Origin of the sequence: Pseudomonas sp. 22515 (genome assembly GCF_052044625.1) — a bacterium.
In the GTDB taxonomy this organism is placed as follows: Bacteria; Pseudomonadota; Gammaproteobacteria; order Pseudomonadales; family Pseudomonadaceae; genus Aquipseudomonas; species Aquipseudomonas alloputida.
Genome location: NZ_JBQENN010000025.1, coordinates 1 through 100,535 on the forward strand (window position 1 = coordinate 1; position 100,535 = coordinate 100,535).

89 protein-coding genes, 1 tRNA gene and 2 pseudogenes are annotated in these 100,535 nt (G+C 62.1%); 49 read left to right on the forward strand and 43 right to left on the reverse strand.

Translation table 11 applies throughout. The features are described 5' to 3' along the window. Positions 1–111: 111 nt before the first annotated feature. The 4 genes from lon to cmoB all read left to right on the forward strand — a co-directional run bounded on the left by lon (position 112) and on the right by cmoB (position 4,859). The gene (gene lon / locus ACTJJN_RS21025; RefSeq protein WP_012053599.1) at positions 112–2,529 is read left to right on the forward strand and encodes an endopeptidase La; all 2,418 of its coding nucleotides are present in this window, start codon (positions 112–114) and stop codon (positions 2,527–2,529) included. A 151-nt stretch (positions 2,530–2,680) separates the two neighbouring features. Further along, positions 2,681–3,073 carry a protease inhibitor I42 family protein gene (locus ACTJJN_RS21030; RefSeq protein WP_003252079.1) on the forward strand — a complete coding sequence of 131 codons (393 nt, stop codon included), beginning with the start codon at positions 2,681–2,683 and terminating at the stop codon, positions 3,071–3,073. Between the two features lie 89 nt (positions 3,074–3,162). After that, the gene (gene cmoA / locus ACTJJN_RS21035; protein WP_004575434.1) at positions 3,163–3,906 is read left to right on the forward strand and encodes a carboxy-S-adenosyl-L-methionine synthase CmoA; all 744 of its coding nucleotides are present in this window, start codon (positions 3,163–3,165) and stop codon (positions 3,904–3,906) included. Next, positions 3,903–4,859 (forward strand): tRNA 5-methoxyuridine(34)/uridine 5-oxyacetic acid(34) synthase CmoB, encoded by a 957-nt coding sequence (gene cmoB / locus ACTJJN_RS21040; RefSeq protein ID WP_004575433.1) that lies wholly within the window; start codon positions 3,903–3,905, stop codon positions 4,857–4,859. Before cmoA ends, cmoB begins: the two co-directional genes overlap by 4 nt. A 69-nt stretch (positions 4,860–4,928) precedes the next feature. Here cmoB and ACTJJN_RS21045 read toward each other — a convergent pair whose 3' ends face one another. Next, positions 4,929–5,132 (reverse strand): hypothetical protein, encoded by a 204-nt coding sequence (locus tag ACTJJN_RS21045; RefSeq protein WP_003252072.1) that lies wholly within the window; start codon positions 5,130–5,132, stop codon positions 4,929–4,931. Between the two features lie 309 nt (positions 5,133–5,441). On the opposite strand from ACTJJN_RS21045, the gene ACTJJN_RS21050 reads away from it, so the two are divergent. Together ACTJJN_RS21050 and ACTJJN_RS21055 are read left to right on the forward strand one after the other, a co-directional pair. Continuing rightward, a complete protein-coding gene (locus ACTJJN_RS21050; RefSeq protein ID WP_003252070.1) occupies positions 5,442–6,116 on the forward strand; it encodes a heavy metal response regulator transcription factor in 675 nt (224 codons plus the stop codon). After that, the gene (locus ACTJJN_RS21055; RefSeq protein WP_440781589.1) at positions 6,113–7,495 is read left to right on the forward strand and encodes a heavy metal sensor histidine kinase; all 1,383 of its coding nucleotides are present in this window, start codon (positions 6,113–6,115) and stop codon (positions 7,493–7,495) included. The genes ACTJJN_RS21050 and ACTJJN_RS21055 overlap by 4 nt, the downstream gene beginning before the upstream one ends. A 100-nt stretch (positions 7,496–7,595) precedes the next feature. Here the strand turns inward: ACTJJN_RS21055 and pdxJ are convergent, their stop codons facing one another. The 10 genes from pdxJ to rpoE form a co-directional block, all read right to left on the reverse strand. Continuing rightward, on the reverse strand, positions 7,596–8,318 hold the full coding sequence (gene pdxJ, locus ACTJJN_RS21060) for a pyridoxine 5'-phosphate synthase (RefSeq protein WP_014754330.1): 723 nt from the start codon (positions 8,316–8,318) through the stop codon (positions 7,596–7,598). Between the two features lie 61 nt (positions 8,319–8,379). Further along, positions 8,380–9,063: a DNA repair protein RecO gene (gene recO, locus ACTJJN_RS21065; protein WP_012053602.1), complete on the reverse strand. Its 684-nt coding sequence runs from the start codon at positions 9,061–9,063 to the stop codon at positions 8,380–8,382. A 169-nt stretch (positions 9,064–9,232) separates the two neighbouring features. Continuing rightward, positions 9,233–10,135, reverse strand: coding sequence for a GTPase Era (gene era / locus ACTJJN_RS21070; RefSeq protein ID WP_003252061.1), 903 nt, complete (start codon positions 10,133–10,135; stop codon positions 9,233–9,235). Further along, on the reverse strand, positions 10,128–10,817 hold the full coding sequence (gene rnc / locus ACTJJN_RS21075) for a ribonuclease III (RefSeq protein ID WP_003252059.1): 690 nt from the start codon (positions 10,815–10,817) through the stop codon (positions 10,128–10,130). Before rnc ends, era begins: the two co-directional genes overlap by 8 nt. Before the next feature lie 163 nt (positions 10,818–10,980). Continuing rightward, positions 10,981–11,835 (reverse strand): signal peptidase I, encoded by an 855-nt coding sequence (gene lepB / locus ACTJJN_RS21080; protein ID WP_003252057.1) that lies wholly within the window; start codon positions 11,833–11,835, stop codon positions 10,981–10,983. A 5-nt stretch (positions 11,836–11,840) separates the two neighbouring features. Continuing rightward, positions 11,841–13,640, reverse strand: coding sequence for a translation elongation factor 4 (gene lepA / locus ACTJJN_RS21085; RefSeq protein ID WP_010952535.1), 1,800 nt, complete (start codon positions 13,638–13,640; stop codon positions 11,841–11,843). Positions 13,641–13,820: 180 nt separating this feature from the next. Continuing rightward, on the reverse strand, positions 13,821–15,224 hold the full coding sequence (locus tag ACTJJN_RS21090; RefSeq protein ID WP_014859165.1) for a DegQ family serine endoprotease: 1,404 nt from the start codon (positions 15,222–15,224) through the stop codon (positions 13,821–13,823). Positions 15,225–15,429: 205 nt separating this feature from the next. Then, the gene (locus tag ACTJJN_RS21095; RefSeq protein WP_012053605.1) at positions 15,430–16,395 is read right to left on the reverse strand and encodes a MucB/RseB C-terminal domain-containing protein; all 966 of its coding nucleotides are present in this window, start codon (positions 16,393–16,395) and stop codon (positions 15,430–15,432) included. Between the two features lie 12 nt (positions 16,396–16,407). Beyond that, positions 16,408–16,998, reverse strand: coding sequence for a sigma-E factor negative regulatory protein (locus ACTJJN_RS21100; RefSeq protein WP_003252050.1), 591 nt, complete (start codon positions 16,996–16,998; stop codon positions 16,408–16,410). Positions 16,999–17,031: 33 nt separating this feature from the next. Beyond that, on the reverse strand, positions 17,032–17,613 hold the full coding sequence (gene rpoE / locus ACTJJN_RS21105; protein WP_003252049.1) for an RNA polymerase sigma factor RpoE: 582 nt from the start codon (positions 17,611–17,613) through the stop codon (positions 17,032–17,034). Between the two features lie 436 nt (positions 17,614–18,049). Here rpoE and nadB point away from each other — a divergent pair, with 436 nt between their 5' ends. Next, complete coding sequence (gene nadB / locus ACTJJN_RS21110; protein WP_003252045.1) at positions 18,050–19,654, forward strand: L-aspartate oxidase; 1,605 nt, start codon at positions 18,050–18,052, stop codon at positions 19,652–19,654. A 94-nt stretch (positions 19,655–19,748) separates the two neighbouring features. Here the strand turns inward: nadB and ACTJJN_RS21115 are convergent, their stop codons facing one another. Both ACTJJN_RS21115 and ACTJJN_RS21120 read right to left on the reverse strand, forming a co-directional pair. Further along, positions 19,749–20,207, reverse strand: a complete 459-nt coding sequence (locus ACTJJN_RS21115; RefSeq protein WP_014754337.1) for a protein YgfX — start codon at positions 20,205–20,207, stop codon at positions 19,749–19,751. Beyond that, positions 20,191–20,445: an FAD assembly factor SdhE gene (locus ACTJJN_RS21120; RefSeq protein ID WP_003252043.1), complete on the reverse strand. Its 255-nt coding sequence runs from the start codon at positions 20,443–20,445 to the stop codon at positions 20,191–20,193. Before ACTJJN_RS21120 ends, ACTJJN_RS21115 begins: the two co-directional genes overlap by 17 nt. Positions 20,446–20,578: 133 nt before the next feature. On the opposite strand from ACTJJN_RS21120, the gene ygfZ reads away from it, so the two are divergent. Together ygfZ and ACTJJN_RS21130 are read left to right on the forward strand one after the other, a co-directional pair. Beyond that, a complete protein-coding gene (ygfZ, locus tag ACTJJN_RS21125; protein WP_004575166.1) occupies positions 20,579–21,520 on the forward strand; it encodes a CAF17-like 4Fe-4S cluster assembly/insertion protein YgfZ in 942 nt (313 codons plus the stop codon). Between the two features lie 55 nt (positions 21,521–21,575). Then, the gene (locus ACTJJN_RS21130) at positions 21,576–22,382 is read left to right on the forward strand and encodes an HDOD domain-containing protein (RefSeq protein ID WP_004575165.1); all 807 of its coding nucleotides are present in this window, start codon (positions 21,576–21,578) and stop codon (positions 22,380–22,382) included. 65 nt (positions 22,383–22,447) lie between these two features. Here ACTJJN_RS21130 and ACTJJN_RS21135 read toward each other — a convergent pair whose 3' ends face one another. After that, the gene (locus ACTJJN_RS21135; protein WP_012053609.1) at positions 22,448–23,827 is read right to left on the reverse strand and encodes a sensor histidine kinase; all 1,380 of its coding nucleotides are present in this window, start codon (positions 23,825–23,827) and stop codon (positions 22,448–22,450) included. Beyond that, the gene (locus ACTJJN_RS21140) at positions 23,820–24,491 is read right to left on the reverse strand and encodes a response regulator (RefSeq protein WP_003252029.1); all 672 of its coding nucleotides are present in this window, start codon (positions 24,489–24,491) and stop codon (positions 23,820–23,822) included. The genes ACTJJN_RS21135 and ACTJJN_RS21140 overlap by 8 nt, the downstream gene beginning before the upstream one ends. A 200-nt stretch (positions 24,492–24,691) precedes the next feature. On the opposite strand from ACTJJN_RS21140, the gene ACTJJN_RS21145 reads away from it, so the two are divergent. From ACTJJN_RS21145 to ACTJJN_RS21170, 6 genes are all read left to right on the forward strand, one after another. Next, positions 24,692–25,981 carry an OprD family porin gene (locus tag ACTJJN_RS21145; RefSeq protein ID WP_003252026.1) on the forward strand — a complete coding sequence of 430 codons (1,290 nt, stop codon included), beginning with the start codon at positions 24,692–24,694 and terminating at the stop codon, positions 25,979–25,981. 46 nt (positions 25,982–26,027) lie between these two features. Further along, positions 26,028–27,008: a Bug family tripartite tricarboxylate transporter substrate binding protein gene (locus ACTJJN_RS21150; RefSeq protein ID WP_003252023.1), complete on the forward strand. Its 981-nt coding sequence runs from the start codon at positions 26,028–26,030 to the stop codon at positions 27,006–27,008. Positions 27,009–27,207: 199 nt separating this feature from the next. Then, the gene (locus ACTJJN_RS21155) at positions 27,208–27,666 is read left to right on the forward strand and encodes a tripartite tricarboxylate transporter TctB family protein (protein ID WP_017147937.1); all 459 of its coding nucleotides are present in this window, start codon (positions 27,208–27,210) and stop codon (positions 27,664–27,666) included. A 1-nt stretch (position 27,667) separates the two neighbouring features. Next, a complete protein-coding gene (locus ACTJJN_RS21160; protein WP_003252019.1) occupies positions 27,668–29,182 on the forward strand; it encodes a tripartite tricarboxylate transporter permease in 1,515 nt (504 codons plus the stop codon). Next, positions 29,175–30,230: an AbrB family transcriptional regulator gene (locus tag ACTJJN_RS21165; protein ID WP_014754341.1), complete on the forward strand. Its 1,056-nt coding sequence runs from the start codon at positions 29,175–29,177 to the stop codon at positions 30,228–30,230. The genes ACTJJN_RS21160 and ACTJJN_RS21165 overlap by 8 nt, the downstream gene beginning before the upstream one ends. Positions 30,231–30,320: 90 nt before the next feature. Further along, the gene (locus ACTJJN_RS21170; RefSeq protein WP_192907693.1) at positions 30,321–32,003 is read left to right on the forward strand and encodes a bifunctional metallophosphatase/5'-nucleotidase; all 1,683 of its coding nucleotides are present in this window, start codon (positions 30,321–30,323) and stop codon (positions 32,001–32,003) included. A 26-nt stretch (positions 32,004–32,029) separates the two neighbouring features. On the opposite strand, the gene ung is transcribed toward ACTJJN_RS21170, so the two are convergent. Continuing rightward, positions 32,030–32,722: a uracil-DNA glycosylase gene (gene ung / locus ACTJJN_RS21175; RefSeq protein WP_003252014.1), complete on the reverse strand. Its 693-nt coding sequence runs from the start codon at positions 32,720–32,722 to the stop codon at positions 32,030–32,032. A 126-nt stretch (positions 32,723–32,848) separates the two neighbouring features. Here ung and ACTJJN_RS21180 point away from each other — a divergent pair, with 126 nt between their 5' ends. After that, positions 32,849–33,955: an enoyl-CoA hydratase/isomerase family protein gene (locus ACTJJN_RS21180; protein WP_012053615.1), complete on the forward strand. Its 1,107-nt coding sequence runs from the start codon at positions 32,849–32,851 to the stop codon at positions 33,953–33,955. Between the two features lie 43 nt (positions 33,956–33,998). Here the strand turns inward: ACTJJN_RS21180 and ACTJJN_RS21185 are convergent, their stop codons facing one another. Continuing rightward, positions 33,999–34,448, reverse strand: coding sequence for a hypothetical protein (locus ACTJJN_RS21185; protein WP_088513340.1), 450 nt, complete (start codon positions 34,446–34,448; stop codon positions 33,999–34,001). A 212-nt stretch (positions 34,449–34,660) separates the two neighbouring features. Here ACTJJN_RS21185 and ACTJJN_RS21190 point away from each other — a divergent pair, with 212 nt between their 5' ends. From ACTJJN_RS21190 to ACTJJN_RS21220, 7 genes are all read left to right on the forward strand, one after another. Beyond that, positions 34,661–36,142, forward strand: coding sequence for a sensor domain-containing diguanylate cyclase (locus ACTJJN_RS21190; RefSeq protein WP_088513339.1), 1,482 nt, complete (start codon positions 34,661–34,663; stop codon positions 36,140–36,142). Continuing rightward, a complete protein-coding gene (locus ACTJJN_RS21195; protein WP_440781590.1) occupies positions 36,135–36,347 on the forward strand; it encodes a cysteine-rich CWC family protein in 213 nt (70 codons plus the stop codon). The genes ACTJJN_RS21190 and ACTJJN_RS21195 overlap by 8 nt, the downstream gene beginning before the upstream one ends. Positions 36,348–36,355: 8 nt before the next feature. Then, entirely contained in the window at positions 36,356–37,054 is a 699-nt protein-coding gene (locus ACTJJN_RS21200) for a pseudouridine synthase (protein ID WP_088513338.1), read from the forward strand. A 336-nt stretch (positions 37,055–37,390) separates the two neighbouring features. Continuing rightward, complete coding sequence (phaG, locus tag ACTJJN_RS21205; protein ID WP_003252003.1) at positions 37,391–38,278, forward strand: (R)-3-hydroxydecanoyl-ACP:CoA transacylase; 888 nt, start codon at positions 37,391–37,393, stop codon at positions 38,276–38,278. A 111-nt stretch (positions 38,279–38,389) separates the two neighbouring features. Then, positions 38,390–38,463, forward strand: a tRNA-Gly gene (locus tag ACTJJN_RS21210). A gap of 210 nt (positions 38,464–38,673) precedes the next feature. Further along, positions 38,674–40,380, forward strand: a complete 1,707-nt coding sequence (locus ACTJJN_RS21215) for a SulP family inorganic anion transporter (RefSeq protein ID WP_003252001.1) — start codon at positions 38,674–38,676, stop codon at positions 40,378–40,380. A gap of 152 nt (positions 40,381–40,532) precedes the next feature. Then, positions 40,533–41,543 (forward strand): DUF4917 family protein, encoded by a 1,011-nt coding sequence (locus ACTJJN_RS21220; protein ID WP_440781592.1) that lies wholly within the window; start codon positions 40,533–40,535, stop codon positions 41,541–41,543. 33 nt (positions 41,544–41,576) lie between these two features. Here the strand turns inward: ACTJJN_RS21220 and ACTJJN_RS21225 are convergent, their stop codons facing one another. Together ACTJJN_RS21225 and ACTJJN_RS21230 are read right to left on the reverse strand one after the other, a co-directional pair. Beyond that, on the reverse strand, positions 41,577–42,791 hold the full coding sequence (locus ACTJJN_RS21225) for a class I SAM-dependent methyltransferase (RefSeq protein WP_004575154.1): 1,215 nt from the start codon (positions 42,789–42,791) through the stop codon (positions 41,577–41,579). A gap of 165 nt (positions 42,792–42,956) precedes the next feature. Next, positions 42,957–43,574: a TPM domain-containing protein gene (locus tag ACTJJN_RS21230; RefSeq protein ID WP_003251995.1), complete on the reverse strand. Its 618-nt coding sequence runs from the start codon at positions 43,572–43,574 to the stop codon at positions 42,957–42,959. Positions 43,575–43,760: 186 nt separating this feature from the next. Between ACTJJN_RS21230 and bglX the strand changes: the two genes are divergently transcribed. The 6 genes from bglX (at position 43,761) to ACTJJN_RS21260 (ending at position 52,151) form a co-directional block, all read left to right on the forward strand. Continuing rightward, positions 43,761–46,052: a beta-glucosidase BglX gene (gene bglX / locus ACTJJN_RS21235; protein ID WP_019752464.1), complete on the forward strand. Its 2,292-nt coding sequence runs from the start codon at positions 43,761–43,763 to the stop codon at positions 46,050–46,052. 87 nt (positions 46,053–46,139) lie between these two features. Then, the gene (locus ACTJJN_RS21240) at positions 46,140–47,897 is read left to right on the forward strand and encodes an ATP-binding protein (protein ID WP_221100900.1); all 1,758 of its coding nucleotides are present in this window, start codon (positions 46,140–46,142) and stop codon (positions 47,895–47,897) included. Continuing rightward, positions 47,891–49,225, forward strand: a complete 1,335-nt coding sequence (locus tag ACTJJN_RS21245) for a sigma-54-dependent transcriptional regulator (protein ID WP_003251989.1) — start codon at positions 47,891–47,893, stop codon at positions 49,223–49,225. Before ACTJJN_RS21240 ends, ACTJJN_RS21245 begins: the two co-directional genes overlap by 7 nt. Positions 49,226–49,479: 254 nt before the next feature. Next, entirely contained in the window at positions 49,480–50,799 is a 1,320-nt protein-coding gene (locus ACTJJN_RS21250; protein WP_003251986.1) for an MFS transporter, read from the forward strand. Between the two features lie 300 nt (positions 50,800–51,099). Continuing rightward, positions 51,100–51,426 (forward strand): hypothetical protein, encoded by a 327-nt coding sequence (locus ACTJJN_RS21255; protein WP_014592240.1) that lies wholly within the window; start codon positions 51,100–51,102, stop codon positions 51,424–51,426. Between the two features lie 119 nt (positions 51,427–51,545). Beyond that, positions 51,546–52,151 (forward strand): flavin reductase family protein, encoded by a 606-nt coding sequence (locus tag ACTJJN_RS21260; RefSeq protein WP_440781594.1) that lies wholly within the window; start codon positions 51,546–51,548, stop codon positions 52,149–52,151. Here the strand turns inward: ACTJJN_RS21260 and ACTJJN_RS21265 are convergent, their stop codons facing one another. Together ACTJJN_RS21265 and ACTJJN_RS21270 are read right to left on the reverse strand one after the other, a co-directional pair. Then, positions 52,152–52,418, reverse strand: a complete 267-nt coding sequence (locus tag ACTJJN_RS21265; protein ID WP_014754353.1) for a hypothetical protein — start codon at positions 52,416–52,418, stop codon at positions 52,152–52,154. A gap of 16 nt (positions 52,419–52,434) precedes the next feature. Then, positions 52,435–52,728, reverse strand: coding sequence for a putative quinol monooxygenase (locus tag ACTJJN_RS21270; RefSeq protein WP_010952504.1), 294 nt, complete (start codon positions 52,726–52,728; stop codon positions 52,435–52,437). Between the two features lie 202 nt (positions 52,729–52,930). On the opposite strand from ACTJJN_RS21270, the gene ACTJJN_RS21275 reads away from it, so the two are divergent. Beyond that, positions 52,931–53,851: an AraC family transcriptional regulator gene (locus ACTJJN_RS21275; RefSeq protein ID WP_003251974.1), complete on the forward strand. Its 921-nt coding sequence runs from the start codon at positions 52,931–52,933 to the stop codon at positions 53,849–53,851. Between the two features lie 123 nt (positions 53,852–53,974). On the opposite strand, the gene ACTJJN_RS21280 is transcribed toward ACTJJN_RS21275, so the two are convergent. After that, positions 53,975–55,612, reverse strand: coding sequence for a 5-guanidino-2-oxopentanoate decarboxylase (locus tag ACTJJN_RS21280; protein WP_440781595.1), 1,638 nt, complete (start codon positions 55,610–55,612; stop codon positions 53,975–53,977). Between the two features lie 114 nt (positions 55,613–55,726). Between ACTJJN_RS21280 and ACTJJN_RS21285 the strand changes: the two genes are divergently transcribed. Then, positions 55,727–56,602 carry a LysR substrate-binding domain-containing protein gene (locus ACTJJN_RS21285; protein ID WP_012053627.1) on the forward strand — a complete coding sequence of 292 codons (876 nt, stop codon included), beginning with the start codon at positions 55,727–55,729 and terminating at the stop codon, positions 56,600–56,602. Positions 56,603–56,699: 97 nt separating this feature from the next. Here the strand turns inward: ACTJJN_RS21285 and ACTJJN_RS21290 are convergent, their stop codons facing one another. Next, on the reverse strand, positions 56,700–57,314 hold the full coding sequence (locus ACTJJN_RS21290; protein ID WP_003251968.1) for an NAD(P)-dependent oxidoreductase: 615 nt from the start codon (positions 57,312–57,314) through the stop codon (positions 56,700–56,702). Positions 57,315–57,497: 183 nt separating this feature from the next. On the opposite strand from ACTJJN_RS21290, the gene ACTJJN_RS21295 reads away from it, so the two are divergent. Further along, positions 57,498–58,406, forward strand: a complete 909-nt coding sequence (locus tag ACTJJN_RS21295) for a LysR family transcriptional regulator (RefSeq protein ID WP_014754356.1) — start codon at positions 57,498–57,500, stop codon at positions 58,404–58,406. Between the two features lie 232 nt (positions 58,407–58,638). Here ACTJJN_RS21295 and ACTJJN_RS21300 read toward each other — a convergent pair whose 3' ends face one another. Further along, on the reverse strand, positions 58,639–59,508 hold the full coding sequence (locus tag ACTJJN_RS21300) for an isocitrate lyase/PEP mutase family protein (RefSeq protein WP_003251963.1): 870 nt from the start codon (positions 59,506–59,508) through the stop codon (positions 58,639–58,641). A 381-nt stretch (positions 59,509–59,889) separates the two neighbouring features. Between ACTJJN_RS21300 and ACTJJN_RS21305 the strand changes: the two genes are divergently transcribed. Beyond that, positions 59,890–61,341 (forward strand): MDR family MFS transporter, encoded by a 1,452-nt coding sequence (locus ACTJJN_RS21305; protein WP_014754359.1) that lies wholly within the window; start codon positions 59,890–59,892, stop codon positions 61,339–61,341. A gap of 111 nt (positions 61,342–61,452) precedes the next feature. Here ACTJJN_RS21305 and ttgR read toward each other — a convergent pair whose 3' ends face one another. Then, entirely contained in the window at positions 61,453–62,085 is a 633-nt protein-coding gene (gene ttgR, locus ACTJJN_RS21310; RefSeq protein ID WP_012053630.1) for an efflux transport transcriptional regulator TtgR, read from the reverse strand. 257 nt (positions 62,086–62,342) lie between these two features. Here ttgR and ttgA point away from each other — a divergent pair, with 257 nt between their 5' ends. The 5 genes from ttgA (at position 62,343) to ACTJJN_RS21335 (ending at position 70,575) form a co-directional block, all read left to right on the forward strand. After that, positions 62,343–63,497 (forward strand): toluene efflux RND transporter periplasmic adaptor subunit TtgA, encoded by a 1,155-nt coding sequence (ttgA, locus tag ACTJJN_RS21315; RefSeq protein WP_003251957.1) that lies wholly within the window; start codon positions 62,343–62,345, stop codon positions 63,495–63,497. Between the two features lie 3 nt (positions 63,498–63,500). After that, positions 63,501–66,653: a multidrug efflux RND transporter permease subunit TtgB gene (ttgB, locus tag ACTJJN_RS21320; RefSeq protein WP_003251956.1), complete on the forward strand. Its 3,153-nt coding sequence runs from the start codon at positions 63,501–63,503 to the stop codon at positions 66,651–66,653. Then, entirely contained in the window at positions 66,650–68,104 is a 1,455-nt protein-coding gene (locus tag ACTJJN_RS21325) for an AdeC/AdeK/OprM family multidrug efflux complex outer membrane factor (protein ID WP_003251955.1), read from the forward strand. The genes ttgB and ACTJJN_RS21325 overlap by 4 nt, the downstream gene beginning before the upstream one ends. A 446-nt stretch (positions 68,105–68,550) precedes the next feature. Further along, on the forward strand, positions 68,551–69,807 hold the full coding sequence (locus tag ACTJJN_RS21330; RefSeq protein ID WP_014754361.1) for an OprD family porin: 1,257 nt from the start codon (positions 68,551–68,553) through the stop codon (positions 69,805–69,807). Positions 69,808–70,050: 243 nt separating this feature from the next. Then, positions 70,051–70,575, forward strand: coding sequence for an Mpo1 family 2-hydroxy fatty acid dioxygenase (locus ACTJJN_RS21335; RefSeq protein WP_003251951.1), 525 nt, complete (start codon positions 70,051–70,053; stop codon positions 70,573–70,575). A 53-nt stretch (positions 70,576–70,628) separates the two neighbouring features. Here ACTJJN_RS21335 and pcaC read toward each other — a convergent pair whose 3' ends face one another. The 7 genes from pcaC to pcaR all read right to left on the reverse strand — a co-directional run bounded on the left by pcaC (position 70,629) and on the right by pcaR (position 78,744). Next, complete coding sequence (pcaC, locus tag ACTJJN_RS21340) at positions 70,629–71,021, reverse strand: 4-carboxymuconolactone decarboxylase (protein WP_003251949.1); 393 nt, start codon at positions 71,019–71,021, stop codon at positions 70,629–70,631. Positions 71,022–71,031: 10 nt separating this feature from the next. Further along, on the reverse strand, positions 71,032–71,823 hold the full coding sequence (gene pcaD / locus ACTJJN_RS21345) for a 3-oxoadipate enol-lactonase (protein ID WP_014754363.1): 792 nt from the start codon (positions 71,821–71,823) through the stop codon (positions 71,032–71,034). Between the two features lie 11 nt (positions 71,824–71,834). Next, positions 71,835–73,187 (reverse strand): 3-carboxy-cis,cis-muconate cycloisomerase, encoded by a 1,353-nt coding sequence (locus tag ACTJJN_RS21350; protein ID WP_003251947.1) that lies wholly within the window; start codon positions 73,185–73,187, stop codon positions 71,835–71,837. 9 nt (positions 73,188–73,196) lie between these two features. Further along, on the reverse strand, positions 73,197–74,486 hold the full coding sequence (locus tag ACTJJN_RS21355; protein ID WP_003251946.1) for an MFS family transporter: 1,290 nt from the start codon (positions 74,484–74,486) through the stop codon (positions 73,197–73,199). A 186-nt stretch (positions 74,487–74,672) separates the two neighbouring features. After that, on the reverse strand, positions 74,673–75,878 hold the full coding sequence (pcaF, locus tag ACTJJN_RS21360; protein ID WP_172830960.1) for a 3-oxoadipyl-CoA thiolase: 1,206 nt from the start codon (positions 75,876–75,878) through the stop codon (positions 74,673–74,675). A 323-nt stretch (positions 75,879–76,201) separates the two neighbouring features. After that, positions 76,202–77,548 carry an MFS transporter gene (locus ACTJJN_RS21365; RefSeq protein WP_440781596.1) on the reverse strand — a complete coding sequence of 449 codons (1,347 nt, stop codon included), beginning with the start codon at positions 77,546–77,548 and terminating at the stop codon, positions 76,202–76,204. A 320-nt stretch (positions 77,549–77,868) separates the two neighbouring features. Then, positions 77,869–78,744: a pca regulon transcriptional regulator PcaR gene (pcaR, locus tag ACTJJN_RS21370; protein WP_003251938.1), complete on the reverse strand. Its 876-nt coding sequence runs from the start codon at positions 78,742–78,744 to the stop codon at positions 77,869–77,871. A gap of 478 nt (positions 78,745–79,222) precedes the next feature. On the opposite strand from pcaR, the gene ACTJJN_RS21375 reads away from it, so the two are divergent. Both ACTJJN_RS21375 and ACTJJN_RS21380 read left to right on the forward strand, forming a co-directional pair. After that, a complete protein-coding gene (locus ACTJJN_RS21375) occupies positions 79,223–79,423 on the forward strand; it encodes a hypothetical protein (protein WP_003251937.1) in 201 nt (66 codons plus the stop codon). Between the two features lie 315 nt (positions 79,424–79,738). Continuing rightward, positions 79,739–81,211, forward strand: a complete 1,473-nt coding sequence (locus ACTJJN_RS21380) for an inorganic phosphate transporter (RefSeq protein WP_003251935.1) — start codon at positions 79,739–79,741, stop codon at positions 81,209–81,211. 105 nt (positions 81,212–81,316) lie between these two features. On the opposite strand, the gene ACTJJN_RS21385 is transcribed toward ACTJJN_RS21380, so the two are convergent. Continuing rightward, the gene (locus ACTJJN_RS21385) at positions 81,317–82,792 is read right to left on the reverse strand and encodes a helicase HerA-like domain-containing protein (protein WP_012053636.1); all 1,476 of its coding nucleotides are present in this window, start codon (positions 82,790–82,792) and stop codon (positions 81,317–81,319) included. 169 nt (positions 82,793–82,961) lie between these two features. Between ACTJJN_RS21385 and ACTJJN_RS21390 the strand changes: the two are divergent. From ACTJJN_RS21390 to ACTJJN_RS21410, 5 genes and pseudogenes are all read left to right on the forward strand, one after another. Then, positions 82,962–83,978 (forward strand): annotated as a pseudogene (locus ACTJJN_RS21390) (cache domain-containing protein); the annotation flags it as partial. 261 nt (positions 83,979–84,239) lie between these two features. Beyond that, a pseudogene (locus ACTJJN_RS21395) lies at positions 84,240–84,836 on the forward strand (methyl-accepting chemotaxis protein); the annotation flags it as partial. Between the two features lie 165 nt (positions 84,837–85,001). Beyond that, positions 85,002–86,123, forward strand: coding sequence for a glycosyltransferase family 4 protein (locus ACTJJN_RS21400; RefSeq protein WP_014754369.1), 1,122 nt, complete (start codon positions 85,002–85,004; stop codon positions 86,121–86,123). Further along, complete coding sequence (locus ACTJJN_RS21405) at positions 86,116–86,880, forward strand: DUF2334 domain-containing protein (RefSeq protein ID WP_440781597.1); 765 nt, start codon at positions 86,116–86,118, stop codon at positions 86,878–86,880. Before ACTJJN_RS21400 ends, ACTJJN_RS21405 begins: the two co-directional genes overlap by 8 nt. Further along, positions 86,877–87,869: a lysylphosphatidylglycerol synthase transmembrane domain-containing protein gene (locus ACTJJN_RS21410; protein WP_003251923.1), complete on the forward strand. Its 993-nt coding sequence runs from the start codon at positions 86,877–86,879 to the stop codon at positions 87,867–87,869. Before ACTJJN_RS21405 ends, ACTJJN_RS21410 begins: the two co-directional genes overlap by 4 nt. On the opposite strand, the gene ACTJJN_RS21415 is transcribed toward ACTJJN_RS21410, so the two are convergent. After that, positions 87,775–88,008 (reverse strand): hypothetical protein, encoded by a 234-nt coding sequence (locus ACTJJN_RS21415; protein WP_080754541.1) that lies wholly within the window; start codon positions 88,006–88,008, stop codon positions 87,775–87,777. The two genes, ACTJJN_RS21410 and ACTJJN_RS21415, sit on opposite strands and share 95 nt — an antisense overlap. Positions 88,009–88,100: 92 nt before the next feature. Then, positions 88,101–88,952, reverse strand: a complete 852-nt coding sequence (gene purU, locus ACTJJN_RS21420) for a formyltetrahydrofolate deformylase (RefSeq protein WP_003251921.1) — start codon at positions 88,950–88,952, stop codon at positions 88,101–88,103. 284 nt (positions 88,953–89,236) lie between these two features. Between purU and mvaT the strand changes: the two genes are divergently transcribed. Continuing rightward, positions 89,237–89,614, forward strand: coding sequence for a histone-like nucleoid-structuring protein MvaT (mvaT, locus tag ACTJJN_RS21425; RefSeq protein WP_003251920.1), 378 nt, complete (start codon positions 89,237–89,239; stop codon positions 89,612–89,614). Positions 89,615–89,686: 72 nt separating this feature from the next. Here the strand turns inward: mvaT and sbcB are convergent, their stop codons facing one another. The 3 genes from sbcB to ACTJJN_RS21440 all read right to left on the reverse strand — a co-directional run bounded on the left by sbcB (position 89,687) and on the right by ACTJJN_RS21440 (position 92,047). After that, positions 89,687–91,120 (reverse strand): exodeoxyribonuclease I, encoded by a 1,434-nt coding sequence (gene sbcB / locus ACTJJN_RS21430; RefSeq protein ID WP_440781598.1) that lies wholly within the window; start codon positions 91,118–91,120, stop codon positions 89,687–89,689. A gap of 57 nt (positions 91,121–91,177) precedes the next feature. After that, on the reverse strand, positions 91,178–91,537 hold the full coding sequence (locus ACTJJN_RS21435; RefSeq protein WP_012053641.1) for a PilZ domain-containing protein: 360 nt from the start codon (positions 91,535–91,537) through the stop codon (positions 91,178–91,180). A gap of 123 nt (positions 91,538–91,660) precedes the next feature. Continuing rightward, positions 91,661–92,047: a hypothetical protein gene (locus tag ACTJJN_RS21440; protein ID WP_003251914.1), complete on the reverse strand. Its 387-nt coding sequence runs from the start codon at positions 92,045–92,047 to the stop codon at positions 91,661–91,663. A gap of 180 nt (positions 92,048–92,227) precedes the next feature. On the opposite strand from ACTJJN_RS21440, the gene pyk reads away from it, so the two are divergent. After that, positions 92,228–93,682: a pyruvate kinase gene (gene pyk / locus ACTJJN_RS21445; protein WP_003251912.1), complete on the forward strand. Its 1,455-nt coding sequence runs from the start codon at positions 92,228–92,230 to the stop codon at positions 93,680–93,682. A gap of 126 nt (positions 93,683–93,808) precedes the next feature. Here the strand turns inward: pyk and groL are convergent, their stop codons facing one another. The 5 genes from groL to ACTJJN_RS21470 all read right to left on the reverse strand — a co-directional run bounded on the left by groL (position 93,809) and on the right by ACTJJN_RS21470 (position 98,388). Continuing rightward, complete coding sequence (groL, locus tag ACTJJN_RS21450) at positions 93,809–95,449, reverse strand: chaperonin GroEL (protein ID WP_003251907.1); 1,641 nt, start codon at positions 95,447–95,449, stop codon at positions 93,809–93,811. 50 nt (positions 95,450–95,499) lie between these two features. Further along, on the reverse strand, positions 95,500–95,793 hold the full coding sequence (locus ACTJJN_RS21455) for a co-chaperone GroES (RefSeq protein WP_003251905.1): 294 nt from the start codon (positions 95,791–95,793) through the stop codon (positions 95,500–95,502). Positions 95,794–96,036: 243 nt separating this feature from the next. Continuing rightward, the gene (locus tag ACTJJN_RS21460; RefSeq protein ID WP_003251903.1) at positions 96,037–96,498 is read right to left on the reverse strand and encodes an FxsA family protein; all 462 of its coding nucleotides are present in this window, start codon (positions 96,496–96,498) and stop codon (positions 96,037–96,039) included. 65 nt (positions 96,499–96,563) lie between these two features. Further along, complete coding sequence (locus ACTJJN_RS21465; RefSeq protein WP_392493833.1) at positions 96,564–97,295, reverse strand: HugZ family pyridoxamine 5'-phosphate oxidase; 732 nt, start codon at positions 97,293–97,295, stop codon at positions 96,564–96,566. A gap of 82 nt (positions 97,296–97,377) precedes the next feature. Further along, entirely contained in the window at positions 97,378–98,388 is a 1,011-nt protein-coding gene (locus ACTJJN_RS21470; RefSeq protein ID WP_012053643.1) for a DUF481 domain-containing protein, read from the reverse strand. Positions 98,389–98,552: 164 nt separating this feature from the next. On the opposite strand from ACTJJN_RS21470, the gene ACTJJN_RS21475 reads away from it, so the two are divergent. After that, positions 98,553–98,906 carry an MGMT family protein gene (locus ACTJJN_RS21475; RefSeq protein WP_010952470.1) on the forward strand — a complete coding sequence of 118 codons (354 nt, stop codon included), beginning with the start codon at positions 98,553–98,555 and terminating at the stop codon, positions 98,904–98,906. A gap of 43 nt (positions 98,907–98,949) precedes the next feature. Further along, the gene (locus tag ACTJJN_RS21480; protein WP_440781599.1) at positions 98,950–100,497 is read left to right on the forward strand and encodes an AmpG family muropeptide MFS transporter; all 1,548 of its coding nucleotides are present in this window, start codon (positions 98,950–98,952) and stop codon (positions 100,495–100,497) included. Positions 100,498–100,535 lie beyond the last annotated feature (38 nt).

Here is a 100,535-nt window from a genome sequence, read left to right on the forward strand (position 1 = left end):
GATGTTGGGGCTGCTGCGCAGCCCAATCGCGACACAAGGCCACTCCCATACCATTGAAACCCATCCCCTCCCGCCCCATCTAAGCACCATAGTCATTCACGCAGGTGCCCCATGAGCGACCAGCAGGATTTCCCGGAACACCCGGACGAACACAGCGAAGTCGAACACACCCTCCAGGCCGAAACCGGCCACGCCCTCGCCCTGCCCGGCCAGCAGTTGCCGGACAAGGTCTACGTCATCCCGATCCACAACCGCCCGTTCTTCCCGGCCCAAGTACTGCCGGTCATCGTCAATGAAGAACCCTGGGCCGAAACGCTCGACCTGGTGGCCAAGTCACCGGACCACTGCCTGGCGCTGTTCTTCATGGACACCCCGCCAGAAGACCACCGCCACTTCGACACCTCGGCACTGCCGCAGTACGGCACGCTGGTCAAGGTGCACCATGCCAGCCGCGAAAACGGCAAATTGCAGTTTGTCGCCCAGGGCCTGTCCCGGGTGCGTATCCGCAACTGGCTCAAGCACCACCGCCCGCCCTACCTGGTCGAAGTCGAATACCCGCGCCAGCCCGCCGAGCCGACCGACGAGGTCAAAGCCTACGGTATGGCACTGATCAACGCGATCAAGGAGCTGCTGCCGCTCAACCCGCTGTACAGCGAAGAGCTGAAGAACTACCTCAACCGCTTCAGCCCCAACGACCCCTCGCCGCTCACCGACTTCGCCGCCGCGCTCACCTCGGCCACCGGCAACCAGTTGCAGGAAGTGCTCGACTGCGTGCCCATGCTCAAACGCATGGAAAAGGTACTGCCAATGCTGCGCAAAGAGGTGGAAGTCGCACGCTTGCAGAACGAGATTTCGGCCGAGGTCAACCGGCAGATCGGCGAGCACCAGCGCGAGTTCTTCCTCAAGGAACAACTCAAGGTCATCCAGCAGGAGCTGGGGCTGACCAAGGACGACCGCAGCGCCGACCTCGAACAGTTCGAACAGCGCCTGGAAGGCAAGACCCTGCCGCCCCAGGCACGCAAGCGCATCGATGAAGAGATGGGCAAACTGGCCATCCTGGAAACCGGCTCGCCCGAATACGCCGTCACCCGCAACTATCTGGAATGGGCCACCGCCCTGCCGTGGGGCGTTTACGGCAAAGACAAGCTCGACCTCAAACATGCGCGCAAAGTCCTCGACCAGTACCACGCCGGCCTCGACGACATCAAGGAGCGCATCCTCGAGTTCCTCGCCGTGGGCGCCTGGAAAGGCGAGATCAGCGGCTCGATCGTGCTGTTGGTGGGCCCGCCCGGGGTGGGCAAGACCAGCATCGGCAAGTCCATCGCCGAATCGCTCGGCCGGCCATTCTATCGCTTCAGCGTCGGCGGCATGCGTGACGAAGCCGAGATCAAGGGCCACCGCCGCACCTACATCGGTGCCCAGCCCGGCAAGCTGGTGCAGGCCCTGAAAGACGTCGAAGTGATGAACCCGGTGATCATGCTCGACGAAATCGACAAGATGGGCCAGAGCTATCAGGGTGACCCGGCATCAGCGTTGCTGGAAACCCTCGACCCCGAGCAGAACGTCGACTTCCTCGACCACTACCTCGACTTGCGCCTGGACTTGTCCAAGGTGCTGTTCGTGTGCACTGCCAACACCCTCGATTCGATACCCGGGCCGTTGCTCGACCGCATGGAAGTGATCCGCCTGTCCGGCTATATCACCGAAGAAAAAATGACCATCGCCAAGCGCCACCTGTGGCCCAAGCAGCTGGAAAAGGCCGGCGTTTCCAAGACCAGCCTCAGCATCAGCGACAGCGCACTGCGCCTGGTGATCGACGGTTATGCCCGCGAGGCCGGTGTGCGCCAGCTGGAGAAGCAACTGGGCAAACTGGTGCGCAAGGCCGTGGTCAAGCTGCTGGAAAACCCCGACGCCAAACTTAAGATCGGCACCAAAGACCTGGAGACCGCACTCGGCATACCGGTGTTCCGCAGCGAGCAGGTACTGGCTGGCAAAGGCGTTATCACCGGCCTGGCCTGGACCAGCATGGGCGGCGCCACGCTGCCGATCGAGGCGACCCGCATCCACACCCACAACCGCGGCTTCAAGCTGACGGGCAAACTGGGTGACGTGATGAAGGAGTCTGCCGAAATTGCCTACAGCTACATCAGCTCCAACCTCAAGCAATTTGGCGGAGATCCTGGTTTCTTCAACGAAGCGTTCATCCACCTGCACGTACCCGAAGGCGCCACGCCCAAAGACGGCCCCAGTGCCGGCATCACAATGGCCAGCGCGTTGCTTTCACTGGCCCGCGACCAGCCTGCCAAAAAGGGTGTCGCCATGACGGGCGAGCTGACCCTCACCGGCCAGGTACTGCCGATTGGCGGCGTGCGCGAGAAGGTGATTGCGGCGCGGCGGCAGAAGATTTTCGAACTGATCCTGCCGGAGCCCAACCGCGGCGACTTCGAAGAACTGCCGGACTACCTGCGCGAAGGCCTGACAGTGCATTTCGCCAAGCGCTTTGCCGACGTGGCGAAAGTGCTGTTCTAGCCTGTACCGGCCTCTTCGCGGGCAAGCCCGCACCTGCACGGGTACGCTACCCCTGCAGGCGCGGGCTTACTCGCGAAAGGGCCGGCACAGGCAACACAAATGTCCTCGATCATCGGTTATCCTCAGGCCATCGCCAGCCTTCGGAGCCACCATGACCTCTCCTCGTCTGCTCGTTCCCCTGAGCTTCGCCCTGCTTTCTGCCTGCGCTCAACAACCCTCGCAGCCTGTTGACCTGGACGCCGAAAGCGAATGCCCAAAGCGCCTGCAGGTCGGTCAGGTCCTCACGCTTACCCTGCCCAGCAACCCCACCACCGGCTACCGCTGGCTGTTACAGAACCCGGCGCCCAACGTATTGCAAAGCCTTGGCCCCGAGGTTTACAGCGCGCCTGAAGACACCGGTATCGTCGGCAGCTCGGGCATGTCGACCTGGCGCTTCCAGGCCCGCGCTGCCGGCGAAGGGAACCTGGTATTGGTCTACCAGCAACCCTGGGCCCCGGAAGTGCGCCCGGTGCAGACCTTCGATTGCGCCATTCGGGTCAATTGAACGCACAGCGCTGGTCAGCCAACCATGCATCCCGGCTGCGGTTTGGCTAGAATGCGCCCCCTGCCTATCACCAGCCGCCTGGATTCGCCGTGAGCAAACAACCCGACCGCCTTTTCTCCCAACCCCTGGAGCAGGTGCCCGACTTCGTCTTCAACGAAGACGTCGTACGTGTGTTCCCGGACATGATCAAGCGCTCGGTGCCCGGTTACCCAACCATTGTCGAGAACCTCGGGGTTCTGGCCGCCCGGTTCGCCCAGCCAGGCACCGCACTGTACGATCTGGGCGCATCGCTGGGCGCCGTTACCCAGTCGCTGCGTCGCCATGTGCGCAGCGACGGCTGCAGGGTAATCGCGGTGGATAACTCCGCTGCCATGGTCGAGCGCTGCCGGCAGTACCTCACTGCACAAGATTCGATGTTCCAGGAGTTGCTGCCGGTGCACGTGCTGGAGGCCGATATCCTTGCCCTGCCCTTCGAGCCGGCCTCGGTAGTGGCGATGAACTTCACCCTGCAGTTCATTGCCCCTGACCAGCGCCTTGAACTGCTCGGGCGAATCCGCCAGGCGCTGCTGCCCGGCGGCGCGCTGATTCTGTCGGAGAAGCTGCGCTTCGCCGATGAGCAAGCGCAGGACCTGCTCAATGAACTGCACCTGGATTTCAAACGGGCCAATGGCTACAGCGAACTGGAGATCGCCCAGAAGCGCAGTGCCATCGAAAACGTGATGAAGCCCGATACACTCGAAACCCACCAGGAACGCCTGCGCGCAGCCGGCTTCTCGAAAGTGGTGCCTTGGTTCCAATGCCTTAACTTCGCCTCGTTGATAGCCCTGCCATGATCGATCTGTCTCCCCTCGTCCGCCGCCTGGCGGGCACGCCCCTGGCTTCCTGGTCGCAAGGCCTGCAAGCGCAACTGGACGCCAAGCTGGAAAAGGGTCACGGTGACCTCGACCGCTGGCGCGGGGCGCTGGAAGCCCTGCCCGCCCTGCAACCCAGTGAAGTCGACCTGGTCAACGGGTTGCGTCTGGATTGCGACTGCGACGACGCCACCCGCGCGCAGATGCGCCAGGCACTGATGGGCCTGTCGCCCTGGCGCAAGGGTCCATTTGACCTGTTTGGCGTGCACGTTGACACCGAATGGCGTTCGGACTGGAAGTGGTCGCGGGTCGGCCCGCACCTGGACCTCAAAGGCAAACGCGTACTCGACGTGGGCTGTGGCAATGGCTACTACCAATGGCGCATGCTCGGCGCCGGCGCAGACATGGTGGTCGGGGTCGACCCCAACTGGCTGTTCTTCTGCCAGTTCCAGGCCGTGCAGCAATACCTGCCGGAGTTACCGGCCTGGCACCTGCCGTTCGCCCTGGAAGACCTGCCCGCCAACCTTGAAGGTTTCGATACCGTGTTTTCCATGGGCGTGTTCTATCACCGCCGCTCGCCCATCGAGCACCTGCTGGCGCTCAAGGACTGCCTGGTCAAAGGTGGCGAGCTGGTGCTGGAAACGCTGGTTATCGAGGGCGACGAAAACCAGGTGCTGGTGCCTGAGGACCGCTACGCACAGATGCGCAACGTCTGGTACCTGCCGTCGGTACCGGCGTTGGCCCGCTGGTTGCGCCGTGCCGGCTTCAGCGATGTGCGCTGCGTCGACGTCAGCGTGACCAGCGTCGAGGAGCAGCGCAGCACCGATTGGATGCGCTACCAGTCGCTGAGCGACTTCCTCGACCCGAACGACCACAGCAAGACCGTCGAAGGCCTGCCTGCCCCACGCCGCGCCACCCTGCTGGCGCGCAAATAAAAAAGGCGCCCGCAGGGGCGCCTGAATACACCTGCGGCGAGGAGCCGTCGCGGCGCAGGTGTCGTTACCTCAATCCTTGGCCACCTCACGCGCCTTCTCTTGCGCCTTGCGCTCGCGCTCGGCAACAGCCTGTTGCTTGTCGCCATGCAGTCGCTGCTGGTCTTCGCGGAAGGCTTGCCAGAACTGCTTCGAGCGCTCCGCACCGCCCTCGGCATAAACACTGGCGCTGCCCAGGGCAAGGGTGGCCAACAGCAGGTATTTGGTCAGGTTCATCGTGTTTGCCTCGTAATAACCGATCAGACACGGTCATCCTAGCGAGGGCTGGCTAACGGCAAGGTGAGGCGGGGATTACAGTCCTGCAATGTGGCCTTGTGTGGACTGTTCGGGCCTCTTCGCGGGTAAACCCGGTCCTACAGGCGCGGCTTACCCGCGAAGAGGCCCGAACAGACAGCCAGATAACAGCTGAATTACAAATCCGTTATCTGCACCGCAGGCCTTTTTTCATGCCGTAACATTGGGACGCTTGACCCTGATGTCACTACAGGGTCAAGAATCGCCCCCTTTCAATACACCGAGCCCCCCATGCGCCTACTGATCATTGAGGACGAGCTGCGTACCGCCGACTACCTGCAACAGGGCCTTCGCGAGAACGGTTACGTGGTCGACTGCGCCCACACAGGCACCGATGGCCTGCACCTGGCACGCCAACAGGCCTATGACCTGGTCATTCTCGACGTCAACCTGCCCGAAATCGATGGCTGGACCGTGCTGCAGCGGCTACGTGCCGAATCGGCCACGCGCATCATGATGCTGACCGCCCACGGTCGCTTGGCCGACCGGGTAAAAGGCCTGGACTTGGGCGCGGATGACTACCTGCTCAAGCCCTTTGAGTTCCCTGAGCTACTGGCGCGCATCCGCAGCCTGCTACGCCGCAACGACCAGCAACTGCAGCCCAGCACCCTGCGCGTCGCTGACCTGGAACTGGACCCCGGCCGCCACCGCGCCTACCGCGCCGGGCAGCGCATCGACCTGACCGCCAAGGAGTTCGCCCTGCTGCACCTGCTAATGCGCCAGACTGGCGAAGTGTTGTCGCGCACGCAAATCATCTCGCTGGTGTGGGACATGAACTTCGACTGCGACACCAACGTGGTCGAGGTCTCGATCCGGCGCCTGCGGGCGAAGATCGACGACCCGTTCGACAACAAGCTGATCCATACCCTGCGTGGTGTGGGCTACGTACTTGAGGCTCGCCTTTGAAAAACGCCAGCCTGTCGTTACGCCTGGGTCTGAGCGTGACATTGATGGGCGCCGCACTGGTGCTGCTGCTGGCCTGCCTGGCCGTGTTTGCCCTGGATCACGAACTGGACAGCCGCGCGCGCAAGGATTTGGCGCGCAAGATGCTTCAGGTCGAGCACAATCTGCGTGTCGACCTGCGCAGCGAGGACCTGGGCAGCCGCGCCCATCCACTGCTGGACCTGGTGATGGGGCATGACAACCTAAGCCTCAGTGTGCTGGCTCTCGACGGCCGCCACCCCCACCTGCTCAGCCTCGGCCCGGCCCTGGAATCGCGGGTCGGTGAACTGCACACCGATGCGCGCCTGGCCTTTCACGCCTGGCGTGACAGCGGCGGTAACCAGATCCTCACCGTTACCCGGCTGATGCGCCTGCGCGACAACACCCCTGTCAAGGTGATGATGTCGCTCAACCGCGCCGACGACAACGCCCTGCTGCAAGCCTACCTGCACTCGACGTTGCTCGCCTTGCCACTGCTACTGGTTTTGATTGGTGCGGGGGCATGGTGGCTGATGCAGCGCGGCCTGAAACCATTGCGGCACTTCCGGCGCATTGCCGGGCAGGTGTCGGCCCAGGACCTGCAGCATCGCCTGCCCGCTACCGCCCTGCCGCAGGAACTGGCAGACCTGGCCGGCAGTATCAACGTGATGCTCGATCGACTCGACCAAGGTGTCAGGCAGCTGTCGCAGTTCTCTGACGACCTGGCCCATGAACTGCGCACACCGTTGAGCAACCTGATGGGCAAGGCGCAGGTGACACTGGCCCGTGAGCGGGACAACGCCAACTATCGGGAAGTGCTTGAAGACAGCATCGAAGAACTGACCCGGCTCAACCGCATCATCAACGACATGCTGTTTCTTGCCCAGGTCAGCCAGCCGCATACGCAGGTTGCGTTGAAACCCTTGGCGCTGTCCGACGAGGCAGCGCGGGTTGTCGAGCTGTTTGCCTACAGTGCCGAGCTGAAAGAAATTGAGCTACGTGTTCAGGGCTGGGGGACTGCGCTGGGAGACCGGCTGATGTTTCAGCGGGCACTGTCGAACCTGTTGAGCAACGCCATACGGCACAGTCCCGAGGGTAAACCCGTGGCTCTGCGCATCGAACGCTCGGGCAGCGAAATCAGGCTATCCGTGGAGAACCAGGGGCCGGGTGTGCCTGCAGAGCACCAGTCGCGCTTGTTCGAGCGGTTTTACCGGGTAGGTTCGGGGCGTTCGCGGCTGGAGGGCGGGACCGGGTTGGGGTTGGCGATCGTGAAGTCGATCATGCAGTTGCATGGCGGGCGGGTCGAGGTCAGCAGCTGCCCCCTGGGGCCTACCCGGTTTACCCTGGTGTTTCCTGCCGAGTGATCGGCCGCCTGTGCTGGCCTCTTCGCGGGCTTGCCCGCTCCCNGTGGGTACCTGTGGGAGCGGGCAAGCCCGCGAAGAGGCCGGTACAGGCGACCAACAATCAGCGCGAAGCCGCCACGATCAGCGCCTTCATCTCGGCCACAGCAGCCTTGAAGCCGACAAACAAGGCATGCGCCACCAATGCATGGCCAATGTTCAGCTCATTGATACCCTTGATCGCCGCCACCGCCTCGACGTTGTGGTAGTGCAGCCCGTGACCCGCATTGACGATCAGCCCATGCCCCACGCCAACCGCCACACCCTCGACGATCCGCTGGAGCTCTTCAGCCACTTCGGTGGGGGTTTCGGCATCGGCATAACGGCCGGTGTGAAGCTCGATGGCCGGTGCGCCAACCCGATGCGAGGCCTCGATCTGCCGTTCGTCGGCGTCGATGAACAGCGACACCTCGGCACCGGTACGCGCCAGCCGTTCGACTGCAGCCTTGATCCGCGCTTCCTGCCCTGCCACATCCAGGCCACCTTCAGTGGTCAGCTCCTGACGGGTTTCGGGTACAAGGCAGATGTGCGCCGGGCGAATCTTCTCGGCAAAGGCCATCATCTCTTCGGTGACGCCCATCTCGAAGTTCATGCGGGTCTGCAGCACATCCTTGAGCAGCACAACGTCACGCTCCTGGATGTGCCGGCGGTCTTCACGCAGGTGCACGGTGATGCCATCGGCGCCTGCTTCCTCGGCGTCCAGGGCAGCCTTGACCGGGTCAGGGTAGCGCGTGCCACGGGCCTGGCGCAGGGTCGCCACGTGGTCGATGTTTACGCCAAGAAGCATGCGGTTACTGTGAGTCACGAAAGGCTCTCCTGAAGATTGAGCCCAACAGCATACGTCCTGATCAGCGCTTGCGAAACAGTTCCCGGCTGACCAGCGGTTTTGCCCCCAGGTGAACTGCCAGTGCCTGGCGCATCAGCCGCTTTGCAGCGAGCAAGGCGCCAGGTGCGTCCCAATCGGCTTCAGCCAGGGCCAGCAACTCGATCCCGCGAAACAGGCCGGGCTGCAACAGCTCGACCCGCTCCAGGCCGGCATCCACGCGCAGGCGATACAGGCCGTCGGCGGCGATCGGCTGGTCGTTGACGTCTTGGCTCAATGAAAACGCATACCCGAGCTCATCAAGCAGCCGCCATTCGAACGAACGCAGCAGAGGTTCCAGCGGGCGGCCTTCAGCCAGGGCCTGCAAGGTCAGGGTGTAGTGTTCGAAAATGGCCGGAAACGGTGCTTCGGCGGGCAGCAGCCGCATCAGCAACTCATTCAGGTACAAACCGCTGAACAGCGCATCGCCATGCAGCCAGGCGGCGATGCCGCTGCTGTCCATGCGGCCGACATTCTTCAGCTCGCCGCGCCCCCGCAGCTCTAGCTCCAGGAGGACGAACGGCCGCACCAGGCTACCGCCCTTACCCCGCGCGCGACGTAGCACGGCGCGCATGCGGCCCTGCGGGGTGAAAAAGTCCACCAGCGCGCTGGTTTCCTTATAGGCACGGCTGTGCAGCACATAGGCTGGCTGGCCGACAGGTTGTTCCATTAAAAATCACTCGCGCCGAGGGTTGCACTGGCCCTTGTGGGAGCGGCCTTGTGTCGCGAAAAGGGCCGCAAAGCGGCCCCAGATTTTTAGCTTTGCAGCATAAATCGCCGGGGCTGCTGCGCGGCCCTATCGCAACACGAGGCCGCCCCTACAGGGACCAGCGCGCGGCTTACAGGTCGCCGTAGCCCAGCGAACGCAGGGCGCGCTCGTCGTCGGACCAGCCGCCCTTTACCTTGACCCACAGGTTGAGCATGACCTTGGAATCGAACAGCACTTCCATGTCCTTGCGCGCCTCGGAACCGATGCGCTTGATGCGCTCACCCTTGTCACCAATGATGATTTTTTTCTGGCCATCGCGTTCAACCAGGATCAACGCGTGAATGTGCAGCACATGGCCCTGCTGCTTGAATTCTTCGATCTCCACGGTGATCTGGTACGGCAACTCCGCACCCAACTGGCGCATGATCTTCTCGCGCACCAGTTCGGCGGCCAGGAAGCGGCTGCTACGGTCGGTGATCTGGTCTTCGGGGAAGAAATGATCGTTCTCGGGCAGGTGCTTGGCGATCTGTGCTTCCAGCGCCTCGAGATTGTGCCCCTGCTGTGCGGAAATCGGCATCACCTCGGCGTTCGGCAGCTGCTCTTGCAGCCACTGCAGGTGCGGGATCAGCTCGGCTTTCTCTTCCATACGGTCGGTCTTGTTGACCGCGATGATCAGCGGGCCGGTCACATATTGCACGCGCTCCAGCACCAGTTGGTCCTCGTCGGTCCACTTGGTACGGTCGACCACGAAGATCACCACGTCGACGTCCTTGAGGGCCGCCGAGGCATTGCGGTTCATGTAACGGTTCAGGGCCTTGTCGTTGGCCTTGTGCATACCGGGGGTATCGACGTAGATGGCCTGCACATCACCTTCGGTCTTGATGCCGAGCATGTTGTGGCGGGTGGTCTGCGGCTTTCGCGAAGTAATCGCCAGCTTCTGGCCCAGGATGTGGTTGAGCAGGGTCGACTTGCCGACGTTGGGACGGCCAACAATGGCTACGTAGCCGCAGCGGGTCGGGTTACTATCAGTCATTGCCATTCTCCACGCCCAGGGCGATCAGTGCAGACGCGGCGGCGACTTGCTCGGCAATACGCCGGCTAACGCCTTGACCACGGCTCTTGTTGTTCAGCAGTACCACTTCGCATTCGACGAAGAAGGTCCGGCAGTGTGGTTCACCCTGGATATCCACGACTTCGTAACGCGGCAGCTCACAGCTGCGCGACTGCAGGAACTCTTGCAGGCGGGTTTTCGGATCTTTATTGGTGTCGACCAGTGTCAGGCCTTCAAACTCATCGGCCAGCCAGGCCAGGATGCGCTCCCGGGCGGTGTCCATGTCAGCGTCCAGGTAGATGGCACCAATCAGTGCCTCCAGGGCGTCGGCCAGGATCGACTCGCGGCGAAAGCCGCCGCTCTTGAGTTCTCCGGAACCCAGGCGCAGGTAATCGCCCAGATCAAAACCACGGGCCAGACGGGCCAGGGTCTCTCCCTTGACCAACCGCGCACGCAGCCGCGACAACTGGCCTTCGCGGGCCTGCGGAAAACGCTCGAACAGCGCTTCGCCGGCAACGAAGTTGAGAATGGCGTCACCGAGGAACTCCAGGCGCTCATTGTTGCGCCCGGCGTAACTGCGATGGGTCAGTGCCAGGAGCATCTGGTCCTGGTTCTTGAAGGTGTAACCGAGCTTTCGCTCCAGACCGGCAAGGGAAGCACTCATGCGGCCACCCGATCGTTGTTCAACGCGTTGTTCAAATCAACATCCTGAAAGACTGTTTGGCTGTGGTCCGCCGATTGGTGTGTGGCGAATCTCCCGATCCCTGAGAACACAGCCTATGTCAGAAATGCATTCGGCGCTGTCTGCTGGACAGCGCCGATGGGTATCAATGGATCAGGCCAACCCGCGACAGGTTGGGCAAGTGGCTGAGTTTGGGCTCTGGCCAGCTCATCCACACCGCGAAGGCCTTGCCGACAATGTTCCGGTCCGGAACCATGCCGTGCAGTTCCTTGGGAATGTTCGGGTCATCCCAGAAACGGCTATCGTTGGAGTTGTCGCGGTTGTCGCCCATCATGAAGTAATGGCCCGCAGGCACGGTCCACTGCTGGTCCGGCGGCATGCGATAACGGCTCATTTCCTTGCGGATCAGGTGTTCGGCCGCGCCGAGCTTTTCCTTGTACAGCTGAGCACTGCCCAGGGTACCCGGCTCGCTGCCCACCAGTTGTTCGGCAACGGGCTGGCCGTTGACGAACAGCCGCTTGTCGTTGGTGTAGCGGACCACGTCGCCCGGCAGGCCAACCACACGCTTGATGTAGTTGACATTCGGGTCGCTCGGGTAGCGGAACACCATCACATCCCCGCGTTGCGGGTCACCGACCTCGATGACCTTCTTGTCGATCACCGGCAGGCGAATGCCGTACGAGAATTTGTTCACCAGGATGAAGTCGCCCACTTCCAGGGTCGGTTTCATCGATCCCGAAGGGATCTGGAACGGCTCGACCAGGAACGAACGCAGCACCAGCACGATGAACAGCACCGGGAAGAACGACTTGCCGTACTCGACCAGCAACGGCTCCTTGTTCAGCCGTTCGACCACCGCCATCTCAGGCTGGCTGACGCTGCCCTGATAGTTGGCGATTGCCGCACGCCGGCGCGGGGCCAGGAACAGCAGGTCGATCAAGCCCAGCAGACCGCAGATGAAGACGGCGATGACTAGCAACAGCGGGAAATTTAGCGACATAGGACCTAGCTATCCAACCTGAGCACGGCGAGGAAGGCTTCTTGTGGAATTTCCACATTGCCCACCTGTTTCATGCGTTTCTTACCGGCCTTCTGCTTCTCCAGCAGCTTCTTCTTACGGCTGACGTCACCGCCGTAGCACTTGGCCAGTACGTTCTTTCTGAGCGCCTTGACGGTTGTCCGCGCAATGATCTGGCCGCCAATGGCTGCCTGGATCGCTACGTCGAACATCTGCCGAGGGATCAGTTCCTTCATCTTCTCGGTCAACGCACGGCCTTTGTAGGCCGCGTTGTCGCGGTGCACGATCAATGCCAGGGCATCGACCTTGTCGCCATTGATCAGTACGTCCAGCTTGACCAGGTTGGCCGACTGGTAGCGATCGAAATGATAATCCAGCGAAGCATAGCCGCGGCTGGTGGATTTGAGGCGGTCGAAGAAGTCGAGCACCACTTCGTTCATCGGCATGTCGTAACGCACCTGCACCTGACTGCCGAGGAACTGCATGTCGCGCTGTACGCCACGCTTCTCGATGCACAGGGTGATGACGTTGCCCAGGTGCTCCTGCGGAACCAGGATGGTCGCGGTGACGATCGGCTCGCGGAAGTCGGCTACAGCCGAGACGTCCGGCAGCTTGGACGGGTTGTCGACGACGATGGTTTCGCCGGTTTTCAACTCCAGCTCATAGATCACGCTGGGTGCGGTGGTGATCAGGTCCAGGTCGTATTCGCGCTCCAGGCGCTCCTGGATGATCTCCATGTGCAACATGCCCAGGAAACCGCAACGGAAGCCAAAGCCCAGCGCGTCGGAGCTTTCCGGCATGTACTGCAGCGAGGAGTCGTTCAGGGTCAGCTTCTGCAGAGCGTCGCGGAAATCCTCGAAGTCGTCGGAGCTGACCGGGAACAGGCCGGCGTAGACCTGCGGCTGAATTTTCTTGAAGCCTGGCAACACCTCGACCTCAGGGGTCGAGGACAGGGTCAGGGTGTCGCCAACCGGGGCACCGTGGATGTCCTTGATGCTGGCGATGATGAAGCCTACTTCGCCGGCTTTCAGATCAGCGGTCTGGGTGTGTTTCGGGGTGAAGACACCGACGCTGTCGACCAGGTGCACCTTGCCGGTGGACTTGACCAGGATCTTGTCGCCTTTCTTGACGCGGCCCTGGCGCACACGCACCAGCGAGACCACACCCAGGTAATTGTCGAACCAGGAGTCGATGATCAGCGCTTGCAGCGGTGCATCGATCTCACCTTCTGGCGCGGGGATGGTGTGCACCAGGCGCTCGAGCACCTCGTCAACGCCCATACCGCTCTTGGCGCTGCAGGCCACGGCGTCGGTGGCATCGATACCGATGATCTTCTCGATCTCGTCCTTGACGCGGTCCGGGTCGGCCTGGGGCAGGTCCATCTTGTTCAGGACCGGCATGACCTCCAGGCCCTGCTCGATGGCGGTGTAGCAGTTGGCTACGGACTGGGCCTCCACGCCCTGACCGGCGTCAACCACCAGCAGTGCCCCTTCACAGGCCGCCAGCGAACGCGAAACTTCGTAGGTGAAGTCGACGTGGCCGGGGGTATCGATGAAGTTCAGCTGGTAGGTCTTGCCGTCCTGCGCCTTGTAGTGAAGGGTGACGCTGTGGGCCTTGATGGTGATACCGCGCTCACGCTCCAGGTCCATGGAATCGAGCACCTGGGCTTCCATCTCGCGCGCCGACAGGCCACCGCACATCTGGATGAAACGGTCAGCCAGCGTCGACTTGCCATGGTCGATGTGGGCGATGATGGAGAAATTGCGGATATGACTCAAATCACTCACGGGTCAACACTCGAAAAGGCTGCGAGCCGGACGCCCGCCGAAAAATAGCCGGGAATTGTACCTTAAGCTGCTGGGTTATGGGAGATTCCTCTGTCCGACTGTACACAGCAATCATTCCGGCAATTGTGAAGATTCATGAAAAAGGGCAGCCGAAGCTGCCCTTTCGCCTTGCGAAACCGCTTATTCAGCAAGCTTGAAGGTGATGAAGCTAGCGCGGCCCTGACGCAGCACGCGCATCGACACAGATCGGTTCTTCGGCAGTTCCTTGGCGATTTCGGTGAATTCCTTCGCCGAACCGATAGCCTGGTTGTTCAGATGGCTGATGACATCACCCGGGCGCAAGCCGATCATGGCTGCCGGGCCATCCTGCACTTCCTTGATGACCACGCCACCTTTGAGCTCCAGGGACTTTTTCTGCTCGGCGGTCAGGTCGGCGACCGATACACCCAGGCGGTTGCTGCTGCGCTCGGCGCCGCCTTCGGTGCCAGCGCCAATCTCAACGTCGTCATCCGGCAGCGCGCCGACGCTGATGTCCAGGTTCTGGCGCTTGCCATTGCGGATGATTTCCAGCTTGGCCTTCTCGCCATCCTTGAGGCCGCCAACCAGGTGCGGCAGATCGGCCGACATGACGATTGGCTGGCCGTTCATGCTGAGGATCACGTCGCCCACCTGCAGGCCGCCTTTGGCTGCCGGGCCGTTTTCCAGCACCTGGGCCACCAGGGCGCCCGCCGGTTTGTCCAGGCCGAACGATTCAGCCAGGTCCTTGTTGACCTCCTGAATCACTACGCCCAGCCAGCCGCGGCTGACCTTGCCGTCTTTCTTCAGCTGGTTGGAGACATCAATCGCCACGTCAATCGGGATGGCGAACGACAGCCCCATGAAACCGCCAGAACGGGTGAAGATCTGCGAGTTGATACCCACCACTTCGCCTTTCATGTTGAACAGGGGGCCGCCGGAGTTACCCGGGTTGATGGCCACGTCGGTCTGGATGAACGGTACGTAGGTGTCATTGGGCAGGGTCCGGCCCTTGGCGCTGACGATACCTTTGGTCACCGAATGGTCGAAGCCGAACGGTGAACCGATGGCCAGTACCCACTCGCCCACCTTGAGCTTCTCGGAGTCACCCAGTTTCACCGTTGGCAAATTCTTGCCATCGACCTTCAGCAGCGCCACGTCAGTACGCGGGTCGGTACCCACCAGCTTGGCCTGGAGCTCGCTACGGTCCGACAGGCGGACGATGATCTCGTCGGCATCGGCCACCACATGGTTATTGGTGAGCACGTAGCCATCACTGGAGATGATGAAACCCGAGCCCAGCGACTGCGCCTCGCGCTGGCGGTCGCCGCGCGGCGAGCGCGGCTGCTGGGGCATGTTGCGCTCGAAGAACTCGCGGAACATCGGCGGCAGGCCTTCCAGGTCCGGCATCTGGCCTGCGGCGATTCGGCGGTCAGGCAGCTTCTGCTTGGTACTGATGTTGACCACCGCCGGCGAAGCCTGCTCCACCAGGGTGGTGAAGTCCGGCAGGGCTTCCTCGGCCTGGGCGGTGAGGACTTGGCCGAGCATCAGCACAGCAGCGAACATCATTAGGTAGGATTTCAAGCGTGGTATTGACATACGACTCCCGTCACAACGAGCGGTAGTTTGGAAAGACCCCTGCACAACGCAGAAAGGCCAGGCTCTTCAAAGCCTGACCTATAGAAAATTTGCCGATGGATTGCAAATGACAATGCTTTAATTTCATTTCAGCCGTATACCCGCCCACCTTGGCTCGGCACGCAAAAGCGCGCCATTACTGGCGCGCCTGGGCATCCTGGGGGCGCATCGACAGGGCAACGCGCTCTGCCGTACCCAGCGGAATTTCGCCAACCACGGTCACCATCACTTTGCCCTTGGGTGTATTCAGGCGACGCGAGACTGCCGAAGTCGGGCCTAACTGGGTGCGCATGTCGGTGCCGCCATCATCGCTCACTTGCTCGATGAACACCGAAAAACGCGCCAGGCCGTCGTCATACATCAAGCTGCTGACCGAACTGTTGCGCTTGGGATCGCGGCGTACCGAGCTGTTGACCAGCTCGAAACCGGGTGGCAGCCAGTCCGAACGCCAACCCGCGACGGTATCATTGCTGCCGGCAGCCACATGCTGCACCGGCTTGCAGCCAGCACCTGGGCGCAGGTCAGCGTCGCTGGGGACATCATCGGTATCGAGACGGGTCATCTGGAAGCGTTCCAGCAACTGCCCCTTGTCGTTGAGCATCAAAGAACGCAGCGGCAAACCCGAGTGACGGTCCAGATGCAATTCGAATGCATAGCGATGCTGGTCGCGTGGCGTGAGCGCAATGATCACGGCATCGCGCCCGGCGACCCGTGACTTGCCTGCAACACTCAAATCGTACCAGCCCATCAGTTTCAGCGGATCAAGCACACGCGGTGCGGTATCCGGCGGCACCGTGACACCGCTGGCCAAGGCCCCGCTGACGCACTGCACCTTGCCATCTACGCGCACGATCTCCTGGGCGGCGCCATCAAGCTGCAACAGCCGCTCGCTGACCTTGCCGTCGTCGACCCTGTGCCAGATGTCGTGGGAGGAGAAACTGCCGTTGCGTTCGTAGACGAACGACCCTTGATAGCTCTGTTTTTGCTCGGCCTGTGCCAGCTTGTTCAGCCATTCACTCGCCTCAGGCGAAGAATTGGCCGCCAATGCTGGCACCGTCATGCAGCTGCCAATCAGCAGCGACAGGAGAGGTAGCGCGCGCATGATCCTCCTTACTTAACGGTTTTCCAGGCTGGCGGCGCGGGCATACGGCAATGCGGTTTCAGTGCCCTTGAGCGCAGATTCCTGGGCATGCTGGCGCAGGTAGCCTGGCAGACGCTGATCCCAGCCGGCCTGGTTCTGCAGCACGCCATTGGCCATCGGCCCGGTCGGTTGCTCACTGCTCTCACTATAGCCTGCCAAAACGGCCGGGCCTTGCGCTTGTGGCACACTCAGGCCCTGCTGGACAGGCTGCTGGGCAGCAAGCTCTGCACCCGTGATCTCGTCCTGGTTGTACATACGCACACCCGCCAGCACTGCCACGGTAACCGAGGCGGCAACCGCCAGGCGACCAATGCTGCGCCAAGGGCCTTTCTTGACCTTGGCTGGCACGGCTTCGTCGGCCAGCGCAGCGGACACCGCCGAGGCGATATCCAGGTTAGGCAGCAGCAGCTCCTTGTGCATGGCTGCTCGGGCAACCTGGTAACGCGACCAGGTGGCACGGGTTTCGGCGTCGTCGACGGCGTTCAACACCCGACGCAGTTCCAATTCATCCGCTTCGTTATCCATCACCGCGGACAGCGATTCCTGCAAAGCTTCACGACTCATGGCGGTTCCTCTCTTGGCGCTGTCGCCGCTGTCTCAGGTTTCCTGCAACAACGGCTGCAGGGCTTTATCTATGGCCTCCCGAGCGCGGAAGATTCGAGAGCGCACGGTACCCACCGGACATTGCATGACACTGGCAATGTCTTCGTAACTCAGCCCGTCGAACTCGCGTAGCGTCAATGCCGTACGCAGGTCTTCGGGCAGTTGCTGGATGGTGCGATGGACAGTGCCTTCGATTTCATCCCGCAACAACGAGCGCTCTGGGGACTCGAGATCCTTGAGACCATGATCGCCGTCGTAAAACTCCGCATCCTCGGAGCTCACATCACTGTCTGGCGGCCGTCTTCCACGGGACACCAGGTAATTCTTCGCCGTGTTGATGGCGATGCGGTACAGCCACGTATAAAACGCACTGTCGCCGCGGAAGTTGCCAAGCGCACGGTAGGCCTTGATGAAGGCTTCCTGTGCTACATCCTGGGCCTCGTGGGTATCGTGGACAAACCGCACGATCAACCCGAGAATCTTGTGCTGATACTTCAGCACCAACAGATCGAAAGCTCGCCTGTCGCCGCGCTGAACGCGCTCGACAAGCTGCTGATCCTCTTCCTGGGTTAGCATGAACACTCCTCAGTGAACTCGAAGGAGCGTTGCATCAGCCATCGCTCAGGCTTGCAAACATAGACTCGGGCTTTGCGCAAAAGTTCTCCCCTCCAAGCAAGTTTCCTGCAGCCCTTGGTCGGCTTGCACGGAAGACGCGGCGCGGTCACGGCCGGCTACGTCGATAATCAGGTTTCAAATACGCAGGGGTAAAGCCCGGAAAGGCCTGCCGCCCTGCGTCGCCGCGGCAAATTGTGGCGTACGGGCAGCCTTCATAGGATTTCCGGCCATGTCGGAAAGTTCCCACAAAGGTCGTCGCAACCTGGCAAGTGGCATGGAAATTGGCCACCCGGGGCTGCTATAAAGGCATCCCGGCCACGTTTAACGATAGTTTCACAATGCCATCCGCGCGTGACCATTGTGCCGTGCCCCTCCCAAAGATTACTAGTGTCCCGACATGAGCCAACAATTCCAACATGATGTCCTGGTGATCGGCAGCGGTGCCGCCGGTCTCAGCCTGGCACTTAACCTCCCCAGCCACCTTCGCGTTGCCGTATTGAGCAAGGGCGACCTGTCCAACGGCTCGACCTTCTGGGCCCAGGGCGGCGTCGCTGCAGTACTGGACAATACCGATACTGTGCAGTCGCATGTCGAGGACACCCTCAATGCCGGCGGCGGGCTGTGCCATGAAGACGCCGTGCGCTTTACCGTCGAGCACAGCCGCGAAGCGATCCAGTGGCTGATCGAACAAGGCGTGCCCTTCACCCGCGATGAGCACTACAGCGTCGACGATGGCGGTTTCGAGTTCCACCTCACCCGTGAAGGGGGCCATAGCCACCGGCGCATCATCCATGCCGCCGACGCTACCGGCGCGGCAATTTTCACCACGCTGCTGGAACAGGCTCGCCAGCGCCCGAACATCCAGCTGCTGGAACAGCGGGTGGCGGTCGACCTGATCACTGAACGCCGCCTGGGCCTGCCCGGCGAACGCTGCCTGGGCGCCTACGTGCTCGACCGCAACACCGGCGAGGTGGACACTTTCGGCGCGCGCTTCACCGTGCTGGCCACGGGCGGTGCGGCCAAGGTCTACCTCTATACCAGCAACCCCGATGGTGCCTGCGGTGACGGTATCGCCATGGCTTGGCGGGCCGGCTGCCGAGTGGCGAACCTGGAATTCAACCAGTTCCACCCGACCTGCCTGTATCACCCGCAGGCCAAGAGTTTCCTGATCACCGAAGCCCTGCGCGGCGAGGGCGCCCTGCTGCGCCTGCCCAACGGCGAACGCTTCATGCCACGCTTCGACCCACGCGAAGAGCTGGCCCCACGGGACATCGTGGCCCGCGCCATCGACCACGAGATGAAGCGCCTGGGCGTGGACTGCGTATACCTGGACATCACTCACAAGCCTGCAGATTTCATCAAGAGCCACTTCCCCACCGTGTACGAGCGCTGCCTGGCCTTTGGCATCGATATCACCCGTCAGCCGATCCCGGTGGTGCCTGCGGCGCATTACACCTGCGGCGGGGTGATGGTCGACGACTGCGGCCACACCGATGTGCCTGGCTTGTATGCCATCGGCGAAACCAGTTTCACCGGCCTGCACGGCGCCAACCGTATGGCCAGCAACTCGCTGTTGGAATGTTTCGTGTACGGTCGCGCCGCCGCTGCCGACATCCAGGCGCACCTGGAGCAAGTGGACATGCCCAAGGCCCTGCCCGGCTGGGACGCCAGCCAGGTGACCGACTCGGACGAGGACGTGATCATTGCGCACAACTGGGACGAACTGCGGCGCTTCATGTGGGACTACGTCGGCATCGTGCGCACCAGCAAGCGCCTGCAGCGGGCCCAGCACCGCATTCGCCTGCTGCTGGATGAAATCGACGAGTTCTACAGCAACTACAAGGTCAGCCGTGACCTGATCGAGCTGCGCAACCTGGCGCAAGTGGCCGAATTGATGATCCTGTCCGCCATGCAGCGCAAGGAAAGCCGAGGGTTGCATTACACACTGGATTATCCAGGGATGCTGGACGAGGCCAAGGACACCATCCTCAGCCCGCTCTGAAAACGGCGTCGCGGCCTTCGCGGGCTCGCCCGCTCCCNTTGCGCATTACCTGTGGGTGCGGGCGAGCCCGCGAAGAAACTGACCCGATCCTGATCTATGTCCGGCTCACCGCAGCCCAGCGCCGCCGGCTGAACTTCAATCGCACGCGCAACCGCCGATGCTCATCCGGCTCCAGCGCATCCCCCGGTACGCACTGGCTCTGCCCCAACCACCGCCCCGCCCGCTCAAAGCGCAACACCACCAGCCCAGGCAAAGCCACGCTGTCCCGGCACAAGCGCACTGACTGCCACCCACAGGCACGGCTGAACACCTGCCAGCCCCGCGCATCACGGCGCAGGCCGACAACCGCATGCTCATGGGTCAACAGGATACGTCGGGGGATGGCCCAGCCAGCGTGGGCCGTGCAGGCGGCGACAACCGAAAAGGTCAGCCACCCGGGCAGCGGGCTCGCCCACACGGCAAGCCACGCCAGTACCTGACAAGCCAGGTAGGCCACCAGCAGCAGGCGCGAGCCATGCCAGCGGCACTCGAAGCACTCACTTGGGCTGGACACGGTCCAGAATGATACGGACCATGCGCTGCAGTTCCGGGTCTTCGGACTCGGTGCGCTCCATGAACCAGCCGAACATGTCCTGATCCTCGCAGCTCAAGAGACGCACGTACAGTTCACGGTCGGTCTCATTGAGGGTGGGGTAGACTTCCTGGGTGAAAGGCACCAGCAGTACGTCCAGTTCCAGCATGCCGCGGCGGCTGTGCCAGAAAAGCCGGTTGAGTTCAGTTTGTTCGACCATGGGGCCCTCCTCGAATGGGCCGCCAGTATACAGCCAGGCGCGCGAAGCGACACCGGGCGTTGGTCTAGTCACCTACCTATTTTGTTACCGGCGTTCTATGATGGCCGCCAGTCTTTAGCCACCGCGATGACCCATGGCCGATTCCGCTTTCTTCTGCCCCCTGTCCCACGAGGGCATCCTCGCCGTCCGCGGCTCCGATGCAGGCAAGTTCCTGCAAGGCCAGCTGACCTGCAACATCAACTACCTCAGCCAGGAACACGCCAGCCTCGGCGCCCGCTGCATGGTCAAGGGGCGCATGCAGTCGAGCTTCCGCATAGTGCCCGAGGGCAACGGCTACTTGCTGGCCATGGCCAGCGAACTGCTCGACGCGCAACTGGCCGACCTGAAAAAGTACGCCGTATTCTCCAAGGCCACGCTGACCGACGAAAGCACCGCATGGGCACGCTTCGGCCTGCAAGATGGCGACACCGCGCTGCAGGCGCTGGGGCTTGTCGTGCCCGCAGCCGCTGGTAGCACCGTGCGCCATGACGGGCTGATCGCGATCGCCGTGTCCGCCGGCCGGGTTGAGCTGTGGGTGCCGGCGGCTGACGCCGAGCCTGTACGCCAGGCCCTCGCCGCAGCGCTGCCCGAAGGCACGCTCAACGACTGGCTGCTGGGCCAGATTCGCGCAGGTATCGGCCAGGTCATGGGCCCGACCCGTGAACTGTTCATCCCGCAGATGATCAACCTGCAGGCCGTCGACGGCGTCAGTTTCAAGAAAGGCTGCTACACCGGCCAGGAAATCGTCGCCCGCATGCAGTACCTGGGCAAACTCAAGCGCCGCCAGTACCGCCTGGCTCTGGACCAGCAGGCCATTCCGGCCCCGGGCGCCGAGATCTTCTCGCCCACCCATGGGTCGTCGGTCGGTGAAGTGGTCATTGCTGCCGGCAACGGCGCCGGCTGCGAACTGCTCGCAGTGCTGAGCGCCGAGGCGGTGGAAGACGGCAACCTGCACCTGGGCAGCCTCGAAGGCCCGCGCCTGCAGGTGCTGACCCTGCCTTACGAACTGGACCGCGACCGGGAAATCCAGCGCTGACCAGCCTGCCCCACCCCTGTGGCGGGGCCGCACCACCACTGCGGTAGACATGCCCATGAACAAGCTGGCCGAGTTGGTTCAAGCACAATTGCTCGACGCCATCGAAAAGGATGACCTGGTCCTGCCAACCCTGCCCGAGGTTGCCTTGAGCATCCGCGAAGCAGCGGAAGACAACGAGATCAGCGTAGCGGCCCTGAGCAAGGTGATCGGCCGCGACGCGGCCCTTTCAGCGCGCCTGATCAAGGTCGTCAACAGCCCACTGCTGCGTGCTGCGGTCGAGGTGACCGACCTGCATACCGCCATCACGCGGCTAGGCATCAACTACAGCTGCAACCTGGCCATCGGCCTGGTGATCGAGCAGATTTTCCATGCCCGCTCGCCGGCAGTCGAGCAGAAACTGCGCGATATCTGGGCCAGTAGCCTGGAAGTGGCGGGCATCAGCTACGAAATCTGCCGTCGCTTTACACCTCTGAAGCCTGACCAGGCCACCTTGGGTGGGCTGGTCAACCAGATTGGCGCGCTGCCGGTACTCATCTATGCCGAAGAGCACAACGAACTGTTGTCCGACCCGGTTTGCCTGCATTACGTGATCGAGCAACTCCAGCCGGTGCTGGGGGACAAGATCCTCAAGGCCTGGGAGTTTCCGGAGCAGTTGGTCAACCTGCCGAGCCAGGTTCATGACCTGGACCGCCAGACTGACAAGATCGATTACATTGACATCGTGCAGATCGCCCGCTGCATCAGTCAGCGCGGGCGCCACCGGCCATTGGCTGCGCTGCCGGCTTACCGCCATCTGGGTCTGCCGTTCGGCACCGAGCTGGAGGTCGATGAACTGCTAGAGGCGCGGAGCATGTTGCGCTGAGCTGTAACAGCCTGCCTGGGCCCTTTCGCAGGTGAGCCCGCGAAAGGGTCGACACAGGCAAACCCTCAATCCGCAATAAAACTCACCCGCACCCGCAACCCGCCCTTCTCGCCATCATGCAGGCTCACCTGCGCCAGGTGCGCCCGACAGATCTCGCCAACGATCGCCAGCCCTAGTCCACTGCCCTGCGCACTTCGCCGGTAGAAACGCTCGAACACCCGTTCGCGCTCGGCCTCGGGAATACCTGGCCCGTCGTCTTCCACTTCCAGCACCGCCGGCGCCATTACCCGCAAAATCACATTGCCACCCGCTGGCGTATGCGCCAAGGCATTGTCCACCAGGTTGCTCAACAACTCGTTGAGCAATGTCGGCTCCCCCTTCAGCCACACCGGCGCCTCGGCCTCCAGCGCCAACGCCACCCCGCGCTTGTGCGCCAAAGGCGCCATGGCCATGCCCAATTCGCGGGCCAGCTGGCTCAAATCCAGACGCTGCGCACCGCCCTCGGCAATGGCCCGTGCGCCATTCTCGACCCGTGCCAACGACAGTAGCTGGTTGGCCAGGTGGGTCAGCCTGTCGGTGCCCTGGGCTGCAGACTCCAAGGTCTGCCGCCACTCCTGTGGCTCGGCCGAGCGCAAGCCCAGCTCGACACGTGCCTTCAACGCCGCCAGCGGCGTTCGCAGTTCGTGGGCCGCGTCGGCAATGAACTGCGCCTGGCGCTCGAACTGGCCGCGCAAGCGCTCGGTAAAGTGGTTCAAGGCGCGCACCAGCGGGCCCAGCTCGCGCTGTACCTGTACCACCGGCAACGCTCGCAAGTCGTCCGGCTGACGTTCCTCCACCGCTGTGCGCAGGCGCTCCAACGGCCGCAACGCGGCACTCACGGCAAACCACACCATCACCAACGCCCCCAGTGCCAGCATGCCCAGGCGCAGCAGGGTATCGGCCATCAGCCCTCGGGCCATACGCACCCGCGCTTCCTCGGTTTCGGCTACGCGGATTTCTGCCATGCCGTTCATGTTCGGCTCGCTGACCGGCTTCAGCAGGCTGACCACACGAACGTCCTGGCCCAGGTAAGTGGCGTTGTAGAACCGTGCCAATGCCGGATAGTCGTCGGTGCGCGGCGTGCCAGGCGGCGGTGGCGGCAGGTTCTCGTAGCCAGAAATCAGCCTTTGCTGGATATCCAGCACCTGATAGTAAATGCGCCCCGCACTGTCATAGGCGAACGTGTCCAGCGCCACGTAAGGCACATCCGCGCTCAACGAACCATCGCGCTGCGACAGGCCCGCGGCGATGGTTCTCGCCGAAGCCAGCAGGGTGCGGTCGTAGGCGGTGTCGGCGGCCTCGCGGCCATTCCAGTAGGCGCTAAGGCCGCTGGCCAGCATCAGCACCACCAGCAACAGCGCCAAATTACCCAGCAAGCGCCCGCGCAGGCTGCCGTTGTCACGCATCGCGGTGCTCAAGCAAATAACCCAGACCACGGAAAGTGACGATGGCTACGGGGTGCCCGTCGAGCTTCTTGCGCAGGCGGTGAATGTAGATTTCGATGGCGTCAGGGCTGGCTTCTTCGTCCAGGCCAAACACCTGGGCAGCCAGCTGCTCCTTGCTCATCACCCGACCCGGGCGGGCGATCAGCGCTTGCAGCACACTCTGCTCGCGTGAGGTCAGCGTCAGGTTGTCATCACCGAGGGTGAAGCGCCGGGTGTCCAGGTCATACACCAACGGCCCACAGCGTTGCTGTCGCTCGCCACCGAGCACACTACGGCGCAGCAAGGCCTTGACCCGCGCTTCCAGCTCGGTCAGCTCAAACGGCTTGGCCAGATAATCGTCGGCGCCCAGGTTCAGGCCATGGACCCGGTCCTTGACGTCGCTGCGCGCAGTCAGCATCAGCACTGGCAAGGTTTTGCCACGGCCTCGCAAGCGCGCCAGTACCTCAAAGCCGTCCATGCGCGGCAGGCCGACATCCAGCACGGCCACGGCGTATTCCTCACTGGCCAGCGCCAAGTCGGCAGCCACGCCGTCATGCAGCACATCTACGGTCAGGCCATGGCTTTTCAAGGCCAGGGCCACGCTTTCGGCCAGTTGCAGGTGGTCTTCGACCAGTAGCACACGCATCGGATTCTCCCGGCTCGGGTGGGGCGGTGGCGCGGAGTGTACCGCTGTCACCACGCCTGTGAAGCCCCTCGTGACAAACCTTTCACGCTGAAAGGTTAGCGAAAGGTTCGTTGCCTAGCATCGCACCACGGTCGCCCTTCGCGCCGAAAAAAGCACCAGCAAGGTGCAACGAATAAGAACAATAAACGGAGTCATCGACGATGCTGTCATTGCAGCCGCAGGCGTTCGCGCCTACCCGTTCCTTTGCCGCACGCCCCTCAGCCATCGCCAGCGCCCTCGCGCTTGCCGGTGTCGCCCCGATGAGCCAGGCCGCCTTCTTCGAAGACAGCACGGCCACCTTCGAAACCCGCAACATGTACTTCAACCGCGACTTCCGCGACGGCACCAGCGCGCAGCAATCCAAGCGCGATGAATGGGCCCAGGGCTTCATCCTCAATTTCGAGTCTGGCTACACCGATGGCACCGTAGGCTTTGGCCTGGACGCATTGGGCATGCTCGGCATCAAGCTCGACTCCAGCCCCGACCGTACCGACAGCGGCCTGCTGCCGACCCACGATGACGGCAAGGCTGCCGACGAATACTCCAAGCTGGGCCTGACCGGCAAGGTGAAGATCTCCCAGACTGAACTCAAGATCGGCACCCTGATCCCCGAATTGCCGACCCTGCAGCCCAACGACGGGCGTATCCTGCCGCAAACCTTCGAGGGCGGCCTGCTCACCTCCAAAGAGATCAAGGGCCTGACCTTCACCGGTGGCCGCCTGGACAAGGCCAAGGATCGCAACGACACCAACTGGGAAGACCTGGCGCTGAACAACAAGAACGGCCGCTTCGGTGGCAGCTTCAGCGCTGACAACCTGGCCCTGGGCGGGCTCGACTACCAGTTCACCGACCGCATCACCGGCAGCTACCACTTCGCCCAGCTCGACGATATTTACCGCCAGCACTTCATCGGCATGGTCGCCACCCAGCCATGGGGCCCGGGCACCTTGGGTGCCGACCTGCGCCTTGCCATCAGCGACGACGCCGGTGCAGCCAAGGCCGGCAACATCGACAACACCACCGTCAACGGCATGCTCAGCTATGCCCTGGGCGGGCACAAGGTCAGCGCCGCCTGGCAGCAGCTGTCTGGCGAAAGTGCCTTCCCGTATGTAGATGGCGCCGACCCGTACCTGGTCAACTTCGTCCAGATCAACGACTTCGCCGGTGCCGACGAACGCTCCTGGCAGGCGCGCTACGACTACAACTTCGCCGCGCTCGGCGTACCGGGTCTGACCTTCATGACCCGTTACATCAGCGGTGACAACGTCAGCCGTGCTGCCGGTGGCGAAGGCAAAGAGTGGGAACGCAACACCGAACTGAAGTACGTGGTACAAAGCGGCCCGTTGAAGAACGTCGCCGTGCGCCTGCGCAACGCCACCTTCCGCTCCAACTTCGCCCGTGACGCGGATGAAGTGAGGCTGTTGGTCAGCTACAGCGTGGCGCTGTGGTAACCCCATAGCGGTAATCCAATAACAACAACGCTCACGGAGATCGACGATGACCTTTTCACTGCGCCGCCTCGTCCTCGCTACCGGCTGCCTGCTGTTGGCCGGCAACGCCCTCGCTGCAGAACCGAAACGCCCCGAATGCATCGCACCCGCCTCCCCTGGCGGTGGCTTCGACCTGACCTGCAAGCTGGTGCAAAGCGCACTGGTACAAGAAAAAATCCTCAGCAAGCCGATGCGCGTCACCTACATGCCCGGCGGTGTCGGCGCGGTCGCGTACAACGCCGTGGTCGCCCAGCGCCCGGCAGACGCCGGCACGCTGGTGGCCTGGTCCAGCGGCTCACTGCTTAACCTGGCCCAGGGCAAATTCGGCCGTTTTGACGAAAACGCGGTGAAATGGCTGGCTGCCGTCGGCACCAGCTACGGTGCCATCGCGGTGAAAAGCGACTCGCCCTACAAGACACTTGATGACCTGGTCGCAGCGCTGAAGAAAGACCCGAGCAAGGTCGTGATCGGTTCCGGCGGTACCGTCGGCAGCCAGGACTGGATGCAGACCGCGTTGATCGCCAAGGCCGCAGGCATAAACCCGCGCGACCTGCGCTACGTGGCCCTGGAGGGCGGCGGCGAAATCGCCACGGCATTGCTGGGCGGCCATATCCAGGTCGGCTCTACCGACATTTCCGACTCCATGCCGCACATCCAGAGCGGCAACATGCGCATCCTCGCGGTGTTCTCTGAAAACCGCCTGGACGAGCCGGAAATGAAAGACATTCCTACTGCCAAGGAGCAGGGCTACGACATCGTCTGGCCGGTGGTGCGCGGTTTCTACCTGGGGCCAAAAGTGAGCGACGAGGACTACGCCTGGTGGAAGGCCTCGTTCGACAAGATGCTGGCCTCCGAGGACTTCGCCAAGCTGCGAGACCAGCGCGAGCTGTTCCCGTTCGCCATGACCGGCGAAGAGCTGGACGGCTATGTGAAGAAGCAAGTGGCTGACTACAAGGCACTGGCCAAGGAATTCGGCCTGATCCAGTAAGCCTGTCGGACTCACCACCACCCCTGTGGGAGCGGCCTTGTGTCGCGATCGGCCGCGAAGCGGCCCCTGGCAAAGCCGATACGATGCTTCGGACTGATCGCATCGGCAGGTTTAGCGGCCGCTTCGCGCCCGATCGCGACGCAAGGCCGCGCCCACAGGATGTGCATTTCACTTGAGCAATCCCAGCGAGGATTCCCCAATGATCCTTCAACGCATTTTCGCCCTGGCCCTGCTGGCGGTGTGTGCCGCCCTGGCCGTGATGGCCTGGCCCTATCAGGCTGCATTCTCCTATGAACCGGTGGGCCCGCGCGCTTACCCGCTGCTGGTGCTCGGCCTGATGGGGCTGGGCCTGCTGTACCTGGTGTTCCGCCCAACGCCCATCGTGCGCAAGGATGACGAACCGGAGCTGGACCGCGAGACCCTGATCAAGATCACCGCCTGTGTCGGCCTGCTGATCGTCTTCGCCGCCACTTTTGAAGCGCTCGGCTTCATCCTCAGCGCCATCCTGGTCGGCCTGCCCATGGCTCGGCTGTACGGTGGCCGCTGGCTGCAAAGCGCCATTGTGGTGGCCGGCATGAGCATTTTCCTCTACTGGCTGTTCGACCGTGTGATGGACGTGCCACTGCCCCTTGGCCTGCTGAGCGTACTGGAGAACTGACATGGATACCTTGAGCTACCTGGGCCAGGGCTTCGGCATTGCCCTGTCCCCTTACAACCTGGTCACCGCCCTCTCCGGCACCTTGATCGGCACCGTGGTCGGCCTGCTGCCGGGCCTGGGCCCGATCAATGGCGTGGCCCTGCTGATCCCCATCGCCTTTGCCCTCGGCCTGCCGCCGGAATCGGCGCTGATCCTGCTGGCGGCGGTGTACCTGGGCTGCGAATATGGCGGGCGTATCAGCTCGATCCTGCTGAACATCCCGGGCGAAGCCTCGACCGTGATGACAACCCTGGACGGCTACCCGATGGCTCGCCAAGGACTGGCAGGCGTCGCGCTGTCGCTGTCGGCCTGGAGCTCGTTCATCGGCGCCTTCATTGCCACCTGCGGCATGGTGCTGTTCGCCCCGCTGCTGGCGAAATGGGCCATCGCCTTCGGCCCGGCGGAGTATTTTGTGCTGATGGTGTTCGCCATCGTCGCGCTGGGTGGCATGGCCGGTGACAAACCACTGAAAACCTTCATTGCCGCTCTCATCGGCCTGTTCCTGTCGGCGGTCGGCATCGACGCCAACAGCGGCGTGTACCGCTTCACCGGTGACAGCGTGCACCTGGCCGACGGCATTCAGTTCGTGGTGCTCGTGCTGGGCCTGTTCTCCATCAGCGAAATCCTCCTGCTGCTGGAAAAGACCCACCATGGCCACCAGGCGGTCAAGGCTACCGGCCGTATGCTGTTCAACTTCAAGGAAGCGGCCTCGGTGTTCCTGGTCAACATCCGTTGCGGCCTGCTCGGTTTCATCATGGGTGTTCTACCCGGCGCCGGCGCAACGCTGGCCAGCGCCGTGGCCTACATGACCGAGAAACGCATGGCCGGGGAAAGCGGCAAGTTCGGCAAAGGCGATGCCCGTGGCCTGGCAGCGCCGGAAACGGCCATTGGTGCGTCCTGCTGTGGCGCCCTGGTCCCGATGCTGACCCTGGGCGTACCGGGCTCTGGCACCACAGCTGTGATGATCGGCGCCCTGACCCTGTACAACATCACCCCTGGCCCACTGCTGTTCGAACAGCAGCCAGATATTGTCTGGGGCCTGATCGCCTCGCTGTTCGTCGCCAACATCATGCTGGTGATCCTCAACATCCCGATGATCCGCATCTTCACCCGCATCCTCGCCGTGCCAAACTGGGCGCTGGTGCCGGTGATCGCCATCATCACCGCGATCGGTGTGTACGCCGTGCATGCTACCACCTTCGACCTGTTCCTCATGGTCGGTATCGGCATCATGGGCTACATCCTGCGCAAGCTGGACTTCCCTCTGTCGCCGATTCTGCTGGGCTTCATCCTCGGCGGGCTGATGGAGCAAAACCTGCGTCGGGCGCTGTCGATCTCCAACGGTGAACTGGGCATCCTCTGGTCCAGCCCGATCAGCATGGGCGTCTGGGCGCTGGTAGTGCTGATGCTCGCCCTGCCGCTGCTGCGCATCTGGCGCAAACGCAGCCTGCAGCGCCGGGCCCTGGCCGATGCCTGATCGGTCGTTGCCATTGTTCGTCGCGACCGGGCTGGTCGGCCTTGCTGGCGGTTTTGCCGCCAGCAAGGTCGGCTGGCCTTTGCCATGGATGGTCGGTTCATTGCTGGCGATCATCCTGGTGCGCTGCCTGACGCGTTGGCAGCTGTCGGAAATCCCCAACGGCCGCAAGTGCGGGCAGTGGATCATCGGCATCGGTATTGGCCTGCACTTCACCCCTGCAGTGATCGAGCAGGTGGCCAGTCATTTTGCGCTGATCTGCTTCGGTGCGTTGTTCACCACCCTGTCCAGCGTGATCAGCGTATGGCTGCTGCGGCGAACCGGCGAAGACCGCGCCACCGCGTTCTTTGCCAGCATGCCAGGCGGTTCGGGAGAGATGGTCAACCTTGGGGCGCGCAATGGCGCGGTGCTCAGCCAGGTGGCGGCAGCGCAGAGCCTGCGTGTACTGGCAGTGGTGCTGTGCGTGCCAGCGCTGTTCAAGTTTCTGCTGGGTGACGGGGTACCACTGAACCACACCGGTAGCGTGAGCTGGGGCTGGCTGGCGTTGATTGCGCCCTTGGGCGTTGCCGTTGCCTTGCTCTGGCAGCGCTTGCGCCAGCCCAACCCATGGCTGTTCGGGCCATTGCTGGTCGCGGCTACGGTCAGCCTGGCCGGCAACCTGCAGATCGCCCTGCCCAACGGCGCCAGCCAGATCGGCCAGTGGCTCATCGGCAGCGGCCTGGCCTGCCACTTCAACCGCGCGTTCTTCCGCCGCGCACCGTCGTTCCTGGGGCGCACCTTGATGGCCACGGCGTTGTGCATGGCGATTGCCGGCAGTGCCGCGTGGGTGCTGAGCATGATGACTGCACTGGACTTGCGTTCGCTGACACTGGGGATGATGCCTGGCGGGATCGCCGAAATGAGCCTCACGGCCGAAACGTTGCAATTGTCAGTGCCGCTGGTGACGGCACTGCAGGTGATGCGCCTGATCTTGGTGTTGTTTCTGGCAGAACCGCTTTTCCGGTTGTGGGACAACAGGTATTCAAGCTGCAAGCCCCCTGAAGATAGATAGTTACCACTTGCCCAATGCCCGGGTGAATAGAGTCGGATTGCTGCCCTGATCGCCAGCAAACCCACACTTCCCGGCATTCAAGAGGTAATGATGAAAGTCCGTCTTTCTTGCAACTATCGCTCGGCTATTGCCTGGGCATGCCTTGCCATCAGCGCAGGCAGCTTTGCCGCAGAGTCACCTGCCCCCGTCCAGATCAACGTCGTGGCTATCAATGATCTTCACGGCTACCTGGAACCCAACCCCCAGGACTACGCCGGCGCGCAAGGCGCTACCCGCCTGACCTACGGCGGCATCGCCACACTCGGCGCCATGCTCGATGAACTGCGAACGCAGGACCCCGATCTGCTGTTCATCGGGGCTGGCGACTTGATAGGGGGCAGCCCCGCCATTTCTGCGCTGTGGGCTGACGAGCCTGTGCTTGAGGCCTTGAACGCGATGGGCATGATTGTCAGCGCATCCGGGAACCACGAACTGGATGCAGGCAAGGCCGAGTTTCTTCGTCAGATCCACGGAGGATGCGAGTCAACGCGCCCTGAAAAGGCCTGCACGTTTCGCGGCAATTATCCAGGAAGTGGCTTCCCTTACATAGCGTCCAACCTGATCGATACCACCACGGGCGAGCGCTTGCTACCGGCCTATCACATTCAAGAGGTGAAAGGGGTCAAGATAGCGTTCGTCGGTGCCGTGCCACGCAACATGGAAAAAGTGGTCTCGGCCAGAGCATTCGCAGGGCTCAAAGCCACAGATGAAGCGCAAGCCATCAATGACGTGATTCCGGAGCTCAAGGCCAAAGGCGTCAATGCAATCATCGCGGTCATGCACCAGGGAGGGGATACGGTCGAGCCGTTCGACACGCAGGATTGCAGCCAGCTGAGTGGCGCGGTCGTCGACGTGGCGAAGCGGCTGGATCCCGCGGTAGATGCTGTCATCAGCGGTCACTCGCATGCCAGCTATCAATGCAAGGTGGGTGACCTGAGCATCACTCAGGCTGGCAAATACGGCCACTTCCTGACTCAGTTGAAGTTGCAGGTAACGCCAGGCACCCATCACGTCACGAACATCACCGCCCGCAATATTCCTGCTGACCCACAGAACTACCTGCCGAATGCCAAGTTGACGAGTTTGCTGGAGGAAGTGCGTCAGCGGTCCGGGGAAAAATTGCTCGAACCCATAGGACGCATCTCGACGGCAGAACTTGACCGTAAAGAAAATGCCGCCGGTGAAACAACCTTGGGGAACCTGGTCACGGATGCCCAATTGGCCATGACCCAGGCGTTTCAGACACAAGTTGCCTTTCTCAACCTGGGTGGGCTGCGCAGTGATCTTATCCAGCCTGCCGATAGCGACCTGACCTACGAACAATTATTCGCCGTACAACCGTTCAATAACCCGTTGGTGGTTCAGGAACTGACAGGCAAGCAGATTACCGAACTGCTCAACCTTCAATGGAACAGGGGCAGTTTCAATCCGCTGCAAGTATCGAAGGGTTTTCATTATGAGTGGGATGGTTCACGGCCTGTCGGCAGCCGTGTCGTCGAGGGCAGTGTGCGTCTTCACGGCAAACCCGTTGAGCCGTTGACCCATTATCGCGTCGTCAGCAACCTGTTCCTGGCCGATGGTGGCGGTGGCTTGGCCACTTTCAAAGAAGGAAGGCGACGCCAGGACACCGGCATCTCCGACCTGGAAGCCTTGGTGGCGTATGTGCGCCAGAACCATGAGCGGGGTATTGCTATTGGCCAGCGCAGCGAGCCGCGCATCAGCATGACGCCCTGAGCGATTGCGTACCCCACCCCGGTTTCTCACAGCGGGGGCAGTGCCCAGTCGATGGGCCCGAGTCCCCGCTGTTCGAGGAAGCTGTTGGTACGGCTGAAATGCCCGCAACCGATGAACCCGCGGTACGCCGACAGCGGCGAAGGATGGACCGACTTCAGTACCAGGTGCTTGGTACCGTCGATCAGCTTCTGCTTGCTCTGTGCGTGCGCCCCCCATAGCAGGAATACCACGTTCGGGCATTGCTCACTGACCACTTGAATGATCCGGTCGGTAAACAATTCCCAGCCTTTCTTGGCATGCGACGCGGCATTGGCGCGCTCGACTGTCATGGTCGTGTTGAGCAACAGAACGCCTTGTTCTGCCCAGCTCTGGAGGTAGCCGTGGCTGGGGATCGGGATGTTCAGGTCGCGCTGCAGCTCCTTGTAGATATTGACCAGCGACGGCGGCGTGGCCACGCCCGGTTGCACCGAGAAGCACAAGCCATGGGCCTGCCCCGGCCCGTGATACGGGTCCTGACCGAGGATGACCACCTTCACCTGGTCCAGCGGTGTCGAATTGAGCGCATTGAAGATCAGCGGCCCTGGCGGGTAGATTTCCTTGCCAGCAGCGTACTCGCCACGCAGAAATTCGCGCAGCTGGTGCATGTAAGGCTGGTCGAATTCACCGCGCAATGCGGCCTTCCAGCTGGGTTCGAGTTTGATGCGATCGTCGTCAGTCATGGGGCCTTCCATAAACAATGGCGCGACACTAGGTAAGCCCTTCGCGCTTGTCAAACGATCCGACCGACGACCGGCATGATTGGCCAGGCAAGCCATACTTGAGCGATGACTTGCGAGAGGTAGTCCATGACCATTCACTGCGAGGTACTCACCGGCGTCGATGGCGCCCGCATCGGCATCGCCACCCTGGATGCGCCCAAGGCGCTCAACGCCCTGAACCTGCCAATGATCGAGGTGCTGGGCGAACAACTGCATGCCTGGGCCCGCGACCCGGGTATCGTCTGCGTGCTGCTGCGCGGCAACGGGGCGAAAGCCTTTTGCGCAGGCGGCGATGTCCGTGCGCTGGCGCAAGCCTGCCGCGACCACCCCGGCAGTGTCCCACCGCTGGCGGCCTCCTTCTTCGCCGCCGAATACCGCCTGGACTTTGCCCTGCACACCTACCCCAAACCGTTGCTGTGCTGGGGCCATGGGCATGTGCTGGGTGGCGGCATGGGGCTGCTGCAAGGCGCCAATGTACGTATCGTCACACCCAGCAGCCGGCTGGCCATGCCGGAAATCAGCATCGGCCTGTACCCAGACGTAGGCGCCAGTTGGTTCCTGGCCCGGCTGCCGGGCAAGCTGGGTTTGTTCTTCGGCCTGACCGGTGCGCCGATCAATGCCCGCGATGCCCTTGACCTGGGCCTGGCTGACCGTTTTCTGGGCGAGCACCAGCAAGAGGCCTTGATCGAGGAGTTGGTACAACTCAACTGGCAGGAGCAGACCGCCATACAACTGAACAGCTTGCTCAAGGCCGAGCAGCATCGTGCCTGCGCCGAGCTGCCTGATGCCCAGTGGCTGCCACGACGGCATGAGATCGATCAGTTACTCGACGTGGCGGATGCGGCTTCAGCCTGGCGCGCGCTGGAAAGGCTCAAGCAGCATGACGACCCATTGCTGGCAGATGCCGGCCAACGCTTGCATGAGGGTTGCCCGCTGACCGCGCATCTGGTCTGGGAGCAGATCCGCCGGGCGCGGTACCTGTCGTTGGCGCAAGTGTTCCAGATGGAATACAGCATGAGCCTGAACTGTTGCCGCCACCCTGAGTTCAGTGAAGGCGTGCGTGCTCGCCTACTGGACAAAGACAACCAGCCGCGCTGGCACTGGCCTGATGTGGCGCAAGTGCCGGCGGCGGTAGTCGAGGCGCATTTTGCCAAGGCGTGGGAAGGACGGCACCCATTGGCGGATGTGGGTTAGTCTGCTGATGGGGGGCTGCTTTTCAGCCCCCGCCTCCGCTCAGCTAGCGCTGCCAGTTTCCTCCTCGCCCCTGCCCGCCCCGCCCGTCCCAGCGCCCGCGGTCGTCAACCTGCCGATTGGAGTGCCGGTCGCCCTGCCGGTAACGCTGGCTGTCATTGCGATAGTCATGGCGATCCCGGTCCTGCCGGTAGTCTTGCCGCTGGCGATTGCCGTAGTCATAGCGCGGGTTGCCATGCCACTGGTTCATCCTCGGCTGCGAATATGGCCGGTAATAGGGCGCAGGGGCCGCCCCATGGTAGTAACGGGGGGCAGGCTGATAGTAATAGCGCGGGGCTGGCGCCACATAGTACCGGTCATAGCGGTAATACCCCGGCGCCACATAGCGGTCGGTGGAGTAGTAGTCCGAACGGTAATAGCCCCCGCGCTCGTAGTATGGGGCGCAGGCCGAAGTCATCAGCCCCAGCAGGGTGATCAACAGGATTCGATAGGACATGGCGGCCTCCTGGACCGCGGGAGTGCCCGAACAGCGGCGCTGGCGAGCGTCGAGACGAGATGCGTCAATCGACACTGAATAAGACAGTGGCGCGCAGGTTCAGTGCCATTTCTGCAATAACTTGATACAGGTGAAATAACCCTGAAAAACTTGCAGTCATTTGCTGGTCATCTCACTAGAATAAGCGGCTCGGCACACATCACGGGAAGATCATGCCCTTACGTTCCGCTCTGTTCTCGCAACGCTCGCTGATCGTTACCCTGCTCGTGTTACTGGCCTGCGGCTTCCTGGCCACCTCGCTGCTCAGCTACTTCTCCTCTCGCAGCGCCATCCGCGACGGCATCATCAATACCGAATTGCCGCTGACCTCCGACACTGTCTACTCGGAAATTCAGAAAGACCTGATCCGCCCGGTGCTGATCGCCTCGATGATGGCCCAGGACACCTTCCTGCGCGACTGGGTGCTGTCCGGCGAGCAGAATACCGAACGCATGACCCGCTACCTGAGCGAGGTCATGGGCAAGCAGGACATCTTCACGTCCTTTTTCGTGTCCGATCGCACGCGGACCTACTACCAGGCCAAAGGCGTGCTCAAGCACGTCGAACCGGGCACCTGGCGTGATGCCTGGTATTTCCGTCTGCGTGAACTCAAGGCCCCTTATGAGATCAACGTCGACCTGGACATGGCCAACCAGGACAGCCTGACCGTGTTCATCAACTACCAGGTGCACGACTACCAGCAGCGCTTCATCGGCGCGGCAGGCGTAGGGCTGAGCGTATCGTCGGTGGTCAAGCTGATCGATCAGTACCAACGCCGCTACCAACGCGCGGTGCTATTCACCGATGCCAAAGGCAAGGTGCTGTTGACCGGCTCCGAGGGTGGCCCGCATGGTTTGCAAGTCGGCCAGTCACTCAGCGACAACTCTGAGCTGAAGGCCATGCTGGCCGAGCAGAGGGTGCCGGGCGAAGGCAGCCACGAGTACCATGACAGCGAAAACCACAGCCACTTTCTCAACGTTCGCCACCTGCCCGAACTGGACTGGTACCTGTTGGTGGACAAACGCGAAACCGGCGTCCTCGACCGCATTCGCCACGCGCTGTACCTGAACCTGGCGATCTGTACGATGATCACCCTGGTGGTGCTGGCACTGGTGCATGCCATGGTCCGCCGCCACCAGGCCAGCACCGAAGCCTTGGCCACGCTCGACAGCCTCACCGGCTTGCACAACCGGCGCAGCTTCGACCTGCTCGCCGCCCAGGCGCTGCGAGAAGCCCGGCGCGACAGTAGCCCTCTGGTGGCCTTGCTGATTGATCTGGACCACTTCAAGGCGTTGAACGACAACCACGGCCACCTGGCAGGTGACGAAGTGCTACGCCAATTCGCCAATGTGCTGCAAGGCAGCCTGCGTCAGTCAGATATACTGTGCCGCTGGGGCGGTGAGGAATTCATCGTGCTGCTGCGCGAAGCTGAAGGCGGCCAGGCCGTCGAGGTGGCGGAAAAGATCCGGCGACGCACCGAACAGCTGACCTTCAGTTACGACAACCAGCCGCTGCGACTGACCACCAGCATCGGCCTGAGCAGCCTGCAACCGGGGGATACCCTGCACGCCCTGCTGACCCGCGCCGACCGCGCGCTTTATCGTGCCAAGCAGGCTGGCCGCAACCGCGTCTGCAGTGAAACCCGCCATGAATGACAAGCAACACTGCCCCGCTTGCGGTGCCCTCAACCAGTGCAGCCTGGCCGACTCACGCCGTGCCACCCAGGCGTGTTGGTGCTACAGCGTGACCATCGACCCGGCCGTGCTTCAGGCCCTGCCCGATGAACTGCGTAACAAGGCCTGTCTGTGCCCGCGCTGCGCCGCCGTTGAAGAACAGCTCCGTCCATCCGCTGCCCACTGATCGTTGCCATGCGCCTTGACCGTTTCCTCGCCAACCTGCCCAGCTACAACCGCCAGCAAGTTCGCCTGATGCTGGCGCAACGCCGCGTGCGGGTGGACGGCAAGGTCGCCAGTGACCCGCTGACCGACGTGCGTGAATTCAGCCGCGTAGAGCTGGATGAGCAACTGCTGCAGGCCGGCCGGCCGGCCCGCTACCTGATGCTGTACAAGCCCACTGGCTGCGTAAGCGCCACCCACGATCCGCAACACCGTACCGTTCTCGACCTGCTGCCCACGGCGTTGCGAGATGACCTGCACATAGCCGGGCGCCTGGATTTCAACACCACCGGCCTGATGATCCTGACCAACGATGGCCAGTGGTCACGGCGCCTGACCCAGCCTGCCACAAAGCTGCCCAAGCATTATCTGGTGGACACCGAGGACGAGATTGGCGAGCACTATGTGGCCAAGTTTCGCGAGGGTTTCTATTTTGCCTTCGAAGACCTCACCACCCAACCAGCCCGGCTGGAGATCCTCGGCCCCCACCGAGCCCGGTTGGCAATCGTCGAGGGGCGGTACCACCAGGTCAAACGCATGTTCGGGCACTTCAACAACAAGGTGGTGGGGCTGCATCGGGAGAGCATGGGAGCGATCCGGCTGGATCCGGGGTTGGCGCCGGGGGAGTATCGTGAACTGACGGCCAATGAGATAGCCACTGTCCAGGCGTGACAGACAGCCCGTGTCGTCACACGACCGCTCAGCGACAAAAGTCACATTACTTACCGAACGGCACTTGCGCGATCCCCAACCCACTGCTTGAATCCAAATCGTCAGTCTGCATGTGACTACCAAGTCACACCTGCAGCCAGTGACACTTTTTGCCGGCCACCCAAAGCCTAGATGCCTTGGGGCACGGCAAATTGCCCGCCAAAAACAATACCGTCGACGCACGTGCCAAGGATCGACACAGGGCCCCCGGTTTATCTTCAGGCAAATGCCTACCTGTCATAAAGAACGTGCACCCTAGGTGACGCGAATACCCTTTTTGCGCCAGGAGTCGATGACATGAGGCCAGAAATCGCTGTACTTGATATCCAAGGTCAGTATCGGGTTTACACGGAGTTCTATCGCGCGGATGCGGCCGAAAACACGATCATCCTGATCAACGGCTCGCTGGCCACCACGGCCTCGTTCGCCCAGACGGTACGTAACCTGCACCCACAGTTCAACGTGGTGCTGTTCGACCAGCCGTATTCAGGCAAGTCCAAGCCGCACAACCGTCAGGAACGGCTGATCAGCAAGGAGACCGAGGCGCATATCCTCCTTGAGCTGATCGAGCACTTCCAGGCAGACCACGTGATGTCTTTTTCATGGGGTGGCGCAAGCACGCTGCTGGCGCTGGCGCACCAGCCGCGGTACGTGAAGAAGGCAGTGGTGAGTTCGTTCTCGCCAGTGATCAACGAGCCAATGCGCGACTATCTGGACCGTGGCTGCCAGTACCTGGCCGCCTGCGACCGTTATCAGGTCGGCAACCTGGTCAATGACACCATCGGCAAGCACTTGCCGTCGCTGTTCAAACGCTTCAACTACCGCCATGTGAGCAGCCTGGACAGCCACGAGTACGCACAGATGCACTTCCACATCAACCAAGTGCTGGAGCACGACCTGGAACGTGCGCTGCAAGGCGCGCGCAATATCAACATCCCGGTGTTGTTCATCAACGGCGAACGCGACGAGTACACCACGGTCGAAGATGCGCGGCAGTTCAGCAAGCATGTGGGCAGAAGCCAGTTCAGCGTGATCCGCGATGCGGGCCACTTCCTGGACATGGAGAACAAGACCGCCTGCGAGAACACCCGCAGTGTCATGCTGGGGTTCCTCAAGCCAACCGTGCGTGAACCCCGCCAACGTTACCAACCCGTGCAACAGGGGCAGCATGCATTTGCCATCTGAGCGGCTCGGCGCCTTGTAGCAAATACCCGCAGGCCACGGGGCGCCGACAAGCTTTTTTATAACTTGGGCTTCTAATTCGCTGAAGGTTCTGGTAAAAAGTCGAGCTCAGATGCGGGTATAGTTTAGTGGCAAAACGAAAGCTTCCCAAGCTTTAGTTGAGGGTTCGATTCCCTCTACCCGCTCCACATCGCATTCCCGCATGGCGTTCCAGCAACGTCATCGCAGTCAAAAGGAGCCTTGGCTCCTTTTTTCGTTTTTCACCCTGCCTTGACCTGGCCCATGGCCATTTACCCACCGATCCGCTTCAATGCGCATCGGGCCTTTGCGTGCGCAAGCGAAACGGCTTGTGGCGGATAGGCTCAATGGATTCGTGAAACCATTCGAAAGGACAACGCATGTTTCTCTCCCGCTGGCTACCGGGCCTTGCCAACCTGCTGCACTACCGCCGTGAATGGTTCCACGCCGATCTGCAAGCGGGCCTGTCGGTAGCCGCGATCCAGATTCCCATTGCCATTGCCTATGCGCAGATCGTCGGCCTGCCGCCGCAATATGGCCTGTACGCCTGTGTGCTACCGATGATGGTCTACGCGCTGATCGGTAGCTCGCGCCAGCTGATGGTCGGCCCCGACGCCGCCACCTGCGCGATGATCGCCGGTGCCGTGGCACCGCTGGCCCTGGGCGACCCGCAGCGCATCGTCGAACTGTCGGTGATCGTCACCGTGCTGGTCGGCGTGATGCTGATTGCCGCGGGCCTGGCGCGCGCCGGGTTCATCGCCAGCTTCTTCTCGCGGCCGATCCTGATCGGCTACCTCAACGGTATCGGCCTGAGCCTGATCGCCGGGCAGCTGTCCAAGGTGGTGGGCTTCCAGATCGAGGGCGACGGTTTCATCCTCAGCCTGATCAACTTCTTCCAGCGCCTGGGGGAAATTCACTGGGTCACATTGATCATCGGCCTGGCCGCCCTGGGCCTGCTCATCTGGCTGCCACGGCGCTACCCGCGTCTGCCCGCAGCCCTCACGGTAGTGGCGCTGTTCATGCTGCTGGTTGGCCTGTTCGGCCTCGACCGCTTCGGCGTTGCCGTCCTTGGGCCGGTACCTGCAGGCATCCCGCAACTGGCCTGGCCACACAGCAACCTGGCGGAAATGAAGAGCCTGCTGCGCGACGCCCTGGGTATCGCCACCGTCAGCTTCTGCAGCGCCATGCTTACCGCACGCAGCTTTGCCGCCCGGCATGGCTATGCGATCAACGCCAACCACGAATTCGTCGCCCTGGGCGTGAGCAACCTGGCGGCCGGGGTTTCCCAGGGCTTTGCCATCAGCGGTGCCGACTCGCGCACTGCAGTCAACGACATGGTCGGTGGCAAAAGCCAGCTGGTGGGCATCATCGCGGCACTGGTGATCGCCCTGATCCTGCTGTTCTTCACCGCACCCATGGCCTGGATCCCGCAGGCTGCGCTGGGCGCCGTGCTGCTGATGGCTGGCTGGGGGCTGATCGACATCAAATCGCTGGGGCATATCCGGCGTCTAAGCCGCTTCGAGTTCTGGCTGTGCCTGCTGACCACGGCGGGCGTACTGGGCCTGGGCGTGCTGCCCGGCATCGTGTTTGCCGTGACCCTGGCGATCCTGCGCCTGCTTTACAGCATCTACCAACCCACCGATGCCGTACTGGGCTGGCTGCCGGGCACCGAAGGCCAGGTGGACATCCGCAAGTTCAAAGACGCCCGCACCGTGCCTGGTCTGGTGGTGTACCGCTTCGACGACGCCATCCTGTTCTTCAATGCCGACTACTTCAAGATGCGCCTGCTTGAAGCCGTGCAAAGCCAGGACCAGCCTAAAGCCGTGCTGTTCGATGCCGAAGCGGTAACCAGCATTGATGTCAGCGGCATCGCCGCCCTGCGCGAAGTGCGTGACACCCTGGCGGCTCAAGGCATCCTCTTCGCCATCGCCCGCGCCCGTGGCACTTTCCTGCGCATGCTGGTGCGCTCGGGGATGGCGCGGGACATGGAAGAAAAACTGCTATTCGGCTCGGTACGCGCGGGGATTCGTGCGTACCGCGTGTGGCGCAACCGAAACCGCAGTGTGCAAGTGACCGAACAGGGTTAGCGGCTTTCATCCTGTTCAACGTGCTACGCCTGTGCTGGCCCTTTNAAGGGCCAGCACAGGCAACACAAAACCTCGCCTTGACACCAACCCTCGCATACCTCGCATGACATGCTAAAGTCGCCCCGTTCCCCGCACCACCCAACGGATCCAGCATGCCCGCACTTGATGCCACCCTTACCCCCTGGCCAGAACTCGCCGCCCGCCACCCCTGCGACGCCCTGCTGCTGGGCAATGGCGCAAGCCGCGCAGTATGGAAGCCGTTCGGCTACTTCTCGCTGTTCGAGCAAGCGCAACGCGCAGGCCGCAAGAAAGGCCTGGCGGTCAGTGACCAGGCACTGTTCAAGTCCTTGGGCACGGAACTGTTCGAGCCGGTGCTCAGCGCCCTCAACACCACCGTGCGTACCAATGCCGCACTGGCCATCAACTCCACCGCGCCGCTGAACCGCTACTACTCGATCAAGGAAGCGTTGATTCACGCCGTGCGCACGGTGCATCTGCCCTGGCCGCTGATGCCACCGGCCACCCTGGCAACCCTCAATCAGGCCCTGCGCGGCTATCGAAGCGTCTACACCAGCAACTACGACCTGGTGCTGCCATGGGCCGTGCAGCACGCCCCGAATGGCTTCGCCGAACTGTTCGACGAACAAGGCTATTTCGACGTGCGACGCACCGGCAGCGAAGGTACCCGGGTGCTGCACCTGCATGGCGGCCTGCACCTGCTCAAGCTGCCCGACGGCACCACCCGCCAGCGCAGCGCTGAAAGCGCCGAACTGCTCGATGGGTTTGCCGTGAATATCCCGGGTGAAGTACCGCTGTTCGTCAACGAAGACCGCAGCGACGAGAAACTGCGCGCTATCCGCAACTCGGACTATCTGAGCTGGTGCCTGGGGCAGCTGGCGCAGGAAAACCAAGGGATATGCCTGTTCGGGCAGCATCTGGACAGCAGTGACCGGCACCTGCTCGACGCTGTGCGCCAAGCCCGTCCGCAACAGCTATCCATTGCCATTCGGCCGCTGGGCGAGGCGTCGGTGATCAATCAGAAGCAGCATTTTGCAGATCGTTTCGGGGATTTGCCGGGGACGGCGCTGCATTTCTTCGATGCCAGCACCCATCCGTTGGGGCAGGCAGCATTGGCTATCGAAGTGCCCTCTGCTCAGCGCTGACAAGGTGCCCGGCAGGCGTACCGGTGGGTGGCGTCAGAGCAACCCATCCGCGCGCAACAACGTTTCCAGGCAATGCTCCTGCACCCCATAGAACGCCTTGAGCTGGGCAATCTTCTCCAGCAACGCCCCATTATCCCCCGCCTGCCGCCGTTTCACCGCAAGAATCATCTTGTTCTTGTTGGTATGTTCCAGCGAGATGAACTCGAACACCTTGGTTTCATAGCCACAGGCTTCCAGGTACAGCGCACGCAGGCTGTCGGTCAGCATTTCGGCCTGCTGGCCCAGGTGCAGGCCATACTGCAGCATGGGTTGCAGCAACCCTGGGCTGTGCAATTGCGGGCGGATCTGCTTGTGGCAGCACGGCGAGCACATGATGATCGCGGCGTTGCAGCGGATGCCGGTGTGGATGGCGTAGTCAGTGGCGATGTCACAGGCATGCAAGGCGATCATCACCTCGATGGCCTCAGGCACCACGCTGCGTACGTCACCACACTGGAACTCCAGGCCCGGATGGTCGAGGCGTGCGGCCGCGGCGTTGCACAGGTCGACCATGTCCTGGCGCAGCTCCACGCCGGTCACCTGTGCGTCACGGCCCAAACTGTTGCGCAGGTAGTCATGCATGGCAAAGGTCAGGTAGCCCTTGCCCGATCCGAAGTCGGCCACCCGCAGCGCCTGTTCCGTCGACACCGGTGCATTGGCCAGGGCGTGATCGAAGACCTCGATGAATTTGTTGATCTGCTTCCACTTGCGTGACATGGACGGGATCAGTGCGCCTTGTGCGTCGGTCACACCGAGGTCGCGCAGAAACGGCCGCGACAGCTCCAGATAACGCTTCTTCTCGCGGTCATGCCCGCTGCCCGCATCGGCCACGCGCGGTGCCTGGGCACCGTGGCGCTGGAGCATCGGTTTGCCCTTCTTGCTGAAGGTCAACTGCACTTCGCCGTCAGCATCGAACAGGTGAGCATTGCGGAAGCTGTCCGGCAGCAGTTCGGCAACCAGCACCTGGGCCTGGTCCAGCGGCAGGTTGCGGGTGATGTCGCGGGTCTGGTGACGGTAGACCAGCGACAGGCACGGCTGGCCCTTGACCTGCAACGGCTTGGCAATGATCCGTTGCAAGGTCTGGTCGGCACCGACATGGCGCGCCAGCACCAGCTTGACCAGGGTTTCGCCGTACAGGGCGGCGTTCAGCAGGTCGAGAAACTGAGCGCGCGCATCCGGCGCGCAAGAGGCAGAAGTACTGGCGGACATGAAAAGGGGGCCTTGGGTAGCGGAACGCCTATTCTAACGTGCCGCAGGCACCCTGTGGGAGCAGGCTTGCCCGCGAACACCGGCAAAGCCGGTGGCAGACACCGTGTCGCCTGATTCGCGGGCAAGCCCGCTTCTACAGGGAATCCAGCAAGGCTGGGCGCGCCTTCAGTCGAGAATCACCAAGCGGTTGGGCAACTCGTTGCGGGCATGGGTTGGCGGCACGTGCTGGCTAAGCAGCTCGCCACACGCTTCGATGCACTCGACAAAGCCCTGCAAGGTGCGGCCCTGGCGCACCTGCTCGGCCAAGCGGGCACCGATGGCCGCGCGGGCTTCGGCATCCAGGCAGTGTTCGATACCCCGGTCGACCAGGATCTCCACATGCCGCTCCGCCTCGCTGACGAAAATCAGCACGCCCGTGGCGCCTGCTGTGCGCTGCAGGTTCTGCTCGCGAAACTGCTGGCGGGCCAGGCGCGCGGCACGCCAGCGGCGCAAGGCACGGGGGATCAGCCAATCGGCCAGGCGCGGGTTGCGCAGCAGCAGGCACAAAACGACGAACAGCAGCACGTTGCCCATCAGCACGCCACGCACGCTGGGCCAAGCCAGCAGCCAGTGCAACAGACCGGGCACGGTCAGTGCCAGCACGGCGGCCCACAACAACGGCCAATACGCATAATCGTCGGCACGACGGGCAAGCACCGTCACCAGTTCGGCATCGGTACGCCGTTCGGCACGGGCAATGGCTTCGGCAATCTGCCGCTGATGGTATTCGTCGAAGGGGGTCATGCCGTCGGTCTCTTGAGCGTTCTTATAGTTGTTATCCCGGCATTCGGGGCTTCATCCGCAGGCGACATATTCAGGCATAATCCGCCGCTGGAAGAATTGCCTGCAAATCGTACAACAATAGCCGCCTGAAAACTTCGGTCGCGCACGTATCACCGTGGATACGGCAGAGGCCCCAAAACGGAATTGATGATGAAACTGTCTTTGCTGGGCCTGGCCATGGGCCTTGCCAGTCAGGCGGCCCTCGCCGCCCCCACCGCCCCGCCCCTGCAGGACAAGCAGGCATTCATCGAGCATCTGATCAGCCAGATGACCGAAGCCGAGAAAATCGGCCAGTTGCGCCTGATCAGCATCGGCCCGGAAATGCCCCGCGACAAGATCCGCGAGGAAATCGCCGCCGGCCGTATCGGTGGCACCTTCAACTCCCGCACGGCCCCCGAAAACCGGCCGATGCAGGACGCGGCCATGCGCAGCCGCCTGAAGATCCCGATGTTCTTCGCCTACGACACCGTCCACGGCGAGCGCACCATCTTCCCGATCGGCCTGGGCATGGCCGCTACCTGGGACATGGAGGCCGTCGCCAAGGTCGGCCGCACCGCCGCGATCGAAGCCTCGGCCGACGCCCTGGACATGACGTTCGCGCCAATGGTGGATATCGCCCGTGACCCGCGCTGGGGCCGCACCAGTGAAGGTTTCGGCGAAGACACCTACCTGACCTCGAGAATCGGCCAGGTAATGGTGCGCTCGTTCCAGGGCAGCAGCCCGGCCAACCCCGACAGCATCATGGCCATCGTCAAACATTTCGCCTTGTATGGCGCCGTGGAAGGCGGGCGCGACTACAACACGGTCGATATGAGCCTGCCGAAAATGTACAACGACTACCTGCCACCCTATCGCGCCGCGCTCGATGCGGGTGCCGGTGGCGTGATGGTGGCGCTGAACTCGATCAATGGCGTACCGGCCACCTCCAACACCTGGCTGATGAACGACCTGCTGCGCAAGGAGTGGGGCTTCAAGGGCGTGACCATCAGCGACCATGGTGCCATCCAGGAGCTGATTCGCCACGGCGTCGCCCGTGATGGCCGTGAAGCCGCCAAGCTGGCGATCAAGGCCGGCATCGACATGAGCATGAACGATACCCTGTACGGCGAAGAGCTGCCGGGCCTGCTGAAGTCCGGCGAGGTGACCCAGCGCGAGCTGGACCAGGCGGTGCGTGAAGTGCTGGGTGCCAAGTACGACATGGGCCTGTTCAAAGACCCGTACGTGCGCATCGGCAAGGCCGAAACCGACCTGAAGGACTACTACGGCAACGACCGCCTGCACCGCGAAGCTGCGCGTGACGTGGCACGCCGCAGCCTGGTGCTGCTGGAAAACCGCAACCAGACCCTGCCGCTGAAAAAGGCCGGCACCATTGCCTTGGTCGGCCCGCTGGCCGATGCCCCGATCGACATGATGGGCAGCTGGGCCGCCGACGGTAAACCCGTCCACTCGGTGACCGTGCGCGAAGGCTTGCGCCGCGCCGTGGAAGGCAAGGCCAAGCTGGTCTACGCCAAAGGCTCCAACGTCACGGGTGACAAGGCGATACTCGACTACCTGAACTTCCTCAACTTCGATGCCCCGGAAATCGTCGACGACCCACGCCCGCCTGCCGTGCTGATCGATGAAGCAGTCAAGGCGGCGAAGCAATCCGACGTCGTGGTCGCCGTGGTCGGCGAGTCCCGTGGCATGTCCCACGAGTCGTCGAGCCGCACCACCCTGGAGATCCCGGCCAGCCAGCGCGAGCTGATCAAGGCGCTCAAGGCCACCGGCAAACCGCTGGTGCTGGTGTTGATGAACGGCCGACCGCTGTCGATCAGCTGGGAGCGCGAGCAGGCCGACGCCATCCTCGAAACCTGGTTCGCCGGCACCGAAGGCGGCAATGCCATCGCCGACGTGCTGTTTGGCGACTACAACCCCTCCGGCAAGCTGGCCATTACCTTCCCACGGTCGGTGGGGCAGATCCCGATGTACTACAACCACACCCGCATCGGCCGGCCGTTCACGCCGGGCAAGCCGGGTAACTACACCTCGCAATACTTCGAAGAACCCAACGGGCCGCTTTACCCGTTCGGCTATGGCTTGAGCTACAGCAGCTTCGAGCTGTCGGGCCTGAACCTGTCGAGCAAGGATCTCAAGCGCGGCGATACGCTGGAAGCCAAGGTAACGGTCAAGAACACCGGCAAGGTTGCAGGCGAGACGGTGGTGCAGCTGTACCTGCAGGATGTGTCGGCATCGATGAGCCGCCCAATGAAAGAGCTGAAAAACTTCCAGAAGCTGATGCTTGAACCGGGTGAAACCCGCACGTTGACCTTCCGCATCAGCGAAGACGACCTGAAGTTCTACAATGGCCAGTTGCAGCGGGTTGCCGAACCAGGGGAGTTCAATGTCCAGGTAGGGCTGGATTCCCAGGCGGTGCAGCAGCAGAGTTTTGAATTGCTTTGACTGAAAAAGGCCGCCTGTTCCGGCCTCTTCTCGGGTAAACCCGCGAAGAGGCCGGCCCCGTTATCCCACCACCGGATCCGCCCCCCGATGCCCTTTTCCGTTCGCGCCCTGCGTCTGGGGCTGATCACCCTGCTGATCGTGCTGGGTACCGCACTCAGCGCCGGCTGGGCCATGCACCAGGCCAAGCGCCAGGCCATGGAAGACGACGCCAAGCGTGCCAGCCAGCAACTGGGCCTGTACGCCAACGCACTGCACACCCTGATCGATCGCTACCGTGCCCTCCCCGCCGTGCTGGCGCTGGACCCGGAGCTGATCGCAGCCTTGCGCGGCCCGGTCGACGAAAAGGTTCAGAACGCCCTGAACCTCAAGCTCGAACGCATCAATGGCGCCGCCAATTCCTCCACCCTCGAGCTGCTCGACCGCACCGGGCTGGCCATTGCCGCCAGCAACTGGCGGCTGCCCAGCAGCTACGTCGGCTCCAACTACGGCTTCCGACCCTACTTCAAGCAAACCCGCAACCAGGGCAGTGGCCGCTTCTATGCCGTGGGCGTGACCAGTGGCGTGCCGGGCTACTTCCTCGCCAGCGCGGTGAACGACGAGCATGGCCGATTCCTTGGCGCCATGGTGGTCAAGCTGGAGTTCCCCGAGCTGGAACGCGAATGGCGACAGGGCAACGATATCCTGTTGGTCAGCGACGCCCGCGGCATCACTTTCATCGCAAACCAGGATGGCTGGCGCTACCGCGAACTTCAGCCGCTCAGTGGCGCCGACCGTGCCGAGCTGGCCGAAACCCGTCAGTACGACAAGCAACCGCTGGTGCCGCTACACCATCAGGTGCTGACGCGGTTTGCCCCCTACAGCACCCTTAGCCGCGTGCAAGGCCCCGAGGGTAGTACCGAGTACCTGTGGGAAAGCCTGCCGCTGGAAGGCGAAAACTGGACCTTGCACCTGCTGCGCAAACCGCAGGTCGCTGCCGACGGCCGTAATGCCGCGCTTGGCGCCGCCGCCGTCTGGCTAAGCCTGGTGTTCGCCGCCCTTTTCGTCAGCCAACGCCTGCGCCTGGCACGCCTGCGCCAGCGCAGCCGGCAAGAACTCGAACGCCAGGTCGAAGAACGCACCCGTGAGCTGCGCACTGCCCAGGAAGGCCTGGTGCAATCAGCCAAGCTCGCCGCTCTCGGGCAGATGTCGGCAGCCATGGCCCACGAAATCAACCAACCGCTGACCACCCAGCGTATGCAACTGGAAACCCTGCGCCTGCTGCTTGACCATGGTCGCCATGACGAAGCGCGGCAAGCGCTGGAGCCACTGGAACAGATGCTCACGCGCATGGCAGCACTTACCAGCCACCTGAAAACCTTTGCCCGCAACAGCCCGATGGGCCTGCGCGAACGCCTTGACCTGGCAACCGTGGTCGACCAGGCCTTGCACCTGCTGGAAGCGCGCCTTCGCAACGAAGACGTGGAAGTGGCGCTGTACCTGGCACGCCCGGCCTGGGTACGCGGCGATGCCATCCGCCTGGAGCAGGTGCTGATAAACCTCCTGCACAATGCACTCGACGCCATGCTCGACAAGCGTTACAAACGCCTGGAGATCCGCATCGAACCCGACGGGACGCTATGGCGCCTGAGTGTGCTCGACTCGGGTGGCGGCATTGCCGAAGCCGACCTGGCCAAGGTCTTCGACCCGTTCTTCACCACCAAACCGGTGGGGGAAGGGCTAGGGCTGGGCCTGGCCATTTCTTACGGCATCGTCCACGAGGCTGGCGGCCAGCTGCGGGCCGAAAACCTGCCTGGCGGCGCGCGCCTGAGCCTTACCCTGCCCCGTGACCTGGAGCCTGTATGTTGAATTCGGTGATCGTCGTCGATGATGAAGCCAGTATCCGCACTGCTGTCGAGCAATGGCTGAGCCTGTCTGGCTTCAGCGTGCAGTTGTTCGCTCACGCCGAAGCGTGCCTGGCACACCTGCCGCAGCACTTCCCTGGGGTGATCATCAGCGATGTGCGCATGCCGGGCATGGATGGCCTGCAATTGCTCGAACGCCTGCAGGCGAACGACCCCGACCTGCCCGTGATTCTGCTGACCGGTCACGGTGATGTACCGATGGCGGTAGAAGCCATGCGCATGGGGGCCTATGACTTCCTGGAAAAACCCTTTACGCCGCAAGACTTGCTGGGCAGCCTGCGCCGCGCCCTGGAAAAGCGCCAGCTGGTGCTTGAGAACCGCCGGCTCCACGAGCAGGCCGACCTCAAGTCACGCCTGGAAGTCACGCTACTGGGCATGTCCCAGGGCCTGCAACAGCTGCGCCGGCAAGTGCTGGACCTGGCCGGCCTGCCGGTGAACGTGCTGATTCGCGGTGAAACCGGCAGTGGCAAAGAGCGGGTGGCCCGCTGCCTGCACGACTTTGGCCCCCGTGCCGCCAAGCCCTTTGTAGCCCTTAACTGCGCAGCCATCCCCGAGTCGTTGTTCGAGGCCGAACTGTTCGGCCATGAGAGCGGCGCCTTCACGGGCGCCCAGGGTAAACGGATCGGCAAGCTGGAATATGCCAACGGTGGCACCGTGTTCCTCGACGAAATCGAGAGCATGCCACTGGCCCAACAGGCCAAGCTGTTGCGGGTGATACAGGAGCAGAAGCTGGAGCGCCTGGGGGCCAACCAGAGCATCAGCGTGGACCTGCGCATCATTGCTGCGACCAAGCCCGACCTGCTCGAGGAGGCGCGTGCCGGGCGCTTCCGCGAAGACCTGGCCTACCGCCTGAACGTGGCCGAATTGCGCCTGGCACCGCTGCGCGAGCGGCGGGAGGACATACCGCTGCTGTTCGAACACTTTGCCCGTGCTGCAGGTGAAAAGCTGGGTCGCACCGCCCCGCCGCTATCGGCTGCACAGCTGGCGCAGCTGCTCTCACATGACTGGCCTGGCAACGTGCGTGAGCTGGCCAATGCGGCGGAGCGGCATGCGCTGGGGCTAGGTTCGCCAAACATCGAGGTGGCACCTGCCGGGCAGTCGCTGGGCGAGCAGATGGAAGCATTCGAGGCGCAATGCCTGCGCGCGGCCTTGCGTCAGCATGGGGGCGAGATCAAGTCGGTGATGGAGGCGTTGCAACTGCCGCGGCGCACCCTTAACGAGAAGATGCAACGGCATGGGCTGGTGCGCGAGGATTTTGTTGGGCAGGAATGAGCGGAAATCCGCTTATGACCTGCACCTGGTAGGCAAAAAACCGCTTATCACCTCGAGATTCCGGGCTGCTTTGCAGCCCTTCGCAGGCAAGCCCGCTCCCGCAAAGGGCAGCGCAAGCCCCACTACTGTGCCGGTTTTGGGGTATTGGATGCCCTGAAATGAATCAGCCCGCCCCCATTTGGCACACCTTCTGCAACTGCCTTGGCAAGCTGCGCCACGGCGCGCTCCACAAAAACAACGAGAAGGTATCCCTGATGGATAACGCCACCTCCCTGCCCGCCGGGGCGGCCACCGCGCCTGCCGCAGAAAAAACCACCGCCAGCCGCCTGAAGTCGATCTTCAGCGGGTCCATCGGCAACATGGTCGAATGGTACGACTGGTACGTCTACGCCGCATTCTCGCTGTACTTCGCCAAGGCCTTCTTCCCCGCCGGCGACTCCACCGCACAACTGCTCAATACCGCTGCGATCTTCGCCGTGGGCTTCCTCATGCGCCCGATCGGTGGCTGGCTGATGGGCCTGTACGCCGACCGCAAGGGCCGCAAGGCCGCGCTGATGGCGTCGGTACTGCTCATGTGCGCAGGCTCGCTGGTCATCGCCCTGACCCCAGGTTATGAAACCATCGGCGTCGCCGCACCTGTCCTGCTGGTCATCGCGCGCCTGCTGCAGGGCCTGTCGGTGGGTGGTGAATACGGCACCTCGGCCACCTACCTCAGCGAGATGGCCAGCAAGGAGCGCCGTGGTTTCTTCTCCAGCTTCCAGTACGTGACCCTGATCTCTGGCCAGCTCATCGCCCTGGCGGTCCTGATCGTCCTGCAACAGACCCTGACCACCGAGCAGTTGTACGCCTGGGGCTGGCGCGTGCCGTTCGTGATCGGTGCGCTGTGCGCCGTGGTGGCCCTGTACCTGCGTCGCGGCATGGAAGAAACCGCCTCGTTCACCAAGAAGGAAAAGGCCAAGGAAAGCCTGATGCGCACCCTGCTGCGTCACCCCAAGGAGCTGATGACCGTCGTCGGTCTGACCATGGGCGGCACCTTGGCCTTCTACACCTACACCACCTACATGCAGAAATACCTGGTCAACACCGTAGGCATGAGCATCAGTGACTCGACCACCATCTCGGCCGCCACGCTGTTCCTGTTCATGTGCCTGCAGCCGGTGATCGGTGGTCTGTCCGACAAGATCGGTCGCCGTCCGATCCTGATCGCTTTCGGTGTACTCGGCACCCTGTTCACCGTCCCCATCCTCAGCACCCTGCACACCATCCAGACTTGGTGGGGTGCGTTCTTCCTGATCATGGCCGCACTGATCATCGTAAGCGGCTATACCTCGATCAACGCCGTGGTCAAAGCCGAGCTGTTCCCTACCGAGATTCGCGCCCTGGGCGTGGGCCTGCCGTATGCCCTGACCGTGTCGATCTTCGGTGGCACCGCCGAATACGTGGCCCTGTGGTTCAAAAGCGCTGGAATGGAGAGCGGCTTTTACTGGTATGTCACCGCCTGTATCGCCTGCTCGCTGCTGGTTTACGCGACCATGAAAGACACCAAGCAGCACTCGCGAATCACCACTGAATAACGCTGGCCTGGCAGTACTAAAAGGGGCGCTCCATTGCATGGAGCGCCCCTTTTTCATTCAGACCTTTCCTTCTTAACGCCCTATTAATTCCACCTTTTCAAGCTGCAATGGCTGGCAGAACGTTGGCGCCCGCGCGAACGCTCCCAAGCCAGGCTTGCGGCCTGAAGCACGGCATACGCGCACAAACACATCGAATAAATAGATTATTAAGCACTATTTTTTGCGCTTTTTAATCAAATTATTCGGCGTAGGATTAAACCCATAGAAACAAACAACTCACAAACCCCTGGAGCAACGACCATGAAAAACAAACTGATCCTCACCTTGGCCCTCTCGGTTTTCGCAGCTGGCGCCTTCGCCGAAGATGGCTTCGACCGGACCGACGCTCACACCTTTGCCGCGGTTCAAACCCAGTCAGCCAGCTACGCTGAAGACGGCTTCGACCGCACCGGCGGCCAACGCTTCGCCGAAGACGGCTTCGACCGCACCGGTGGCCAACGCTTCGCTGAAGACGGCTTCGACCGCACCGGCGGCCAGCGCTTCGCTGAAGACGGCTTCGACCGCACCGGCGGCCAGCGCTTCGCTGAAGACGGCTTCGACCGCACCAACGCGCACCGCATCAGCTGATACCTGATTGCGAGCACCCAGCCCGGCTTCGGCCGGGCTTGATCATTTGCACACGAGCTCAGGCTTGGCACACTAGGCACCTTGTCCACCAGGAGGTAGGGCCAACAAGCCCAGCACAGATGTATTACTACGAACCCGCCAAAGGCCACGGCCTGCCGCACGACCCGTTCAATGCCATCGTCGGTCCCCGCCCTATCGGCTGGATCTCCTCTCAGGACCGCGAAGGCCGCCTGAATCTGGCGCCTTACAGCTTCTTCAATGCGTTCAACTACATCCCGCCGATCATCGGTTTCTGCAGCGTCGGGCGCAAAGACAGCCTGAACAACATCGAGCAGACCGGTGAGTTCGTCTGGAACCTGGCCACCCGCCCACTGGCCGAGCAAATGAACCTGAGCTGCGCACCGGTTGCTGCCGAAGTGAACGAATTCGAATTGAGCGACCTCACTGCCGCACCGTCTAGCATCGTCAAGGTGCCGCGCGTGGGTGAAACGCCGGTAGCCTTCGAGTGCAAGGTCAGCCAGATCGTCCAGCTCAAGCGCGCCGACCAGCAAGAGGTGCCCAGCTGGCTGATCCTTGGGGAAGTGGTGGCGGTGCACATTGCCGAGCACCTGTTGAACAACGGCATCTACGATACCGCTGCCGCCGAGCCGATCCTGCGCGGGGGTGGCCCGGCGGATTACTTCGAGCTGGGCAACCTGTTCAAGATGGCCCGGCCGCCGGCCTGATCACCAGACCAGCTCACCCTCTTCGCTGACGCCCTGCAGGCGTTGCAGCTCGGCGGTGGCCGCTTCGTCGGCGGCCACAGCGCCCTTGAACACCTGCCCGTCGAGAACCTTGTGAAAACGCGGCGCACCGCCCATGCCCAAGGCTTTGACTGCGATGGCCGCGTGGTAGCCGCCACCTTCCACCGGCACCATCGCCGATACCGCTTCGAAATGAGTGAATTCCTTACGTGCCATGTTGCTGTCCGCGTGATTGAACAAGGGCGTCACTTTACCTCATCCACGCTCAGTCGAAGGTATGCAAGTCCAGGCTGCTGACCACCTGAGCCTGCACCAGCTCACCGAACACCTCCAGTGTCGGTGAAGCAAAGTAGCCACTCATCGCCTGCTGGTCCTGCCAGCTTCCGCTGAGCAACCACAGGTCAGCATCAGCCTGAGAACGCTGCACGGTGAAACTCAGGCATCCCGGTGTACGCAGCGAGGGCTCGAGCAGGTCACGCAGGCGCGCGCCCAGCTCTGCCGAGCGCCCGCTGCTGGCACGGATGAAAGCAAGGTGGGTGACCGGTTGTTTAAGGGTCATTGCACAATCTCCTTGAAGCAGGCGGACGGAAAAGCCAGGCTGCCAAGGTTAGGCGCTCACCCGCGCGGCGCGTTAGGCCATTACTGCATGTCGATTGCCTGATCCTGCAGCACGGCAGGATCAGGCAATCGACATGCAGCTTTCGACTAGCGCCCGTCTTTGCCCAAACCTATGCTGCGTCGGTCAGCAGAGGAAAGCCATCATGACCACCGCCACGTCCACCGAACCGACCCTGGAACTGCAGCGCCTGGAGCTGGCCGAGCTGATCAACCGCCACGCGGGCGAGCCCTATGGCCCAGCATCGGCCATCGATGACCTGTACCTGGTGCGTTACACCGAAAATGTGCGTTCTGTACCCACCCTGGCGCAGCCTGCCCTGTGCATCCTTGCCCAAGGCAGCAAAAGCCTGTTCCTGGGTGACGAGCAGTACGCCTACGACCCACTGCATTACATGGTCGTTTCGGTGACCTTGCCACTCAGTGCCGTGAGGCTGGATGCCAGCCCCGAGAACCCAAGCCTGGGCCTGCGCATGGACCTGGACCCGGCCGAGATCAGCCAGCTGATCGCCGAGAGCGGACCGATGCTGGTACCCAATCGACCTTCCGGCCGTGGTTTGTATGTGGAAAGGACTGATGCCGCGTTACTCGATGCCCTGCTGCGGTTGCTGCGGCTGCTGGACACCCCGCGCGACATCGCAATGCTGGCGCCGCTGTTCCGCCGCGAGATTCTCTACCGCCTGCTGCGTGGGCCGCAGGGTTACCGGCTGTATGAAATTGCCTTGGCCAACAGCCAGACCCACCGGGTTTGCCAGGCCATCACTTGGCTCAACAACAACTTCCAACAGCCGCTGCGTATCGAGGACCTGGCCCGTGAGGTCAACCTCAGCACCTCGACCTTGCACCACCGCTTCAAGGCCGTGACCTCGATGAGCCCGCTTCAGTACCAGAAGCAACTGCGCCTGCAAGAGGCGCGGCGGCTGATGTTGAACGACGGGCTGGAGGCGGCGGTGGCGGCTTATCGGGTGGGTTATGAAAGCCCGTCGCAATTCAGCCGTGAATACAGCCGGCTTTACGGCGCGCCGCCAATTCGCGATGTGGCTCGGTTGCGGGCTACTGCGGTCTGAAGCTCGACACTCGCCTGCCCCGGCGCTTTCGCGGGTAAACCCGCACCTGCAGGTTTTTGCACAGATGCGAAAATTGCGCGCTGCCTGCAGGCACGAGAGGCCGATACAGGCAATCGCAATGCTTCAACCCAACACCGCGGCCTGCCACTGATTCTGGTCCACCTGAATCAAGGTCGGCCCCTTGCGCTCCACCGCTTGCCCGAGCGCCGCCTGCAATTGGGCAATATCGGCCACGTTCTCTGCTGCCGCGCCCAACGCTCGCGCCACGCCGATGAAATCCGGGGTATGGATATCAACCCCGACCGGCTCGATCGCCCGATTGACCATGTATTTCTTGATTTCCTCGTACCCCTGGTTATTCCACAGCAGCACGATCAGCGGTACCTGTGCCTCCACTGCACTGGCCAGTTCCGGCAGGGTGAACTGCAAACCACCATCACCAATCAGGCACACCGCCGGAGCCCGTTCGACGGCCTGCTCGGCACTGCCCAACCAGGCGCCCATGGCTGCTGGCAACGCGTAACCCAAGGTGCCGTAACCGGTCGAGGCGTTGAACCAGCGGCGTGGCTGCTCCATGTCGAGTGTCAGGTTGCCGGTGTACACAGGTTGGGTCGAGTCGCCCACCAGAATCGCATCAGGCAGGCGCTCCAGTATGGCGCTCAGCAAACGTGTCTGGCTCAGGGTGGGCTGGTCCCAGTCTGCCGCCAGCACCTTGCGCAGGTTGGCCACGCGAGCCATGCCCCAAGTGCTTTCGTGCGCTGGCTGCGGCTGGGCTTGCAAGGCACCGAGCAGCGCTTCGGCTGCCAGCTCGGCATCGGCTACCAGCGCCAGCTCCGGCAGATAATTACGCACGGTCTGGTCCGGGTCGATGTCAATGCGCAGCAGCCTGCCCGGGATCTCGAAGCCTCCCTTGAAGGTCACGTCATAATCGGTTTCAGCCAGTTCGGTACCGATCGCCAGCACCACGTCGGCCTCGGCCACCAGCGCCCGTGTGGCGGGTAACGACTGGGTCGAGCCGATCTGCAATGGGTGGCTGGCTGGCAGCAAGCCTTTGGCATTGATGGTCAACGCCACCGGGGCCTGAAGGAGTTCGGCCAGGCGTGCCAACGCAGCGCCCGCAGCCAACGCCCCGCCACCGGCCAGAATCAGCGGCCGACGCGCACTGGCCAGTCGCTCAGCCATCTGCGCCACGGCCTGCGGTGCAGCCCCTGCCCGACTGCCCCGTACAGGGCGGCCCGGCAGCAGGAAGTCGGCCGGTTCAACCAGCACATCGAGCGGGATTTCGATATGCACCGGGCGTGGCCGGGCACTGTCGAACACGGCAAATGCCCGGGCCAGCACCTGCGGCAAGTCGGCTGCACTCATCAAGGTGTGGGAAAACGCCGCCACACCCGATACCAGCGCGGCTTGGTTAGGCAGTTCGTGCAGCTTGCCACGGCCACCGCCCAGCTGGTCACGGGACTGCACGCTGGAAATCACCAGCATCGGGATCGAGTCGGCATAGGCCTGGCCCATGGCAGTGGTGATATTGGTCATGCCCGGGCCTGTGATAATGAAGCACACCCCGGGTTTGCCGCGGGTACGCGCATAGCCGTCAGCCATGAACCCGGCACCTTGCTCATGACGCGGGGTGATGTGGCGAATGGAAGAGCCCGCCAGGCCACGATAGAGCTCCACGGTATGTACACCGGGGATGCCGAAGACATGATCGACGCCATAGCCTTCAAGGAGTTTGACCAGTACTTCGCCGCAGGTTGCCATCAGGGGTCACCATGAATCGTGTTGGGGTATGCCCTTATTGGACCCAAGCCACGGCTATCGCCACAATGTAAAAAAACACATACTAGCCATGTCCTGTGATCATGGCTTACTGCAATGAAACGCCTCCCGCCCCTGCCTGCCCTGCACACGTTTCTGGTCACCGCCCAGCACTGCAACTTCACCCGCGCCGGGCAGCAGTTGCACATCACCCAGGGCGCTGTCAGCCGCCAGATTGCAGCCCTCGAAGAACACCTCGGCTATGCCCTGTTCAAGCGCGAGGCACGTGGGTTGAGCCTGACCCGTGAAGGCCTGGACTGGCTGCCACGGGTGCAGCAGGTGTTCGCCCTGATCGAACAAGGGGTGCGCGAGGTGGGTGAGCACAGCACGACCTTGCAGCTGAAGGCACCCACCTGCGTAATGCGCTGGCTGCTGCCGCGCCTGATGGAATGGCAGGCACTGCGCCCGGATGTGCCGGTTGAGCTGACCACGACCGTGCAGCACGGGGTGGATTTCCGTCGCGAGGGCTTCGATGCGGCAGTGGTCTACGGCGATGCGCCGAACCACGGGCTGCAGGTGCGCAAGCTGTTCGATGAGCAGCTGACCCCGGTGTGCGCACCGTCACTGCGTGAAGGGCCAGTGCCGTTGCAGCAGGTGGAAGACCTGGCCCGACATATGTTGCTGCATCCCTCGCGGGATGAACACGACTGGCGGTTGTGGTTGCAGGCGGCTGGAGTGACGCTCGCCACGCATGGGCCTAAACAACATTTCGAGACACTGGACATGGCGATGGCCATGGCCTCGCAGGGGACAGGGGTGGCAATCGGTGACTGGTCGCTGATTGGCGATGACCTGCGCGGTGGGCGGTTATGCATGCCGTTTGCGCTGAAGGTGCTGACAGGCAAGGGGTATTACCTGGTGAGCCAGGCCAGGAGCTTGCCGCCGGGGCTGCTGGAATTGCTGGACTGGCTGGAGGGCCAGGCCAGCCTGTGACGGCCCTTTCGCAGGCTCACCCGCTCCCACAGGTTTGCACAGGCCTTGGTAGCTGTACGGTACCCATGGGAGCGGGCATACCCGCAACGCAGGCGACTCAATAGCCGACTGTGAACCGTTGCCGCGAGTGCTGCGGCTTCTCCAGCTCATCCAGCATGGCAATCGCATAGTCGGCAAACGTGATCCAGCTCTTGCCGTCCGCACCGATCAACAGATGATCCTTGCCCAGCGTATAGTGACCTCTACGCTCACCCTCAACGAACTCAGCCGAAGGCGAAAGGAAGGTCCAGTCCAGGTTCGGCTCGCGCCGCAGCGCCTCCAGAAAACGCACGCCGGCACTGGCCTCGGCTTTATACGCCTCCGGGAAATCCGGGCTGTCGATCACCCGGTGCCCTGACGGCAGCAACAAGCTACCGGCGCCACCCACCACCAGCAGGCGCTTGACCCCGGCGCGCTTCACCGGCTCGATGATGGCGTGCGGCTCCATTGTCGAGAAATGCGCGGCACTCAACACAGCGTCCATACCTGCGACCGCTGCCTGCAGGGCCGCGCTGTCCGTGGCATCCAGCGACTTGACGGTCACACCCTCACGCCCTTCCAGCGTGGAAGGGTCGCGGGCTATGGCCAGTACACGGTGACCACGGCGCAGGGCCTCTTCCAGTAACTGGCTGCCAGCACGGCCGGTGGCACCGATGATTGCGATCTTGCTCATGAAATACTCTCCATCAGTTGAACGGAATGACCGCCCTTGGTGACCTTCGCCGCCAGCGCCAGGGCACTCGCCTGCCGGCTTCGGGTAACGCCTTCTACCAAACAATGCGCATAGCTTAGTTACCCGATTCGTCACAAAAAATGCGATGCTCAGACATAGTTTGTTTCTGAAATCGGGCAAATCATGGACCGTCTCAACGCCATGCGGGTATTCGTCACAGTCATCGACCTGGGCAGCCAGTCGGCGGCGGCGGACTATCTGCAGTTATCGCGGCCGGTCGTGTCGCGCTACCTGGCAGAGTTGGAAGACTGGGTTGGCACGCGGCTGATGCAGCGAACCACGCGCAAGCTCAGCCTCACGGCAGCCGGCCAGGAAACCCTGCCTCGCTGCCGGCAACTGCTGGAACTGGCCGGCGACCTGCAGGCTGCCGTGCAGCAGCCGGAAGACGCGCCAAGGGGGGCACTGCGTATCAGCGTCAGTACCTCATTCGGCCAGGCACAGCTGGTGGATGCAGTGGCCGCCTATGTGCGGCGCTTCCCTGACGTGAAGGTAGAACTGCAGATGCTCGACCGCACCGTCAACCTGGTGGACGAGCGCATCGACCTGGCCATTCGCACCAGCAATGACGTGGACCCCAGCCTCATCGCCCGGCGCCTGAGCGTGTGCCGCTCGGTCGTGTGCGCGGCACCCGCCTACCTGAATGAGCGAGGCACGCCGCAACGGGTTGAGGAACTGAGCCTGCACAACTGCCTGACCCATGCCTACTTCGGACACAGCTTGTGGCATTTCGCGGTAGCCGGCCAGCAGGTCGCCGTGCCCGTATCCGGAAACATCAGTGCCAACGAAGTGATGACCCTGCAAAGGGCTGCGCTGGCTGGCGCAGGTATCACCATGCTGCCAACCTACCAGGCCGCAGACGCCATACGCCGGGGTGAACTGGTGCGTCTGCTGCCCGAGGCCAAACCGCGGGAACTGAACCTGAATGCGGTGTATACGTCGCGCAAACACATGCCGGCGACCTTGCGCAGCATGCTGGATTTCCTGGTGCAGCGTTTCAAGGACGAACCGGAGTGGGATCGGGATCTATACTAGTGGCGTACACCCCTATCGCTGTCACGGGAGGTGAGCACCATGGGCATCAAATCCAGAAGAGTCGCCCTTGTCATGGCCCTTACCGCAGTCGCAGGGCTGTATGGATCAGCCTGCTGGCGCGCCGAACTGCTACGCAGCCAGCCCAGCGTCGCCAATAGCTGCGAGCAGGCACATTGCGTGCCTCACAGTGCAACCTTGAGCGCCGTCCGTTGAATGGACGGCGCCCTGCTGATCACTCTTCGACGCTCATGTATTCCTTGGCCCAGCGAATGTAGTCTTCAGGCTGGGTGTAGGTGTGCGAGAGTTCGGTGGCACTGAGGTTTTCCGACTTGTTCTGCCGACCACGCTGCAGCCGCAGGCAGTCGTAAGTGGCCTTGATCGCGGCAAAGTAAGCCGCATGGCCATCGACCACGATGCGCACGCCCAGACGCGCCAGGCGCTCGTCATCGCGCAGGTTCGGGTTGCCATAGGTAACCAGCATCAGCGGCACGGTCAGGTGCTCGGCAATCTGTTCGAGCTGCTCGAAGTCCTTGACCCCGACCATGCAGATGCCATCAGCGCCCGCCTTCTGATAGCTCTGGGTACGCACGATGATTTCTTCGGTGCTGAGTACGCCCGCGTTGGTACGGGCAATGATCGACAGGGACGAATCGACTCGTGCCTCCAGCGCCGCGCGGATCTTGCCAACGCCCTCCTCGACCGGGATCAGGTCAGTGGACTTGCGCCCGAACTGGGCAGGCAGCAGGGTGTCCTCGATGGTCAGTGCGGCCACACCGGCGCGCTCCAGTTCGATCACCGTGCGCATCACGTTCAGTGCGTTGCCATAGCCATGGTCGGCGTCGGCCAGTACCGGCAGTTGCGCGACCCGACCAATGCGGGTGGCCTGCTCGACGAACTCGCTGAGGGTGATCAGAGCGAAGTCTGGAGCAGCCAGTACCTGCAACGAAGCGACCGAACCGCCGAGGATACCGACTTCGAAGCCCAGGTCTGCGGCAATGCGTGCCGACATCGGGTCGAACACCGAGGCAGTGTGGAAACACGAACCCGAAGCGAGCAGCTCGCGGAAGGCAAAACGCAAATCTTGGTGGGAAGCCTTGGGCATGATCACTCCGCAAAAAAGTTGAAATTTGAACGGTAACTACCGACCCCTGTAATCGGGTCTACCTGACCTGTTCCAACCGTCGCCATCTGGGCGGTCATGCTCGACATGCAGGCAGAGGAATAAAAGGTGTGGGAGACAGCGGACTGAAAAACCTGCGGCAATATGCTGCACCAACCTGGTGCAACCCCCGGATTTCAGCCTCTGTGGCATACCAACGATATCACGCAGCCATGCAGCACTGGATGAATGCGCCAATGCCGATCTTGCATAGGGGATGCAGATAGTACATAGGAAGCTACCTAACTCAGGTTACAATCCGAGGGCTTCTGTGAGAGCAGGCTTGCCCGCGAAGGGGCCGCCATAGACAAACAAGGTATTCCCGTGACCGCCGCCCTGCCCCCCACCGCCCTGCGCAACGTGCTCACCGCCCTGATGCTGGCCATCTTCCTCGGCGCACTGGACCAGACCATCGTCGCCGTCTCGCTGCCCGCCATCTCGGCGCAGTTCAGCGATGTCGGCCTGCTGGCCTGGGTCATCTCCGGTTATATGGTGGCCATGACCGTGGCCGTGCCGATCTACGGCAAACTGGGCGACCTTTACGGCCGGCGCCGGATGATCCTCACCGGCATCAGCCTGTTCACCCTGGCCTCCATTGCCTGCGCCATGGCCCAGGACATGCCGCAACTGGTGCTGGCCCGGGTACTGCAGGGTATCGGCGCAGGCGGGATGGTCTCGGTGAGCCAGGCAATCATTGGCGACTTCGTGCCCCCACGCGAACGCGGCCGCTACCAGGGCTACTTCAGCAGCATGTACGCCGCGGCCAGCGTGGCCGGGCCAGTGCTGGGCGGCTGGTTGACCGAGTACCTGTCGTGGCGCTGGGTGTTCTGGATCAACCTGCCGCTGGGGCTGGTCGCCTTGTGGGCCATTCGCCGTGCGCTCGCTGACATGCCGGTGCAGCGTCGCGAGGCACAGGTGGACTACCTTGGCGCCATGTTGTTGATTCTCGGCCTTGGCAGCCTGCTGCTGGGCATTACCTTGGTGGGCCAGGGCCACGCCTGGGCCGACCCGGCCGTGCTGGCGCTGTTCGGCTGCGCCCTGCTGGGCCTGGCGCTTTTCATCGCACACGAACGCCGCTGCCCAGAACCGCTGCTGCCGCTCAGCCTGTTCGGCAACCGTGTGGCAGTGCTGTGCTGGGCGGTGATCTTCTTCGCCAGCTTCCAGTCCATTTCCCTGACCATGCTGATGCCCTTGCGTTACCAGGGCATTACCGGCGCCGGTGCCGACAGCGCCGCCCTGCATCTGCTGCCGCTGGCCATGGGGCTGCCCATGGGCGCCTTCACAGGAGGCCGGATGACCAGCAGGACCGGGCGCTACAAGCCACAGATCCTGGCCGGTGCACTGCTGATGCCAGTGGCCATTTTCGCGATGGCACTGACTCCGCCGCAATCAGCGTTGCTCAGTGCGCTGTTCATGCTGCTGACCGGTATAGCCTGCGGGCTGCAATTCCCGACCTCACTGGTGGGTACACAAAGTGCGGTGGCCAGCAAGGACATCGGCGTGGCCACCAGCACCACCAACCTGTTCCGCTCGCTGGGCGGAGCCATGGGCGTAGCGTGCATGTCCAGCCTGTTGCTGGCACTGCTGCATCAAGGTGGTTTCGACTTGACGGGTAACCCGTTGCTGGGGAGTTTGAAGGCCGCAGAGGTGGACCTGGTGACTCAAGGGCGGTTGCTGGAGACGTTCAGGCAACTGCTGATGGGGAGTGCGCTCGTCGCGGTGCTGGGACTGTTCGCGGCATTTGCTTTGCCTGACCGGCAATTGCGCGGCCGCTGAAGGTTGCACACGCGCTGCCGCCTTGTGGTGCGAACAGCTGCAAGGCGGCGGCGACCTTAATCTCCCCTTAACACAAAGGGGAAACACTCCCTCACAATCCTTAACAAAGTGTCATTTGCGCAGAGCCGGGCTCAAGCGCAGCATATCCAGCCCGGTGTCGACCCATTTTTCGACATCACCCAACAGATCGACACTGTCAGGCAGCAATAGCCAGCGCCCGATCAGGCCATCGACATAGGCAAACATGGCCACCGCCGCGCGCTCGACATCCAGCTCGCCAGGCAACTGGCCCCGGCGTACGGCATTGGCCAGCGCCAGGGTGATGCCCTTGTGGCAATCCAGCACCGCACTCTGGCGCTGCTGGCGAATTTCACACATGTCATCGGTGAACTCGCACTTGTGATGCAGGATTTCATTGATACGACGGGTTCGGGCATCGAGCACCAGCTCGTTGAACACTTGCAACAGCAGCTTGCGCATGCAGCCAAGCGGGTCGAGTTCATCCTCGCTTTCGCTCGCGCGCGCCAAATGGTCATGGGTCTCGCGCAGGCTGTCGAGCAACGCCTGCACCAGCTCGGCCTTGTTGTTGAAGTGCCAGTAGATCGCCCCCCGCGTCACACCCGCCAGTTCGGCGATGTCGGCCAGGGTGGTTCGCGCGACCCCGCGCTTGTAGAAGGCCCTTTCCGCCGCCTCGATGATCTGGGCACGGGTTTCCTGGGCTTCTTCTTTGGTTCGACGGACCATGGCAGTACAACCTCATCTGGCCCGAACGCGCAGCGCGTGCGGGGAACGCTCCGGGGGCACCTCTGCCGGGGCCTCTCGGATAAGCTAATCAAGCGCTGAGGCTGTACCTGAGTACCACCCAGCAGTATTTACAAACAACCATGAATGTAAGTATATTCCTTAGCAAGCTATTTATCCACCGGATAGCATTTTTTCCAGATCAAGATCTCTTCCATTACTCTTGAGCGTCTCCCTGCTCCAGCGACCCGAGGATCCTCATGCAATTCAAGCCAGCCGTTACCGCTCTGGTTTCCGCCGTCGCCCTGGCAACCCTGCTCAGTGGCTGTAAGAAAGAAGAAGCAGCGCCAGCGGCGCAGGCTCCTCAGGTCGGCGTCGTGACCATCCAGCCGCAAGCCTTCACCCTCACCTCGGAATTGCCGGGGCGAACCAGTGCCTACCGCGTCGCCGAAGTGCGCCCGCAGGTCAACGGCATCATCCTCAAGCGCCTGTTCAAGGAAGGCAGTGAGGTCAAGGAAGGCCAGCAGTTGTATCAGATCGACCCTGCCGTGTACGAAGCCACCCTGGCCAATGCCAAGGCCAACCTGCTGGCTACACGCTCACTGGCCGAACGTTACAAGCAACTGATTGACGAACAGGCCGTCTCCAAACAGGAGTACGACGACGCCAATGCCAAACGATTGCAGGCTGAGGCTTCGCTCAAGAGCGCACAGATCGACCTGCGCTACACCAAGGTTCTGGCGCCAATCAGCGGCCGTATCGGTCGCTCTTCGTTCACCGAGGGTGCACTGGTGAGCAATGGCCAGACCGACGCCATGGCCACCATCCAGCAGCTCGATCCTATTTATGTCGACGTTACCCAGTCCACCGCCGAGCTGCTCAAGCTGCGCCGTGACCTGGAAAGCGGCCAGCTGAAGAAGGCCGGCGACAACGCCGCCTCGGTTCAACTGGTACTGGAAGACGGCAGCCTGTTCAAGCAGGAAGGCCGCCTGGAGTTCTCCGAAGTCGCGGTGGACGAGACCACCGGCTCGGTGACCCTGCGCGCGCTGTTCCCCAACCCCGATCACACCCTGCTGCCAGGCATGTTCGTGCATGCGCGGCTCAAGGCCGGGGTCAACGCCAACGCCATCCTGGCACCGCAACAAGGCGTGACCCGCGACCTCAAGGGCGCACCCACCGCCCTGGTGGTCAACCAGGAGAACAAGGTTGAACTGCGCCAGCTCAAGGCCAGCCGCACCTTGGGTAGCGACTGGCTGATCGAGGAAGGCCTCAACCCGGGTGACCGCCTGATCACCGAAGGGCTGCAGTACGTGCGCCCAGGCGTCGAGGTGAAGGTCAGCGATGCCACCAACGTCAAGAAGCCGGCCGGCCCTGATCAGGCCAACGCGGCGAAAGCAGACGCCAAAGCGGAGTAAACCATGTCGAAGTTCTTTATCGATCGCCCGATCTTCGCCTGGGTGATCGCCTTGGTGATCATGCTGGTCGGGGCCTTGTCTATCCTGAAGCTGCCGATCAACCAGTACCCCAGTATCGCGCCGCCGGCCATCGCCATCGCCGTGACCTACCCGGGCGCCTCGGCGCAAACCGTGCAGGACACCGTGGTGCAGGTGATCGAGCAGCAGCTCAACGGTATCGACAACCTGCGTTATGTGTCGTCGGAAAGTAACTCCGACGGCAGCATGACCATTACCGCCACCTTCGAACAGGGCACCAACCCCGACACCGCGCAGGTACAGGTACAGAACAAGCTGAACCTGGCCACCCCGCTGCTGCCGCAGGAAGTGCAGCAGCAAGGTATCCGCGTCACCAAAGCAGTGAAGAACTTCCTGCTGGTGATTGGTCTGGTCTCCGAAGACGGCAGCATGACCAAGGACGACCTGGCCAACTACATCGTCTCGAACATGCAGGACCCGATCTCGCGTACCGCGGGTGTAGGTGACTTCCAGGTGTTCGGTGCGCAGTACGCCATGCGTATCTGGCTCGATCCGGCCAAGCTGAACAAGTTCCAGCTGACCCCGGTCGACGTCAAGACCGCTGTGGCTGCACAGAACGTGCAGGTGTCTTCCGGCCAGCTCGGCGGCCTGCCAGCCCTGCCGGGCACCCAGCTGAACGCCACCATCATCGGCAAGACCCGCCTGCAAACCGCCGAGCAGTTCGAGAACATTCTGCTCAAGGTCAACAAAGACGGTTCACAGGTGCGTCTGGGTGACGTCGCCCAAGTGGGCCTGGGGGGTGAAAACTACGCAGTCAGCGCCCAGTTCAACGGCAAGCCGGCTTCCGGCCTGGCGGTAAAACTGGCAACCGGCGCCAACGCCCTGGACACCGCCAAGGCACTGCGCGAGACCATCAAAAGCCTGGAACCGTTCTTCCCGCCGGGGGTCAAGGCGGTATTCCCGTATGACACCACCCCCGTGGTCACCGAATCGATCAGCGGCGTGATCCACACCCTGATCGAAGCCGTGGTGCTGGTGTTCCTGGTGATGTACCTGTTCCTGCAGAACTTCCGCGCCACCATCATCACCACCATGACCGTGCCGGTCGTATTGCTGGGTACCTTCGGTATCCTTGCCGCCGCGGGCTTCAGCATCAACACCCTGACCATGTTCGCCATGGTCCTGGCCATCGGCTTGCTGGTGGACGACGCCATCGTCGTGGTGGAGAACGTCGAGCGGGTCATGTCCGAAGAAGGCTTGCCGCCCAAGGAAGCGACCAAGCGCTCGATGGAACAGATCCAGGGCGCCCTGGTGGGTATCGCCCTGGTGCTCTCGGCCGTACTGCTGCCCATGGCGTTCTTTGGCGGCTCCACGGGTGTGATCTACCGGCAGTTCTCCATCACCATCGTCTCGGCCATGGGCCTGTCGGTGCTGGTTGCGCTTATCTTCACCCCGGCGCTCTGCGCAACCATGCTCAAACCGCTGAAGAAGGGCGAGCACCACACCGCCAAAGGCGGCTTCTTCGGCTGGTTCAACCGCAACTTCGACCGCAGCGTCAACGGCTACGAGCGTAGCGTAGGCACCATCCTGCGCAACAAGGTGCCATTCCTGCTGGCCTATGCGCTGATCGTGGTCGGCATGATCTGGCTGTTCGCCCGCATCCCTACCGCGTTCCTGCCAGAAGAAGACCAGGGCGTACTGTTCGCTCAGGTGCAGACCCCGGCCGGTTCCAGTGCCGAGCGCACGCAGGTCGTGGTCGACCAGATGCGTGAATACCTGCTCAAGGACGAAGCCGATACCGTATCGTCGGTGTTCACGGTCAACGGTTTCAACTTCGCAGGCCGCGGCCAGAGCTCAGGCATGGCCTTCATCATGCTCAAACCCTGGGATGAACGCTCGAAGGAGAACAGCGTGTTCGCCCTGGCCCAGCGTGCCCAGCAGCACTTCTTCACCTTCCGTGATGCGATGGTGTTCGCCTTCGCCCCGCCAGCGGTGCTTGAACTGGGTAATGCCACCGGCTTCGACGTGTTCCTTCAGGACCGCGGCGGTGTCGGCCACGCGAAGTTGATGGAGGCGCGCAACCAGTTCCTGGCCAAAGCGGCGCAGAGCAAGATCCTCAGCGCCGTGCGCCCGAACGGCCTGAACGATGAACCGCAGTACCAGCTGACCATTGATGACGAACGTGCCAGCGCCTTGGGCGTGACCATTGCCGACATCAACAACACCCTGTCGATTGCCTTGGGTGCCAGCTACGTCAACGACTTCATCGACCGTGGCCGGGTCAAGAAGGTGTACATCCAGGGCGAACCCAGCGCGCGGATGAGCCCGGAAGACCTGCAAAAATGGTACGTGCGCAACGGCGCAGGCGAGATGGTGCCGTTCTCCTCCTTCGCCAAAGGCGAATGGACCTACGGTTCGCCGAAGCTGTCGCGTTACAACGGTGTCGAAGCGATGGAAATCCTCGGTGCGCCGGCGCCTGGTTACAGTACCGGTGAAGCCATGGCCGAGGTCGAGCGCATTGCAGGCGAGCTGCCGAGCGGTATCGGCTTCTCCTGGACCGGCATGTCCTACGAGGAAAAACTCTCCGGCTCGCAGATGCCGGCGCTGTTCGCCCTCTCGGTGCTGTTCGTGTTCCTGTGCCTGGCGGCCCTGTACGAAAGCTGGTCGATCCCGATCGCTGTGGTGCTGGTGGTACCGCTGGGTATCATCGGTGCGCTGATCGCCACCAGCCTGCGCGGCCTGTCCAACGACGTGTACTTCCTGGTTGGCTTGTTGACCACCATCGGTCTTGCGGCGAAAAACGCCATTCTGATCGTGGAATTCGCCAAGGAGCTGCACGAACAAGGCCGTAGCCTGTACGACGCAGCGATTGAAGCGTGCCGCATGCGTCTGCGCCCGATCATCATGACCTCGCTGGCGTTCATCCTGGGCGTGGTACCGTTGACCATCGCCAGCGGCGCCGGCGCCGGCAGCCAGCACGCCATCGGTACTGGCGTGATCGGCGGCATGATCAGTGCGACCGTGCTGGCTATCTTCTGGGTACCGCTGTTCTTCGTCGCAGTGTCGTCGCTGTTCGGCAGCAAAGAGCCGGAAAAAGACGTCACCCCTGAAAATCCACGTTATGAGGCTGGGCAATGACCAAGTCTTTGTTGTCCCTGGCGGTAACCGCTTTCATTCTTGGCGGCTGCTCGCTGATCCCTGACTACCAGACCCCAGAGGCGCCGGTGGCTGCACAGTGGCCGCAAGGCCCTGCATACTCGCCGACGCAATCGGCGGATGTTGCCGCTGCTGAACAGGGCTGGCGCCAGTTCTTCCACGACCCGGCGCTGCAACAGCTGATCCAGACCTCGCTGGTCAATAACCGCGACCTGCGGGTCGCGGCGCTGAACCTCGATGCCTACCGTGCGCAATACCGCATTCAGCGCGCCGACCTGTTCCCGGCAGTTTCGGCCACCGGCAGTGGCAGCCGCCAGCGTGTCCCGGCGAACATGTCGCAAACAGGCGAATCTGGCATCACCAGCCAGTACTCGGCCACCTTGGGCGTCAGCGCCTACGAGCTGGACCTGTTCGGCCGCGTGCGCAGCCTGACCGAGCAGGCCCTGGAAACCTACCTCTCCAGCGAGCAGGCGCGTCGTTCCACGCAAATCGCCCTGGTAGCCAGCGTGGCCAACGCCTACTACACCTGGCAGGCCGACCAGGCCCTGTTCAAGCTGACCGAAGAAACGCTGAAGACCTACGAGGAAAGCTACAACCTCACCCGTCGCAGCAACGAGGTCGGCGTGGCATCGGCCCTGGACGTCAGCCAGGCGCGTACCGCCGTGGAAGGCGCCAGGGTCAAGTACTCGCAGTACCAGCGCCTGGTCGCCCAGGACGTCAACAGCCTGACCGTGCTGCTGGGCACCGGCATTCCTGCCGACCTGGCCAAGCCGCTGGAGCTTGATGCCGACCAACTGGCCGAAGTACCGGCCGGCCTGCCATCGGATATCCTTCAGCGTCGCCCGGACATTCAGGAAGCCGAGCACCTGCTCAAGGCTGCCAACGCCAACATTGGTGCAGCCCGCGCAGCGTTCTTCCCGAGCATCAGCCTGACCGCGAACGCCGGCAGCCTGAGCCCCGACATGGGCCACCTGTTCGCGGGCGGCCAGGGCACCTGGCTGTTCCAGCCGCAGATCAACCTGCCGATCTTCAACGCCGGTAGCCTGAAAGCCAGCCTGGACTACTCGAAAATCCAGAAGGACATCAACGTCGCCAAGTACGAAAAAACCATCCAGACGGCCTTCCAGGAAGTCTCCGATGGCCTGGCGGCACGCAAGACCTTCGAAGAGCAGTTGCAGGCCCAGCGCGACCTGGTGCAGGCGAACCAGGACTACTACCGCTTGGCCGAACGCCGTTACCGCATCGGGATTGACAGCAACCTGACCTTCCTCGATGCCCAACGCAACCTGTTCAGTGCCCAGCAAGCGCTGATCGGAGACCGCCTGTCGCAGCTGACCAGCGAGGTCAACCTGTACAAGGCGCTTGGCGGTGGCTGGTACGAGCAGACCGGGCAGGCCAACCAGCAGGCATCGGTGGAAACACCGAAAGGCTGATCGGCCTTGTTACAAAGTAGGAAGCCCACCCTTAGCGGTGGGCTTTGCTTTTTTACTGCCTGTGCCGGCCTTTTTGCGGACGAGCCCGCGCAAGGGCCGGGCCTGCTGGCCAGTATCCCTGGCGATTCACCGTCACAGCCACCACCGTATTCGCGGGTGAACCCGCTCCTACACGGATCGTGTGGCGGACACATACGGTGGTTGCGCGCAAGCCGCTGTAGAAGCGGGTTTACCCGCGAAGACGCCGCCACACGAGAGTTATTAACCAACCGGAACATTCCGTTCGATTATCGCCCCGTTCCGTTTGCGGCGAATTGCCTCACCCCCGCACTACCCCGCACCATCCCCCCACGCAACGTCACTCAAGTTCATCAAAAACACCCGCACCTGCAGGCCCGATCCCGCAGTGCACCGGCTCGACCATAAAAACAAGAGATCCACGACAGATGAGCATTTCGCTACCCGCACGTCAGCTGCTGCCTGGCCTGTTGGCCATGTCCTGCGCCCTCCCCGCATTCGCCGCCAACGAAGGTGGTTTCATCGAGGACGCCAAGGCCACCCTCAACCTGCGCAACTTCTACATCAACCGCAACTTCGTCGACCCGGCCCACCCACAGGGCAAGGCCGAGGAATGGACACAAAGCTTCATCCTCGATGCCCGTTCCGGTTTCACCCAGGGCACGGTCGGTTTCGGCGTGGACGTACTGGGCCTGTACTCGGTCAAGCTCGACGGTGGCAAAGGCACCACCAACACTCACCTGCTGCCCGTGCATGGCGACGGCCGCCCGGCCGATGATTTTGGTCGGCTGGGTGTGGCGCTGAAGGCCAAGCTGTCCGAAACCGAGCTGAAAGTCGGTGAATGGATGCCGGTACTGCCAATCCTGCGTTCGGACGATGGCCGCTCACTGCCGCAAACCTTCCGCGGTGGCCAGCTGACCTCCAAGGAAATCGCCGGCCTGACCCTGTACGCCGGCCAGTTCCGCGGCAACAGCCCGCGCAACGATGCCAGCATGGAAGACATGTCGCTCAACGGCAAAGCCGCCTTCACCTCCGACCGTTTCAACTTCGGCGGCGGTGAGTACACCTTCAACGACAAGCGCACCATGATCGGGCTGTGGGATGCCCAGCTCAAGGACATCTACCGCCAGCAATACCTCAACCTGACGCACAGCCAGCCGCTGGGCGACTGGACGCTGGGCGCCAACCTGGGCTACTTCATCGGCAAGGAAGATGGCGCCGAACGGGCCGGCAAGCTGGACAACCGCACCGCCTCCGCCTTGCTTTCGGCGCGCTACCAAGGCCACACCTTTTACGTTGGCCTGCAGAAGGTCAGCGGCGACGATGCCTGGATGCGGGTCAATGGCACCAGTGGCGGTACCCTGGCCAACGACAGCTACAATTCAAGCTTCGACAATGCCAAGGAGCGTTCCTGGCAGGTTCGCCATGACTTCAACTTCGCCACCGTCGGCGTACCCGGCCTGACCCTGATGAACCGCTATATCAAGGGTGACAACGTCACCGTGGGCAGCGTGGACGATGGCAAGGAATGGGCACGGGAAACAGAGCTGGCCTATGTCGTGCAGTCGGGCAGCTTCAAGGACCTGTCGGTGAAATGGCGCAACTCGACCATGCGTCGCGACTTCAGCACCAACGCGTTCGATGAGAACCGCTTGATCGTGAGTTATCCGCTGAATCTTCTGTGAATCAAATGGCCTCTTCGCGGATAAACCCGCGAGGAGGCCAGACGCCTCCTCAAATGACCTGAAGCCATAAAAATCCATGCCCCTTTTTTGAAGGCATGATTTGCAACAGCTTGATGAAATCCCTGCCATGAATTTGCCAGTGCACGCTGCCGCCATTCGCTGAGCTGATGATGGTGGTGACTGCAGGCTATCCTGATCACTATCAGGTACAGGTGAAACAAAGCAGAACAGGGAGGCACAACAATGAAAACCCTCGTCGACCACCTGAGCCAATACGCCAACTACCACCGCGATCCGCGCAATATCGCCACCCACTTCGTCGGCATCCCCATGATCGTGCTGGCAGTCACCATCCTGCTTTCACGCCCAGGCTGGGAGATAGCTGGCATGTGGCTGTCCCCTGCCCTGGTGGCAGCGGCGGCGTCTGTGTGGTTCTACTTGCGCCTGGACCTGCGCTTCGGGCTGGTGATGGGGCTGTTGCTGGGCCTGTGCCTGTGGGTCGGTGAGGCGCTGGCAGTACAGTCGACAACGCTATGGCTCGGCGCCGGGCTGGGAGCGTTCGTGGTGGGCTGGATCATCCAGTTCATCGGCCATTACTACGAAGGCCGCAAACCGGCATTTGTTGACGACGTGAGTGGCCTGATCATCGGGCCGCTGTTCGTGGTGGCGGAAGCTGCGTTCATGCTGGGCCTGTGCCCGACCCTGAAGCGCGCCGTGGAAACCAACGCCGGCCCGATTGCCATGCGGCAAAAAAAGGCATCGGTGTAAAGGCCATTCGCGGGCAAGCGCCCTGTTGCAGGGGGCTTGCCCGCGAACACGGTTTACTGGCGCGACTCTACGCCAAGTTCATCCCACACCGACTCAGCCATGTGGAACGTGGCATTGGCCGCCGGAATGCCGCAGTAGATCGCGCTCTGCATCAGCACTTCCTTGATCTCGTCGCGGGTCACACCATTGTTGGCCGCCGCACGCAGGTGCAGCTTCAGCTCGTCGTTGCGGTTCATGCCAATCAGCATGGCGATGGTGATCAGGCTACGGGTATGACGCGGTAGCCCCGGGCGGGTCCAGATGTCACCCCAGGCGTGGCGGGTGATCATTTCCTGGAACTCGCCATTGAAGTCGTTAAGCTTCTCCAGGCTGCGGTCCACGTGGGCATCACCCAGCACTGCGCGGCGCACTTGCATGCCAGCGTCGTAACGTTGTTTCTCGTCCATGGCGTTGTCCTCAGTGAGCCAGCAGAAAATCGAGCACGCGGCGGCTGAAGGCCTCGCCAATCTCGACATTGGACAGGTGCGCCGCCGGGAAGTCGACGTACTCGGCACCTTGGATACCGGCCTGCATGAAGCGGCCATGCTCAGGGGTGGTAACCACGTCTTCCGTACCGGCAACGATCAGCGCGGGCACCTGGATGCGGCCCAGTTGCTCACGATAATCAGCGTCACGTACTGCTGCACAGTTGCCTGCGTAGCCTTGCGGGCTGGTTTGCGCCAGCATCTGGCAGATACGCTGGGCCTGCTCCGCCTGTGCCTGGGCAAAGCCCGGGGTGAACCAGCGGGCGATAGAGGCATCGCGCAGGTCGACCATGGCCTGCTGGCCGCCTTTGAGTACCGTGTCGATACGGGTGTTCCACACCTCGTCGTTGGCGATCTTGGCGGCCGTGTTGCACAGGGTCAGGCTGTGCAGGCGCTCACCTGCATGAATACCCAGCCACTGGCCGATCAGGCCTCCCATCGACAGGCCGACGAAGTGAGCCTTTTGAATGTCCAGGCCATCGAGCAGGGCCAGCACGTCGCGGCCCAGCTGTTCGATGCTGTAAGGGCCTTCTGTGACCAGCGATGCGCCGTGACCACGGGTGTCATAGCGCAGCACCCGGAAGTGCTGGCTCCAGAGCGGAATCTGGGTGTCCCACATGCCCAGGTCGGTACCCAGCGAGTTGGACAGGACCAGCACCGGGGCGTCATCCGGGCCATCGATCTGGTAATTCAAAACGCCATCGGCCAGTTGCAAGTGCGCCACAGCGGTCTCCTTCAGGCAGTAAAACGTTGATGTTCGGACACGGCGCGCGCCACCCAGACGCGGGCCTGGCCCAGGTAATGGGCAGGGTCGAGCAGGCGATCGAGTTCTTCGCCAGACAGCTCGGCGCTGACCTGCGGCTCGTCACCCAGCACGGCACGCAGGTGCCGCTGTTCGGCCACCGCGCGCTGGCAGCATTGTTCCAGCAGGTGGTGGGCACGGTCGCGACCCAGACGCTGGGCGAGGACGATGCTAACCGCCTCAGCCAGCACCAGGCCTTGTGTCAGGTCGAGGTTACGGCGCATGCGCGCGGCATCCACCTCCATGCCCTCGGCAATCACTTGAGCCTGGCGCAGGGCACCCGAGACCAGGCAGCAGATGTCCGGCAGGGTTTCCCACTCGGCATGCCATAGGCCCAGGCTGCGTTCGTGCTCCTGAGGCATGGCTGCAAACAGCGTCGACAGCAGGCCCGGCACGCGGGTTGCGGCACCGATCAACACGGCGGCACCCACCGGGTTGCGCTTGTGTGGCATGGTCGAAGAACCCCCCTTGCCCGGCGCAGAAGGCTCAAATACCTCCCCCGCCTCGGTTTGCATCAGCAAGCTGATATCACGGCCAAACTTGCCCAGGCTGCCGGCAACCAGGCCCAGCACCGAGGCAAACTCCACCAGGCGGTCGCGTTGGGTGTGCCAGGGCTGCTCGGGCAGGGACAGCTTGAGCTGTTCGGCCAGCGCTTCGGCCACCGGCATTGCCTTGCTGCCCAGGGCCGCCAGGCTGCCCGAGGCACCGCCGAACTGCAGGACCAGCAGGCGCGGGCGCAGTTCCTGCAGGCGCTGACGGTGGCGGGTCAAAGCCCCCAGTACACCGGCCAGTTTCATGCCCAGAGTCACCGGGGTGGCGTGTTGCAACCAGGTACGACCCACCAATGGCGTATCGGCGTGCTTCAAGGCCTGCTGCGACAGGGTATCGGCCAGCTTGCCGAGGTCGGCCTCGATCAAATCGAGGGCATCGCGCAGCTGCAGAACCAGACCCGTGTCCATCGCATCCTGACTGGTGGCCCCAAGGTGCACATAGCGCTCAGCCTCAGGTACGCCAGTGGCGATCACCTTGCCCAACGCTTTCACCAGCGGAATGGCCGAGTTGCCGGCGGTGGCGATGGCATTGGCCAACGCACCAACGTCATAGCGCTCGGCCTGGCATGCCGCCTCGATGGCTGCTACCGCGCTGTGCGGGACCAAACCGGCAGAGGCTTCGGCACGGGCAAGCGCTGCTTCGAAATCCAGCATGCCCTGCAGGCGGCCACGGTCGGAGAAAATCTCGCGCATGGCCGGCGCGGTGAAATAGGCGTCGAACAGTTGGTTGCTCATGCAGCGTCCTTAGTCATCATGGTGCAGGTACGCCGCCTGCTTCGGCAGGCGCAGGCTGAACAGGAAGGCAATCGCCATCATCGCCGTGACGTACCAATAGAAAGTGTTTTCCATCCCCAGGGTCTTCAGGCCCAGGGCCACATACTCGGCCGAACCGCCGAATGCTGCGTTCGCCACCGCATAGGCCAGGCCAACACCCAGTGCACGCACCTGCGGCGGGAACATCTCAGCCTTCACCAGACCGCTGATCGAGGTGTAGAAACTGACGATACACAGGGCCAGGCTGATCAGCACGAAGGCCATGAACGGGCTGGTCACGGTTTTCAGTGCCATCAGCAGCGGCACGGTGCACAGGGTACCGAGGCCGCCGAACAGCAGCATCGAATTGCGCCGACCGATACGGTCGGACAGCATGCCGAAGAACGGCTGCAACACCATGAACAGGAACAACGCCCCGGTCATCACGTAGCTGGCGTTCTTGGCTGTCATGCCCGCGGTGTTGACCAGGTACTTCTGCATGTAGGTGGTGAAAGTATAGAAAATCAGCGAGCCACCCGCGGTGTAGCCCAGTACCGTGATGAACGCCGCTGCGTGATTGCGGAACAGGCCTGCGATAGAACCTGCATCCTTGTCATTGCGGGCTTCGGCGCTACTGGTCTCGTGCAGCGAACGGCGCAACATCAGCGAGATCAGGGCGGCGATGGCCCCCACCACGAAGGGAATGCGCCAGCCCCAGGCCCGCAGTTCATCTTCAGTCAGCAGCTGTTGCAGGATCACCACGACCAATACCGCCAGCAACTGGCCACCGATCAGGGTGACGTACTGGAACGAAGCAAAGAAGCCGCGCTGCCCACGCAGTGCCACTTCACTCATGTAGGTGGCCGTGGTGCCGTATTCGCCCCCTACCGACAGCCCCTGGATCAGGCGGGCCAGCAATAGCAGCGCCGGGGCCCAGGTGCCGATGCTGGCATAGGTGGGCAGGCAGGCGATCATCAGGGAGCCGAAGCACATCATCAGCACCGAGATCATCAGGGAGTTCTTGCGACCGTGGCGGTCGGCGAGGCGGCCGAAGATCCAGCCACCAATGGGGCGCATCAGGAAGCCTGCGGCGAATACACCTGCCGTGTTCAACAGCTGCACGGTGGGGTCGTCGGAGGGGAAGAAGGCCGGGGCAAAGTAGATCGCGCAGAAGGCGTAGACGTAGAAGTCGAACCATTCCACCAGGTTGCCTGACGAGGCACCGACAATTGCGAAGATGCGCTTGCTGCGTTCTTCGCCGGTGTAATAGGTTGAGGTCATGAGGGTTTCACTCCTGGAGGGTCCTAGGTAAGTCTAGACATACCTAGTAACACACTCGTTCCGCTATCTGGCTGGCAATTGGCCTTGTGTCTCACAGGACAGACCTCTTCGCGGGCAAGCCCGCCCCACAGGTGATTGCGTGGATCCCTGTAAGAGCGGGCTTGCCCGCGAAGCGGCCGGTACAGGTCAAACCCGCTCGATGGCCAGTGCCAGACCTTGGCCAACGCCCACACACATGGTCGCCAGGCCTTTACGCCCACCACTCTTCTCCAGTTGGTGCAGCGCAGTCAGCACCAGGCGTGCACCGCTCATGCCCAGCGGATGGCCCAGGGCAATGGCGCCACCATTAGGGTTTACCTGTGGTGCATCGTCAGCGACACCCAGCTCACGCAGCACCGCCAGGCCTTGACTGGCAAATGCTTCGTTAAGCTCGATCACGTCGAAATCGCTTACCGCAACCCCCAGACGCTCGGTCAGCTTGCGCACCGCCGGTACCGGGCCAATGCCCATGACACGTGGAGCAACGCCGCCGCTGGCCATGCCCAGAACGCGGGCACGCGGGGTCAGGCCGTGTTTCTTCACCGCTGCGGCCGAGGCCAGGATCATCGCCGCAGCACCGTCGTTCACGCCCGAGGCGTTGCCGGCGGTGACCGTCTTGTCCGGGCCGTTGACCGGTTTGAGCTTGGTCAGCGCCTCCAGCGTGGTTTCCGGGCGCAGGTGTTCGTCACGTTCGACGATGATTTCGCCCTTCTTGTGAGCGATACGCACCGGCACAATTTCTTCGGCAAAGAAGCCGGCAGCCTGTGCAGCGGCAGCCTTCTGCTGGCTGCGCAGGGCGAAAGCGTCCTGGTCGGCACGCGAAACCTGATAGTCGTCAGCCACGTTGTCGGCGGTTTCCGGCATGGAATCCACACCGTACTGGCTCTTCATCAGCGGGTTGATGAAACGCCAGCCAATGGTGGTGTCTTCCAGCTTCATGTTGCGCGAATAGGCGCTTTCAGCCTTGCCCATGACGAACGGGGCGCGCGACATCGACTCGACGCCACCGGCAATCACCAGTTCCATCTCGCCGCTGGCGATGGCGCGGAACGCGGTGCCGATGGCATCCATACCCGACGCGCACAGGCGGTTCAAGGTGACGCCCGGGATGCTTTCCGGCAGGCCGGCCAGCAGCAGTGCCATACGGGCCACGTTGCGGTTGTCTTCACCGGCCTGGTTGGCGCAGCCGAAGAACACTTCGTCTACCTGGTCCCACTGCACGCCAGGGTTGCGCTCGATCAGCGCCTTCAGCGGCACGGCTGCCAGGTCGTCGGCCCGCACGCTGGCCAGGGCGCCGCCAAAGCGGCCGATCGGGGTACGGATGGCGTCACATATGAATACGTCGTGCATCAGGCTTCTCCTGCCAGCTGACCATGATCAGCGGCGGTACGGGCGTCGAGGTCACGCATGGCGGACGGCTCGATTGGGGTGGGTGTGGAAATGGTCTGCGCGTGGCATTTGGAGGCTCCTGGTCAGGGTGCTTCGATGAACCCAGATTAAGGAGACTGGTGGGCGCCTTACAATCCGATAATCGACTATTTGTGCGATTAACGAACCATTTGTTGCGCAACTGCCCACGCCCACCGCAGGGCAGCTGTGCGCCCTGATCGCAGCACAACGCCGCACCTGTCGGCGCGGCGTTGCGCTGTGAATGGGCCGTACCGCGGCCCTCGCCCTCAGGTTGCGTCGGCGTGGCTGACCAGCCCCTTGACGACCACACCCACAGTCGCCAGCGCTGCCGGCACCAGCAACGCCGTCAGCACCTGCTCGAAGTTCCAGCCCAGGCCAAGCAGCGTTGCACCACTCCAGGCCCCAAGAATCGCACCAAAGCGGCCAATACCCAGCATCCACGATACACCTGTGGCACGGCCCTGAGTGGGATAGAAGCGCGCCGCCAGCGATGGCATTGCCGACTGCGCACCGTTCACACACATACCGGCAACCAGTACCAACGTACCTAGCAAGGTGATGTTGCCCAGGCTCTGCCCCACTGCGTAGGCGAACACCCCGGCCAGCAGATAGAAAATGCCAATCACCTTGTGCGGGTTGAAACGGTCCATGGCCCAACCCACGCCGACTGCACTCAGCACGCCGCCAAACTGGAACAGCGCACCGATGAACGCCGCCTGCTCCATGCTCGCGCCGCTGTCACGCATCAGGGTTGGCAGCCAGCTGGTCAGAAGGTAGACGATCACCAGGCCCATGAAATAGGTCAGCCACAGCAACACGGTACCCAAGCCGTAGGTGCCAGAGAAGATCACCGCGAACACGTTGCGCGCAGCCACCGCCTTTTGCTCAGGCACGCTGAAACTGCCTGCCTCGGCCACCACTTGCGGGGCGATTGGCGACAAGGTCTTGCGCACCTTGTCGGTGCCGCGGTTGCGCACCACCAGGAACCGCGCCGACTCCGGCAGCCAGACCATCAGCACCAGCGCCAGCAGCAACGGCAGCACGCCACCGATGACCAGCAGGCTGTGCCAGCCGTAGGCCGGGATCATCTTGGCGGAAATGAAGCCACCACCCGCCATGCCCAGGTTGAAGCCACAGAACATGCTGGTCACCAGCAGCGACTTGAGGCGCTCCGGGGTGTATTCGGACAACAGCGTGGTAGCGTTGGGCATGCCTGCACCCAGGCCCAGGCCAGTCAGGAAGCGCAGTATCAGCAACTGGTCGACGTTGGTGGCATAGGCCGAGGCCAGGCTGAAACCACCAAATACCAGCACCGCCCCCACCAGCACGCCTTTGCGGCCGAAACGGTCAGCCAGGGGCCCGGAGCCCAGGGCGCCGAACACCATGCCGATCAACGCGGCACTCATGACCGGCCCAAGGCTGGCGCGGTCGATTCCCCACTCTTGCGACAGTGCCGGGGCGATGAAACCCATGGCAGCAGTGTCCAGGCCATCGAGGAAGACGATCAGAAAGCACAGCAGCACGACTCGCCACTGATAGCGGGACAGCGGCTGCTGATTGATGAACGACTGAACGTCGAGGCTTTTGCCGACGTTGGTTTGCGCTTGATTCATTATTGTTATCCAGAATGAGGGACACAGTCAGGCCATTGCACGCGGGTAACCGGTACAAAGGCGATGATTGGGGTATATGGCCTGGGTCAGCCTGGATACAACGGTACTGCATGCGGGTGCGGCCGCAGCAGCGAGGTGACAGTATTCATGCGTAAGTGCCTCTTATGTTTTTCTTGTTCGGTCGGCTAGCCGACCGTTGCGAGAGACATTAATCAGCGGGCCGGGGTGAAGCAATTCACCCGGCACGACACTGTGCGTTTATCGCACAAGAAACGGTTTTGCCTGTTCTGATCCGGGGCCGCAACGTGCTCCCTGCGGTTTCAACCAAACAACTGATGGCAAAGGTCTCGACTGGCTGCCAGTAAAATCGGCAAGAACCGCTGCTCCAATTCACTGCGGGTCACCCGCCCAACATGGGTACTTACGTTCAAGGCAGCCAACACCTGCCCCGAAGCGTCATACACCGGCACTGCAATCGATCGCAGCCCCTGTTCCAGTTCCTGGTCCACCACGCACCAGCCCTGGGCGCGCACCTGCTGGATGCAGGCGAACAACGATTCGGGATCATTCAGGGTGCGGCTGGTGCGCGCTTTGAGATCAGCACGTTCCAGATACTCACGCAGGCTGGTGTCGTCCATGGCCGCCAGCAGAATGCGCCCCATCGACGTGCAGTAGGCCGGCAGGCGTCCCCCCACCGAGAGATCGACCGAAATCAGCCGCTCGACCGTGGCCGAACGGGCTATATAAAGGATGTCGTCGCCTTCGAGGGTGGCCATGTTGGCCGCCTCATGCAACTGGTCGCTGATGCGATCCAGGTACGGCTGGGCAGAAATTGCCAGTGGCGTCGACGACAGGTAAGCATGCCCCAGGGTCAGCACTTTGGGCAGCAGCGAATAGGTACGCCCGTCGGTGGTGGCGTAACCCAGTTTGATCAACGTGTGCAGGCAACGGCGCACCGCTGCGCGAGGGATTTCAGTACGGTGGCTGATCTGGGCGATGGTCAGGTGGCGCTTGCGCTCCTGGAATGCCTGGATCACCGCCAGGCCACGTGCCAGCGAGGTCATGAAGTCCGGGTCACCGGTAAAGGCCTGGATGCGCTTGGCCGGGGAAGCCACGATCGGCGGCGCCATGGCAGCCGAAGCAGGTCGCGCCACCTCTGCATTGCCGGAATCGTTGCCCAGGGTTTCGTCACTCATCGCACACCTCAAAAAAAACACCGGTTCGTGCGATTATCGAACAAACGGCCGATAATCGCAATTGACCGCCGACACTTTTGCTTATACCTTTCTCATGCCACTTGTGGCTTCTTTGGAGAGACTGGTCAGGTACCCACCGTAGAAGTCCCCAGGCAACGGCCTCGCCTTTCGGCGAGGCCGTTTTTCATTACGGCCCGCCCTGACATTGCAACGAACTTCTATCCGTCATTCCTTTCTAACTTGTACGAAAGGTCCAAACTGTTCGCGGGCACATCCTGCTATTTACGCCAGATGATGTCAGGGCTGAGTAAATTAACGATGATCGGCGAATTATCGGTTGCTATAATCGATTGCGCAGGCCCTCCGCTTACCGTGGTCATGGAACCTTCCGCTTTATCAAGCCGTTGCGGCCCGCAAGGCAAAATGCATGTTGCACAATGCATAACAACAGTCATTACACTTATTTCAGGTACTGCACGTGACGAAAGATGAACTGCGCGCGGAACTCGAGCGCCAGGCTGAACGTTACAAGGATGTTTATGGTGGCGAAGTCACCACATACGCCGCACAACCGGATCCGGAACGCAAACCCTGGCGCAAGCGTGCCAGCGTTCGTGACCAGGCCTTCAGCCAGGAACTGGAACGCATCGAAAAAGAACTGCGCAGCGACAACCCCTGAGCGTCGGGGGCGCCCTCTGCGTGTCGTCGCCCGGTGCACCCGGGCGAGGTCGATCTTTACTGTCTGGCCGATGATGAAATGGAATCACACAAATTTCATACGGCCGTTTGAATTTTAGGGAAATGACCATTTCTCAACATTTCGGCCTTATTTCGCCATATTTTGTGATTTTTTACCGCCATTTATCGCATTGAGCGCCCCCCTCCGCACGACACGGTTGCACCATGAAGGCGGTCATCTGTCTGTTGCAGGTGCATCGATTGCCAAGGTTTTCTGGCATAATCCCGCCCCCCTATGACCCGCCAGACAACCTTCATGATCGATTTATTCAGCGGACTGGATGCCTGGGTGTTGGTGAGCCTGCTGCTCGCCTTGACCTTCGTACTCGCCTTCGAGTTCATCAATGGCTTTCATGACACCGCCAACGCGGTAGCTACCGTCATCTATACCAAAGCCATGCCGCCACACCTCGCCGTGTTCTTCTCCGGCGTGTTCAACTTCCTTGGGGTTCTGCTCGGCGGTGTAGGGGTGGCCTATGCCATCGTGCACCTGTTGCCGGTAGAGCTGCTGATCAATGTGAACACCGGACACGGCCTGGCCATGGTCTTCTCGTTGCTGGCCGCGGCCATCACCTGGAACCTGGGCACTTGGTACTTTGGCATCCCTGCCTCCAGTTCGCACACGCTGATCGGCTCCATTCTCGGTGTCGGCCTGGCCAACGCCCTGATCAACGACATTCCGCTAGGCGACGGCGTCAACTGGCAGAAAGCGATTGATATCGCCATGTCGCTGGTAGTCTCGCCAATGGCCGGTTTCGCCGTTGCTGCCCTGGTGTTGATCGGCCTGAAATGGTGGCGCCCGCTGTCGAAGATGCACAAAACCCCGGAACAGCGCCGCAAGCTCGATGACAAGAAGCACCCACCCTTCTGGAACCGTCTGGTCCTGGTTGTTTCCGCCATGGGCGTGAGCTTCGTGCACGGCTCCAACGACGGCCAGAAGGGCATTGGCCTGATCATGCTGGTGCTGATCGGTATTGTGCCGGCCAAGTTCGTACTCGATCTGAACAGCACCACCTACCAGATCGAACGTACTCGCGACGCTACCCTGCACATGAGCCAGTTCTACCAGCGTAACGCCGCCACCCTGGGCGAGTTCCTGGCACTGGGCAAGGCCAAGGCCAGCGATCTGCCGGAGCAGTTCAGTTGCAACCCGCAGCAGACCGAGCCGACCATTGCTGCGCTGCAGACCTCGCTGAAGGGCGTGACGGACTACCACAGCCTCGATGCCGAGAAGCGCGTTGAAGTGCGCCGCTATTTGTTGTGCCTGGATGACACGGCAAAGAAGGTTGGCAAGCTGCCAGGCCTGGACGCCCGTGAAAAGTCCGACCTTGAAAAACTGCGCAAAGACCTCACCGCCACCACCGAATACGCCCCGTTCTGGGTGATCGTGGCCGTTGCCCTGGCCCTTGGCCTGGGCACCATGGTTGGCTGGAAGCGCGTGGTATTGACGGTGGGCGAGAAGATCGGCAAACAAGGCATGACCTATGCCCAAGGTATGTCGGCACAGATCACCGCAGCCTGCGCCATCGGTATGGCCAACGTATTCGCCCTGCCGGTGTCGACCACCCACGTGCTGTCGTCCGGCGTGGCCGGCACCATGGTCGCCAACAAAAGTGGCCTGCAAGGCGGCACTGTGAAAACCATCCTGCTGGCATGGGTCCTGACCCTGCCTGCCTCGATGGGCCTGGCGGCCGGCCTGTTCTGGCTGGCGTCCAAAGCCATTGGCTGAGTGACACCGCAATGAATAAAGGCGCCCTCGGGCGCCTTTTTCATAGCCGTTATGCCTGCCGAAGCAGCCTTCTGCTACCAAGGGTATGGGCGCGGCGCCGGAAGACTACCTTTTCTTGCCCCCTAACAACGACCCCATCAACCCGCGCACCAACTGCCTCCCCAACTGGTTAGCGGCCTGGCGCACTGCTGACTTGATCGCCTGCCCCGCTGCACTCTGCAAGAACTCACCCGCCTTGTCGGCAAAACTCTCTTCATCCGCCTTCGGTTGCGGCGCCGGTTCCACCGGCTCGCCCTTACGCTGGCTCAGCATTTCATAGGCTGACTCACGGTCCACCGGTTTGTCATAGCGCCCCGACAATGGCGAAGCCGCAATCAGCGCACTGCGCTCAGCCGCACTCAGTGGCCCGATACGCGACTGCGGCGGTGCAACCAGCACCCTCTGCACGATGGCCGGTGTGCCCCTTTCTTCCAACGTACCCACCAGCGCTTCGCCAATACCCAGTTCGGTAAGCACCGCCAGGGTGTCGAATGTTGGGTTGGGACGGAAACCATCGGCTACGGCCCGCAGCGACTTCTGCTCCTTGGCCGTGAACGCCCGCAAGCCGTGCTGAATGCGCAAGCCCAACTGGGCCAGTACCGCGTCCGGCAAGTCACCCGGCGACTGGGTAACGAAATAGACCCCCACCCCCTTGGAGCGGATCAGCCGGACCACTTGCTCAAGACGGTCTTGCAGCGCCTTGGGCGTGCCGTTGAACAGCAAGTGTGCTTCATCGAAGAACAGCGCCAGCACCGGCTTGTCGGCATCACCGCGCTCGGGCAACTGCTCGAACAGTTCGGCCAGCAACCACAACAGGAACGTCGCGTACACCTTGGGTGCCTCGTGCACCAATCGGCTGGCATCGAGCAGGTGGATACGTCCACGGCCATCCGGATCAGGGCGCAGCAGGTCCTCCAGTTGCAATGCCGGCTCGCCGAACAATGCCTCGGCACCCTGCTGCTCCAAGGTAGCGAGCCGGCGCAACAAAGCCTGGGTGGAGGCCGTGGTCATCAGCGCGCTGTCTTCGCCGAGCAGATGCGGGTTGTCCTTCAGATGCGCCAGCAGGGCCTTGAGGTCTTTGAGGTCCAGCAGCAGCAGACCTTCGCGGTCGGCCACCTTGAATGCTGCATACAGCGCCGCCTGCTGGCTGTCGGTCAGTTCCAGCAAGTTGCCCAGCAGCAGCGGCCCCATTTCACTAAGGGTGGTGCGCAGCGGGTGGCCCGACAGCCCGGCGATATCCCACAAGCTCACCGGGTAGGCCTTGGGCGTATGCCCCAGCCACGGCATGCCGGCGATGCGCTCAGCCACCTTGCCTTGTGGCGCACCAGCAGCCCCCAAGCCACAGAGGTCGCCTTTGACATCGGCGGCGAACACCGCTACCCCCGCGTCGCTGAACACCTCCGCCAGGTGCTGCAGGGTGACGGTCTTGCCAGTACCGGTTGCGCCAGCCACCAGACCGTGGCGGTTGGCCAGGCGCATTGCTTGCCCGACTGGCTGGCCATCCGGGCCCGCACCTACAACGATGGTCGAAAATTCCGACATCTCTTTAATCCTCTGCTCAAGCTTTAGCTTAATTCGGCCGATACCCGTGGGTGTTATTCGCCTTAATTAGAGAGGAACAGCCGAAAAGGGACTTTTCGGGATGTTGCACAACCTACGGCTCCACTCGTGCGAACGCCTGATATAAAACCTTAGCGGAACCGATTACGCCATGAACAAAAGCCTTCGTTTCAGCCACAAGATTCTTTTGGCGGCATCACTGATCGTGATACTCGCCTTCAGCCTTTTCACCCTCTACAACGATTACCTCCAGCGTAATGCGATCCGCGAGGACCTGGAAAACTATCTGGCTGAAATGGGCACCTCCACGTCGACCAACATTCGCAACCTGTTCGAGGGCCGGATAAAGCTGGTGGAGAACCTGGCGCAGAACATTGCCCAAGACCCAGCCAACGCCGAAACCCTGATGGGTCAGAATGCGCTGATATCCAGCTTCCTCACCGTCTACCTGGGCAAAGTCGACGGCGGTTTCAGCGTACGCCCGGACGCGAAGATGCCCGACGGCTACGACCCGCGCACCCGCCCTTGGTACAAGGACGGCATGAACGCCAGCGGCGCGACGCTGACCGAACCCTACATCGATATGACCACCAACAAGATGGTCATTGGTATCCTCAGCAAGGTCTCCAGCAGCGTGGGCGTGGTCGGCGGCGACCTGGCCCTGGACGGCCTGGTGCAGATCATCAACTCGCTGAACTTCGGCGGCATGGGATACGCCTTCCTGGTCAACGACCAGGGCAAGATCCTGGTACACCCGGATAAGGATCTGGTCATGAAGTCGCTGTCGGACCTGTTCCCGCAGCGCACGCCGAAGCTGACCGGTGAGCTGACCGAAGTGCAAAGCGAGGGCCAGACCCGCCTGCTGACCTTCAGCCCGATTACCGGCCTGCCGTCGGCAAACTGGTACATCGGCCTGTCGGTGGACAAGGACAAGGCCTTCTCGATGCTCAGCACCTTCCGCACCTCGGCGGTGATCGCCACGGTGGTGGCAGTGGTGATCATCATCGGCCTGCTCGGCTTGCTGATCCGCGTGTTGATGCAGCCGCTGCACACCATGACCCGCGCCATGGAAGACATTGCCGAAGGTGAAGGCGACCTGACCAAGCGCCTGCACATCCACAACCACGACGAATTCGGTGTCCTCGGCAACGCCTTCAACCGCTTCGTCGAGCGCATTCACAGCAGCATTCGCGAAGTGTCCTCGGCCACCGAGCAGGTCAACGAAGTAGCCCTGCGGGTGATCAGCGCTTCGAACTCGTCGATGACCAACTCCGACGAGCAGTCCAACCGCACCAACAGTGTCGCCGCCGCCATCAATGAATTGGGCGCTGCGGCTCAGGAAATCGCCGGCAACGCCGCCCAGGCTTCGCAGCACGCAAGCTCCGCGCGCCTGTTGGCCGAAGAAGGCCAGCAAGTGGTCGAGCGCAACATTGCCGCGATGAACCGCCTGTCCGACCTGATCGTCACCTCCAGCGCGCACATCGAAACACTGAACAGCAAGACCGTGAATATCGGCCAGATCCTGGAAGTGATCACCAGCATTTCCCAGCAGACCAACCTTCTGGCGCTGAACGCCGCCATCGAAGCGGCCCGCGCCGGTGAGGCCGGGCGTGGCTTTGCCGTGGTCGCCGATGAGGTGCGCAATCTGGCGCACCGCACCCAGGAGTCGGCGCAGCAAGTGCAGACCATGATCGAAGAACTGCAGGTCGGTGCCCGCGAGTCGGTCGACACCATGGACCAGAGCCAGCGCCACAGCCAGGACAGCATGCAGATCGCCAACCAGGCGGGTGAGCGACTGGACAGCGTTACCGTGCGCATTGGCGAGATCGACGGCATGAACCAGTCGGTGGCCACTGCCACCGAAGAGCAGACCGCTGTGGTCGAGGCGATCAACATGGACATCAACGAGATCAACATGCTCAACCAGGAAGGTGTGGAGAACCTGCAAGCGACCCTGCGCGCCTGCTCCGACCTCGAGCAGCAGGCTGGCCGCCTGAAGCACCTGGTGGGCAGCTTCCGTATCTGATAAAGGCTACACCTTCACCTGGAGCAGCCTTGTGCTGCTCCAGGCATTGCGCACTCCCCCTCTCAAACCGATCGAACAAACTATCCTTCTGATAGGTCCACCTTTAGGCGTTTCATCGCCGGCCATTCAACGCCGGATGACAGACCCGAAGACGATCCCGGAGGGATGCTGATCGTGCATATCGCCGACATCACCATGTTCTACGCCCCGGCCAGCGGTGGCGTACGTACCTATCTTGATGCCAAACATCACCGTCTCGACGCCATTCACGGCGTACGCCACAGCCTGTTGATTCCCGGTGCCAGCGCCCAACACGGCGATGGCATCTATCAGGTACCTGCGCCGCCCTTGCCGTTTGGCAAGGGCTACCGCTTTCCGGTACGCCTGGCCCCCTGGTGCAATACACTGCGCACGCTCAAACCCGACCTGATTGAAGTTGGCGACCCCTACCTGACCGCCTGGGCGGCGCTGGAAGCGCGGCGCCAGCTCGACGTGCCCGTGATCGGTTTCTACCATTCCGACCTGCCGTTACTGGTCAGCAACCGCATGGGCAACTGGTTCGCACCCAATGTCGAGGCCTACGTCAGCAAGCTATACGGCAATTTTGATCGGGTACTGGCCCCCAGCCAGGTGATGGCCGACAAATTACGCCGCTTGGGCGTGCGTGATGTCCATGTGCAGCCGCTGGGCGTTGACCTTGCCACATTCCACCCCTCCCGGCGCGACCCACATGTGCGTGCCGAACTGGGCATTCCCGACACCAGCCGCCTGTTGATCTTTGCCGGCCGCGGCTCGCGGGAAAAGAACCTGCCGGTGCTGCTTGACTGCATGCAGCAACTCGGCGACCCCTACCACCTGTTACTGGTGGGCTCGAACATGCCGGCCAGCGTGCCACGCAACGTCAGTGTCATCGATGACTTCTGCCCGGCTGCCGAGGTGGCCCGGCTGATCGCCAGCGCCGACTTGCTGGTGCATGCTGGCGACCAGGAAACATTCGGCCTGGTCATTCTCGAAGCGATGGCCAGCGCCACCCCCGTGGTGGCCGTGCGCGCCGGTGCGTTCCCTGAAATCATCAACGAACAGAGTGGCCGCCTGTGCACGCCCAACGATGGTCGGGCCATGGCGTGCGCCGTGCGCGAGGCGTTCGAGGCGGGTACCCGCGAGCTCGGCCTGCAGGCCCGCCACCATGTAGAGCAACATTATTCTTGGGATAACGTGGTAGCTGGCCTGCTCCAGCACTACCAGGCCGTGCTCGGCCACCAGCCGCAGGTGCGCGCCCATGCTTGAGCCCTCCGCCAGCCAGCGCAGCCTCATGCTGGTGTTGCACGATGTTGCCCCGGAAACCTGGCCGGACTATGAACCGTTCGTAAGGGCCGTGGACGCACTGGGCCACGTGCCAATGACATGGCTGGTGGTCCCGGACTTCCATCGACGTAATCCGCTGCACCAGGCACCTTCGTTCTGCCGCCTCCTGGACGAACGCCTTGCCAAAGGTGACGAACTGGCGCTTCACGGCTATGCCCATGCTGACGAAGGCCCCGCACCGCGCAGCCTCATCGACTACTTCATGCGGCGCATTTATACCCATGAAGGCGAGTTCTACGGCCTTGATGAGAACGAAGCGCTTACCCGGCTACAGGAGGGCCTGGCGCTGTTCGAGAGCCAAGGTTGGCCTGTGGCAGGCTTTGTCGCACCGGCCTGGCTCATGAGCCAGGGCACGCGGCAAGCCCTGTGCCGCCTGCCACTCAAATACACCAGTACACCGCAGCATCTGTACCGGTTGCCAGACTTTACAGCCATTGATGCGCCAGGCCTGGTCTGGAGCGCACGGAGCGCATGGCGTCGCACATTGTCCCGCACGCTGTGCGACTGGCAATGCAGGCGCTGGCGAGGCGCGAGCACATTGCGCTTGGGGCTGCACCCTGTAGACATGCGTCATCGCTCATCCCGAGACTATTGGTTGCGAACGCTGGAAACACTGGTGAAGGATGGCCGCGAACCGCTGACCAAATCTGCCTGGCTGGAGCGCCAGGGGGCAGCATGAAGCGTTGGGCCTGGCTGGCGCTGGCACTGCTGGGGGCAGCGCTGGTGCCAGCGTTGCTGGGTGGTAGCGAGCTGCTGCCGAGGCTGAGCCGGTTCGACCCGCACCTGCTGCTCATGCTGCTAGGCATGATTCTGTTGTGCTGGGTCATCAATGCGCTGCGCCTGCGCCTGTTGCTGGGTGAGCAGGCAAAACAGTTGAGCCATGCTCGCAGCCTCGGCGTGGTCATGGCCACCGAGTTTGCCATCTGCACCACCCCTGGCGGCAGTGGTGGGCCGCTGACCCTGATGGCCCTGCTGGCGCGAGACCGCATCCGCCCGGCGCGCAGCGGCGCCGTTTTTGCCATGGACCAGCTGAACGACCTGGTGTTCTTCTTCTGCGCAATGCTGGCGATTGCCGGCTACGCGCTGTTCCACAGCCTGGGCCGCAGCCAGGAAAGCATGTTGCTTGGCAGTGCGTTACTGCTGTGCACAGCGTTGGCCGGGGTGATCGGGCTGTTGCGCTACCGGCGCCCGATAATGCGCATGAACGGCAGGCTGTTGCAGCGCATGGGGATGGGCCAGCCGCGCAAACGTCGCTGGGCGCGCAAACTGCTGCACTTTGTTGCAGCACTGGCGCAGACCTGGCGCCTGCCCAAGCGCAGGCTGAGCCTTGTGTTCACCCTGACCTGCATCCACTGGGGGCTGCGCTACAGCGTGCTGTACCTGGTGTTGCGGGGCTTGGGGGTAGACCTGCAGTGGATTCCCAGCTTCCTGGTGCAGATGCTGTCGCTCAGCGCCGGCCAATTCAGTCTGCTGCCTGGCGGGGCCGGGGCCGCCGAGCTGACGTCGGCCAGCCTGTTGACACCCTTGGTAGGCAGCTCGACCGCAGCTGCGGCAATCCTGATATGGCGGGCGGTTACTTACTACTTTTATCTGCTGGCTGGGGGGCCGGTGTTTGTGTGCCTGCTGGGACGTCCGTTGCTGGAGCGCTGGCGGCGTCAGGCGGGTTGAGCTGTTGCCAGAGTTCGGCGGCGCCGGGGAAGTCGGTGCCATCCGTATCATCCAGGGCTTCAGGGTCGTAGCGGGCCAGGCAGCCTTCGCCAAGGGTCGGTGGAGGTGAGGCGACGGGGTTGTTGCGTTGCTTGGTCATTGCCGTTTCACCCAGGATTGCCGGGGCGCTCTGCGCCCCTGTCGCGACAGGGCTGCGCAGCAGCCCAGCATCTCACAGCAAGCCGGACGGTGTCAGTCGAACACCACAGTCTTGTTACCATGCACCAGCACACGGTCTTCCAGGTGATAACGCAGGCCACGGGCCAGCACCATCTTCTCCACATCACGGCCAAAGCGGACCATGTCCTCGATGCTGTCGGCATGGCTGACACGCACCACATCCTGCTCGATGATCGGGCCGGCATCCAACTCTTCAGTGACGTAGTGGCACGTCGCGCCGATCAGCTTCACCCCACGCAGGGCGGCCTGGTGGTAAGGCTTGGCGCCGACGAACGACGGCAGGAAGCTGTGATGGATGTTGATCACCTTCTCGGCATAGTCCCGGCACAGTTGTGGTGGCAGGATTTGCATGTAGCGGGCCAGGACCACGACGTCGGCGGCATGCTCCTGCACCAGGCGCGACACTTCGGCAAAGGCCGGGGCCTTGTCTTTGGGGTCGACCGGAACATGGAAGAACGGAATACCGTGCCACTCGACCATGCTGCGCAGGTCGTTGTGGTTGGAGATGACGCAAGGGATCTCGCAGTCCAGCTCATCGGTGTGCCAGCGGTGCAGCAAGTCTGCCAGGCAGTGCGACTCACGGCTGGCCATCAATACCACGCGTTTTTTCTGAGCCGAGTCGGTAATGCGCCAGGTCATGGAGAACTCTTCGGCGATCGGCGCAAACGCCTCACGGAAGGCTTCGATACCGAACGGCAGCGATTCAGCGCGGATTTCATGACGCATGAAGAACCAACCGCTCTGCTCATCGGAGTGGTGGCTGGCTTCGTTGATCCAGCCATTGTACAAGGCCAGGAAATTACTGACTTTCGCCACGATGCCTACACGGTCGGGGCAGGCGATCACCAGACGATAGGTGCGCATGAATGAGACTCCAGAACTTCGCAAAGGCGCCTATTCTAGCGGCCCGCCAGAAAAAACGCAGTATTGATCGCTGCCGCGATTGCATATGCAGGCCCGAAAACGCCACACGGGCGCTGCCTGACAGACAAGAGGAAACGCACGGGGCATATGTAAAAATTTGTTCACGTAGAGAAATGCTGTCACAGCTTAATTAACAGTTAATTGCCCAATCTTATGTTTACTTGCGAGTAGGGGCTGTCTATTATTGCCCCACACATTTCTGAACACGCATTAAGGAACACTCCATGTCCCTGATCAACGAGTACCGCGCTACCGAAGAAGCCATCAAGGAACTTCAGGCCCGCCTGGCCAATCTGTCGCAGGATGACAAGCTGAAGAAAGAACTGGAGTTCGAAGGCAAACTGCGCACACTGATGGGCGAGTACTCCAAGTCGCTGCGCGACGTGATTGCCCTGCTCGATCCAGAATCGAAACTGAGCAAGGCACCTCGTGGTTCGGTCAAGACTACCGCCACCAAGCGCGCACGCAAGGTCAAGCAATACAAGAACCCGCACAACGGTGAAGTGATCGAAACCAAAGGCGGCAACCACAAGACCCTGAAAGAGTGGAAAGCCACTTGGGGCGGCGATGTGGTTGAAAGCTGGGCAACCCTGCTGGACTGATTATCCGCATACGCCTCTTGCTTCGCACAACAAAAACGCCGGCACACTGCCGGCGTTTTTGTTTACCGGCCATCAGCCGATTGAATAGTGCTCCTGCAATTGTCGAGCATGCAGTTGCCAGGCCTCCAACACTCGCCTGCCCGCCTCGTCGGCGCCCTCCCAGGCTTGCTGGCGTGCCTGTTCGAAGTCGCCCAAGGTATTCGGCGCGCCCCACTGCGGGTCGCTCAGGCGTTGCTGGCAGAAGTCATACCAACGTTGCCGCTCTTCGGGGGTCAAGGTTTCAGGGAAGTTACGTGCCCGGTAGCGGAACAACAGCTCCGGCAAACGCGGATCATCGAACATCCATTGGCCATGGCTCAACTGCGCCGGTTCCAGCGCACGAACTTGCTCGCATAAGCGCCGGTCGCGGTCACCTATAAAACCCTCATACAACTGCTGTTCCGGGTCCTCGCTCGGAGCGAACTCGTCCTTGCCATAGATGTGCTCCAGCTTTTCTTGCCATTGCGCCTGTTGATTGGCCAATTGTTCGCCGCGCGATTGTAACAACGTCAAGTCCAGGCCCAATCGTTGTTGATCGACCGGGCGCAATACCGACAGCGGCGCCACTACCGGGCAACGATTGATCTGCACCAATTTGAGCGGTACCGGTAATTCACCTTCAGCCAATTCATCATGCCGGGTGTACAAGCGCTGACGCAAAACTTCAGCACTTTCCCGCAGTAACGGTAGGGTTTCCTGATGCAGGTCGCAGACAATCAGTGCATTGCGATTACGCGGGTGCCAGGCCAGTGGCAATACGACCCCCAGGTAATTGCGCGCCGCCGAAAAACGCCCGGATATATGCACCAGTGGCTGCAACAGACGGATCTGCTCCATCACTTTATGCTTGCTGCGCAGTTGAAACAGCCAGTCATACAACTTGGGTTGTTTCTGCCGAATCAGGCGAGCCAAGGCAATGGTTGCCCGCACGTCGGAAAGCGCTTCGTGGGCATGACCGTGGTCAATGCCATTGGCCTTGCTCAGCAGCTCCAGACGCAGGCTGGTGCGCCCGTCCTGCTGCGGCCATTCAATGCTTTCCGGGCGCAGGGCATAGGCGGTGCGCACAATGTCGATCAGGTCCCAGCGGCTATTGCCTCCCTGCCATTCACGGGCATAGGGGTCGAAAAAGTTGCGGTAAAGGCTGTAGCGAGTCACTTCATCGTCGAAGCGCAGGGTGTTGTAGCCGGCACCACAGGTGCCCGGTTGCGCCAGCTGGGCGTGCACGCGAGTCATGAACTCGGCTTCGCACAGGCCCTGCTCCGCCAACAGTTGTGGCGTGATGCCTGTCACCAGGCAGGCCGCCGGGTGCGGCAGGATGTCGTCCGACGGTCGGCAATAAAGGCTGATTGGCTCGTCGATTTCGTTGAGGTCGAAGTCAGTGCGCAGGCCGGCCACCTGCAGCGGCCGATCGCAGCGCGGGTTGATGCCGGTGGTTTCATAGTCGTGCCAGAAAATGCTGGAGGTCACGGGGTCGTCCTGTATCGAGGTCGACCCGATTCTAGCGCGATTCTGAAAAATGAACGTTCAGACGGGAGCGTTCGCGGGGCGGAAACTGAAATAGTCGCGCAACGAACGTACGAAATCATCGTACTCGCGCGGAGACTGCAGCAGCATGAAGCCCGAATCGTAGTGCCCAGGCGTCTGGTCCTCGCGGCACCACAGGCAACTGGCCGTGAGGTTGACGAACTGGTGCCCGCCGCCAGGCAGGGGCATACGCAGTTGCAGCTCGTAATCAGGCCCGACCAACACGGGCAGCTGGCTGATGACCATCAACCCATTTTCAGAGGCATTGCCTAGCTGACCGATCTCCTGACCGGTAAAGCGGTTGAACACCTTGAGGACACAAGGTAGCTGATGACGTTCGATGTGGCGCTTGTTAAACATGATCGCGAGTGTATTCCGTACCTGATGCCAGGAATACTAGGTACTGGCGGTTGTTGTAACAGCTGAGTTACAGATTAGCGCAGCACGCGCAGCAAATCCCGTGAAATAAACCACACCTTTGTGTTAGCGCCAAGGTACGGTCGTCACCGGATTGGCCACGGCCGTTTCTGCGCCGCGCAAATGGCCGAGTTTTTCCAGCGTCTGCAGGCGCGCTCGGGCGCGATAGGCATATTCGTTGCCCGGGTACTGCTGGATCAGGTACTGATAGGTTTGCGCCGCGTCCACGTACAACGCCTGGCGCTCCAGGCACTGGCCGCGCAGCAGTGATACTTCGGGGTGGATGAACGGCCGGGCACGGCTGGTGCGATCAACCTGCGACAGTTCGAGCATGACCCGTGCGCAATCGCCGCGGTCGTAGGCGCGGTAGGCATTGTTCAGATGGTGGTCCATGGACCAGCGGGTACAGCCGACGGCGCTGGCGGCCAAGGCTAAAACGATCAGGGCTCGCATGGGGATCTCCTTTGATGCCAGTGTATCGGCGTTTGCCTGCAAATCTTCACACCCTTTTGCAAGGATACCCTGCCCCGTTCAAATGCCACCCTGCCTTGGTCGCAGGTAGTGCAACGGAACAATGACTACAGCGAGATTCAGGAGTAGCCTTTCGCTGCGCTTCACTATAGGAGTCTGTGCATGAGCATCCGCCGCACCAAAATCGTCGCCACCCTTGGCCCCGCCAGCAACTCGCCGGAAGTGATCGAACAACTGATCCTCGCCGGCCTGGACGTGGCACGTCTGAACTTCTCCCACGGCACGCCGGACGAGCACAAGGCCCGCGCGCGCCTGATCCGTGACATCGCCGCCAAGAACGGCCGCCATGTTGCACTGCTGGGCGACCTGCAGGGTCCGAAAATCCGCATCGCCAAGTTCGCCAACAAGCGCATCGAACTGAAGATCGGTGACAAGTTCACCTTCTCCACCGCCCACCCGCTGACCGAAGGCAACCAGGACATCGTCGGTATCGACTACCCCGACCTGGTCAAGGACTGCGGCGTTGGTGACGAACTGCTGCTCGACGATGGCCGTGTGGTCATGCGCGTCGAAACCGCCACTGCAGACGCCCTGCACTGTGTGGTGATCATCGGTGGCCCGCTGTCGGACCACAAAGGCATCAACCGTAAAGGTGGTGGCCTGACCGCACCGGCCCTGACCGAAAAAGACAAGGCCGACATCAAACTGGCTGCGGAAATGGACCTGGACTACCTGGCCGTGTCCTTCCCGCGTGACGCCAGCGACATGGAATACGCGCGCAAGCTGCGTGACGAAGCTGGCGGCAGCGCCTGGCTGGTGGCCAAGATCGAACGCGCCGAAGCAGTTGCCGATGACGAGACCCTCGACAAGCTGATCGCCGCCTCCGACGCTGTGATGGTTGCCCGTGGTGACCTGGGCGTGGAAATCGGCGACGCCGAGCTGATCGCTATCCAGAAGAAGATCATCCAGCACGCCCGCCGCAACAACAAGGCCGTGATCGTGGCGACTCAGATGATGGAGTCGATGATCCAGAACCCGATGCCGACCCGCGCGGAAGTGTCCGACGTGGCCAACGCCGTGCTGGACAACACCGATGCGGTGATGCTGTCGGCCGAGAGCGCCGCCGGTTCCTACCCGATCGAAGCGGTCCAGGCCATGGCACGCATCTGCCTGGGTGCCGAAAAGCACCCGACCAGCCAGAAGTCCAGCCATCGCCTGCACACCACCTTCCAGCGCTGCGACGAAAGCATCGCCTTGGCGGCCATGTACACAGCCAACCACTTCCCGGGCGTAAAGGCGATCATCGCCCTGACCGAAAGCGGCTACACCCCGCTGATCATGTCGCGCCTGCGTTCGCATGTACCGATCTTCGCCCTGTCGCCGCACCGCGCCACCCAGGCACGCGCCTCGATGTTCCGTGGCGTGTATCCGATTGCCTTCGACCCGGCCGCGCTGCCGGCCGACAAGGTGAGCCAGGCAGCGGTCGACGAACTGCTCAAACGTGGCCTGGTGGAGCAAGGTGACTGGGTGATCCTGACCAAAGGTGACAGCTACCACACTATCGGTGGCACCAACGGCATGAAGATCCTGCACGTGGGGGATCCGCTGGTCGGTTGATCCACGCTTTTCACAGCACAAGGCTCAAGCGCAGCCTTGTGCTGCGAAGAGGCCCCGACTGGAATAACAAAAAGCCCCGGTTCTCGCGAACCGGGGCTTTTTGATGGTGCAGGGGGTAAGGCTGGCTTACATCATGCCGCCCATGCCACCCATGCCGCCCATATCAGGCATGCCAGCAGCTGGCTTGTCTTCCGGCAGGTCGGCAACCATGGCTTCGGTGGTGATCATCAGACCGCCGATCGAAGCAGCAGCTTGCAGCGCCGAGCGAGTAACCTTGGCTGGGTCCAGGATGCCCATCTCGATCATGTCGCCGTATTCACCGGTAGCGGCGTTGTAGCCGAAGTTGCCCGAACCTTGCTTGACCTTGTCAGCAACCACGCTTGGCTCATCACCGGCGTTGGCAGTGATCTGGCGCAGCGGGGATTCAACAGCGCGACGCAGCAGCGCGATACCGACGTTCTGGTCTTCGTTGTCGCCTTTCAGGTCGACGATGGCAGCCAGGGCGCGAACCAGGGCAACACCACCGCCAGGCACCACGCCTTCTTCAACGGCTGCACGGGTAGCGTGCAGGGCGTCTTCAACGCGGGCTTTCTTCTCTTTCATTTCAACTTCAGTGCCGGCACCTACCTTGATCACGGCAACACCGCCAGCCAGCTTGGCCAGACGCTCTTGCAGCTTCTCACGGTCGTAGTCCGAGGAAGTTTCTTCGATCTGGGCACGGATCTGCTTGACGCGTGCTTCGATCTCGGTGTCAGCGCCAGCACCGTCGATGATGGTGGTGTTTTCCTTGGACAGGATGACGCGCTTGGCGTTACCCAGGTGCTCCAGGGTAGCGGTTTCCAGGGACAGGCCGATTTCTTCGGAGATGACCTGGCCGCCAGTCAGGACGGCGATGTCCTGCAGCATGGCCTTGCGGCGATCGCCGAAGCCTGGAGCCTTGACTGCAGCAACCTTGACGATGCCGCGCATGTTGTTGACTACCAGGGTAGCCAGCGCTTCACCTTCAACGTCTTCGGCAACGATCAGCAGTGGGCGGCCGGCCTTGGCAACGGCTTCCAGAACTGGCAGCAGCTCACGGATGTTGGAGATTTTCTTGTCGACCAGCAGCAGCAGCGGGCCTTCCAGCTCGGCAACCATGGTGTCCGGCTTGTTGACGAAGTACGGCGACAGGTAGCCGCGGTCGAACTGCATGCCTTCTACGACGGACAGTTCGTTTTCCAGGCCCGAGCCTTCTTCAACGGTGATCACGCCTTCTTTACCGACTTTTTCCATGGCTTCGGCGATGATTTCACCGATGGAGTTGTCGGAGTTGGCAGAGATAGTACCTACCTGGGCGATGGCCTTGGAGTCGGCGCATGGCTTGGACAGGTTCTTCAGCTCGGCAACAACGGCAGCAGTGGCCTTGTCGATACCGCGCTTCAGGTCCATCGGGTTCATGCCGGCAGCGACGGCTTTCAGGCCTTCGTTGACGATGGCCTGAGCCAGAACGGTAGCGGTGGTGGTACCGTCACCGGCAGCGTCGTTGGCCTTGGAAGCGACTTCCTTGACCAGCTGGGCGCCCATGTTTTCGAAAGCGTCTTTCAGCTCGATTTCTTTGGCGACGGAAACGCCGTCCTTGGTGATGGTCGGCGCGCCGAAGCTCTTGGCCAGTACCACGTTACGGCCTTTCGGGCCCAGGGTCGCTTTTACCGCGTCAGCCAGAACGTTGACACCAACCAGCATTTTCTTACGGGCGGAATCACCAAATTTTACGTCTTTAGCAGCCATGATCGTTTAATCCTTGAAAAACTTTGGAGTAACGGGAAGTCGGGGGGAAATCAGCCTTCAACAACGGCGAGGATTTCGTTCTCGGCCATGACCAGCAGGTCTTCGCCATCGACTTTCACGGTGTTGCTGCCCGAGTACGGGCCGAAAACCACTTTGTCACCCACTTTCACGGCCAGCGCGCGAACTTCGCCGTTGTCCAGGACGCGACCGGTGCCGACGGCTACAACTTCGCCGCGGTTTGGTTTTTCAGCGGCCGAACCCGGCAGGACGATACCGCCAGCGGTTTTCGATTCTTCTTCGCTGCGACGGATGACTACGCGGTCATGCAGAGGACGAAGTTTCATTGTCGATCTCTCCCAAATTGTGGTTTTCATCGGCCGGTTCGACACCGGCGGTTTTGATGCTGTCCGGCGTTGCCGGGGGTGGCCCGCTGTGAGCGAACCACCTGTGTAATGTCTGGTGTTGCCACCAGAAACCTTGCGGTGACCACATACATGAGGCCGCCACATCCAATTACAAGGCTCGAGATAGAAAATTTTTCATCAGGCCAAAAAAAACCGGGGCCGCTTGCGCGGCCCCGGTCCTTCTTACTTGTCGCGGCGCTCGTACTCGCCTTCGATCACGTTCGGGCGGTGGCCGCCATCACGCGGCTGCGCCTGGAAGGGGTCGTCCTGGAATGCACGCTGGCGCATGGCCTGGGCCTCGGCACGCTCGCGCATCTTGCGCGCTGCCAGGCGGCGGGTGAATGGCAGCAGGCACAGCACACCCAGCACGTCGCTGATGAAGCCGGGCAGCAACAACAGGCCACCACCCACGGCCAGCATCATGCCCTGGAACATGTCCTCGGCGGGCAATTCACCGCGCTGCAGGCTTTCACGGGCGCGCAATGCAGTCGCCAGGCCGGCCACCCGCATGACCAGTACGCCCAAGGCGGAGCCGGCGATGATCAGCAGCAACGCCGGAAAGAAACCGATTGCCGCGCTGACCTTCACGAAGACGAACAGCTCCAGCACAGGAAAAATCAGAAACAGCAGTAGAAAAGCACGCATCAAGGGTTCCTCGACGGAAGATAACCTTCCAATAAGACCTCAAATGGATGCCTGCGCTCCGGATTTCAACCCTCGGCTTGCATCACAAGCGGCCAATTGTCGGCGCGAGCCAGCAAAACCAGGGCCTCGCGGACTTGTGTCGGCGTGTTGCAAGTAGTGGGGAAAGGCAACCAGTGCACGGCCTGGCCGATGCGCAGGTGCATGCCTTCACTGTCTACCCCAACCATCTGCGCCGGTACGTGCCGTGGCAACCCGGTCAATTCGACGTAGTGGGCAATGGCACTGGCGTGATCGCTGTTCATGTGTTCGATCATGCTCCCCTCGGCCTTGCCCGCGAACGGGTTGGCCAAGGTCACATGGTCAAGCCAGTGGATCGCACCGAAGCCGCCGATGTAGCGGTGGCGCACCGGTTGCAGCACCCAGAAATCGAAGTCGTGGGCCTTGTGGTAGTTGGCCGCGTCCGGGAAATAGCGGTAATAGCGTTCGGCGGCGGCCTCGATGACGGCTTCGTCGACCAGCTTGTGCGCTTCGGCCATCACCGTCAGGCGCCCTACCGCCTGCACATCCTCAGCCTCGCGCTCACCCACCAACAGCGAACACTTGGGGTCCTTCTGCAGATTATGGGTGTGCTGGGCAATGCGGCTGATCAGGATCAGCGGGTTGCCCTGGGCGTCCAGGCAGTACGGGACGACCGAACCGAAGGGGTAGCCAGGCATCGACCTGGAATGTGTCGAAAGCACGCCGCGGTATTCCTTGAGCAGCAGTTCCCGGGCGGGGCGGATGGCGTTGGTACTCACTTGAGGGCGGCTCCTGGCGGACGGGTTGGGGACAAGATAAGCATTATCAGCTGCCTGTGCCACTGACCTGCATCCAGACGCCTTACCAGGTAACGCCGAAGCCCGCGGTATAGCGTGTCTTGTCCAGGTCACTTTCACGCGTGCCGGTGATGATATCCTTCTCCGCCTTGAGGTTCAGCGAGGCCCACTCGGTGACCTTGTAGCGCAGGCCAACCTCGGCATCCAGCGAGTAGTCGGCCACGCCACCCAGCGGCTTGGCGAACTCGCCGTTGGTGAACAGCTGCACGTTCTTGCCGATCAGGTATCGGGTGTAATCCCACTTCACGGCCGCAGAATAGAAATTATCCTTGCCGCCGTCCTGATACTCGAAGTCAGTACGGTTGATCAGTGAGCCCAGCGAGAACGCGCCCAGCTCATCGTCCCAGAACTGGTAACCCGGGCCGGTACCCACGGTGCGCTGGCGGGCCAGGTCTTCGATGCGATCGCGTTTGTATTCCGCACGCCCCTGCCAGAACCACTTCTCGGTAATGAAGCGGTCCAGCGCGTACTCGGCGCTCCAGTTGTCGGTTGTGGTGACGTCGTCCTTGGTCTCGCGGTTGTACTCACCCTCGGCGTTGTGCCGCCAACGGCCATGACGGGCGGTGGTCTTGAAGCCTACGTCGTAATCGTCGGTGTCGTTCTCGGCGCGCTTGTAATCCAGGGCCACGTCGACATTGCCTTTCCACACGAAATCCTCGACCAGCGGCTTGGGCTTCATGATCTGCTCGATACTGGCCAGCTCCACCGTCTTCGGAGCCTCGCCATTGGCCAAGGTCACCTTGCCTGGCTCTGCCGCCTTGAGCGACTTGGCTTTCTCTCCGCTGTAGGCGTCCTGCTTGACCAGCATCTCCTGGTCGCTTTCCAGCGTCTGGACCTGTTTCCAGTCCAGGGCGATGGACCCGCCATAAGGGGTTTCCAGCAGCAGCTTGCCGCCATCGAATACCTTGATCTTGCCACTTAGCCGGTCACCGTTCTTCATCCACACAGTGTCGGCGAACACCGGAGAGGCACACAGGGAAACAGCAAGAAGGCACAACAAGGATCTAGAATTCATAAACGGGCTTTGTTTGCGGACTATGGGTTCGATTTGACGAAAAAGCCGGGCATTATCCAGATACCCACGACCAGAGCAAGGACAGACCGGGAGTATGCCGTTGAGTTCAACTCTCATTGACCAGACCACCGGTCCGGTTTCATCTGCAGCCCAAGGCGGGCGAGATGTCTGATGGATATGAGCACGCCCTCGATTCGGCCGAGGGCCGACGAACGGCGCTGTATTCAGTACTGGGCCAAGTGCCACCCGGCAAGGTCGTGAGCTATGGCCAACTGGCCGAACTGGCAGGGCTTGGCCGTGCGGCGCGCTGGGTTGGGCGCACCCTGGGGCAGTTGCCTGCAGACACACGCCTGCCTTGGCACCGGGTGCTTGGTGCAGGTGGCCGGCTGAGCCTGGCGCTGGGCACCCCGTCGGGCGATGAACAACGGGCGCGGTTACGCGCAGAAGGTGTGAATGTAAGCAACAATCGTGTGGATATGACGCGCCATGGCTGGCGCCCAATGGAGCACAGCGGTTAGAGTGCGCGCTTTGTTTTCGAAAACTTGAGGCAGATGTTGGCCCATGCCCCGTAAAACCTGGCGCGCTGCGCTTGCTGCCTATGCCAGCCCGTCAACATTGGTACTTTTGCTACTCGGTTTCGCCGCCGGCCTACCCTACATGCTGGTGTTTTCGACCCTGTCGGTATGGTTGCGCGAAGCCGGCGTTGCCCGTGAAACCATCGGTTATGCAAGCCTGATTGGCTTGGCCTACGCCTTCAAGTGGGTCTGGTCACCGCTGCTCGACCAATGGCGCTTGCCGCTGCTTGGCGGCCTCGGGCGCCGGCGTTCGTGGCTGCTGTTGTCGCAAGCGCTGGTGGTGATCGGGCTGGTCGGCATGAGCCTGTGCGACCCGCAACAGCATCTCTCCTGGCTGATTGCCATGGCCGTACTGGTGGCTTTCGCCTCGGCTACCCAGGACATTGCTGTCGACGCCTACCGCCTGGAAATCGCTGACGACCAGCGCCAGGCCGCGCTCGCAGCCAGTTACATGGCCGGCTACCGGGTGGCTGCCTTGCTCGCCACGGCCGGTGCCCTGTTCTTCGCCGAGTGGTTCGGCTCTACCGGCTTCAGCTACCTGCACAAGGCCTGGGCCGGCACTTACGTGATGTTCGGGGTGATGATGCTGCCCGCCCTGTTCACCACGTTGGTCATGCGCGAACCGCCAGTGCCCATGCGCACCCAACTGTCGGCAGCGCGCTACGGGCTGGTGCACCAGATGGCTTCGGTGTTCGTGCTGATCATCCTGCTGGTCTCGGTACCGGCCAGCTTCACCCAGATGTTCAATACCGGCTGGTCCAGCGTGGTCTCCGGTGATGCCACGCCGCTCGACCTGCTGCTGGAAGACCGCGCCTTCCTGCGCCTGATCCTCTACGTGCTGCTGACCTGGGCCTGCCTGTCGAGCCTCGGCCGTCGCGGCCTGGCCCCCGTGCTGACCCCGATCAACGACTTCATCACCCGCTACCGCTGGCAGGCTCTGCTGCTGCTCGGCCTGATCGCCACCTATCGCATGTCGGACACGGTGATGGGGGTGATGGCCAACGTGTTCTATATCGACATGGGCTTCACCAAGGACCAGATTGCCAGCGTCAGCAAGATCTTCGGCCTGATCATGACCCTGGTCGGCGCCGGGGTTGGCGGCCTGCTGATCGTACGCTTCGGCATCATGCCCATCCTGTTCATTGGCGGCGTAGCCTCTGCCGGCACCAACATCCTGTTCCTGATGTTGGCTGACATGGGGTCGAACCTGGAAATGCTGGTGGTGACCATCTCGCTGGACAACTTCAGCTCCGGCATGGCTACCTCGGCCTTTGTCGCCTACCTGTCCAGCCTGACCAACCTGAAGTTCTCGGCGACCCAGTACGCGCTGCTCAGTTCGATCATGTTGCTGTTGCCGCGGCTGATCGGCGGGTATTCGGGCGTTATTGTGGAGAAGTTCGGCTACCACGACTTCTTCCTGATCACGGCGCTGCTGGGGGTGCCTACGCTGATCCTGATCGCCCTGCAGTGGCATCAGGAAGCCGGGCGGGGAACGCCGGTGGCGGACGACCACTCGGTGGCTGAGCGGCCCTGAAACTTTGTATTGCCTGTACAGGCCTCTTCGCGGGTAAA

Bases quoted from the DNA above. Each gene is read 5' to 3' on its own strand.
- lon (WP_012053599.1), top strand. From the start codon at position 112: ATGAGCGACCAGCAGGATTTCCCGGAACACCCGGACGAACACAGCGAA.
- ACTJJN_RS21030 (WP_003252079.1), top strand. From the start codon at position 2,681: ATGACCTCTCCTCGTCTGCTCGTTCCCCTGAGCTTCGCCCTGCTTTCT.
- cmoB (WP_004575433.1), top strand. From the start codon at position 3,903: ATGATCGATCTGTCTCCCCTCGTCCGCCGCCTGGCGGGCACGCCCCTG.
- ACTJJN_RS21045 (WP_003252072.1), bottom strand. From the start codon at position 5,132: ATGAACCTGACCAAATACCTGCTGTTGGCCACCCTTGCCCTGGGCAGC.
- ACTJJN_RS21050 (WP_003252070.1), top strand. From the start codon at position 5,442: ATGCGCCTACTGATCATTGAGGACGAGCTGCGTACCGCCGACTACCTG.
- pdxJ (WP_014754330.1), bottom strand. From the start codon at position 8,318: ATGCTTCTTGGCGTAAACATCGACCACGTGGCGACCCTGCGCCAGGCC.
- recO (WP_012053602.1), bottom strand. From the start codon at position 9,063: ATGGAACAACCTGTCGGCCAGCCAGCCTATGTGCTGCACAGCCGTGCC.
- era (WP_003252061.1), bottom strand. From the start codon at position 10,135: ATGACTGATAGTAACCCGACCCGCTGCGGCTACGTAGCCATTGTTGGC.
- rnc (WP_003252059.1), bottom strand. From the start codon at position 10,817: ATGAGTGCTTCCCTTGCCGGTCTGGAGCGAAAGCTCGGTTACACCTTC.
- lepB (WP_003252057.1), bottom strand. From the start codon at position 11,835: ATGTCGCTAAATTTCCCGCTGTTGCTAGTCATCGCCGTCTTCATCTGC.
- ACTJJN_RS21090 (WP_014859165.1), bottom strand. From the start codon at position 15,224: ATGATGTTCGCTGCTGTGCTGATGCTCGGCCAAGTCCTCACCGCCCAG.
- ACTJJN_RS21095 (WP_012053605.1), bottom strand. From the start codon at position 16,395: ATGCGCGCGCTACCTCTCCTGTCGCTGCTGATTGGCAGCTGCATGACG.
- ACTJJN_RS21100 (WP_003252050.1), bottom strand. From the start codon at position 16,998: ATGAGTCGTGAAGCTTTGCAGGAATCGCTGTCCGCGGTGATGGATAAC.
- rpoE (WP_003252049.1), bottom strand. From the start codon at position 17,613: ATGCTAACCCAGGAAGAGGATCAGCAGCTTGTCGAGCGCGTTCAGCGC.
- nadB (WP_003252045.1), top strand. From the start codon at position 18,050: ATGAGCCAACAATTCCAACATGATGTCCTGGTGATCGGCAGCGGTGCC.
- ACTJJN_RS21120 (WP_003252043.1), bottom strand. From the start codon at position 20,445: ATGGTCGAACAAACTGAACTCAACCGGCTTTTCTGGCACAGCCGCCGC.
- ygfZ (WP_004575166.1), top strand. From the start codon at position 20,579: ATGGCCGATTCCGCTTTCTTCTGCCCCCTGTCCCACGAGGGCATCCTC.
- ACTJJN_RS21130 (WP_004575165.1), top strand. From the start codon at position 21,576: ATGAACAAGCTGGCCGAGTTGGTTCAAGCACAATTGCTCGACGCCATC.
- ACTJJN_RS21135 (WP_012053609.1), bottom strand. From the start codon at position 23,827: ATGCGTGACAACGGCAGCCTGCGCGGGCGCTTGCTGGGTAATTTGGCG.
- ACTJJN_RS21140 (WP_003252029.1), bottom strand. From the start codon at position 24,491: ATGCGTGTGCTACTGGTCGAAGACCACCTGCAACTGGCCGAAAGCGTG.
- ACTJJN_RS21145 (WP_003252026.1), top strand. From the start codon at position 24,692: ATGCTGTCATTGCAGCCGCAGGCGTTCGCGCCTACCCGTTCCTTTGCC.
- ACTJJN_RS21150 (WP_003252023.1), top strand. From the start codon at position 26,028: ATGACCTTTTCACTGCGCCGCCTCGTCCTCGCTACCGGCTGCCTGCTG.
- ACTJJN_RS21155 (WP_017147937.1), top strand. From the start codon at position 27,208: ATGATCCTTCAACGCATTTTCGCCCTGGCCCTGCTGGCGGTGTGTGCC.
- ACTJJN_RS21160 (WP_003252019.1), top strand. From the start codon at position 27,668: ATGGATACCTTGAGCTACCTGGGCCAGGGCTTCGGCATTGCCCTGTCC.
- ACTJJN_RS21165 (WP_014754341.1), top strand. From the start codon at position 29,175: ATGCCTGATCGGTCGTTGCCATTGTTCGTCGCGACCGGGCTGGTCGGC.
- ACTJJN_RS21170 (WP_192907693.1), top strand. From the start codon at position 30,321: ATGAAAGTCCGTCTTTCTTGCAACTATCGCTCGGCTATTGCCTGGGCA.
- ung (WP_003252014.1), bottom strand. From the start codon at position 32,722: ATGACTGACGACGATCGCATCAAACTCGAACCCAGCTGGAAGGCCGCA.
- ACTJJN_RS21180 (WP_012053615.1), top strand. From the start codon at position 32,849: ATGACCATTCACTGCGAGGTACTCACCGGCGTCGATGGCGCCCGCATC.
- ACTJJN_RS21185 (WP_088513340.1), bottom strand. From the start codon at position 34,448: ATGTCCTATCGAATCCTGTTGATCACCCTGCTGGGGCTGATGACTTCG.
- ACTJJN_RS21190 (WP_088513339.1), top strand. From the start codon at position 34,661: ATGCCCTTACGTTCCGCTCTGTTCTCGCAACGCTCGCTGATCGTTACC.
- ACTJJN_RS21195 (WP_440781590.1), top strand. From the start codon at position 36,135: ATGAATGACAAGCAACACTGCCCCGCTTGCGGTGCCCTCAACCAGTGC.
- ACTJJN_RS21200 (WP_088513338.1), top strand. From the start codon at position 36,356: ATGCGCCTTGACCGTTTCCTCGCCAACCTGCCCAGCTACAACCGCCAG.
- phaG (WP_003252003.1), top strand. From the start codon at position 37,391: ATGAGGCCAGAAATCGCTGTACTTGATATCCAAGGTCAGTATCGGGTT.
- ACTJJN_RS21215 (WP_003252001.1), top strand. From the start codon at position 38,674: ATGTTTCTCTCCCGCTGGCTACCGGGCCTTGCCAACCTGCTGCACTAC.
- ACTJJN_RS21220 (WP_440781592.1), top strand. From the start codon at position 40,533: ATGCCCGCACTTGATGCCACCCTTACCCCCTGGCCAGAACTCGCCGCC.
- ACTJJN_RS21225 (WP_004575154.1), bottom strand. From the start codon at position 42,791: ATGTCCGCCAGTACTTCTGCCTCTTGCGCGCCGGATGCGCGCGCTCAG.
- ACTJJN_RS21230 (WP_003251995.1), bottom strand. From the start codon at position 43,574: ATGACCCCCTTCGACGAATACCATCAGCGGCAGATTGCCGAAGCCATT.
- bglX (WP_019752464.1), top strand. From the start codon at position 43,761: ATGATGAAACTGTCTTTGCTGGGCCTGGCCATGGGCCTTGCCAGTCAG.
- ACTJJN_RS21240 (WP_221100900.1), top strand. From the start codon at position 46,140: ATGCCCTTTTCCGTTCGCGCCCTGCGTCTGGGGCTGATCACCCTGCTG.
- ACTJJN_RS21245 (WP_003251989.1), top strand. From the start codon at position 47,891: ATGTTGAATTCGGTGATCGTCGTCGATGATGAAGCCAGTATCCGCACT.
- ACTJJN_RS21250 (WP_003251986.1), top strand. From the start codon at position 49,480: ATGGATAACGCCACCTCCCTGCCCGCCGGGGCGGCCACCGCGCCTGCC.
- ACTJJN_RS21255 (WP_014592240.1), top strand. From the start codon at position 51,100: ATGAAAAACAAACTGATCCTCACCTTGGCCCTCTCGGTTTTCGCAGCT.
- ACTJJN_RS21260 (WP_440781594.1), top strand. From the start codon at position 51,546: ATGTATTACTACGAACCCGCCAAAGGCCACGGCCTGCCGCACGACCCG.
- ACTJJN_RS21270 (WP_010952504.1), bottom strand. From the start codon at position 52,728: ATGACCCTTAAACAACCGGTCACCCACCTTGCTTTCATCCGTGCCAGC.
- ACTJJN_RS21275 (WP_003251974.1), top strand. From the start codon at position 52,931: ATGACCACCGCCACGTCCACCGAACCGACCCTGGAACTGCAGCGCCTG.
- ACTJJN_RS21280 (WP_440781595.1), bottom strand. From the start codon at position 55,612: ATGGCAACCTGCGGCGAAGTACTGGTCAAACTCCTTGAAGGCTATGGC.
- ACTJJN_RS21285 (WP_012053627.1), top strand. From the start codon at position 55,727: ATGAAACGCCTCCCGCCCCTGCCTGCCCTGCACACGTTTCTGGTCACC.
- ACTJJN_RS21290 (WP_003251968.1), bottom strand. From the start codon at position 57,314: ATGAGCAAGATCGCAATCATCGGTGCCACCGGCCGTGCTGGCAGCCAG.
- ACTJJN_RS21295 (WP_014754356.1), top strand. From the start codon at position 57,498: ATGGACCGTCTCAACGCCATGCGGGTATTCGTCACAGTCATCGACCTG.
- ACTJJN_RS21300 (WP_003251963.1), bottom strand. From the start codon at position 59,508: ATGCCCAAGGCTTCCCACCAAGATTTGCGTTTTGCCTTCCGCGAGCTG.
- ttgR (WP_012053630.1), bottom strand. From the start codon at position 62,085: ATGGTCCGTCGAACCAAAGAAGAAGCCCAGGAAACCCGTGCCCAGATC.
- ttgA (WP_003251957.1), top strand. From the start codon at position 62,343: ATGCAATTCAAGCCAGCCGTTACCGCTCTGGTTTCCGCCGTCGCCCTG.
- ttgB (WP_003251956.1), top strand. From the start codon at position 63,501: ATGTCGAAGTTCTTTATCGATCGCCCGATCTTCGCCTGGGTGATCGCC.
- ACTJJN_RS21325 (WP_003251955.1), top strand. From the start codon at position 66,650: ATGACCAAGTCTTTGTTGTCCCTGGCGGTAACCGCTTTCATTCTTGGC.
- ACTJJN_RS21330 (WP_014754361.1), top strand. From the start codon at position 68,551: ATGAGCATTTCGCTACCCGCACGTCAGCTGCTGCCTGGCCTGTTGGCC.
- ACTJJN_RS21335 (WP_003251951.1), top strand. From the start codon at position 70,051: ATGAAAACCCTCGTCGACCACCTGAGCCAATACGCCAACTACCACCGC.
- pcaC (WP_003251949.1), bottom strand. From the start codon at position 71,021: ATGGACGAGAAACAACGTTACGACGCTGGCATGCAAGTGCGCCGCGCA.
- ACTJJN_RS21350 (WP_003251947.1), bottom strand. From the start codon at position 73,187: ATGAGCAACCAACTGTTCGACGCCTATTTCACCGCGCCGGCCATGCGC.
- ACTJJN_RS21355 (WP_003251946.1), bottom strand. From the start codon at position 74,486: ATGACCTCAACCTATTACACCGGCGAAGAACGCAGCAAGCGCATCTTC.
- ACTJJN_RS21365 (WP_440781596.1), bottom strand. From the start codon at position 77,548: ATGAATCAAGCGCAAACCAACGTCGGCAAAAGCCTCGACGTTCAGTCG.
- pcaR (WP_003251938.1), bottom strand. From the start codon at position 78,744: ATGAGTGACGAAACCCTGGGCAACGATTCCGGCAATGCAGAGGTGGCG.
- ACTJJN_RS21380 (WP_003251935.1), top strand. From the start codon at position 79,739: ATGATCGATTTATTCAGCGGACTGGATGCCTGGGTGTTGGTGAGCCTG.
- ACTJJN_RS21385 (WP_012053636.1), bottom strand. From the start codon at position 82,792: ATGTCGGAATTTTCGACCATCGTTGTAGGTGCGGGCCCGGATGGCCAG.
- ACTJJN_RS21400 (WP_014754369.1), top strand. From the start codon at position 85,002: ATGCTGATCGTGCATATCGCCGACATCACCATGTTCTACGCCCCGGCC.
- ACTJJN_RS21405 (WP_440781597.1), top strand. From the start codon at position 86,116: ATGCTTGAGCCCTCCGCCAGCCAGCGCAGCCTCATGCTGGTGTTGCAC.
- ACTJJN_RS21410 (WP_003251923.1), top strand. From the start codon at position 86,877: ATGAAGCGTTGGGCCTGGCTGGCGCTGGCACTGCTGGGGGCAGCGCTG.
- ACTJJN_RS21415 (WP_080754541.1), bottom strand. From the start codon at position 88,008: ATGACCAAGCAACGCAACAACCCCGTCGCCTCACCTCCACCGACCCTT.
- purU (WP_003251921.1), bottom strand. From the start codon at position 88,952: ATGCGCACCTATCGTCTGGTGATCGCCTGCCCCGACCGTGTAGGCATC.
- mvaT (WP_003251920.1), top strand. From the start codon at position 89,237: ATGTCCCTGATCAACGAGTACCGCGCTACCGAAGAAGCCATCAAGGAA.
- ACTJJN_RS21435 (WP_012053641.1), bottom strand. From the start codon at position 91,537: ATGTTTAACAAGCGCCACATCGAACGTCATCAGCTACCTTGTGTCCTC.
- ACTJJN_RS21440 (WP_003251914.1), bottom strand. From the start codon at position 92,047: ATGCGAGCCCTGATCGTTTTAGCCTTGGCCGCCAGCGCCGTCGGCTGT.
- pyk (WP_003251912.1), top strand. From the start codon at position 92,228: ATGAGCATCCGCCGCACCAAAATCGTCGCCACCCTTGGCCCCGCCAGC.
- groL (WP_003251907.1), bottom strand. From the start codon at position 95,449: ATGGCTGCTAAAGACGTAAAATTTGGTGATTCCGCCCGTAAGAAAATG.
- ACTJJN_RS21455 (WP_003251905.1), bottom strand. From the start codon at position 95,793: ATGAAACTTCGTCCTCTGCATGACCGCGTAGTCATCCGTCGCAGCGAA.
- ACTJJN_RS21460 (WP_003251903.1), bottom strand. From the start codon at position 96,498: ATGCGTGCTTTTCTACTGCTGTTTCTGATTTTTCCTGTGCTGGAGCTG.
- ACTJJN_RS21470 (WP_012053643.1), bottom strand. From the start codon at position 98,388: ATGAATTCTAGATCCTTGTTGTGCCTTCTTGCTGTTTCCCTGTGTGCC.
- ACTJJN_RS21475 (WP_010952470.1), top strand. From the start codon at position 98,553: ATGTCTGATGGATATGAGCACGCCCTCGATTCGGCCGAGGGCCGACGA.
- ACTJJN_RS21480 (WP_440781599.1), top strand. From the start codon at position 98,950: ATGCCCCGTAAAACCTGGCGCGCTGCGCTTGCTGCCTATGCCAGCCCG.